At 59.4% G+C, this 112,269-nt stretch carries 111 protein-coding genes, 3 tRNA genes and 1 riboswitch (1 of these 115 running past the window's edge); of the genes, 64 read left to right on the top strand and 50 right to left on the bottom strand.

Annotated elements, in window-relative coordinates; translation table 11 throughout:
• From DOU54_RS27940 to DOU54_RS06570, 3 genes are all read left to right on the top strand, one after another.
• Positions 1–1,093: mechanosensitive ion channel family protein (locus DOU54_RS27940; RefSeq protein WP_286079870.1), on the top strand; the 1,093-nt coding region annotated here is incomplete at its 5' end.
• Between the two features lie 349 nt (positions 1,094–1,442).
• Positions 1,443–3,956, top strand: a complete 2,514-nt coding sequence (locus DOU54_RS06565) for a GcvT family protein (RefSeq protein WP_113731004.1) — start codon at positions 1,443–1,445, stop codon at positions 3,954–3,956.
• Positions 3,957–4,117: 161 nt separating this feature from the next.
• Positions 4,118–4,951, top strand: coding sequence for a response regulator (locus DOU54_RS06570; protein WP_004442009.1), 834 nt, complete (start codon positions 4,118–4,120; stop codon positions 4,949–4,951).
• Positions 4,952–4,966: 15 nt separating this feature from the next.
• Here DOU54_RS06570 and DOU54_RS06575 read toward each other — a convergent pair whose 3' ends face one another.
• Positions 4,967–6,523: a phospholipase D family protein gene (locus DOU54_RS06575; RefSeq protein ID WP_113380583.1), complete on the bottom strand. Its 1,557-nt coding sequence runs from the start codon at positions 6,521–6,523 to the stop codon at positions 4,967–4,969.
• 153 nt (positions 6,524–6,676) lie between these two features.
• On the opposite strand from DOU54_RS06575, the gene DOU54_RS06580 reads away from it, so the two are divergent.
• Genes DOU54_RS06580 through DOU54_RS06590 form a run of 3 tightly spaced genes read left to right on the top strand, consistent with a single transcriptional unit; the run spans position 6,677 to position 7,995 of the window.
• Positions 6,677–6,991: an ArsR/SmtB family transcription factor gene (locus DOU54_RS06580; RefSeq protein ID WP_006697387.1), complete on the top strand. Its 315-nt coding sequence runs from the start codon at positions 6,677–6,679 to the stop codon at positions 6,989–6,991.
• Positions 6,988–7,344: an SRPBCC family protein gene (locus tag DOU54_RS06585; protein ID WP_113380584.1), complete on the top strand. Its 357-nt coding sequence runs from the start codon at positions 6,988–6,990 to the stop codon at positions 7,342–7,344. The genes DOU54_RS06580 and DOU54_RS06585 overlap by 4 nt, the downstream gene beginning before the upstream one ends.
• Positions 7,345–7,386: 42 nt before the next feature.
• A complete protein-coding gene (locus tag DOU54_RS06590) occupies positions 7,387–7,995 on the top strand; it encodes an ATP-dependent Clp protease proteolytic subunit (protein ID WP_004442004.1) in 609 nt (202 codons plus the stop codon).
• 87 nt (positions 7,996–8,082) lie between these two features.
• Here the strand turns inward: DOU54_RS06590 and parE are convergent, their stop codons facing one another.
• Complete coding sequence (gene parE / locus DOU54_RS06595) at positions 8,083–10,212, bottom strand: DNA topoisomerase IV subunit B (protein WP_077986281.1); 2,130 nt, start codon at positions 10,210–10,212, stop codon at positions 8,083–8,085.
• Between the two features lie 225 nt (positions 10,213–10,437).
• Between parE and DOU54_RS06600 the strand changes: the two genes are divergently transcribed.
• From DOU54_RS06600 to pyrG, 4 genes are all read left to right on the top strand, one after another.
• The gene (locus tag DOU54_RS06600; protein WP_072494406.1) at positions 10,438–11,319 is read left to right on the top strand and encodes a dienelactone hydrolase family protein; all 882 of its coding nucleotides are present in this window, start codon (positions 10,438–10,440) and stop codon (positions 11,317–11,319) included.
• A 212-nt stretch (positions 11,320–11,531) separates the two neighbouring features.
• Positions 11,532–12,302 (top strand): triose-phosphate isomerase, encoded by a 771-nt coding sequence (gene tpiA, locus DOU54_RS06605; protein WP_022556222.1) that lies wholly within the window; start codon positions 11,532–11,534, stop codon positions 12,300–12,302.
• Between the two features lie 114 nt (positions 12,303–12,416).
• Complete coding sequence (gene secG, locus DOU54_RS06610) at positions 12,417–12,875, top strand: preprotein translocase subunit SecG (RefSeq protein WP_004442000.1); 459 nt, start codon at positions 12,417–12,419, stop codon at positions 12,873–12,875.
• Between the two features lie 159 nt (positions 12,876–13,034).
• Positions 13,035–14,663: a CTP synthase gene (pyrG, locus tag DOU54_RS06615; protein WP_006697393.1), complete on the top strand. Its 1,629-nt coding sequence runs from the start codon at positions 13,035–13,037 to the stop codon at positions 14,661–14,663.
• Between the two features lie 100 nt (positions 14,664–14,763).
• Here pyrG and DOU54_RS06620 read toward each other — a convergent pair whose 3' ends face one another.
• The gene (locus DOU54_RS06620) at positions 14,764–15,696 is read right to left on the bottom strand and encodes an alpha/beta hydrolase (RefSeq protein ID WP_113380643.1); all 933 of its coding nucleotides are present in this window, start codon (positions 15,694–15,696) and stop codon (positions 14,764–14,766) included.
• A gap of 209 nt (positions 15,697–15,905) precedes the next feature.
• The gene (gene fumC / locus DOU54_RS06625) at positions 15,906–17,297 is read right to left on the bottom strand and encodes a class II fumarate hydratase (RefSeq protein ID WP_004441998.1); all 1,392 of its coding nucleotides are present in this window, start codon (positions 17,295–17,297) and stop codon (positions 15,906–15,908) included.
• Between fumC and DOU54_RS27125 the strand changes: the two genes are divergently transcribed.
• Both DOU54_RS27125 and DOU54_RS06630 read left to right on the top strand, forming a co-directional pair.
• Positions 17,287–17,628, top strand: a complete 342-nt coding sequence (locus DOU54_RS27125; protein ID WP_146617340.1) for a hypothetical protein — start codon at positions 17,287–17,289, stop codon at positions 17,626–17,628. The two genes, fumC and DOU54_RS27125, sit on opposite strands and share 11 nt — an antisense overlap.
• A 70-nt stretch (positions 17,629–17,698) precedes the next feature.
• A complete protein-coding gene (locus DOU54_RS06630) occupies positions 17,699–19,657 on the top strand; it encodes a L,D-transpeptidase family protein (RefSeq protein WP_502695911.1) in 1,959 nt (652 codons plus the stop codon).
• 63 nt (positions 19,658–19,720) lie between these two features.
• Here DOU54_RS06630 and DOU54_RS06635 read toward each other — a convergent pair whose 3' ends face one another.
• Together DOU54_RS06635 and DOU54_RS06640 are read right to left on the bottom strand one after the other, a co-directional pair.
• Positions 19,721–20,281: a CHAT domain-containing protein gene (locus tag DOU54_RS06635; RefSeq protein ID WP_004441995.1), complete on the bottom strand. Its 561-nt coding sequence runs from the start codon at positions 20,279–20,281 to the stop codon at positions 19,721–19,723.
• A gap of 24 nt (positions 20,282–20,305) precedes the next feature.
• A complete protein-coding gene (locus DOU54_RS06640) occupies positions 20,306–21,007 on the bottom strand; it encodes an HAD family hydrolase (RefSeq protein WP_113380585.1) in 702 nt (233 codons plus the stop codon).
• A 188-nt stretch (positions 21,008–21,195) separates the two neighbouring features.
• Here DOU54_RS06640 and rpiA point away from each other — a divergent pair, with 188 nt between their 5' ends.
• The 3 genes from rpiA to gor all read left to right on the top strand — a co-directional run bounded on the left by rpiA (position 21,196) and on the right by gor (position 24,004).
• Positions 21,196–21,891 (top strand): ribose-5-phosphate isomerase RpiA, encoded by a 696-nt coding sequence (gene rpiA / locus DOU54_RS06645; RefSeq protein ID WP_006697397.1) that lies wholly within the window; start codon positions 21,196–21,198, stop codon positions 21,889–21,891.
• A 16-nt stretch (positions 21,892–21,907) separates the two neighbouring features.
• Positions 21,908–22,474, top strand: coding sequence for a DUF2059 domain-containing protein (locus DOU54_RS06650; protein WP_004441989.1), 567 nt, complete (start codon positions 21,908–21,910; stop codon positions 22,472–22,474).
• 141 nt (positions 22,475–22,615) lie between these two features.
• A complete protein-coding gene (gor, locus tag DOU54_RS06655; protein ID WP_113380586.1) occupies positions 22,616–24,004 on the top strand; it encodes a glutathione-disulfide reductase in 1,389 nt (462 codons plus the stop codon).
• On the opposite strand, the gene DOU54_RS06660 is transcribed toward gor, so the two are convergent.
• Positions 24,001–24,906: a LysR family transcriptional regulator gene (locus tag DOU54_RS06660; RefSeq protein WP_113380587.1), complete on the bottom strand. Its 906-nt coding sequence runs from the start codon at positions 24,904–24,906 to the stop codon at positions 24,001–24,003. The genes gor and DOU54_RS06660 overlap by 4 nt on opposite strands.
• Positions 24,907–25,434: 528 nt before the next feature.
• On the opposite strand from DOU54_RS06660, the gene DOU54_RS06670 reads away from it, so the two are divergent.
• Complete coding sequence (locus DOU54_RS06670; RefSeq protein ID WP_004441981.1) at positions 25,435–26,811, top strand: class II 3-deoxy-7-phosphoheptulonate synthase; 1,377 nt, start codon at positions 25,435–25,437, stop codon at positions 26,809–26,811.
• Positions 26,812–26,977: 166 nt separating this feature from the next.
• Here the strand turns inward: DOU54_RS06670 and DOU54_RS06675 are convergent, their stop codons facing one another.
• The 6 genes from DOU54_RS06675 to DOU54_RS06700 all read right to left on the bottom strand — a co-directional run bounded on the left by DOU54_RS06675 (position 26,978) and on the right by DOU54_RS06700 (position 33,792).
• Positions 26,978–28,711, bottom strand: a complete 1,734-nt coding sequence (locus DOU54_RS06675; RefSeq protein ID WP_034498925.1) for a TadG family pilus assembly protein — start codon at positions 28,709–28,711, stop codon at positions 26,978–26,980.
• 1 nt (position 28,712) lies between these two features.
• On the bottom strand, positions 28,713–29,135 hold the full coding sequence (locus DOU54_RS06680) for a TadE/TadG family type IV pilus assembly protein (RefSeq protein WP_004441978.1): 423 nt from the start codon (positions 29,133–29,135) through the stop codon (positions 28,713–28,715).
• Between the two features lie 136 nt (positions 29,136–29,271).
• The gene (gene radC / locus DOU54_RS06685; protein WP_004441977.1) at positions 29,272–30,105 is read right to left on the bottom strand and encodes a RadC family protein; all 834 of its coding nucleotides are present in this window, start codon (positions 30,103–30,105) and stop codon (positions 29,272–29,274) included.
• A 13-nt stretch (positions 30,106–30,118) separates the two neighbouring features.
• Positions 30,119–30,958: a type I methionyl aminopeptidase gene (gene map, locus DOU54_RS06690; protein ID WP_006697403.1), complete on the bottom strand. Its 840-nt coding sequence runs from the start codon at positions 30,956–30,958 to the stop codon at positions 30,119–30,121.
• Between the two features lie 31 nt (positions 30,959–30,989).
• Positions 30,990–31,709 carry a DNA/RNA nuclease SfsA gene (sfsA, locus tag DOU54_RS06695; RefSeq protein ID WP_004441973.1) on the bottom strand — a complete coding sequence of 240 codons (720 nt, stop codon included), beginning with the start codon at positions 31,707–31,709 and terminating at the stop codon, positions 30,990–30,992.
• Positions 31,710–31,932: 223 nt separating this feature from the next.
• The gene (locus DOU54_RS06700; RefSeq protein WP_113380589.1) at positions 31,933–33,792 is read right to left on the bottom strand and encodes a PHA/PHB synthase family protein; all 1,860 of its coding nucleotides are present in this window, start codon (positions 33,790–33,792) and stop codon (positions 31,933–31,935) included.
• 25 nt (positions 33,793–33,817) lie between these two features.
• Between DOU54_RS06700 and DOU54_RS06705 the strand changes: the two genes are divergently transcribed.
• Positions 33,818–34,363: a hypothetical protein gene (locus DOU54_RS06705; RefSeq protein WP_100911034.1), complete on the top strand. Its 546-nt coding sequence runs from the start codon at positions 33,818–33,820 to the stop codon at positions 34,361–34,363.
• A gap of 468 nt (positions 34,364–34,831) precedes the next feature.
• On the opposite strand, the gene fnrN is transcribed toward DOU54_RS06705, so the two are convergent.
• Complete coding sequence (fnrN, locus tag DOU54_RS06710; protein ID WP_113380590.1) at positions 34,832–35,557, bottom strand: transcriptional regulator FnrN; 726 nt, start codon at positions 35,555–35,557, stop codon at positions 34,832–34,834.
• A gap of 212 nt (positions 35,558–35,769) precedes the next feature.
• Between fnrN and hemN the strand changes: the two genes are divergently transcribed.
• The 8 genes from hemN to DOU54_RS06750 all read left to right on the top strand — a co-directional run bounded on the left by hemN (position 35,770) and on the right by DOU54_RS06750 (position 43,863).
• Positions 35,770–37,119 (top strand): oxygen-independent coproporphyrinogen III oxidase, encoded by a 1,350-nt coding sequence (gene hemN, locus DOU54_RS06715; RefSeq protein WP_113380591.1) that lies wholly within the window; start codon positions 35,770–35,772, stop codon positions 37,117–37,119.
• Between the two features lie 114 nt (positions 37,120–37,233).
• Positions 37,234–37,518, top strand: coding sequence for an acyl carrier protein (locus DOU54_RS06720; RefSeq protein ID WP_003495848.1), 285 nt, complete (start codon positions 37,234–37,236; stop codon positions 37,516–37,518).
• Positions 37,519–37,606: 88 nt separating this feature from the next.
• Positions 37,607–38,086, top strand: a complete 480-nt coding sequence (locus tag DOU54_RS06725) for a 3-hydroxyacyl-ACP dehydratase FabZ family protein (RefSeq protein ID WP_004441960.1) — start codon at positions 37,607–37,609, stop codon at positions 38,084–38,086.
• Positions 38,087–38,295: 209 nt separating this feature from the next.
• Complete coding sequence (locus DOU54_RS06730; RefSeq protein ID WP_107340678.1) at positions 38,296–39,492, top strand: beta-ketoacyl-ACP synthase; 1,197 nt, start codon at positions 38,296–38,298, stop codon at positions 39,490–39,492.
• Positions 39,493–39,503: 11 nt separating this feature from the next.
• Positions 39,504–40,784 (top strand): beta-ketoacyl-ACP synthase, encoded by a 1,281-nt coding sequence (locus tag DOU54_RS06735; protein ID WP_006697408.1) that lies wholly within the window; start codon positions 39,504–39,506, stop codon positions 40,782–40,784.
• 140 nt (positions 40,785–40,924) lie between these two features.
• Complete coding sequence (locus DOU54_RS06740; protein WP_045533596.1) at positions 40,925–41,953, top strand: zinc-binding dehydrogenase; 1,029 nt, start codon at positions 40,925–40,927, stop codon at positions 41,951–41,953.
• Between the two features lie 5 nt (positions 41,954–41,958).
• Positions 41,959–42,888 carry a lipid A biosynthesis lauroyl acyltransferase gene (locus DOU54_RS06745; protein WP_022556202.1) on the top strand — a complete coding sequence of 310 codons (930 nt, stop codon included), beginning with the start codon at positions 41,959–41,961 and terminating at the stop codon, positions 42,886–42,888.
• A 279-nt stretch (positions 42,889–43,167) separates the two neighbouring features.
• On the top strand, positions 43,168–43,863 hold the full coding sequence (locus DOU54_RS06750; RefSeq protein ID WP_006697409.1) for a nitrogen regulation protein NR(II): 696 nt from the start codon (positions 43,168–43,170) through the stop codon (positions 43,861–43,863).
• A gap of 53 nt (positions 43,864–43,916) precedes the next feature.
• Here DOU54_RS06750 and DOU54_RS06755 read toward each other — a convergent pair whose 3' ends face one another.
• The gene (locus DOU54_RS06755; protein WP_004441947.1) at positions 43,917–44,720 is read right to left on the bottom strand and encodes a TSUP family transporter; all 804 of its coding nucleotides are present in this window, start codon (positions 44,718–44,720) and stop codon (positions 43,917–43,919) included.
• Positions 44,721–44,900: 180 nt separating this feature from the next.
• On the opposite strand from DOU54_RS06755, the gene DOU54_RS06760 reads away from it, so the two are divergent.
• From DOU54_RS06760 to recJ, 5 genes are all read left to right on the top strand, one after another.
• Positions 44,901–45,860 carry a nucleoside hydrolase gene (locus tag DOU54_RS06760; RefSeq protein WP_113380645.1) on the top strand — a complete coding sequence of 320 codons (960 nt, stop codon included), beginning with the start codon at positions 44,901–44,903 and terminating at the stop codon, positions 45,858–45,860.
• Between the two features lie 302 nt (positions 45,861–46,162).
• The gene (locus tag DOU54_RS06765; protein ID WP_112765827.1) at positions 46,163–47,383 is read left to right on the top strand and encodes an LL-diaminopimelate aminotransferase; all 1,221 of its coding nucleotides are present in this window, start codon (positions 46,163–46,165) and stop codon (positions 47,381–47,383) included.
• Between the two features lie 61 nt (positions 47,384–47,444).
• Positions 47,445–48,755 carry a homoserine dehydrogenase gene (locus DOU54_RS06770; protein ID WP_004441941.1) on the top strand — a complete coding sequence of 437 codons (1,311 nt, stop codon included), beginning with the start codon at positions 47,445–47,447 and terminating at the stop codon, positions 48,753–48,755.
• 187 nt (positions 48,756–48,942) lie between these two features.
• Entirely contained in the window at positions 48,943–49,167 is a 225-nt protein-coding gene (locus DOU54_RS06775; protein WP_022556200.1) for a hypothetical protein, read from the top strand.
• Between the two features lie 103 nt (positions 49,168–49,270).
• Positions 49,271–51,079, top strand: a complete 1,809-nt coding sequence (gene recJ, locus DOU54_RS06780; RefSeq protein WP_081950688.1) for a single-stranded-DNA-specific exonuclease RecJ — start codon at positions 49,271–49,273, stop codon at positions 51,077–51,079.
• Positions 51,080–51,208: 129 nt separating this feature from the next.
• Here the strand turns inward: recJ and DOU54_RS06785 are convergent.
• The 6 genes from DOU54_RS06785 to DOU54_RS06810 form a co-directional block, all read right to left on the bottom strand.
• Positions 51,209–51,283, bottom strand: a tRNA-Glu gene (locus tag DOU54_RS06785).
• A gap of 447 nt (positions 51,284–51,730) precedes the next feature.
• Positions 51,731–51,805 (bottom strand) — tRNA-Glu (locus tag DOU54_RS06790).
• Positions 51,806–52,146: 341 nt separating this feature from the next.
• Entirely contained in the window at positions 52,147–52,920 is a 774-nt protein-coding gene (locus DOU54_RS06795; RefSeq protein ID WP_004441935.1) for an amino acid ABC transporter ATP-binding protein, read from the bottom strand.
• A gap of 12 nt (positions 52,921–52,932) precedes the next feature.
• The gene (locus DOU54_RS06800; protein WP_004441933.1) at positions 52,933–54,090 is read right to left on the bottom strand and encodes an amino acid ABC transporter permease; all 1,158 of its coding nucleotides are present in this window, start codon (positions 54,088–54,090) and stop codon (positions 52,933–52,935) included.
• 2 nt (positions 54,091–54,092) lie between these two features.
• Positions 54,093–55,289, bottom strand: coding sequence for an amino acid ABC transporter permease (locus tag DOU54_RS06805; protein ID WP_004441931.1), 1,197 nt, complete (start codon positions 55,287–55,289; stop codon positions 54,093–54,095).
• A 106-nt stretch (positions 55,290–55,395) separates the two neighbouring features.
• Complete coding sequence (locus DOU54_RS06810; RefSeq protein WP_004441929.1) at positions 55,396–56,418, bottom strand: amino acid ABC transporter substrate-binding protein; 1,023 nt, start codon at positions 56,416–56,418, stop codon at positions 55,396–55,398.
• Between the two features lie 376 nt (positions 56,419–56,794).
• On the opposite strand from DOU54_RS06810, the gene DOU54_RS06815 reads away from it, so the two are divergent.
• Positions 56,795–57,982 (top strand): cystathionine beta-lyase, encoded by a 1,188-nt coding sequence (locus DOU54_RS06815; protein ID WP_113380592.1) that lies wholly within the window; start codon positions 56,795–56,797, stop codon positions 57,980–57,982.
• Positions 57,983–57,984: 2 nt separating this feature from the next.
• Here the strand turns inward: DOU54_RS06815 and DOU54_RS06820 are convergent, their stop codons facing one another.
• Both DOU54_RS06820 and DOU54_RS06825 read right to left on the bottom strand, forming a co-directional pair.
• Positions 57,985–59,166 carry an FAD-dependent monooxygenase gene (locus tag DOU54_RS06820; protein WP_113380593.1) on the bottom strand — a complete coding sequence of 394 codons (1,182 nt, stop codon included), beginning with the start codon at positions 59,164–59,166 and terminating at the stop codon, positions 57,985–57,987.
• 28 nt (positions 59,167–59,194) lie between these two features.
• Entirely contained in the window at positions 59,195–59,440 is a 246-nt protein-coding gene (locus DOU54_RS06825) for a zinc-finger domain-containing protein (RefSeq protein WP_004441925.1), read from the bottom strand.
• A gap of 170 nt (positions 59,441–59,610) precedes the next feature.
• Between DOU54_RS06825 and DOU54_RS06830 the strand changes: the two genes are divergently transcribed.
• Positions 59,611–60,387 (top strand): alpha/beta fold hydrolase, encoded by a 777-nt coding sequence (locus DOU54_RS06830; protein ID WP_004441923.1) that lies wholly within the window; start codon positions 59,611–59,613, stop codon positions 60,385–60,387.
• On the opposite strand, the gene DOU54_RS27365 is transcribed toward DOU54_RS06830, so the two are convergent.
• Positions 60,372–60,518, bottom strand: a complete 147-nt coding sequence (locus tag DOU54_RS27365) for a hypothetical protein (RefSeq protein ID WP_160200347.1) — start codon at positions 60,516–60,518, stop codon at positions 60,372–60,374. The genes DOU54_RS06830 and DOU54_RS27365 overlap by 16 nt on opposite strands.
• Positions 60,519–60,587: 69 nt before the next feature.
• Here DOU54_RS27365 and cysE point away from each other — a divergent pair, with 69 nt between their 5' ends.
• Both cysE and DOU54_RS06840 read left to right on the top strand, forming a co-directional pair.
• Positions 60,588–61,412, top strand: coding sequence for a serine O-acetyltransferase (cysE, locus tag DOU54_RS06835; protein WP_004441918.1), 825 nt, complete (start codon positions 60,588–60,590; stop codon positions 61,410–61,412).
• Between the two features lie 141 nt (positions 61,413–61,553).
• Positions 61,554–61,757, top strand: a complete 204-nt coding sequence (locus tag DOU54_RS06840; protein ID WP_003524869.1) for a DUF3126 family protein — start codon at positions 61,554–61,556, stop codon at positions 61,755–61,757.
• 50 nt (positions 61,758–61,807) lie between these two features.
• Here the strand turns inward: DOU54_RS06840 and DOU54_RS06845 are convergent, their stop codons facing one another.
• A complete protein-coding gene (locus DOU54_RS06845) occupies positions 61,808–63,202 on the bottom strand; it encodes a cytochrome P450 (protein ID WP_113380594.1) in 1,395 nt (464 codons plus the stop codon).
• 111 nt (positions 63,203–63,313) lie between these two features.
• Here DOU54_RS06845 and DOU54_RS06850 point away from each other — a divergent pair, with 111 nt between their 5' ends.
• Positions 63,314–63,970 (top strand): TetR/AcrR family transcriptional regulator, encoded by a 657-nt coding sequence (locus DOU54_RS06850; protein ID WP_022556193.1) that lies wholly within the window; start codon positions 63,314–63,316, stop codon positions 63,968–63,970.
• An 87-nt stretch (positions 63,971–64,057) separates the two neighbouring features.
• On the opposite strand, the gene fdhA is transcribed toward DOU54_RS06850, so the two are convergent.
• Positions 64,058–65,248, bottom strand: a complete 1,191-nt coding sequence (gene fdhA, locus DOU54_RS06855; RefSeq protein ID WP_004441915.1) for a formaldehyde dehydrogenase, glutathione-independent — start codon at positions 65,246–65,248, stop codon at positions 64,058–64,060.
• Positions 65,249–65,408: 160 nt separating this feature from the next.
• The gene (locus tag DOU54_RS06860) at positions 65,409–66,281 is read right to left on the bottom strand and encodes an ATP-binding protein (protein WP_006697417.1); all 873 of its coding nucleotides are present in this window, start codon (positions 66,279–66,281) and stop codon (positions 65,409–65,411) included.
• Positions 66,282–66,488: 207 nt separating this feature from the next.
• Here DOU54_RS06860 and yajC point away from each other — a divergent pair, with 207 nt between their 5' ends.
• From yajC to DOU54_RS06885, 5 genes are all read left to right on the top strand, one after another.
• Positions 66,489–66,836, top strand: a complete 348-nt coding sequence (yajC, locus tag DOU54_RS06865; RefSeq protein WP_004441911.1) for a preprotein translocase subunit YajC — start codon at positions 66,489–66,491, stop codon at positions 66,834–66,836.
• Between the two features lie 80 nt (positions 66,837–66,916).
• A complete protein-coding gene (secDF, locus tag DOU54_RS06870) occupies positions 66,917–69,481 on the top strand; it encodes a protein translocase subunit SecDF (RefSeq protein WP_113380595.1) in 2,565 nt (854 codons plus the stop codon).
• The gene (locus DOU54_RS06875; protein ID WP_022556191.1) at positions 69,481–69,873 is read left to right on the top strand and encodes an Mth938-like domain-containing protein; all 393 of its coding nucleotides are present in this window, start codon (positions 69,481–69,483) and stop codon (positions 69,871–69,873) included. The genes secDF and DOU54_RS06875 overlap by 1 nt, the downstream gene beginning before the upstream one ends.
• 23 nt (positions 69,874–69,896) lie before the next feature.
• Positions 69,897–70,742 (top strand): phytoene/squalene synthase family protein, encoded by an 846-nt coding sequence (locus tag DOU54_RS06880; RefSeq protein ID WP_004441906.1) that lies wholly within the window; start codon positions 69,897–69,899, stop codon positions 70,740–70,742.
• 126 nt (positions 70,743–70,868) lie between these two features.
• Positions 70,869–71,327 carry a hypothetical protein gene (locus DOU54_RS06885; RefSeq protein WP_113380596.1) on the top strand — a complete coding sequence of 153 codons (459 nt, stop codon included), beginning with the start codon at positions 70,869–70,871 and terminating at the stop codon, positions 71,325–71,327.
• 18 nt (positions 71,328–71,345) lie between these two features.
• Here the strand turns inward: DOU54_RS06885 and DOU54_RS06890 are convergent, their stop codons facing one another.
• The 3 genes from DOU54_RS06890 to lipB all read right to left on the bottom strand — a co-directional run bounded on the left by DOU54_RS06890 (position 71,346) and on the right by lipB (position 74,220).
• Entirely contained in the window at positions 71,346–72,284 is a 939-nt protein-coding gene (locus tag DOU54_RS06890) for a DMT family transporter (protein WP_162749519.1), read from the bottom strand.
• Positions 72,285–72,356: 72 nt separating this feature from the next.
• A complete protein-coding gene (locus DOU54_RS06895; RefSeq protein ID WP_113380597.1) occupies positions 72,357–73,424 on the bottom strand; it encodes an NAD(P)-dependent alcohol dehydrogenase in 1,068 nt (355 codons plus the stop codon).
• 64 nt (positions 73,425–73,488) lie between these two features.
• On the bottom strand, positions 73,489–74,220 hold the full coding sequence (gene lipB, locus DOU54_RS06900) for a lipoyl(octanoyl) transferase LipB (protein ID WP_006697422.1): 732 nt from the start codon (positions 74,218–74,220) through the stop codon (positions 73,489–73,491).
• Between the two features lie 189 nt (positions 74,221–74,409).
• Between lipB and DOU54_RS06905 the strand changes: the two genes are divergently transcribed.
• Both DOU54_RS06905 and DOU54_RS06910 read left to right on the top strand, forming a co-directional pair.
• Positions 74,410–74,494: transfer RNA gene (locus DOU54_RS06905), tRNA-Leu, on the top strand.
• A 577-nt stretch (positions 74,495–75,071) separates the two neighbouring features.
• On the top strand, positions 75,072–75,458 hold the full coding sequence (locus tag DOU54_RS06910) for a PAS domain-containing protein (protein WP_113380598.1): 387 nt from the start codon (positions 75,072–75,074) through the stop codon (positions 75,456–75,458).
• A 58-nt stretch (positions 75,459–75,516) separates the two neighbouring features.
• Here DOU54_RS06910 and DOU54_RS06915 read toward each other — a convergent pair whose 3' ends face one another.
• On the bottom strand, positions 75,517–75,684 hold the full coding sequence (locus DOU54_RS06915; RefSeq protein ID WP_003502827.1) for a Thivi_2564 family membrane protein: 168 nt from the start codon (positions 75,682–75,684) through the stop codon (positions 75,517–75,519).
• Between the two features lie 124 nt (positions 75,685–75,808).
• Here DOU54_RS06915 and DOU54_RS06920 point away from each other — a divergent pair, with 124 nt between their 5' ends.
• On the top strand, positions 75,809–76,237 hold the full coding sequence (locus tag DOU54_RS06920; protein WP_113380599.1) for an OsmC family protein: 429 nt from the start codon (positions 75,809–75,811) through the stop codon (positions 76,235–76,237).
• Between the two features lie 3 nt (positions 76,238–76,240).
• Here DOU54_RS06920 and DOU54_RS06925 read toward each other — a convergent pair whose 3' ends face one another.
• The 3 genes from DOU54_RS06925 to DOU54_RS06935 are packed head-to-tail and all read right to left on the bottom strand — an operon-like array spanning position 76,241 to position 79,353.
• Entirely contained in the window at positions 76,241–76,735 is a 495-nt protein-coding gene (locus DOU54_RS06925; RefSeq protein ID WP_113380600.1) for a peptide deformylase, read from the bottom strand.
• An 18-nt stretch (positions 76,736–76,753) separates the two neighbouring features.
• On the bottom strand, positions 76,754–77,053 hold the full coding sequence (locus tag DOU54_RS06930; RefSeq protein WP_006697425.1) for a hypothetical protein: 300 nt from the start codon (positions 77,051–77,053) through the stop codon (positions 76,754–76,756).
• Positions 77,053–79,353 (bottom strand): FdhF/YdeP family oxidoreductase, encoded by a 2,301-nt coding sequence (locus tag DOU54_RS06935; protein WP_113731020.1) that lies wholly within the window; start codon positions 79,351–79,353, stop codon positions 77,053–77,055. Before DOU54_RS06935 ends, DOU54_RS06930 begins: the two co-directional genes overlap by 1 nt.
• Positions 79,354–79,746: 393 nt before the next feature.
• On the opposite strand from DOU54_RS06935, the gene mgtE reads away from it, so the two are divergent.
• Positions 79,747–81,174 carry a magnesium transporter gene (gene mgtE, locus DOU54_RS06940; RefSeq protein ID WP_004441871.1) on the top strand — a complete coding sequence of 476 codons (1,428 nt, stop codon included), beginning with the start codon at positions 79,747–79,749 and terminating at the stop codon, positions 81,172–81,174.
• A gap of 74 nt (positions 81,175–81,248) precedes the next feature.
• Entirely contained in the window at positions 81,249–81,635 is a 387-nt protein-coding gene (locus tag DOU54_RS06945) for a MerR family transcriptional regulator (RefSeq protein ID WP_004441868.1), read from the top strand.
• A gap of 247 nt (positions 81,636–81,882) precedes the next feature.
• Here DOU54_RS06945 and DOU54_RS06950 read toward each other — a convergent pair whose 3' ends face one another.
• Positions 81,883–82,848, bottom strand: coding sequence for an acetyltransferase domain-containing protein (locus tag DOU54_RS06950; RefSeq protein ID WP_113380602.1), 966 nt, complete (start codon positions 82,846–82,848; stop codon positions 81,883–81,885).
• Positions 82,849–82,916: 68 nt separating this feature from the next.
• Complete coding sequence (locus tag DOU54_RS06955; protein WP_006697428.1) at positions 82,917–83,609, bottom strand: DUF599 domain-containing protein; 693 nt, start codon at positions 83,607–83,609, stop codon at positions 82,917–82,919.
• Between the two features lie 500 nt (positions 83,610–84,109).
• On the opposite strand from DOU54_RS06955, the gene cobU reads away from it, so the two are divergent.
• From cobU to ccoP, 5 genes are all read left to right on the top strand, one after another.
• Positions 84,110–84,631 carry a bifunctional adenosylcobinamide kinase/adenosylcobinamide-phosphate guanylyltransferase gene (gene cobU, locus DOU54_RS06960; protein ID WP_004441859.1) on the top strand — a complete coding sequence of 174 codons (522 nt, stop codon included), beginning with the start codon at positions 84,110–84,112 and terminating at the stop codon, positions 84,629–84,631.
• 237 nt (positions 84,632–84,868) lie between these two features.
• The gene (ccoN, locus tag DOU54_RS06965) at positions 84,869–86,491 is read left to right on the top strand and encodes a cytochrome-c oxidase, cbb3-type subunit I (RefSeq protein WP_022556181.1); all 1,623 of its coding nucleotides are present in this window, start codon (positions 84,869–84,871) and stop codon (positions 86,489–86,491) included.
• A gap of 9 nt (positions 86,492–86,500) precedes the next feature.
• Entirely contained in the window at positions 86,501–87,232 is a 732-nt protein-coding gene (gene ccoO / locus DOU54_RS06970; protein WP_003495954.1) for a cytochrome-c oxidase, cbb3-type subunit II, read from the top strand.
• Positions 87,233–87,244: 12 nt separating this feature from the next.
• On the top strand, positions 87,245–87,397 hold the full coding sequence (locus DOU54_RS06975) for a CcoQ/FixQ family Cbb3-type cytochrome c oxidase assembly chaperone (RefSeq protein ID WP_004441852.1): 153 nt from the start codon (positions 87,245–87,247) through the stop codon (positions 87,395–87,397).
• A 2-nt stretch (positions 87,398–87,399) separates the two neighbouring features.
• A complete protein-coding gene (ccoP, locus tag DOU54_RS06980) occupies positions 87,400–88,263 on the top strand; it encodes a cytochrome-c oxidase, cbb3-type subunit III (RefSeq protein ID WP_112765812.1) in 864 nt (287 codons plus the stop codon).
• 123 nt (positions 88,264–88,386) lie between these two features.
• On the opposite strand, the gene mazG is transcribed toward ccoP, so the two are convergent.
• Genes mazG through DOU54_RS06995 form a run of 3 tightly spaced genes read right to left on the bottom strand, consistent with a single transcriptional unit; the run spans position 88,387 to position 90,146 of the window.
• Positions 88,387–89,232, bottom strand: coding sequence for a nucleoside triphosphate pyrophosphohydrolase (gene mazG, locus DOU54_RS06985; protein WP_113380603.1), 846 nt, complete (start codon positions 89,230–89,232; stop codon positions 88,387–88,389).
• A 52-nt stretch (positions 89,233–89,284) separates the two neighbouring features.
• Positions 89,285–89,872 (bottom strand): deaminase, encoded by a 588-nt coding sequence (locus tag DOU54_RS06990; RefSeq protein WP_006697434.1) that lies wholly within the window; start codon positions 89,870–89,872, stop codon positions 89,285–89,287.
• Entirely contained in the window at positions 89,838–90,146 is a 309-nt protein-coding gene (locus DOU54_RS06995; protein WP_113380604.1) for a hypothetical protein, read from the bottom strand. The genes DOU54_RS06990 and DOU54_RS06995 overlap by 35 nt, the downstream gene beginning before the upstream one ends.
• On the opposite strand from DOU54_RS06995, the gene cysG reads away from it, so the two are divergent.
• The 5 genes from cysG (at position 90,132) to DOU54_RS07020 (ending at position 95,057) form a co-directional block, all read left to right on the top strand.
• Positions 90,132–91,595: a siroheme synthase CysG gene (cysG, locus tag DOU54_RS07000; protein WP_113380605.1), complete on the top strand. Its 1,464-nt coding sequence runs from the start codon at positions 90,132–90,134 to the stop codon at positions 91,593–91,595. The two genes, DOU54_RS06995 and cysG, sit on opposite strands and share 15 nt — an antisense overlap.
• Positions 91,588–91,902, top strand: coding sequence for a DUF2849 domain-containing protein (locus DOU54_RS07005; RefSeq protein ID WP_004441838.1), 315 nt, complete (start codon positions 91,588–91,590; stop codon positions 91,900–91,902). Before cysG ends, DOU54_RS07005 begins: the two co-directional genes overlap by 8 nt.
• Positions 91,903–91,910: 8 nt before the next feature.
• Complete coding sequence (locus DOU54_RS07010; RefSeq protein ID WP_077986256.1) at positions 91,911–93,581, top strand: nitrite/sulfite reductase; 1,671 nt, start codon at positions 91,911–91,913, stop codon at positions 93,579–93,581.
• 10 nt (positions 93,582–93,591) lie between these two features.
• A complete protein-coding gene (locus DOU54_RS07015) occupies positions 93,592–94,098 on the top strand; it encodes a DUF934 domain-containing protein (RefSeq protein WP_113380606.1) in 507 nt (168 codons plus the stop codon).
• 146 nt (positions 94,099–94,244) lie between these two features.
• Positions 94,245–95,057 (top strand): ferredoxin--NADP reductase, encoded by an 813-nt coding sequence (locus DOU54_RS07020; protein ID WP_022556175.1) that lies wholly within the window; start codon positions 94,245–94,247, stop codon positions 95,055–95,057.
• 58 nt (positions 95,058–95,115) lie between these two features.
• Here the strand turns inward: DOU54_RS07020 and DOU54_RS07025 are convergent, their stop codons facing one another.
• Positions 95,116–96,402: an MFS transporter gene (locus DOU54_RS07025; RefSeq protein ID WP_113380646.1), complete on the bottom strand. Its 1,287-nt coding sequence runs from the start codon at positions 96,400–96,402 to the stop codon at positions 95,116–95,118.
• A gap of 192 nt (positions 96,403–96,594) precedes the next feature.
• On the opposite strand from DOU54_RS07025, the gene DOU54_RS07030 reads away from it, so the two are divergent.
• Positions 96,595–97,098 carry a hypothetical protein gene (locus DOU54_RS07030; RefSeq protein WP_004441826.1) on the top strand — a complete coding sequence of 168 codons (504 nt, stop codon included), beginning with the start codon at positions 96,595–96,597 and terminating at the stop codon, positions 97,096–97,098.
• Positions 97,099–97,126: 28 nt separating this feature from the next.
• Here DOU54_RS07030 and DOU54_RS07035 read toward each other — a convergent pair whose 3' ends face one another.
• The 6 genes from DOU54_RS07035 to DOU54_RS07060 form a co-directional block, all read right to left on the bottom strand.
• The gene (locus tag DOU54_RS07035; RefSeq protein WP_162749520.1) at positions 97,127–97,930 is read right to left on the bottom strand and encodes an endonuclease/exonuclease/phosphatase family protein; all 804 of its coding nucleotides are present in this window, start codon (positions 97,928–97,930) and stop codon (positions 97,127–97,129) included.
• A gap of 166 nt (positions 97,931–98,096) precedes the next feature.
• Positions 98,097–98,654, bottom strand: a complete 558-nt coding sequence (locus tag DOU54_RS07040) for a fasciclin domain-containing protein (protein WP_113380607.1) — start codon at positions 98,652–98,654, stop codon at positions 98,097–98,099.
• 247 nt (positions 98,655–98,901) lie between these two features.
• Positions 98,902–101,766, bottom strand: coding sequence for an aminomethyl-transferring glycine dehydrogenase (gene gcvP / locus DOU54_RS07045; protein ID WP_113380608.1), 2,865 nt, complete (start codon positions 101,764–101,766; stop codon positions 98,902–98,904).
• Complete coding sequence (gcvH, locus tag DOU54_RS07050; protein WP_004441817.1) at positions 101,766–102,128, bottom strand: glycine cleavage system protein GcvH; 363 nt, start codon at positions 102,126–102,128, stop codon at positions 101,766–101,768. Before gcvH ends, gcvP begins: the two co-directional genes overlap by 1 nt.
• A gap of 27 nt (positions 102,129–102,155) precedes the next feature.
• On the bottom strand, positions 102,156–103,295 hold the full coding sequence (gene gcvT, locus DOU54_RS07055; protein WP_006697442.1) for a glycine cleavage system aminomethyltransferase GcvT: 1,140 nt from the start codon (positions 103,293–103,295) through the stop codon (positions 102,156–102,158).
• A 150-nt stretch (positions 103,296–103,445) separates the two neighbouring features.
• Positions 103,446–103,533, bottom strand: a riboswitch (glycine riboswitch).
• A 166-nt stretch (positions 103,534–103,699) separates the two neighbouring features.
• On the bottom strand, positions 103,700–103,885 hold the full coding sequence (locus DOU54_RS07060; protein WP_006697443.1) for a DUF3008 family protein: 186 nt from the start codon (positions 103,883–103,885) through the stop codon (positions 103,700–103,702).
• A 171-nt stretch (positions 103,886–104,056) separates the two neighbouring features.
• Here DOU54_RS07060 and DOU54_RS07065 point away from each other — a divergent pair, with 171 nt between their 5' ends.
• Both DOU54_RS07065 and DOU54_RS07070 read left to right on the top strand, forming a co-directional pair.
• Positions 104,057–104,437, top strand: coding sequence for a hypothetical protein (locus DOU54_RS07065; RefSeq protein ID WP_037092838.1), 381 nt, complete (start codon positions 104,057–104,059; stop codon positions 104,435–104,437).
• An 89-nt stretch (positions 104,438–104,526) separates the two neighbouring features.
• The gene (locus DOU54_RS07070; RefSeq protein WP_113731006.1) at positions 104,527–105,501 is read left to right on the top strand and encodes a copper chaperone PCu(A)C domain-containing protein; all 975 of its coding nucleotides are present in this window, start codon (positions 104,527–104,529) and stop codon (positions 105,499–105,501) included.
• Positions 105,502–105,713: 212 nt separating this feature from the next.
• Here DOU54_RS07070 and DOU54_RS07075 read toward each other — a convergent pair whose 3' ends face one another.
• Positions 105,714–106,043 carry a hypothetical protein gene (locus DOU54_RS07075; protein WP_045534982.1) on the bottom strand — a complete coding sequence of 110 codons (330 nt, stop codon included), beginning with the start codon at positions 106,041–106,043 and terminating at the stop codon, positions 105,714–105,716.
• A gap of 200 nt (positions 106,044–106,243) precedes the next feature.
• Between DOU54_RS07075 and crcB the strand changes: the two genes are divergently transcribed.
• The 6 genes from crcB (at position 106,244) to DOU54_RS07105 (ending at position 110,332) form a co-directional block, all read left to right on the top strand.
• Positions 106,244–106,621: a fluoride efflux transporter CrcB gene (gene crcB / locus DOU54_RS07080; RefSeq protein ID WP_006697447.1), complete on the top strand. Its 378-nt coding sequence runs from the start codon at positions 106,244–106,246 to the stop codon at positions 106,619–106,621.
• A gap of 66 nt (positions 106,622–106,687) precedes the next feature.
• A complete protein-coding gene (locus DOU54_RS07085; RefSeq protein WP_022556167.1) occupies positions 106,688–107,677 on the top strand; it encodes an RluA family pseudouridine synthase in 990 nt (329 codons plus the stop codon).
• A 6-nt stretch (positions 107,678–107,683) separates the two neighbouring features.
• On the top strand, positions 107,684–108,349 hold the full coding sequence (locus tag DOU54_RS07090) for an HAD family hydrolase (protein WP_113380609.1): 666 nt from the start codon (positions 107,684–107,686) through the stop codon (positions 108,347–108,349).
• A gap of 32 nt (positions 108,350–108,381) precedes the next feature.
• Entirely contained in the window at positions 108,382–109,176 is a 795-nt protein-coding gene (locus DOU54_RS07095; protein ID WP_022556166.1) for an ATP12 family chaperone protein, read from the top strand.
• Positions 109,177–109,236: 60 nt separating this feature from the next.
• Positions 109,237–109,725 (top strand): hypothetical protein, encoded by a 489-nt coding sequence (locus DOU54_RS07100; RefSeq protein WP_035208812.1) that lies wholly within the window; start codon positions 109,237–109,239, stop codon positions 109,723–109,725.
• A 217-nt stretch (positions 109,726–109,942) separates the two neighbouring features.
• Positions 109,943–110,332 carry a RidA family protein gene (locus DOU54_RS07105; RefSeq protein WP_004441786.1) on the top strand — a complete coding sequence of 130 codons (390 nt, stop codon included), beginning with the start codon at positions 109,943–109,945 and terminating at the stop codon, positions 110,330–110,332.
• 58 nt (positions 110,333–110,390) lie between these two features.
• On the opposite strand, the gene fghA is transcribed toward DOU54_RS07105, so the two are convergent.
• The 3 genes in view from fghA to DOU54_RS07120 are tightly spaced (at most 28 nt apart) and all read right to left on the bottom strand, a layout consistent with a single transcriptional unit that may run on beyond the window.
• Positions 110,391–111,224 carry an S-formylglutathione hydrolase gene (gene fghA / locus DOU54_RS07110; RefSeq protein WP_113380610.1) on the bottom strand — a complete coding sequence of 278 codons (834 nt, stop codon included), beginning with the start codon at positions 111,222–111,224 and terminating at the stop codon, positions 110,391–110,393.
• 28 nt (positions 111,225–111,252) lie between these two features.
• The gene (locus DOU54_RS07115; protein ID WP_045534953.1) at positions 111,253–111,912 is read right to left on the bottom strand and encodes a DUF1345 domain-containing protein; all 660 of its coding nucleotides are present in this window, start codon (positions 111,910–111,912) and stop codon (positions 111,253–111,255) included.
• Between the two features lie 25 nt (positions 111,913–111,937).
• Positions 111,938–112,269, bottom strand: the 3' portion of a protein-coding gene (locus tag DOU54_RS07120) for a YaiI/YqxD family protein (protein WP_004441780.1). It continues 124 nt past the right edge of the window; 332 of the gene's 456 nt are visible here — the last part of the coding sequence; its start codon lies off the right edge, out of view; the stop codon is at positions 111,938–111,940.

Below are 112,269 nucleotides of genomic sequence, written 5' to 3' on the forward strand. Positions count from 1 at the left end.
ACCCGTGCCGCTCGATCAGGCCGGGCTTGTGGCGGGGCTTGGCATCTATGCCGTGGCCTTGACCTTCGGTGTGCCGCTTATCCTGTTTTCCTGGGGCTTCCAGCCCGGCGATATAGAAAGCTGGGCCTATCGCCTGCTGACGGGTATCACCGTCGGCAATGCCTCGATCTCGCTGATCGGCATTTTCGGCGGCATTCTCGTCTTCGCCATCGGTTACATCATCACCCGCTGGTTCCAGAAGTGGCTGGACAGCAACGTCATGGCGCGCGGCCAGGTGGATGCCGGCGTGCGCAACTCCGTCAAGACAGGCATCGGATATCTCGGCATTGCGGTTGCGGCCATTTTCGGCGTGTCTTCCGCCGGCCTCAACCTCTCCAGCCTGGCGCTGGTCGCTTCCGCCCTTTCGGTCGGTATCGGTTTCGGCTTGCAGAATATCGTGTCGAACTTCGTCTCCGGCCTCATCCTGCTGGTGGAGCGCCCCTTCAAGGTTGGCGACTGGGTGGTGACGGGAACGACCGAAGGCACGGTCAAGCGGCTTTCGGTGCGCGCAACGGAAATCGAGACCTTCCGCGGCCAATCGATCATCGTGCCGAATTCCGAATTCATCAATTCCTCCGTTGGTAACTGGACGCACCGCAACCGCATCATGCGCGCTGAAATCCCGGTCTCCGTTGCCTATGATTCAGACCCGCAGCGGGTCATGGACATTCTGCTTGAGCTGGTGCGCGCCCAGCCGCCGGTATTGCGCAATCCCGAGCCGCATGTGGAATTCCTCCGTTTCGGCGACTTTTCGCTGGATTTCGAACTGCGCTTCCATCTCGCAGACCTCTCGAATGGGCTTGCCGTGAAGAACTCCCTGAGGATCGCCATTCTCCAGCGCTTCCGCGAGGAGGGCATCGCCATCCCGTTCCCGCAACGCAACCTCAACATCCACGTGGAAGGCGACGCCAATCCGCAGATGCTGGCAGCCCTGCTTTCGGAGGAGGGCGACAAGGCGGTGGTGGCCCATACGGGCGCCGCATCGCCAGAGAAAGAGGCACCGAAAAACGACAAGGCAACAGAGCCGAAGGAGAAACCCGGCACGAAAGCGTAGATCGCTGTTGATCGCGGACATTGAGTTCCGGCCAAGGGTGCTCGCCGCTTTTCCCCTTCTCCTCGCCAGCGAGAAAGGTCGCGGCAGCGGGTTGAGGGGGCGCGCTCTGCGGAGTCCGGCAACGTTGCCCCTCATCCGATCCTTCGGGCCAGCTTCTCTCCGGCGGGAGAAGAAAAGAGCGGCAAAGCTGTGCAACGTTCGTCCGGCACGCTCCGCAATTTCTTCCCTGTCGCAGCACCCTATGGCCATGTCGCAATCAGGCGGCTGAACGACCCGCAAGCGCTTCATATTCCTCCCATCCAAAGCTGGCGGAATAAGGCAAGGCCGGCGCTTTTCAGGGGTTCTGTAAATGAAGACACATGCACGGGCGGTGGTGATCGGTGGCGGCGTCGTCGGCGTCTCGACGCTTTATCATCTGGCCAAGAAGGGCTGGAGCGACAGCGTGCTCATCGAGCGCAAGGAGCTGACCTCCGGTTCCACCTGGCACGCGGCCGGGCTTCTGCCGCTGTTCAACATGAGCTACTCGGTTGGCCAGATCCACAAATATTCCGTGAAGTTCTACGAGGAACTGCAGGAAGAGACCGGCATGAATGTCGGTTTCTCCAAGGTCTCCAACATCCGTCTCGCCCGCACCAAGGATCGCTGGGACGAATATATGTATTATGCCGGCATTGCCGAGACCATCGGCGTGCGCGTCAACATGCTGACGCCGGAGCAGGTGAAGGAGATCTGGCCGCTCTGCGAGACGGACGGCCTGCTCGGCGCCATCCAGCATCCTGACGATGGTTATATTCAGCCCGCCGATCTGACGCAGGCGCTGGCCAAGGGCGCGCGTGACCGCGGCGCGACCATCTATCGCAACACGACAGTCACCGCCATCGAGCAGCTTGAAGACGGTCACTGGAAGGTGACGACAGACAAGGGCGAGATCATCGCCGAACACATCATCTCCTGCACGGGCTCCTTTGCCCGCAAGACCGGCGAGATGGTCGGCATCAACATTCCGGTCATTCCGGTCGAGCATCAGTACATCGTCACCGAGCCGCATCCGGCCATTCAGGAACGCCGCCGCCAGGGCTTGCCGGAAATGGGCGTGCTGCGCGAATCCGACTCGGCCTGGTACATGCGTGAAGAGGCGGGCGGGCTGATCCTCGGTCCTTATGAAGTTGGCGCGCCGGTCTGTTATGTCGACGGTCCATCCGATGACAGCGAATATGAGCTGTTCCAGGAAGAACTCGACCGACTGATGCCGCATATCGAAACCGCCATGGTGCGCGTTCCGGCCTTCGGCGAAGTCGGCATCAAGAAGGTCTACAATGGCGCGATTGCCTATACGCCTGATGGCAATCCGATTGTCGGTCCTGCGCCGGGCCTGAAGAATTTCTGGCTGAACGAAGGCCACTCCTTCGGCATCACCGCCGCTGGTGGTGCTGGCTGGCAGCTGGCCGAATGGATCGTCGATGGCGAGCCGACGCTCGACCTGATGGGTGTCGATCCGCGCCGCTTCGGCCCTTACGCAACGGAAGGTTACCTCATCGCCAAGAACGAGGAAGCCTATGCCAACGTCTTCACCATGCATTACCCGGATGAAGAGCGCTCTGCCGCCCGTCCGCTGAAGACGACGCCGGTTTATGACCGTCTGAAGAAGCTCGGCGGCGTGTTCGGCTCCGTCTATGGCTGGGAGCGCGCCAACTGGTATGCGCCCGAAGGTTACGCGCTGCGTGAGGAAGACCTCGGCGTTGGCGCCGACGTCATCACCAGTCATAACCATGCACCGGCTCTGGATGACGGCCGTATCGTTGAGAAGTGGTCGTTCCGCCGCTCGAACTACTTCGAGCATGTCGGCAACGAAGTGAAGAACGTCCATCAGAATGTCGGCGTGCTCGATATGTCGGCCTTCGCGAAGATGGAGGTTTCCGGCCCTGGCGCGCGTGCCTGGCTCGACAGCATTCTCGCCAATGCGGTGCAGAAGAAGCGAGGCCGCATCGCGCTCACCCATCTTCTGACGCCGAATGGCGGCGTGAAGGCGGAGTTCACGGTCTATGAATGGGCGCCGGGCCGCTTCTACATGGTTTCGGCCGGTGGTCTCGAAGCGCATGACCATGACGTGCTGTTCCGCCTGGCGCCGACCGATGGCTCGGTCGTGCTGCAGCCGATCACCCAGAAATACGGCGTGCTGGTTCTGGCCGGTCCGAAATCGCGTGATCTCCTGAAGAAGCTGACCCGCACCAGCCTTGAGAACAAGGACTTCCCCTGGCTCACCGGCAAGCAGATTTCCGTCGGCGTTGCGACGGCGCATGCGCTACGCGTCAACTTCGTGGGTGAACTTGGCTGGGAGTTGCATCACCCGATCGAGATGCAGAACTACATCTTCGACCGGCTGATGGAAGCCGGTGCCGAATTCGGCATCAAGCCTTTCGGTATCCGCGCCATGGTTTCCATGTCACTCGAAAAGTCCTATCGCAATATGGGCCGCGAGCTTTCGGTGGAATACAATGCCTATGAATCGGGTCTCGACCGTTTCCTGCGCCCGGAGAAGAGCTTCATCGGCCGCGACGCACTGGTGGCCTACAAGGAGGCGGGCCTGAAGTCGGTCTTCTCGACGCTCACCGTGTCGGGCAATACGGATGTCGATGCGCGCGGTTCGGAAGCGATCTTCGATGAAAACGGCGCACTTGCAGGGCGCGCGACGAGCGGCGGTTTCGGCTGGCGTCTCGGCAAGTCGATCGCGCTCGCCATGCTCAAGCCGGAATATGCCGCAGTCGGCACCAAGCTGAAGATCCGCATTCTCGGCACGTCCTATGACGCTGAGGTGGTGGAAGAAAGCCCGTTCGACACCGACAACGCGCTTCTGCGCGCATAAGACCAAAATCCCCTCCCAAAATCGGAATACGGCCCCTCGCGGGCCGTATTTCCGTTTAAGTAAGCATGTGCTCAACTGATGCTTCAGGAAAAGTGCTATTAATCATTCTGAAAAATGAGCCTGCTATCTTCCGCTGACATACGATGGGGGATCGGGGCAGAATGAATTTCCTGGGCATCACGGGCATGCAATATTCGGGCGTGCCTTTTACCAATAACCGCATTTTACTGGCGGAAGACAGCAACGTGTTTACCCAGATGGTGAGCAGGCGGCTCAACGAGATGCTGGGCGTTACCGTGGAAGTATGCCGCTCCTTCGAGGAATTGCAGGCCTGCTACGAACATTCTTCCGAGCCGGTGACGCTCGCCATTTCCAACATCAACCTGCCGGGCGCGGAAAAGGGCGAAGCGCTGGAATATCTGATCGATCTATCGATCCCGACCATCGTTTTCACCAGCACCTTCCACGAGGCGACGCGTGAAACGCTGATCGCCAAGGACGTGGTGGATTATATTCTGAAAGACAATATCTTCGCCGTGGATATGCTGACGGAATCCGTCTGCCGCTTCCTCACCAACCACCGCCATCATGTGCTGATCGTTGACGACAGCCCGACGGCGCGGGCGCTGCTTTCGAGCCGTCTCAAGCGTTATAATTTCCGCGTCAGCCTGGCAGACAGCGGTGCGAAGGCGCTCGATATTCTAAGGGCCAATCCCGATATCGGCCTCGTCGTCACCGACTATAACATGCCCGACATTGACGGTTTCGAGCTGACGCGGCGCATCCGCACCGTGCGCGGCTCCCATGAACTGCGCATCATCGGTGTTTCCTCCTCCACCAACCGGCTGCTGTCGGCGCGTTTCCTGAAGGCTGGCGGCAATGATTTCATGCTGCGGCCCTTCATTGATGAAGAGTTCTATTGCCGCGTCAACCAGAACCTCGATACGCTGGTGCAGATACAGCTGGCGAAGTCCGGGGTGCGGCCGGCTGCGTAAGCCGGACGCTCGTCTTCAAAGCTGAGATTCAAGCGGCAGGAAACGCATGATGCCGGCGATGAGGCGGCGGCCGATAGCGGCGTCTGGCTCGCGCCGGTAGGTCTTGGTACGGCCCTGTTCCTCCGTCGTCCAGACGATGCGGTTGCTGCTGTCGATCTCCAGTTCAAAGCTCATCGTGCGGCGGATTTCCTCGGCGAATATTTCGTCCATGCAAGCGACCAGCGGCGGCGATGTGAAGACCACGCCCATCTCCGTGTTGAGGGAGGCCGAGCGCGGATCGAAATTCAGCGAGCCGATATAACCTGTCATGCCGTCACGCGTGAATGCCTTGGTGTGCAGGCTCGCCTGTCCGGAACCGCGCAGGGTGAAGTTCGGCTGGTCCACCTGCGAACGCAGCTCGTGCAGGCGCACGCCGCCCGAGAGAAGCGGCTTGCGATAACGGGCATACCCGGCGTGAACGGCGGCCACATCCGTCGCCGCCAGGGAATTGGTGAGGATGGCCAGCGATACGCCCCGTTCGGCAATATCAAGGAAAATCTCAACGCCCTGTTTGCCGGGAATGAAATAGGGGGATGTCACGTGCAGGCTGTCGCTTGCCGCCTGCAGCAGGGGCAGCAGGCTTTCCATCAGGAAGTTGTGGCCCTTCCGCCGTTTGCCTGCCGCTTTTTCCGGAGGATCGGCAAGCACATCCACGGAATCCACCCAGTGCATGCGGTCCGACATCAGGAAATGATCTCGGTCATACTGGCTTTCAACGCGCTCCAGATAAGGTTTGGCGGCTTCGCTTTTTGGCAGGGCGTCCAGCTCGCGCCGTAATCTTGCGAGTTTGCTCGGCCTGCGCGCCAGAAGCGAGCGAACGGGGACGGAAACGGCGCTGTTCCAGTAATCATCGAAGATTTCCGTTGCGTCGGTCACGACGTCACCGAAGCCGAGAATATCGAAATCGTGGAAATTCGCCCGTTCGGCGGCATCGAAATAGGCGTCGCCGATATTTCGACCGCCAACGATCACCGCGCGGCCATCGGCAATCCAGGCCTTGTTATGCATGCGGCGATTGACACTGCGAAAGCGCAGCAAAAGTTCCATGCCGCGATGGAGCATGTTCTCCCGCGCCCGGGTGGGGTTGAACAGGCGAAGTTCGATGTTGGGATGGCTGTCGATGGCGTGGAAAATTCGGTCTGACATGGAGACGCCGAGATCATCGAGCAGCAGCCGTACCCGCACGCCGCGATCGGCCGCCGCGATGACCTCGCGCATCATCAGCCGTCCCGTCAGGTCCGCATTCCACATGTAATACATGAGATCGAGGCTACGCCCGGCCGCGCGCGCCGCCGCGACGCGCACCGCAAATGCATCGAGATTGGAGTGTAGCAGGCACAGCGCATTCTTTTCGCTCCAGCCATTTTTTATGGTCTGCCAGTGCCGATCCAGCACGGTTTCGTCCTCAGTGACGGGCAGGGCGGCGGAGGGGCGTTTGGGAATGGATTTTTCCCGCTGTTTACCGATGACGACAAACAGGCTCGGCCCGACGAGCAGCAGAAGAATGATGATGAAGACCGTAAATGCAGTCACTTGTTTTGATCGCTCCCGGCCTGGAGAGTATCAGGCGGGATGGAAACGCGCGAGGGAATAAAGCGTTCATTTCGGTTCGGCGGCAGTATGAAAAACCGGTACAGGCGCGACAACGGGCTTGTCAAACACATAAGTGCGTGCTTATGTGTGTTTATGACAGAGAACGATATATTCCGGGCACTGGCCGATCCCACGCGCCGTGCCATTTTCGAAAAGCTGGCGGATGGTGCCATGAATGCCTCTGCCCTGCGCGAAGGGATCGAGATCAGTCAGCCGGCCATGTCGCAGCATCTTTCGGTTCTTCGCGGCGCCGGGCTAGTGGTTGAAAGACGGCAGGGCCGTTTCGTCAATTACGAGGTCGATCCGGAGGGGCTGACACGCATTGCTGCGTGGCTCGGCAAATATCGCGCCTACTGGCCACAGCGCATTGAGGCTCTCAAACTCCTGCTGAAGGATATGGACCAATGAACAGGGATGCAGCGGAAGCGCCGAAAAACGGCATTGAACTTGAATATGATCTGGACGAGCCGCCGCAAAAGGTCTGGCGCGCCATCAGCATTGCAGCGTTCCGTGAAAACTGGCTGCCGAACGAGGCTCTGGCGGAACCTGACGCGATCGACATCAAACCTGGCGAGGAAGTGCGCTACCGGCTGCGTGAAGACATTCCACCATTTCTGGAAAGCACCGTAACCTTCAGGATCGCGGCCAATGCCGAGGGCGGCACCAGCCTTCGCATCATTCATGAACTGCCCACAAATACCGGCCGGACGATGAAGGCCGCTGCAAACCACAACTGCCCGCCGATCAAGCTCGCCGCCTGATCCCACTCGTTTCCCGACATTTCCAAACACAGGAGTTCGCCGATGCGCGAAGTGATGCAACTCGTCCCTATGGTCGTCGAACAATCATCAAGGGGAGAAAGATCTTTCGACATTTATTCGCGCCTGCTGCGGGAAAGGATCATCTTTCTCAATGGCGAGGTCAACGATGCAGTTTCAGCGCTCGTCTGCGCGCAATTGCTGTTTCTCGAAGCGGAAAACCCGAAGAAGCCGATCCATCTTTATATCAATTCTCCGGGTGGCGTCGTGACGAGCGGCCTGGCGATGTATGATACGATGCATTACATCCGCGCCCCGGTTCACACACTCTGTATGGGCACGGCCCGTTCCATGGGATCGTTCCTGCTAATGGCGGGCGAACCGGGCGAGCGCACAGCACTTCCCAATGCCAGCATCCACATTCATCAACCGCTGGGCGGTTTCCAGGGACAGGCATCGGACATGCTGATCCACGCCGAGGAGATGCAGCAGACCAAGCACCGCATGACGCGGCTTTACGCCGAACATTGCAAACAGAGTTATGAGAAATTCGAAGCGGCCATGGATAGGGATTTTTTCATGACGGCGGAGCAAGCGTTGGAATGGGGTCTGATCGACCGCGTTCTGGGCGTTCGTGAGGATATCGCGGCGTAGTGCCGGGTACTATCCGCAAGATGTTGTTTCCATATCAACACAAAAGGCAGCGCCAATGCGCTGCCTTTCAAAGGTCCATCCGGATGATTAAATATCCAGATTATCTGCAAAAGCCGCCCGCTCCTGAATGAAGCGGAAACGGGCATCGGCCTTGGTGCCCATCAGATTGTCGACAGCCTCGCGCGTGCCCTCGAAGTCCACGTCATCGATCTCGACGCGCAGCAGGGTGCGCTTTTCGGGGTCCATGGTGGTTTCCTTGAGCTGGGCGGCCATCATTTCACCGAGGCCTTTAAAGCGGCCCACTTCGACCTTTTTGCCCTTGAAGACGGTTTCCATCAGCTCGGCGCGGTGGGCGTCGTCGCGGGCATAGGCGGATTTCGCGCCCTGACGGATGACGTAGAGCGGCGGCACTGCCAGATAGAGGTGGTTGCCGCGAATAAGTTCCGGCATTTCCTGATAGAAGAAGGTGATGAGCAACGAGGCGATATGGGCGCCGTCGACGTCGGCATCGGTCATGATGATGATGCGCTCATAACGCAAATCTTCTTCGCGGTACTTGGTACGGGTGCCGCAGCCGAGCGCCTGGATGAGATCGGCGATCTGCTGGTTGGCGGAAAGCTTTTCGCGGCTGGCACTGCCGACGTTGAGGATTTTACCACGCAGCGGCAGAATGGCCTGATTGGCGCGGTTGCGCGCCTGTTTGGCCGAGCCGCCAGCCGAGTCACCCTCGACAATGAAAAGTTCGGCGCCTTCGGCCGTGTTCTGGGAGCAATCCGCCAGTTTGCCGGGCAGACGCAGCTTGCGCACGGCGGTCTTGCGGTTGACTTCCTTTTCCTTGCGGCGGCGCATACGCTCTTCCGAGCGCTCGATGACCCAGTCGAGCAGCTTTGCCGCCTCGGCCGGGTTGCCGGTCAGATAGTGGTCAAATGGGTCGCGCAGCGCGTTTTCGACGATGCGCTGGGCTTCGACGGTGGCGAGCTTGTCCTTTGTCTGGCCGACGAATTCCGGCTCGCGGATGAAGACGGAGAGCATGCCGGCCGCCGAAATCATCACGTCATCGGTGGTGATGTCCTTGGCGCGCTTGTTCTGCGTCAGGTCGGCATAGTTCTTCAGACCCTTGGTGAGCGCGATGCGCAGGCCCGCTTCGTGCGTGCCGCCTTCGGGGGTTGGGATGGTGTTGCAATAGGAATGGATCTGCGTGTCGCCGCCATACCAGGTGACTGCCCATTCCAGCGCGCCGTGGCCGCCGGTCTTTTCGGTGCGGCCAGAAAAAATCTCGCGGGTGACGGTAAATTCCTTGCCGAGCGTGGCGGCGAGATAATCCTTCAGGCCGCCCGGGAAATGGAACACGGCCTTTTCGGGGATTTCTCCATCGGCCGGCACCATGCCGGGATCGCAGCTCCAGCGGATTTCGACGCCGCCGAAGAGATAGGCTTTGGAGCGGGCCATGCGGAAGATGCGGGCCGGTTCGAATTTCGCGTGATCGCCGAAGATTTGCGGATCGGGATGGAAACGCACGCGGGTGCCGCGGCGATTATGCACGTCGCCAAGCTCTTCCAGCGGACCGATCGGCAGGCCGCGCGAAAAACGCTGGCGGTAAAGCTTGCGGTTTCGTGCCACTTCCACTTCGAGAAGATCGGAGAGCGCATTGACCACGGAGACGCCGACGCCGTGCAGGCCGCCAGAGGTCTCGTAGGCCTTGCCGTCGAACTTGCCGCCGGCATGCAGCTTGGTCATGATGACTTCGAGCGTCGATTTGCCCGGAACCTGCGGGTGGTTCTCGACGGGAATGCCACGGCCGTTATCGGTGACCGTCAGGAAGCCTTCGGCATCGAGATGAACCTCGATGAAATTGGCGTGACCGGCGACGGCCTCGTCCATGGAGTTGTCGATGACTTCGGCGAAGAGGTGGTGCAGCGCCTTCTCGTCCGTGCCGCCGATATACATGCCGGGACGCATGCGCACCGGCTCGAGGCCCTCAAGCACGCGGATCGATGATGCGCCGTAGTCGTCACCGGCTGGAGACGCGGGCGGCGGAGGGGCAGACGACGCGACGGGGGCCGCGGCTGCAACGGCTGCGGGTTTCTGCTGCACGTTCACATTGGCAGCAGCGGTCGCCGGGGCCTTCACGGGCTTCGCCGCGTCCTCGTTCGTGTCCGTGTCGCTGTTTCGTGCCGCCGGAAGACCGGAGAAGAGATCGTTGCTGTCGTCCATCATGTCCAAAGTTCAAAAGCGTGTGTCAGAATTTCGCCATGCGAATCATTTTGCCATCAGCGTCAATATACCGCCAAATGTGGTTCCCGTCCGATTGAACCGGGGTCCGCCTGGGCGAGCGCGGCGCATCCTATGCCACGATTGTGTCAGGGTTTCGCAACAGGAGGATTGCGCTGCCGGCCTTGCGATGGCAAGTCTCGCAGCCACGAATGAACGGTTAGCCAAGGCATGTCCACAGCTCATTTCACGTTTTGTACTCTTTTCAGCCTGACTGTGGCGGCCATGCCCGTCGCAGCCTCCGCCGCCGACGGGCCGCTGCGGCCTTTCAAGGACGAGTTGTTTTCCGCGCAGACGGTGCTTTCCACGGGCGATGGCGGCGCATCCGAAGTCATCGATTACAAGGAGATGCGCGACATCAACGGCCGCGACGAGGTGCCGGAGCGGCGGGTGAAGCGGCAATATGTGGATATGGCGCCGAAGAAGGTGCAGGCGCTGGAAACCGTGTCCGCTGAGGGCAGGGCGCTTGAGGTCGGCCGCGTCGGCCCGGCCAGCGGGCAGGCGTTCACCATCATCTTCATCCATGGGCGCGGCGGTGACCGGCGGCTTGGCATGAACGACTATACGTTCGGCGGTAATTTCAACCGGCTGAAAAATCTGGCCGTGACCAATGGCGGCACCTATTACGTGCCGAGTGTTCGTTCTTTCGATGAGAACGGCGTTGCCGACATTGCGGCGCTTATTGCGGATGTGGCCAAAAAATCCGGCGGCAAGCCTGTCATATTGACCTGCGCCTCAATGGGCAGTTTCATCTGCTATGGCATTAGCCGCGACAAGGCAGCCGTTGCCAATCTCAAGGGAATGGCGATCCTGGGGGGCGCGGTCGATCCCGATTTTCCGAAAAGCGCTTTCGCGAAGGCGAAGAAGCCGGTCTGGTTTACCCATGGCAGCGCCGACAAGGTTTATTCGGCCGATCAGCAGGCGACGATCTTCCGCACGTTGTTGAAGGCTGGGGAGCCCGCGCGGTTCACGCGCTATGAGACTGGCAGCCACGGCACGCCGGTGCGGATGACCGACTGGCGGGCGGTTCTGAACTGGATTTTGAGCCGATAAGGGATCGCGGCGGGCTCGGTCACGACAAATTTTCCAGATTTGCCGCTGGTTTTAACCCTTGGGCCGCTTTTTTGTACCAATTGCTGCCCGCTGCGGTTAAAGGAATATCCGGGAAATTGCGGCAGAGCTTCTGTCGTGATCAAGGGCCGTCAGCGGCTGAGGGATAGGGCGCCGCCAGGGCTGCGCCCCGAGACAAAGGGAATGGGATACGCATGACGCCGAATGTTCGACCGCTTGTTGCCGGAAACTGGAAGATGAACGGCACGCGTGCCTCGCTCGACCAGATCAAGGCCATGGCAGAGGGTGTCAAGGGCGCGCTGTCCGAGAAGGTGGATGCGCTGATCTGCCCGCCTTCGACCTTGCTTTACGTCGCGACTGCGCTCTGCGATGACAGCCCGCTGATGATCGGCGCTCAGGATTGCCACCAGAACGCCTCCGGTGCCCATACTGGCGATATTTCCGCCGAGATGATTGCCGACTGCTTCGGCACCCACGTCATCGTTGGTCACTCCGAGCGCCGCACCGACCATGCCGAGACTGATCACCTGGTTCGCGCCAAGGCATCTGCCGCCCATGCGGCCGATCTCATCGCCATTGTCTGCATTGGCGAAACGGCCGATGAGCGCAAAGCGGGCCAGACGCTCGATATTCTGAAGCGCCAGCTTGCCGGCTCGCTGCCGGATGAGGCAACGGCGGAAAATACCGTTATCGCTTATGAACCCGTCTGGGCGATCGGCACCGGTCTTACGCCGACGGTGGACGATGTGCGCGAGGCTCATGCCTTCATGCGTGACGAGCTCGTCAAGCGCTTCCGCGATGCCGGAAAGACCATGCGCATCCTTTATGGCGGATCGGTAAAGCCGGCCAATGCGCTGGAGTTGATGGGCGTTGAAAACGTCGATGGCGCGCTGATTGGTGGCGCGAGCTTGAAAGCGTCGGACTTCCTGTCCATCTATGCGGCATATGAGCGACTGACGGCCTGAATGAGGCTTTCCTGAAAGAGTATCGGGAAAGGGCTTGGAATAAGCCTTCGCCTCATGTAAAGAGCCGCAAAACCTTCTTTATGGTGCTCCGCGCGGGGCATGGAATGGATTGTCATGCAGACCGTTTTGATTGTTATTCACCTCATGATCGTGCTGGCGCTTGTCGGCGTGGTCCTGATCCAGCGTTCCGAAGGCGGCGGCCTCGGTATCGGCGGCGGTTCGGGCTTCATGTCCGCGCGCGGAACGGCCAATGCCCTGACGCGCACCACCGCGATCCTTGCGGCGCTGTTCTTTGCAACGTCGCTCGGCCTTGGTCTTCTGACCCGTTACGAATCGCGTCCGACCGATATCCTGAACCGTATTCCGGCCACGCAGGGCCAGGGTAACGGCATTCTCGACACGCTCGGCCCGTCGACGACGCCTTCGACGCCGGCTCCGGCTGAAAATGGTGTTCCGACCAATAACGGTGCTGCTGCTCCCGCACAGACCACACCGGCTCCGGCCGCTTCCGGCACGGCCGCTCCGGCCCCGGCGCAGCCCGCCGATCCGAACGCAGTTCCGACCGGTCAATAAGCCCGGTTCTGATTTAACGCTCCGGCAGGCCAAAAGCCTGCCGGTTTTCTTTTGTTCGCATTCCGGCCAGTTGAATTGTGAATTCGTCAACAGCGAATTTGCAACAGCATGAAATTTGGGCTGGCGGAATCAGAGGTAAAAAGGTATCCGGTGAATCCCATGGCGCGATATGTATTCATCACAGGCGGCGTGGTCTCCTCTCTCGGTAAGGGCATCGCAGCTGCTGCACTCGGAGCTTTGCTGCAATCCCGTGGTTATCGGGTGCGGCTTCGCAAACTCGACCCCTATCTGAACGTCGATCCCGGCACCATGAGCCCGACACAGCACGGCGAAGTGTTCGTGACTGACGACGGTGCCGAGACGGACCTCGACCTTGGCCACTATGAGCGCTTTACCGGGCGTTCGGCCACCAAGACCGACAACATCACCACCGGTCGCATCTACAAGAACATCATCGACAAGGAACGGCGCGGCGATTATCTCGGCGCAACGGTTCAGGTCATTCCGCACGTCACCAACGAGATCAAGGATTTCGTGATCGAAGGCAATGACGATTACGACTTCGTCATCTGCGAGATCGGCGGCACGGTGGGTGACATCGAGGCGATGCCGTTCATGGAAGCGATCCGTCAGCTCGGCAACGACCTGCCGCGCGGCACGGCGATCTATCTTCACCTGACGCTGATGCCCTATATTCCGGCGGCAGGCGAATTGAAGACCAAGCCGACCCAGCATTCCGTGAAGGAGTTGCAGGCTCTCGGCATTCACCCCGACATCCTTTTGGTGCGCGCCGACCGGGAAATCCCGGAAGCGGAACGCCGCAAGCTTTCGCTGTTCTGCAACGTGCGTCCCTCCGCCGTCATCCAGGCGCTGGATGTGGCGAATATCTACGACGTTCCGATCGCCTACCACAAGGAAGGCCTCGATTCGGAAGTGCTGGCCGCTTTCGGCATCGAGCCGGCGCCTAAGCCGCGTCTGGAGCAGTGGGAAGAGGTCTGCAACCGTATCCGCACGCCGGAAGGCGAAGTGACGATTGCGATCGTCGGCAAATATACCGGCCTCAAGGACGCGTATAAGTCGCTGATCGAGGCGCTGCATCACGGCGGCTTCGCCAACCGCGTCAAGGTCAAGCTCGAGTGGATCGAGTCGGAAGTCTTCGAAAAGGAAGATCCGACGCCCTATCTCGAAAAGGTCAACGGCATTCTGGTGCCGGGCGGCTTTGGCGAGCGCGGTTCGGAAGGCAAGATCATGGCGGCGCAGTTTGCGCGTGAGCGCAACGTGCCCTATTTCGGCATCTGCTTCGGCATGCAGATGGCGGTCGTGGAAGCGGCCCGTCATCTGGCCGGCATCGAAAATGCCTCTTCGACCGAATTCGGTCCGACGTCGGAGCCGGTTGTCGGCCTCATGACCGAATGGGTGAAGGGTAACGAGCTGGAGAAGCGCTCCTCCAAGGGCGATCTCGGCGGCACGATGCGCCTCGGCGCCTATAAGGCGGCGCTGAAGAAGGATACCAAGATCGCCGAGATTTATGGCTCCACGGATATTTCCGAGCGCCACCGTCACCGCTACGAGGTAAACGTGGACTACAAGGACCGGCTGGAAGAATGCGGCCTCGTCTTCTCCGGCATGTCTCCGGATGGTGTGCTGCCGGAAACGGTGGAATATCCTGATCATCCGTGGTTCATCGGTGTTCAGTACCATCCGGAATTGAAGAGCCGTCCGCTCGACCCGCATCCACTTTTCGCCAGCTTCATAGAAGCGGCGGTGGAGCAGAGCCGGCTGGTTTGACGGTTTGAAGGATTATGAAGAGGGCCGCGAAAGCGGCCCTTTTTTGTTTGGGCAATAGTGCGTCTCAGGATGCACTATGCGAGTGTTCGCCGACGGCGCCTTACCCCAAAAAATTATGCTTCCGCAGCCACGCCTCGTACCAGTTCGGCCATTCCTCTGTGGGGGTGCCGGGCTTGCCCATGCCGAACCCGTGGCCGCCGGATGCGATCGGATGAAGTTCGACATCCACGCCAGCCTTTTCACAGGCGTCTCGCATGAGCCGGCTGTTGGCTGGATTGGAGATCCGGTCGTCATCCGCCTGTGCCAGGAAAATCGGCGGGCAATCCTTGCGCACATGGCTTTCCACCGACCATTCGCTTGTGGCCTTATCTGTCGGGTGTCTGCCGACAAGCGATCTGCGGGTCGAGGTATTGTCATAGGGAGCGGCAAGCGTGATGACTGGGTAGATCAGCGCTGCGATATCCGGGCGGGCTGATTGCCCGTCAATGTCGTCGATACGATCATAAGACGTAAAAGCCGAGCGGGCGGCGGCAAGCCCCATCAGGTGGCCACCCGCAGAAAAGCCAAGCCCGCCGATCCTGTGCGGATCAATCTGCCAGTCCGAAGCGCGTGCACGCACCAGACGAAACGCGCGCTGCACATCCTGCAACGGTGCAAGTGGTCCGAGCGTCCATCCTTCAATCGGCAGACGGTAGCTGAGGACAAAAGCGTAAATGCCTCTGGCCGCGAGCCAGCGTGCGGCGGGATAGGATTCCTTGCCTTCCTCTATGCGTTTATATCCACCGCCTCCTGCGATGATCATCGCTGACCCATTTGGCTTTTCCGGGGCAAATATCTCAAGGCTTGGTATGGTGATGTTGGTGACGGCGCCTTTTTTGCTGATATCCGTAGGGCCGTCTGGACCGCCACCACCGGGCGGGCTGCCGGGCCAAAGCGCAAGACGGCGCGGATTGTCTTTAGCAAGCAGATTTGGGATTTTCACTGATGTGGCGAGGAATGCCCCGGCAAAAAGAAGGCTGCGGCGGCAGATCATGATGTCTTCCTCCATCAGGCACTTGGATCCGGTATTCTCCCGGTAGAGCAGTTTATGAGGCCTATATAAAAACCAACAGGACAATATGGTTGCAACAAGATATTCCGGTTCGGGTCAGCGATGTCACAGTCTCTCTGCGGCGTGTCAATCAAGCAAACAAAAACGGGCCCGAAGGCCCGTTTTAACTCCAGTGACAAATCCCGACCGTCTTACTTCGGCCCGATCATGTTCTCCGGGCGCACATACTGGTCGAATTCCTCGTTGGTGAGGTATCCGCCACCAACGGCTTCCTCGCGCAGGGTCGTGCCGTTCTTGTGGGCGGTCTTGGCGATCTTGGCGCAGATGTCGTAGCCGAGCTTGCCGTTCAGTGCAGTGACGAGCATCAGAGAGTTTTCGACCCCCTTCTTGATGTTGTCTTCGCGGGCCTCGATGCCGACGACGCAATTGTCGGTGAAGGAGACGGCCGCGTCGCCCAGAAGCTGGACGGACTGCAGGAAGTTATAGGCCATCATCGGGTTATAGACGTTGAGCTCGAAGTGGCCCTGCGAACCGGCGAAGGAGAGCGCTGCATTGTTGCCGAAGATGTGGGCGCAAACCTGCGTCAGTGCTTCCGACTGGGTAGGGTTGACCTTGCCCGGCATGATGGACGAGCCGGGCTCGTTTTCCGGCAGCGAGAGTTCGCCGAGACCGGCGCGGGGGCCGGAGCCGAGGAAGCGGATGTCGTTGGCGATCTTGAAGAGTGCCGCTGCTGCCGCGTTGATCGCGCCATGCGAGAAGACCATGGAATCATGCGAGGCAAGCGCTTCGAACTTGTTCGGCGCGGTGACGAAGGAAAGGCCGGTGATCTTCGAAATTTCCTCGGCGACCTTTTCGGCAAAACCAACAGGGGCATTGAGGCCCGTGCCGACGGCCGTGCCGCCCTGGGCGAGCTTGGAAAGCGCAGGCAGGGTGGTTTCGATGTTGGCTATGGCGGAGGCGACCTGCGCGGCGTAACCGGAGAATTCCTGGCCGAGCGTCAGCGGCGTTGCATCCTGCGTGTGAGTGCGGCCGATCTTGATGATCTTTTCGAACTGCTTGACCTTGGCTTCCAGCGCCTTGTGCAGGTGCTTCAGGCTCGGCAGCAGGTGGTGAACGATCTGCTCGACGCAGGCGATGTGCATCGCCGTCGGATAGGTATCGTTCGAAGACTGGCTCATATTGACGTGGTCGTTGGGATGAACCGGCTTCTTGCTGCCCATTTCGCCGCCGAGCATCTCGATTGCGCGGTTGGAAATCACCTCATTGGCGTTCATGTTGGACTGGGTGCCTGAGCCGGTCTGCCAGACGACGAGCGGGAAATGTTCGGTCAGCTTGCCGTCGATGACTTCCTGTGCGGCGGCGATGATGGCTTCACCGATCTTCGGGTCGAGGCCGGCGAGCGCCATGTTGGCACGGGCGGCGGCCTGCTTGACGATGCCGAGCGCGCGAACGACAGAAGCGGGCTGCTTTTCCCAGCCGATCTTGAAGTTGCCGAGCGAGCGCTGCGCCTGCGCGCCCCAGTAGCGATCGGCCTGAACTTCAATAGGGCCAAATGTATCGGTTTCCGTCCGTGTGGCTGTCATCAATCTTGCCTTTTTACTCGTGTTCCTCCGCCAAAACGGCGCCTTCGCCCGCCTTGCGCGGCCGATATATAGAATCATCGCGGCGGCAAAGAAAGCCGCTGTAATGCGGCGCGGGAAGATATTTCCGGTCGTTGCGCGGCGATTTGCCTGCAGCGAATGCAGCAAGGCGAAAAACCCGGCCGCGTGGCATTTTTACTACGTCATGAAAAGGCAGGGAAACCGGGCTTGTACCGGGGCGGGCGCTCAAAGCAAAGTGAATGAAATAAATAGAAATTTAACCATTCTCGCCAATTCTGGAAATTACGTTTTTACGGCTTTGGCTGTATTATGAGGTTCATTTCGGCACGATTTTGAGCTTTGGGCGTTTTCTTTTCAACAGGCCGTTGATCGGCTAGACAGGCATGAAACTAATGCCCGCCGTTTTTCCGGTGGTGCTGGGTGCTACGAGGATCAAATTGCAAGTCACATCTGGAAAATCATCGGCAGCACTGGTGCTGGCTCTCGGTCTTTCCGTTTCCACCGCTCTTCCCGGCAGCGCCGGTGCGGTGACCCTGATGGACCTCCTGCGCGGCGGGCCCGGCAAGATCGCGCGGGATCGCGGCGAGTTGCCGCCGGCCGGCATCGTCACCTCGCCATCCGGCTCCGGATCGGGCGCCGGTCAGAGTGCTGATGCTTCCGATCCCGAGCCTTTGCCCCGCGTTTCCGGCCCACGTTATTATGATTACAAAGCGGATACGGCCCGGGCGGTGAACACCGCGAATTTCGGCGAAGGCCTTGCCAATCTCAAGTTTAGCGCCACGCCCGAGATCGCCAAGGCGCTTGAGGCTTATTACGGCGCTGGCGGAAAGACGTTGTGGGTATCCGGTGGCGAACTGACCGAGCGCGCCAACGCCGCCATCGCTTTCCTGGAGACGGTTGGCGAAAGCGGTCTCGATCCCGCCGATTACAGCATTTCCGCACCGGCCAAGGATGTGACCGCGAGTATCAGCAGCAATGTTGCCGGCACCACATCGAACGGCACACCGGTCGAGACGGCTTCGGCGCCTGTTTCCGATGCCTATCAGCGGGCGCAGATGCAGTTCGAGCTGGCGCTGTCCGCCAAGGTTCTCGCCTATGTGCAGGATACGACCCGTGGCCGCGTCGATCCGAACCGGCTGTCCGGTTACCATGATTTCAAGCGCAAGACGGTGAACCTCGCTCCCGTGCTGAAGCTTGCTGGCCTTAGCCCAGATGTGGCCGCTTATCTGCGCAGCCGCGAGCCCTCCAGCACCGAGTATCAGGCGCTGAAGGCAGAGCTTGCCCGCCTGCGTGGCGAGGGCGATGCCGCCCATGTCGTTCGTGTTCCCGCCGATCTGGTGCTGAAGCCCGGCAACAGCAGCGCTGACATGGCGAGTGTCGTCAAGGCTATCGAACATCGGGCTTCTCCCGCCTTCAAGGCGGAACATGCCGCAACGATCTCCGCTTACCAGCAGACGCCGGATTACACGCCCGATCTCGTCGATCTGGTGAAGGCGTTCCAGAGCGAAAATGGCCTGAAGGCGGATGGCGTCATCGGTCGTGCGACCGTGCGCGCCATGGTCGGCGAAAGCAACGACGCGAAGATCGCCAAGGTGCAGGTGGCCATGGAGCAGATCCGCTGGCTGCCGGCCGATCTCGGCCAGCGTTACGTCTTCATCAACCAGCCCGCCTTCATGGCCTATTACCACAATGATGGCCTCGAACAGTTCGGCATGAAGGTCGTGGTCGGCTCCAAGGCCAATCAGACTTATTTCTTCCAGGACGAGATTCAGACCGTCGAGTTCAATCCCTATTGGGGCGTACCGCAGTCGATCATCATCAACGAAATGCTGCCGAAGCTGCGCCGTGACCCATCATACCTCGATCGCCTGGGTTACGAAGTGCAGGTGAATGGGCGCGCCGTGTCGTCCTCCAGCGTCAACTGGTATGGCTCGACCAACGCCGTTTCCGTGCGCCAGCCGCCGAGCAGCGACAATGCGCTGGGCGACCTGAAAATCCTCTTCCCCAACGCACATGCCATCTACATGCATGACACGCCGGCCAAAAGCTTCTTCAACCGCGACATGCGGGCGCTGAGCCACGGCTGTATCCGCCTGGTCGACCCGCGCCGCATGGCGGCTGCCGTTCTCGGCACCAGCGTTGACAAGGTTGGCGAGCAGATTGCGTCAGGCAAGAACCGCGCCGTGCAGGTGCCGGAAAAGATTCCAGTTTATGTGGCCTATTTCACCGCCTGGCCGGATAAGGACGGCAAGGTCCAGTTCTTCGACGATGTCTATGATCGCGACAGCTACGTGCAGAAGGCCTTTGCGGTGACGACGAAGGCAAGGGCTGCTTCGATCTGATAGGTCGCACCTAGAAAAAGCGCCGGAAACGGCGCTTTTTTGTTCCGGCGATTGCGGTTCTGGCTACTGCTTGAAAAGTGCGAATGCGAGGTCGCCATCGTCATCGATCGTTGCAGCGCGGCTAAGCGCGTCTTCAAGCGATGATTTGCCGACTAGCAGTTCGTAAAACAACATATGGACGAAAAGTGGCGTCGCCGCACCGTCCGGGTAACCCGCCGAAGCAATGTAGGCTTTCGCGCCGCCTTCAATAAAGGCCTTCCCGAAAGCATCGTAGCCCGTGCAGCACGCCGTGCTGAAAATTACAGTGCCCGACAGGTGGACTTTTCCCAGAATTGCTTCAACAGGCAGGCTGCCCTCGCGCAATTTCAATTGGGTCACGTCGGGATTGATGTCTCCGATCACGAGGCCATTTTGATCGCCATGGCCGCTGATGATGAGATAGGGCGGCGGGTTATCAGGTTGATTCAGGCACGCCAGAATATCTTCCGGCGTTCCCGGGAGGTGCAGGCGAACCGCGGCTCCCAGGCTCTCCAATATAGCGCGCAAAAGTAGAGCTTCGCCTGTGTCGCCCACCGCGATGATGCTTACAGCCTTGCGCGGGAAAAAGAACTTTTCGTCGACCATCCCGATTTCGTCAGCACGCAGCACTCAAGCCGCAGCAGCGCCTCTTTCAATCAGCTTCGCGAACAAATCAGGTGTCAGGGCTTCGAAATCATCGATGACGACAGCTGGCTCGAGCTCGGCCATCGGTATATCCGTGTAACCGAAGGTGACGCCGATGGAGGGCACGTTGGCGTTTTTCGCGGCGAGGATATCGTTGATGCTGTCGCCGACCATGATCGTGCGCGCCGGGTCACCACCGGCCTTTTCGATGGTCCCCAAGATATGGCGCGCATCCGGCTTGCGGAATTCGAACGTGTCGCCACAGGTGATGGCCGCGAAATACGGCGTAAGGCCGAGTTTTTCGAGCAGCGGTACAGCGAGGACCGCGGTCTTGTTGGTGCAGACGGCAAGCGTTATGCCGGCTTTCGAGAGCGCATCCAGGGTGTTGACGATGCCGGGGTAAGGGCGGCTTTCGCCGGGCATTTCAGCGCGATAGTGCGTGATGAAGCGTTCGTAGAGCGGATCGATTTCGGCTTCCGGCAGTTCCGTTTCGCGCAGTGCAAAGGCGCGCTTGATCATGACCCGTGCGCCCTGGCCGACGAGATGCGTCAGGTCGTCATAGGTGACGGGCGCAAGCCCGGCGGCGGCAATGGTATGGTTGAGGCTCGAGACGAGATCGGCGGCGGTATCGACCAGCGTACCGTCGAGATCGAAAATGGCGAGCGGGGAGAGCGGGCGGGATGTCACGGAAACGGCCTCTTGTAGAATGCGGGGCTGAGCTATTCATGCTTTCATTCGCGCCAAGCCTAGGCAAAGCCTCCTGTCTTTGCAACCGCATCACAACGTTCTGTTCGTTGCCTTGAAAAAGGCTTTCGTTTGGCTTTCGACCCGTGTAAACAGCACGGCGACGACAAAGCTACCGGAGTTTCAGGCACATGGATGCCCGCCAGATGAAGATCAAGGCCGCCGAGGCCGCATTGTCCCATGTACAGGATGGGATGCGGCTCGGTATCGGCACGGGTTCGACGGCCGAGGAATTCGTCCGGCTTCTGGCCGAGAAGGTCGCCGCCGGCCTCAAGGTCGAGGGCGTGCCGACATCCGAGCGCACCGCGCGTCTGTGCGTCGAGCTTGGCGTGCCACTGAAATCTCTCGATGAATTGCCGGAACTGGATCTGACCATTGACGGTGCGGATGAGGTTGACCACGCGTTGCGGCTCGTCAAGGGCGGCGGCGGTGCACTGCTGCGCGAGAAGATCGTCGCGGCGGCATCCGCACGCGTGATCGTCATAGCCGACCAGAGCAAGGTTGTGGAGACGCTGGGCGCCTTTCCTCTGCCCATCGAGATCAATCCGTTTGGTCAGGTTGCGACCCGCATCGCCATCGAAAAGCTGGCATCGCGGTCCGGCCTGTCGGGTGAGTTGAAGCTTCGCTCTTCCGGTGACGGCGTCTTCATGACGGATGGCGGACACCTTATTCTCGACGCATCTTTTGGCCGTATTCCTGATGCAGAAGCGCTAGCACGCGAGCTGAACACGATTCCCGGTGTCGTCGAGCACGGACTTTTCATAAATTTGGCATCGCTTGCCATTATCGCTGGCCCTGAAGGCGCCCGCGTGATGCAGGCAGTATAACAGGAGCGAGATTTTCATGATCAAACTAGCGGGACTGGGCAAAGCTGCCGCTGCTTCGATCCTCATTTCCGGCATCGTGTTCGGTACTGCCGCACGCGCCCAGGAAATTTCCGAAGCGCATGTTGCTGCCGCGCGGCAGGCGATCGCCTCTCTTGGCGTTACCGACCGTTTCGACGACATTCTGCCGGGACTGGCCGAGCGTCTGAAGGCCGAACTTATTCAGGCTTCGCCGAATGTTCAGGATGCGATCACCGCGACGGTTGACGCCAAGGCGCTTGAGCTTGCACCGCGCCGCGCCGATCTCGAGCGTGAGGCCGCGCTGACCTATGCACGTGCTTTTTCGGTCGAGGAACTGAACGCCATCTCCACCTTCTACAGCAGCGAAGCTGGCAAGAAGCTGTTGAAGGACGGCCCGATTGCGACCCGCGAACTGATGAAGGCTGCCGATATCTGGGCCGCCGGTATCAACCGCGATCTCAACGCTGCCAGCATGACCGAACTGCAGAAGGTCGCAGGCGCTGATCTGAAGCCGCTTCCGGCGGATCACAATGCCACGGGTGGCGCTCCGGCTGCCAAGCCATAAGGCGCTTTTCCAGGTTCAGAAATATTCAAAGCCCGGCCGCAAGACCGGGCTTTTCATTTGTGCGCCGCAGCACCTATATGTGGCGTGAATGCACCGCTGCCCATTTGCGGCTGATGGCGGTTTTGATCAGGGGTTTTGACTATGACAGCTTATGACTACGATCTCTTCGTCATCGGTGGCGGTTCCGGCGGCGTGCGCAGCGGCCGTGTGGCTGCCTCGCTCGGCAAGCGCGTGGCGATCGCCGAGGAATACCGCTATGGCGGCACCTGCGTCATCCGCGGCTGCGTGCCGAAGAAGCTGTTCGTCTACGCCTCGCAGTTCCCCGAGCATTTCGAGGATTCTGAAGGTTTCGGCTGGAGCGTCGGCGAGCGCAGCTTCGACTGGAAAAAGCTGATCGCGGCGAAGGACAAGGAAATCACCCGTCTCGAAGGGCTCTACCGTAAGGGTCTGGAAAACGCCAAGGCCGATATTTTCGACAGCCGGGCGGAACTCGTGGATGCCCATACCGTCAAGCTGACGAAAACCGGAGAAACCTTCACCGCCGAGCGCATCGTCATCGCTGTCGGCGGCACGCCGAACGAACACAAGGCGCTGCCCGGCCATGAGTTGACGATTTCGTCCAACGAGGCTTTCGATCTCGTGGAGCTGCCGAAATCGATCCTGATTGCCGGCGGCGGTTACATCGCGGTGGAATTCGCCAATATCTTCCACGGGCTCGGCGTTGAAACGACATTGATCTATCGCGGCAAGGAAATCCTGTCGCGCTTCGATCAGGATATGCGCAAGGGCCTGCATGAGGCGATGGAGGCCAAGGGCATCCGCATCATTCTGGAAGACATCATCGAGGAAGTCAGCAAGGATGGCGCCGGCGGTTTCGTGGCCCGCACCAAGCAGGGCGCTTCGCTGCATGTGGGCCTGGTGATGCTGGCGCTTGGCCGCGATCCGAATACCAAGGGGCTCGGTCTCGAGAATGCCGGTGTGGAGGTGGACGCCCGCGGCGCGATCGTCGTTGACGATTATTCGCGCACGAACGTGCCCAGCATCTTCGCACTTGGCGACGTCACCGACCGGGTACAACTGACGCCGGTGGCGATCCACGAGGCGATGTGCTTCATCGAGACGGAATACAAGAACAACCCGACCAAGCCGGATCACGAGCTGATTGCGACGGCGGTATTCTCGCAGCCGGAAATCGGCACTGTCGGCCTTTCGGAAGAGGAAGCCGGCAAGAAATATCCGGAACTGGAAGTCTATCGCGCCCAGTTCCGTCCGATGAAGGCGACGCTATCTGGCCGGCAGGAGAAAACGATCATGAAGCTGATCATCAATGCCGCTGACCGCAAGGTCGTCGGCGTGCATATCCTCGGCCATGAGGCCGGCGAGATGGCGCAGCTTCTCGGCATCACGCTGAAAGCCGGCTGCACGAAGGATGACTTCGACCGCACCATGGCTGTTCACCCAACGGCGGCAGAGGAACTGGTGACAATGTATTCGCCGAGCTATCGCGTCGTAAACGGCGAGCGGGTCTAGCTCATCTTCCGCTCCGGCTTCCAGCTCGTCTCTGCCTGATAATGGCGGCTGCCATCGAATAACGCCTCGTTGCCCTTCAGGAGAGCGACGAGGCGATCTATGGCGAGCCGCATTTCCGGGGCGTGCCGGTCGTCGTCGTTGACGATGATCCAAAGCGGATGGGACAGTTCCTCGATGATCTCGCCGTCGCGGACGAGGCCGGGGACGTTGTCACCAATAAAGCAGGGCAGGACGCCTTTTCCGGCGCCGCTCTGGATCAGGCTCGGCAAAAGGACAGGGGCATTCGTCCAGGTGTGGATCAGCGGTTCCCGATGTCGGAACACCCATTTTTCGGCGTCGGATTTCGCGACCTCGGTCCCGATCGAAATCCATTGCTCAACATTCTTGCCTGAGCCGTCGCGCGCGCGATAGGCGCAATAGGCAACGTCGACCGATTTCCGGACGGCGAAATTCCCGGTGGCTGGCCTGACGTGCCTGATCGCGATCATGCCGCGCCTGTAGGTCAACTCGTCGTCATTCTCATATTGCTTGCAGCACAGGCGGAAAGCGTCTGATGGGCCGCGAATGGCCGCCGCATTGGTGGCTATGAATCCGGCAATCCAGATGTCACTCGACAGAGAAACGATCGGTAGCGAAAAAGCGTCGCTGTGCCATTGAGTGATTTCCGCCGCGCTGTTGCGCATGGACCTTACTTTCTCGAACAGGACCTGGCCGTCCGGTGCGAGCCGGTATCCGTTCTGACTCCGAATAAAGAGCGTTCGCCCCATTTTGCGTTCAAGAAGCATCATCTTTCGGCCAATCGTCGGCGCACTGAGCCCGGCTTTACCCGTCGCGCCGGCGAGGCCGCCCTCTGTGGCGACAATGTCGAAAAGCCTCAACTCGTCCCAGTCCACTTCTGTCACGGCATCCTCTCCACATCATGGCAGCATCTTAGCCGCATCAGGGCCTGTCTTCTCCGTTCAGATATGAAACGGGTCTTTCAGTCCTGCCTCTACGCTTGCTGCAGGGCGCAACCTAACTCGTCTCCAACAAAGGAGACAGACATGTTACCCGAAACGATGTTCCTTATGGAGAAGATTAGACACATGGAAATCCGCCACGGAAGAGGCGGGTGTGTTTCCGAATGGGAGAACTGGCCTTGCTCGCCACTGGACCGGCTTGTGGTGTTTCTCTTGCATCTGCCTCAGTCCCTGCGCCGATATCTCTGCATCAAGCCCGGAAGTCGGTGACTTCGGAGGGATGGGCAACCATCCACAGAAACTATTTAAATCGTTTGAAATCATTTTTCTCCTTCGTGGCGGATCAAAACGGTCCGAAAGAGGGTCGGCGGCGCGCGGATGTCTATGCAAAGCCTGTGCTTGGAGCTATAAGCCGCTCAAATTTCCGAGGCGGTCGCGCGGCGGTTGCGCGGTCGAAAGAAGGGTAAGAACATGGCACAGAATTGGACCCCCGGCAGCTGGCGGCAGAAACCGATCCAGCAGGTTCCCGAATATCCTGATGCGGCAGCGCTTGCGGCAACGGAAGCCACGCTTGCAACCTATCCGCCGCTGGTATTTGCCGGTGAGGCCCGCCGCCTGAAGAAGCAGCTTGCCAATGTGGCGGAAGGCAACGCCTTCCTGCTGCAGGGCGGCGATTGCGCCGAGAGCTTCCTCGAGCACGGCGCGGACAATATCCGTGACTTCTTCCGTGCCTTCCTGCAGATGGCCGTGGTGCTGACCTATGGCGCACAGCTGCCAGTCGTAAAGGTGGGACGCATTGCCGGCCAGTTCGCCAAGCCGCGCTCTTCCAACGTGGAAGTGCAGGATGGCGTGACGCTGCCGTCCTACCGCGGTGACATCATCAACGGCATCGAATTCAACGAAGCCTCGCGCATTCCGAGCCCGGAGCGTCAGCTCGACGCCTATCGCCAGTCGGCGGCGACGCTGAACCTGCTGCGCGCTTTCGCAATGGGCGGTTATGCCAACCTCGAAAACGTTCACCAGTGGATGCTCGGCTTCATCAAGGACAGCCCGCAGGCCGACCGTTACCGCAAGCTGGCCGACCGAATCTCCGAAACCATGGACTTCATGAAGGCCATCGGCATCAGCGCGGACAGCAATCCGAGCCTGCGCGAGACCGACTTCTTCACCAGCCATGAGGCGTTGCTGCTTGGTTACGAAGAAGCCTTGACCCGTATCGATTCCACCTCTGGTGACTGGTACGCCACGTCGGGCCACATGATCTGGATCGGTGACCGCACACGTCAGCTCGACCATGCGCATGTGGAATATTTCCGCGGCATCAAGAACCCGATCGGCCTGAAATGTGGTCCGTCGCTGACGCCCGACAATCTGATCGAGCTGATCGACGCGCTGAACCCGGCAAACGAGGCCGGCCGTCTGACGCTGATTTGCCGTTTCGGCCATGACAAGGTGGCGGACAGCCTGCCGAAGCTCATCCGTGCTGTCGAGAAGGAAGGCCGCAAGGTCGTCTGGTCCTGCGATCCGATGCATGGCAACACGATCACGCTCAACCACTACAAGACGCGCCCGTTCGAGCGTATCCTGTCGGAGGTCGAAAGCTTCTTCCAGATCCACCGCGCCGAAGGCACGCATCCGGGCGGCATCCATATTGAGATGACCGGCAAGGACGTGACGGAGTGCACGGGTGGCGCGCGCGCCGTGACGGCGGATTCGCTGTCCGACCGTTACCACACCCATTGCGACCCGCGCCTCAATGCCGATCAGGCACTGGAACTGGCGTTCCTGCTGTCAGAGCGCATGAAAAGCGGGCGCGACGAGAAGCGCCTGGCAATCGCCAGCGCCTGATGGAAGAGCTGAAAGTCTCTCTGCGCTTGCGCGAGGTCTGATCGTGTCGGACTGAAGATCTGGTCCGGCTTCGGGAGTGTGAGGCTCCCGCTCGCGGACGCTTCAGCCTCTGGTAATGATAAAGCCGCCGGATTTCCGGCGGCTATTTTTATCTGTGGCTATAGGCTTACTGTACCAGAGCCGGCTGCTGGCAGCGGACATCGGTAACACGAACATCGGCTTCGCCGATCTTGACGCCGAGAACCAGAAGCGTGTTGTAAAGCAGCGTATCGACCGGTGCGGTGACGAGGGACAGCGTGTTGGCGAGCGCCGTCTGGATGACGCCGAGGCCGCCAAGGTTGAGGAAGAGAATCCTGATGTCGAGATCAAGGTTCTTCAGCAACGAGCTGACGAGCGTCGTGACGGTATCCTTCGTGGAGACGCTCTTGATCTTGCCCTGGGCAATATCCAGCTGCGTAAAGGTCAGCTTGGTCTTCGTCATGTTGGTGGCGTTGATGAGGGCGCTGCCGTTGACGGCAAGCAGGGCAGAATCCACGATTGCCGCCTTTGTCACGCGCGGGTCCCGTCCGAAATTGGCGAAGGCCGTGGTATCGACATTGCCAAGTGCAATTTCTGCAACGCCTGGAACAACTTCGACATCCACGGTTCCCTGTCCGCCGCCCGTGCAGCGAATGTCCGCAAGCCGGGCTTCCGCGTGGGCGACTTCCACATAAAGCGGGACATTGACCTTGAGGCCGGCGATTGCCTGGAGCCCATCCACCACGACATTGACCGCAAGGCGGGTCTGGGCGGTACGGACCACGGTGCCCTGGCCGCCAACGGCGAGCGAAGGCGTTTCGACCGGCGGCTGGCCGATGGCGAGTGTCACCTTGGCCGAGGCGAGGCCGAGAACATTAGCGCCGAGATCAAGCGCCAGCTGGTTGCCGCCATTACCGGCAACGGCTGCGGCATTGAGAAGGTCGAAGACGCTGGCATTGACCTTGAGATTTTCCCCGCTGCCAATGAGCTTTTCGGTGAAGGGACCGAGATTGACGATTTCTTCTAGCTTGAGCTTGATGTTGCTCTTGCCGGCGGTTTTTTCCAATGTCTTCAAAACGGTGACGACGGCTGGCTGCAGGCCCGTCGTTTTCGTCAGCGCGTTCAGGAACTTGCCGTAGGTAATCTCCGTCTGCAGCACGTCCTTGTAGGTGCCGGCGGTGAGGCCAAGATCGATCGCGAGAGCTTCGACGACATGCAGCGCGTTGACATCGGCATCGACAAGGGCCTGATAGTCCATGAGCTTGAGCGAGACCGTGGTGCCGAGCAGACCGCCGAGCAGGCTGTTCAGGAGGCCGTCATTGAGGCTGGCAAGCCGCGATCCCACCGAGAATGCGGCGACTTTCTGAGACGAGGCGGTTCCGGCGGCCGAAATCCTTGGCGGCGTTGTAAAGGCCGAAGCGAAGAAGATCTGGCCCTTTTCGAAGATGTTTACTTTTACCGCATTGGTCGGCTGGGCGTTTTCGACGAACCGCTGTCCGACCGGGAGGCTGGCATCCGGTTCATAATGGCCTTTGACAACCTCGGCGTAGCCATGGGTTTTGGCAAACTCATTCCGGGGATCGAAAGGCTGCAGCCCGGTTGGTGTTAGCAGCCCCTGCGCCGTCCTGACGCCGAGGTCCAGGCCGTTGAGTGCAAAATATTGCTGCACCGTCTTTTCCGCGTCGGTGACGTTGGCTGCTGCCGAAATGGCCGCGAGATCGGCGGTCTGCTGCAATTGCCGCTTCTGCAGGGTCAGATAACCGTAATCGACGCCAATCGCCAGGATGCCGATAAAAAGCGGCGCCGTCAGGCCGGCGGAGATGGCGATGTTGCCGGCGCGATCCCTCAGGAAACCGGAGAGCAGGGAATGGATGGTCCTCATGTCATGCTCCTCCGATCCGGATGGTGGAAAAACGCCGGATGACCGGCTCGGGCAGGGTGTAGCTGTAGAGGCTCCAGATCGGCAGATCACGGGCGTCATATTCGACTTTCACCGTGAACTGGTTGGCATTGGCGGGATCAGTGGCGACGTCGACCGTGAAGTGTCTTTTATCCAGGAAGGCGTAGCCGAGATCGCTCTTGGCGACGAAATCTCGGGCGAGCTGCTGGCGCTCGGTTGTGTTAAGACCGGCGACCGCCGTTCTTGCCGCGTCGGCGGCGATCTGCTGCACCGAATAGGCCGCCATCAGATAAATGCCGTAGGCAATCATGGTCAGGAGGACGAGAAAGAAGATTGGCGCGACAATGGCGAACTCGACAGCGTTCGAGCCGGACCGATCGCGAAGGAAACGCACTGCATTACGCATAAAGCACCCCCGTTCCTTAAGGCACCAAGGTTCGATGCCTTGATTTATTATTTTCGGAAATGCTAATTTATAGGTGTTAATTTTGTGTTGACGTGCGCTTATGGGTTGCAGGCCTGTGTAAACCTTCGCGTCTGCTTCAGATCAGGCGAAGGCCCTTGAAGCTGGCGTGGCCATCCTTGCCGATGATGATGTGGTCGTGGACGGCGATACCGAGCGGCTTTGCCGTATCGATGATGGTCTTGGTCATCTCGATATCAGCACGCGAAGGTGTCGGGTCGCCGCTCGGGTGATTGTGGATCAAAATCAAGGCTGTAGCGGATAGTTCGAGAGCGCGGCGCACCACTTCGCGGGGATAGACCGGTGTATGGTCCACGGTCCCGTGCCCCTGCACTTCGTCGGCGATGAGGACATTGCGCTTATCGAGGAACAGGATGCGGAACTGTTCGCGCGTTTCATGGGCCATGGCGGCGTGGCAATAATCGATGACCGAGGACCAGGAACTCAGAACCTGCTTGTTGCGGATTTCGCTTTTCAGCATGCGCTGGGAAACGGAGGCGACGAGTTTCAGGTCGAACGCCACGGCTTCGCCCACGCCCTTCACCTCCTGCAACAGCGGCAGAGGTGCGCCGAGTACACCGCCCAGCGTGCCGAAACGGGCAAGGAGCGCCTTGGCGATAGGCTTTGTGTCGCGCCGCGGTATCAGCCGGAACAGTAAAAGCTCCAGCAACTCATAATCGGCAAGCGCCGCGTCGCCGCCATCGCGATACCGCGCCCGCAGCCGGTCCCGGTGACCATGATAATGGGCGGCATCCGCCGGCGGCTCGATGACAGGCACCGGCTTCTTCACCGCATTTCGCGGCTCGGCGAAAAAACCGCGCTCGTCCGCCCCTTCGAAGAGATCGCCTTCGCCCGCCTGAAAGCCGGACGTCGTGGAAAGCTCGGCGGGAGGCGGGGCGGGGCGTCTTGCCATGGGCGGTCTGGCCTTATGAAGGGGTAAGCGGCGGCAGGCCCGGACGGTCGAAGCCGCCGGGCGACAGCGTGAAGATTTCGCAGCCGGTGGCCGTGACGCCAACGGCGTGTTCATATTGGGCGGACAGCGAACGGTCGCGCGTCACCGCCGTCCAGCCGTCGGAAAGCACTTTCACATGTGGTTTGCCAAGATTGATCATGGGCTCGATGGTGAAGATCATGCCTTCCCGGATTTCCGGACCTTCGTCCGGACGGCCGTAATGCAGGATGTTTGGCGTATCGTGGAACAGCCGCCCAACGCCGTGCCCGCAGAAATCGCGCACCACCGAGCAACGTTCGGCTTCCGCATAGGTCTGGATCGCCGCGCCGATCGCGCCGGTGCGCACACCGGGCTTTACAGCCGCGATACCACGCAGCAGGCATTCATAGGTCACTTCCATCAGCCGCTCGGCAGCGCGCTTGATCTGGCCGACCGGATACATGCGGCTTGAATCGCCATGCCAGCCATCGAGCACATAGGTAACATCGATGTTGACGATATCGCCTTCCCGCAGCGGCTTCTCATCGGGAATGCCGTGGCAGACCACATGGTTGATCGAAGTGCAGACGGATTTGGTATAACCACGATAATTGAGCGTTGCCGGCAGCGCGCCGTGATCGGCGCCGAATTCGAAGACGAAACGGTCAATGGCGTCCGTTGTCACACCCGGCTTGACGATTGCGGCGAGTTCATCGAGACAACGCGCCGTCAGCTGGCACGCCTTGCGCATGCCGTCGAAATCCTCAGGGGTGTAGAGGCGGATGACGCCTGTATTCTTGAGGGGGGCGGAGGCGGCGTCGATATAGGTGACCATCATAGTGCTTTCTGTCTCTTTACGTCCCTGTTCATAAAACAGCCGGACGCCACTCGTCCATCTTAACCGTTCCGTTGACTGAAATTTGTGCCGGGGTGACCGCGCATTTCACGGCATAAGCCTCCACGCCCCGCGCCATTGCCCGTTGGAAAGCCAGCGCATAGACCGGATCGAGATCGTCGCAGATGCGCATCCGGTCGCAATCGCCGCGCTGGATGAGATAAAGCATCACCGCCCGGTGACCGGCTTCCGCTGCATCGCCCAGTTCCTCGAGATGCTTTGCGCCGCGTTTGGTGGCGGTATCGGGGAATTCTGCAAGGCCCTTCTCGCGCATGAAATGCACGTTCTTGACTTCCACATAGGCGTCCGGCCGACCGGGTTCGGATAGCAGGAAATCAATGCGGGAATTGCGCCCGTATTTCTGTTCTCGGCGGATTATCGAATAGCCGGCGAGTTCCGGGATACGGCCGTTCAGGATCGCCTCTTCCGCCAGCCGGTTCGGCATGCCGGTATTGATGCCGACGACGGTGCCGTCGGCCTCGACCATTTCCAGCATATGACGGTATTTGCGGGTGGGGCTGTCATGCTGCGACAGCCAGATGCGGGAACCCGGCGTCGTCAGCCCACGCATGGAGCCGGTGTTGGGGCAGGACCCGGTTATCGCCGTGCCGTCTTCCAGAACTGCGTCAAAGAGGAAACGTTTGTAGCGGGAGATCAGCGTTGCGGGAACGAGCGGGGGCGTGAAGAACATGATGCCTTGAGGTAAGCTTGTGTGTTTGCAGGGTCTTTTTATCCCTCATCCCTGTGCTTGTCACAGAGAACCGCCAGCCCAAGTCCTTGGGCTGAAGCAAGTCTTTCGCCGCGTAGACCGGCGCCTACTGGATTCCTGTGACAAGCACAGGGATGAGGGTGACGGGGAACGCCTGTGGAAGAGGCCTTTCTGCCGTGTACTGGTCATCTTTTTCACAGATATTCTACAAAAGAACATAGGTTCCCGGCGCATCGCCGAGCACCGGGCGCTTGCCGTCCTCCGGTTTCCGCGCCTTTACCTTCTCGGCGTTCTGGCTTTCGATCCAGTTCTGCCAGTGCACCCACCACGAACCCTTATGAGGTGTGGCGGCGGCCTGCCAGGCGTCGAAGTCTCCGGCTGGTGATGGCCCCGTCCAATACTGATACTTCTCGAGCTGCGGCGGGTTCACGACGCCGGCAATGTGGCCGGAAGCGCCGAGCACGAATTCCACCGGCCCGCCAAACAGGGCAGCACCCGTGAACACCGATTTCGCGGGTGCGATATGGTCATCGCGGGTGGCGAGATCGTAGACGGGTATGTTGATGTCGCCGAGATTGATGCGCTTGCCGGCAACGCGCATCAGACCGCGGGCGAGATTGTTCTCGAGGTAACAGTTGCGCAGATAGTACGAGTGGCTGGCAGCCGTCACCCGGGTGGAATCGGAGTTCCAGTAGAGCAGGTCGAATGGCAGGGGTTCGGTGCCGCGCAGGTAATTATCGACCACATAGGGCCAGATAAGATCGGAGGCGCGCAGCATGTTGAAGACGGTGGCCATGATCGAACCGTCAAGATAACCGACGGCCTGCATGTGTCTGTCGAGCGCGGCCAGCTGACCTTCGTCCACGAAGACCTTGAGGTCTCCGGCATGGATGAAATCGGTCTGGGCGGCGAGCAGCGTGGCGCTGCGGATGCGCTCATTGTCCTGCTGTGCATGCAGCGCCAGCGCCGAGGCCAAAAGCGTGCCGCCTACACAATAACCGACGGCGTTTATCTCCTTTTCGCCAGTCCGTTCCTCAATGGTATCAAGCGCAAAGTCGATGCCTTCGCTGATATAATCGTCCCAGCCTTTTTCGGCCAGACCGGCATCCGGGTTGATCCAGGACACCATGAAGACGCTGTGGCCCTGTTCGAGGCACCAGCCGACGAAGGATTTCTGCGGGTTGAGATCGAGAATGTAGAACTTGTTGATCCAGGGCGGCACGATCAGCAGCGGCCGTTTGAAGACCTTTTCCGTCGTCGGCTCGTAATGGATGATTTCGCAAAGCGCGCTTTTCGCAACGACCTTGCCTGGCGTGACGGCAATGTTCTGACCAATGACGAATTTGCTGTAATCGGTCTGGCGAAGCTTCAGATGGCCGTTTCCGGCCGCGACATCCTCCGCCAGCTGCGCCATGCCCTTGACGAGATTGGCGCCGCTGGAGGCTACCGTCTCGCGGAAGACCTGCGGATTGGTGAAGACGAAATTGGCCGGAGAAAGCGCCTCTGTCACCTGCCGCATGTAAAACAGCGCCTTGGTGCGGGTGTGCTCATCCAGCCCCTCCGCCTCCGTCACCATCCGGTCTGCAAAACCGACGGTCGTCTGATAGGCCTTGAGAAGAAAATCGAAGAACGGGTTGGCCTGCCAGTCGGCATCGGCAAAACGTTTGCTTCTGCGCTGTGCAGGGCCGCTTTCGGCCGTTTTCTCCGAGGTCGAATCGGAGGCTCCGGAAAATTGCGCCACCGATTTCGACCACAGATCGTAATAGCTCGACAGCAGATGGGTCTGCGCTTCCAGTGACCGCTTCGGCTCGGCCATCCAATATTCGGCGACATCGGAGAGCGTCTTGACCAGATCGGTCACGGGATCGGCGCTCGTCTGCGGAATTTCGCCGCGTTCGCGTGGCGCCAGCCATTCACCGGCAGCCTTGCCGAGGTTTTCGAGTGCGCGTGCGATGTTGATCGCGAAGGTTTCGGGGTCGCGGATCAGGTAGGCCTCGGCGGAACTGGCGTCGAAGCCGGGCGTTTTGTCACCCTTTTTCGTGCCCCCGCCGTCAACACCTGCCATGCACCATCCTCCACCAAATTTGTGTTTGCACATTCTGCATGAAAACGAATACAAGTTCCACCAGCAAGGGGAGGCCGCAAAGGGCCGAACCGCGGTCGAATTCGATATCGGCAGATATCCTTACAGGCGGAACATGACGATGGGCAAGCACATGGGCAAATGCGGCACATGGGGAACATATGCGGAAAGCGCCGCAAGAATCGCGTTCCTCTCGCTCTCCGGCGCCATGCTCGTCACCACACTTGCCGCCTGCAAGGCGCCCGAGCCGATTGTCGCGCCCGCCCATATGCGCCGTCCGACGGCTGAAATCGTCGGACCTCGCCCGGTCAGCGACACCGCGGTGAGCCAGAAGCGCGACACCGGGACCTATCCGACGTTCTCGCAGCCACTGACGGCCGCTGGCACACAGATGGGCGACGACGAAGCCTCAACCATGGAATCGAGCCTGTCTCGCCTCGGCGCGGCACGGCGCAACGGCCAGATATCGGAAGCCGAATATAAGCGCCGGGTGGCCGAGCTGCGGGCGCTGGCAGAAAATCAGAAGCCGGTTGCAACGCCTGCATCGCAGTGACGAGCTGGGCGAGTGCATGCCACTTGTTTCTTCTCCCATAGGGGAGAAGTCCGCGGCAGCGGGATGAGGGGCGAGCTCTCCGCATATCTCCGCGTTTGCCCCTTCATCCGGCCCGTCGGGCCACCGTCTCCCCGCCGGAGAGAAGAAACAAGCGGGGATGCCGAACGTCCTACAGCGACAATCACGGCTGAAGGTCCTGTCGGCCCGGCAATCATAACTCCTTCTTTACCCTGCCTTTGAACCTTCCGCTTACCGAAGATGTTAAGCGGATGGATGCGGTTTGCAGCTTATGGTGCAGCCATAACAAACAGGCCGCTGAAAAAGCGGCGCACAGGGTGAAATATCATGAAATGCATCGCGGCTTTGCTGGTCCTTGCCGGTTTTGCGCTCGCACCAGCTCAGGCGCGGGCGCCGCACATCAATTTCGGAACGTCCGCACTTCAGGGGCGATGACCGAGGGGGCGGCTGTCAGTCGTTGCCTGCCGCTTCACTCAGCGCATCGAGATCGGGCACGGTGATGTGACGGTTGTTCTCGATGCGGACAATGCCTTCCTTTCGCAGCTTTGTCATTTGCCGGCTAACGGTCTCGATGGTGAGACCGAGGAAATCGGCAATGTCGGCACGCGAGAGCGGCAGGTCGAAGCATGACTTGTCGTCGTTTTCCGGATCGATATGGGTGGCGATCATATAAAGGAAGCTGGCAACCTTTTCCTGCGCCGATTTGCGCCCCAGTGTCAGCATCCAGTCACGTGCCTCGTCCAGTTCCTTGAGTGACTGGCTGTGCAGCTTGCGTTCCATATCAGGCACTTCGGAGACCATGCGGTCGACGACGCGGCGCGGAAAGAGGCAGATTTCCACATCGGTTGCGGCTTCCGCCGTCATCTTGCTTTCCGCCATGAACGGACGGCCGAGAAAATCCGGTGCGAATTGCAGGCCGACGATCTGCTGGCGGCCATCCGACATCATTTTCGACAGCTTTACCACGCCATTCAGGATATTGCCGTAGGAGGTGACGAGCTCGCCCTGGCCGAGAAGCTCATTGCCGGCCTCCAGCTTTTTGCGGCTGGAATGGCGGTTCAGATCGCAAAGCTGCTGCGGTGTCAGCGTGCTGCAAAGACCGCCGTGACGCGCCTCGCAGGAGCGGCAAACAACCGGCTCTTCCGAATTGTGGATGGTCTTCTGCAGCGTGTCCATAAGCCTTTTCCAATGCTGGCTTTGCGGGACGATTGCGACCCTGGATATCAGATCCGGTCTCTTTAAAGGCGTGTGCGCTGTAGCCGTCGTCCCCGCGTCTACTTTAGCAAGAACTTATGGCTCAATTTGATTGAAGTCAAAGTTGCAAACTGTCGCAGCCGCTACTGAAAGAGGGGAAATCGACATTTTCTTGATAAAAGGCAAATCGGGTGATGAATATCGACCTTCTTCACAAATATTCCGGGGCAGTGCCGCGTTACACGAGCTATCCGACCGCGCCGCATTTCCACGAGGGAATCGATAATACGACCTATCGCGGCTGGCTCAGCGCACTCGGTCACAGGAATCGCCTGTCGCTTTACCTGCATATTCCCTATTGCGACCGGCTTTGCTGGTTCTGTGCCTGCCATACCAAGCACACGCTGAAATACGAGCCGATTGTTATTTATCTTGAAGCACTTAAGCAGGAAATTGCTGCGGTCGGCGCACTTGTTTCGCCTGACGCCGTGGTGAGTGCCGTGCATTTCGGCGGCGGTTCGCCGACCATGCTTGACCCGCAGGACATGCAGGACCTGATGGACTGTCTGCGGCGTCACTTCACCTTCGGTCTTGCACCCGAGATCAGCGTCGAGATGGACCCCAACGATCTGGATGACAGCCGCTATGACGCGCTTGCCGCCATCGGCATGTCGCGGGCGAGCCTCGGGGTGCAGGATTTTGATGACAAAGTGCAAAAAACCATCAACCGCATCCAGTCTTTCGAGCAGACGAAATCCGTGGTGGACGCCGTGCGGGCGAGGGGCGTTCACTCAGTCAATTGCGACATTCTTTACGGGCTGCCGTTCCAGACATGCGAGACACTGAAAACAACGGTCGATCAGATCGTATCGCTTGCCCCTGATCGCATCGCGCTTTTTGGCTATGCCCATGTTCCCTGGATGAAAAAACACCAGTCGCTGATCCCCGAACATGCGCTGCCCGATGTTGCCGAACGCTACCGCCAGATGACGATGGCGGGGGAGATGCTGAGGCAGGCCGGATACAGCCAGATCGGCATCGATCATTTCGCCAAGCCGACCGATACATTGTGTCAGGCCGCCGAAGCCGGCGCCCTGCGGCGGAATTTTCAGGGCTATACGACCGATACTGCCGATGCGCTGATCGGGCTTGGCGCATCATCCATCGGCCGGCTGCCGCAGGGCTATGTGCAGAACATGGTGGCAACCGGTGAATATCAGCGCATGGTGGGTGAGGGCGGTCTTGCCGCCGTGAAGGGCATTGAGTTGTCGCAGGACGATCATCTGCGCTCGCATGTGATCGAAAGGTTGATGTGCGATTTCTCTATCGATCTTTCGGACTTGCAGCACCGTTTTGGCAAGGTGAGCCATTCCGTGAGGGACCAGGCGCAGCAGTTTGCCGCAGGCGACAGGGACGGTCTGGTGCGGCTGGATGCCGATATTTTTGCCGTGACGGAGGTGGGAAGGCCGTTTGTACGTAATATCGCGGCAATCTTCGATACCTATCTCGGCAATGGGCGCGGCCGTCATTCGGTTGCTGTTTAGGCAACAGTTTTGGGGCAAATTTCAAAGTTACGTCACGAAACCATTGGCTTTTTTGCGCGACTTGCCTATGTGGTGCGTCAGAAAGAATAATTCATACGAACGACAATAAGGATTATGGGCGTGACAGCTACATTCGACAAGGTTGCCGACATTATCGCCGAAACCAGCGAAATCGACCGCGAAACCATTACGCCGGAGAGCCACACGATCGACGATCTGGGCATCGACAGCCTCGACTTTCTTGATATCGTTTTTGCGATCGACAAGGAATTCGGCATCAAGATTCCGCTCGAGCAGTGGACGCAGGAAGTCAATGAAGGCAAGGTTTCCACGGAAGAATACTTCGTGCTGAAGAACCTCTGCGCCAAGATTGACGAATTGCGCGCGGCCAAGGGCTGACGTGACGGTGCCCGCTTCCGGCGGGCATTTTCTTTTGATGCCGCCTGCGGGCAAACCATGACTAACCGACCAGAGACGGGCCGGACGGATGCTGCTTGAATATTTCCAGATGATCGACAAGGTCGAGGCCGTGGACATGACGGCGCGCACGTTGAAGGCGCGGTCCGTTGTTCCCGATAAAAGCCCGGTTTTCGAAGGCCATTTCCCCGGCATGCCGCTGGTTCCGGGTGTGCTTCTGATCGAGACAATGGCGCAGGCCTCCGGCATGCTGGTTCTGGCATTTTCCGATTTCGCGTCCATGCCGTTCCTGATGTCGGTCGATGGCGCCAAGATGCGGACTTTCGTGGAGCCGGGTGCTGTTCTCGACATCGAGGCAGTGCTTGAGCATGACGGTTCGGGCTTTGCGGTTACCAAGGCAAAGATCACCTCCGATGGCAAGAAGGTCTGCGACGCGCAGCTGAAACTGCGCACCATGCCCTTCAGCGAGATCCCGCTTGGGCCTATCGTCAAGAAGCGGGCGGAAGAAGTTGGCCTGATGGCGGCGATTGCCGCCGATGCACGGAAATAAGCTTTTTCATTCGTTTCGGAGAAGACAGTTTTTCCTATCGGCCCGGTTTTGATGCACGAAAATCGTGGGCTCGCGACGGTGGATCGGGTCTTCGCCATTGCCAATCCGCACCGCGCGCTTTATTCCGCAACGCATGAAGTGGTTGTTCGCAACCGCTGTTGGATAGCCGTGACCGGTTCGGCGGGGCCGGCTGCAAAGGATGACAGACGATGAAATCTGACAATGATGTGGTGATAACAGGGGTCGGCATCGTGACCTGTCACGGCGTTGGCAGCCAGGCGCATGTGGCGCTTCTTTCGGGAACCGCCGCGCCGGCGACGATTGTCGAGACGGAAAAATTCAAGCCATATCCGGTTCATCCCATGCCCGAGATCGACTGGTCGGCACAGATCGCCAAGCGCGGCGACCAGCGCCAGATGGAAAACTGGCAGCGTCTCGGCGTTTTTGCCGCTGGTCTTGCACTTGACGATGCCGGCTTGAAGGAAAATGCCGAAGCCTGCGCCACCATGGACATGATCGTTGCTGCCGGCGGCGGTGAGCGCGACATCAATGTCGATACGCTGATCGTTGACGAGGCTTTGAAGCGCAACGACCGCGAAAAGCTGCTGAATGAAAAGCTGACGACGGAACTGCGCCCGACGCTGTTTCTCGCCCAGCTTTCCAATCTTATGGCCGGCAATATCTCCATCGTGCACAAGGTTACAGGCTCTTCACGGACCTTCATGGGCGAAGAAGCGGCCGGCATTTCCGCCGTCGAAACCGCGTTCCATCGTATTCGTTCGGGCGAATCGAGCCACGCCCTCGTGGGCGGCGCCTTCTCTGCCGAACGTCCAGACATGATCCTGCTGTTCGAAGCCATCGGCGCGCATGCGCAGGGCGAATGGCAGCCCCTGTGGTCGCGCGAAGGCCAGGAAGGCGGCGGCATGGTTTCCGGCTCGCTCGGAGCCTTCCTCGTGCTGGAATCACGCAAGCATGCCAGCGAGCGCGGCGCGCGCATCTATGCCCGCATCGACGCCATCGAAGGTGATCGCGGCAGCCGCGACGACGGCAAAATGGAAAAGCGCATGGAGCGTCTGCTGGCCCCGGCAACGGACAGCGCCGCGACCGTCGTCTTCTCCGGCGCCAGCGGTTATGACGGCGTTACGGCCCGTGAGAAGCACATTCTCGAAAAGGCCTTGCCGAAGGCTGCCATCCGCGGTTTCGGCGGTGTCACGGGCCATGGACTTGAGGCGCAGTTTCCGCTCGGGCTCGCTCTGGCGGCGCTGACGCTTGAAAGCGGTGCCAAGGTTCCTACCTTCGACGCGAATGCGGAAAAGCCAATGGGCGAGGCGGCGACCGAGGCTGTCGTCACCACTGTTGGCCATGTCCGCGGCGAAGGTGTCGCCGTTCTGTCCCGTGACGTGTGAGGAGAAAGACCATGACCAATTTTAAGGATCATCTCGGTCGCCCGATCGTCGCCGTCACCGGCATGGGCATCATTACCTCGCTCGGTCAGGGGCTTGCCGATAACTGGGCGGCGCTGACCTCGGGTAAGTCAGGCATTCACAAGATCACCCGTTTCCCGACTGAAGGGCTTTCGACCCGGATCAGCGGCACGGTGGATTTCATCGATATTCCGGTTCCGAATTCCGTCGAACGTTCCTATGCCTTCGCGCGCGAAACCACCATCGAGGCGCTGGCGCAGGCCGGCATTTCCGGTGACTTTGACGGCCCGCTGTTTCTCGCAGCGCCGCCGATCGAGCCGGAATGGAGTGCCCGTTTCGAGCTTGCCGACCGCTCTCCGCCAGCCGCCCAGCCGGGTGATGCCTATGAGCGGTTCCTGACGGCCTTCCGTCAGCGTCCCGATCCGGCATTCCAGGAAGCAGCGCTGTTTGGTGCCATCTCCGAGCGTCTGTCTGACCGTTTCGGTACGCGCGGTCTGCCGGTTACCCTGTCGACCGCCTGTGCATCCGGCGCGACCGCGATCCAGCTTGGCGTCGAGGCCATCCGACAGGGCCGCGCCGAACGGGCGTTGACGGTCGCGACCGATGGTTCTGTCAGTGCCGAGGCGTTGATCCGCTTCTCGCTTCTCTCGGCACTCTCTACCCAGAACGACCCGCCGGAAAAGGCTTCCAAGCCGTTCAGCAAGGACCGCGATGGTTTCGTGATCGCCGAAGGTGCGGCAACGCTGGTGCTGGAATCGCTCGAAGCCGCCGTCGCACGTGGTGCGAAGGTTCTCGGCATCATCAAGGGCGCCGGTGAAAAGGCCGACAGCTTCCACCGCACGCGCTCTTCGCCCGATGGCGGCCCCGCGATTGCGACGATCCGTGCGGCACTGGCCGATGCGGGCGTGGCCGAAACCGATATCGGTTATATCAACGCCCACGGCACCTCGACGCCTGAGAACGACAAGATGGAATATGGCTCGATGCTGGCCGTCTTCGGCGAAGGCCTGAAGAACATTCCGCTGTCGTCCAACAAGTCGATGATCGGTCATACGCTGACCGCCGCAGGTGCAGTGGAAGCGGTGTTCTCGCTGCAGACCATGCTGACTGGCACGCTGCCACCAACAATCAACTATAACAATCCCGATCCGACCATCACGCTCGACGTGGTGCCGAATGTGAAGCGGGATGCCGAGGTAGGTGCGGTTCTGTCGAATTCCTTCGGGTTCGGCGGGCAGAATGCAAGCCTTGTCATGACGCGGGAACCGGCTTAACCGGTTCGTTACAACAGGGGCGTTTCCGAATGACTTGCGGAAACGCGCCCGTTTCTTTGATTTCGCATTCCAGCCGCAAAACCGTTACAGAGTTTTGCTGGAATGATTTTAGATAACGCCTTCGGGCGAAGGACTGATATATGCGTGCTCTTCAACTCGTCGACGACCGGAAGCTCGAAAAAGTGGATCTGCCCGAACCGGATGCGCCGGCGCCGGGCGAGGTAACGCTGCGCGTCAAGGCCGTGGCGCTCAACCACATCGATGTTTGGGGCTGGCGCGGGATGGCTTTCGCCAAGCGCAAGATGCCGCTCACAATCGGTGCGGAAGCCTCGGGTGTGGTGGAAGCCATCGGTCCGGGCGTATCCAACGTGCTGCCCGGCCAGCTGGTCGCGATCTATGGCGCGCGCACCTGCGGGCTGTGCAAACCCTGCCGCGAAGGCCGTGACAATCTGTGCGAACATGTCCAGGGCGTGCACGGTTTCCATCTCGACGGTTTCGCGCAGGAAAAGATCAACATTCCCGCCCGCCAGCTCGTGCCGGCGCCGCATGGCGTCGACGCCGTCGGTGCCGCTCTTGCGCCGGTGACGTTCGGCACGGTCGAGCACATGCTGTTCGACAATGCCAAGCTGGAGTTCGGCGAAACCATCCTCATTCATGCCGGTGGTTCGGGCATCGGCACGGCGGCAATCCAGCTTGCGAAGAAGATGGGGTGCACCGTCATCACGACAGTCGGTTCCGACGACAAGATCGAACGGGCGAAGGCGCTCGGGGCCGATCATGTGATCAACTATCGCACCGACCGTTTCGAAGGCGTCGTGCGCAAGCTGACGAAAAAGAAGGGCGTCGACGTCGTGTTCGAGCATGTCGGCAAGGATACCTGGGCGGGTTCGATGTTCTCGCTGAAGCGCGGCGGTCGTCTCGTCACCTGCGGTTCCACATCCGGTGTTTCCACCGACATCAACCTGATGATGCTGTTCCAGCAGCAGCTGAAACTGCTCGGCTCCTTCGGCTGCCGTATGGAGAACATGGCCAACGCCATGCAGAAGATGGCACGTGGCATCGTGCGTCCGGTCATCGACACCGAAGTGACCTTTGACGATATCGACCGGGCGCTGGAGCGCATGGAGACGCGTCAGGTGTTCGGCAAGATCGTGCTGCGGATGGACTGAGCATCTTGAAGCTGTTCCTGACACGGATCGTCCTGAAACTGGACCACTTCCGGCAGTGGCTGATTGCGACATTCGCCTTCGGCCTTCTCAACCTGCTGAAGCTCTTTCCCGCCGATGCGGGCATTCGCGCCGCTGACAGACTGGCACGCTGGGTGGGGCCGAAAACCGGCCGCCACAAGCTGATGCTTTACAATCTCGCCCGCGCCTTTCCGGAGAAGTCCGAACAAGAGCGGCTCGAGATCGCCATGGACAGCTGGGCCAATATGGGCCGGCTGGCGGCGGAATATGTCTTTCTCGACCGGCTGTTCGATTTCGATCCGGAAAAGAACGAGCCGGGACGCATCGAGGTCCAGGGCATCCCGACCTTCCTCGAGCTGCGCGACAATCCGCGGCCTTTCATCGTCTTTACCGCCCATAGCGGCAATTTCGAACTGCTGCCGGTTGCCGGCTCGGCTTTCGGTCTCGATGTGACGGTGCTGTTCCGGCCACCGAACAATCCCTTTGTGGCCGAGAAAGTGTTCAGTTTCCGCAAGGAGCGCATGGGCAATCTCGTGCCCTCGCATGCCGGCTCCTCCTTCGCGCTGGCGCGGCAGCTGGAAAAGGGCGGTGGTGTGGGTGTGCTCGTCGACCAGAAATTTGGCAAGGGACTGACGACGAAGTTCTTCGGACTTGAGGTTCGCACCAATCCGCTTCTCGCCAAGCTGGTGCGGCAGTTCAATTGCGATGTCTATCCTGCCCGTTGCGTGCGCCTGCCCGATAATCGCTACCGGCTGGAAATCGAACCGAAGGTTGAGATTCCGCGCGATGACAAGGGCAATGTCGACATTCAGGCGACAGCGCAGCTTCTGAACGACAAGGTGGAAAGCTGGGTGCGCGAATATCCCGGCCAATGGCTGTGGTATCACGACCGGTGGGACGTTAAGCACCAGATTTGAGGATGCCGGCTGGCTCGTGCTTTCAGAGCAATTTTCACAAAATTAGGCGCAGGAACTGTGCTTTTCGAAATTTTTCCATAGTAGTGGAACCTCATTTTTCGTTCATGGATTATCGAAATTGAAAAAATAGCAGCGGCTGTGATATTTTGAACAACAATCCCCGCCGTGTTTTCGTGCTTCGTTACGTCATTTTTAAGCGCGGAGACGCTATTATCAGGGATAATTGGTCTATCCTTTCGGATTAGGATCGGGATGTTTGCCCGTTCAGGGAGAGTTGGGTTGAAAGATTTGATTGAGCTGTTCTGGCTGCGTTATACGGAACTGCAATCTGCTGTTGGTAAAAACGAGGCCGACAAGATCGCAGTGCTGGAGCGTGAACTGGAGCAGCTTCTCGAGCGCGTCGTCGGACGCAAGACCGAAAGCTCCGAAGACATTCGCGAGCAGTTCCGTTTTGCTATCGATCTCCTCAACCACGAGGCGGAAGACCTTGGCTGCGTGCAGCGCAATTCCGAACTTCTGCGAACGCTCGTCGACCGTTACGTCGGCATGCCACTCAAGGCGAAAGTGATCGGTGACGAAGATGCAGACAGCCTCGAATGGCACCACCGCCATCTGATCCTCGATGAAGATATGCTCAACGATCTCGATGAGCCTGTCGTCATCGTTTCCCCCGGTTACCGCGTGTCCTTTGCCAATGCGCTCGATGCCTTCCAGCGTAATGCGCCGGAAGGGCTCGTCGGCTGCCACATCGCCGAACTCGTCGGTGTCCACCGTTTCCAGAACGCACTCAGGGAAAAGCTCGATAATTGCTTCAAGGGCGATACGTCGAAATATACCTATGCGGAAGACCAGAACGGTCGCACAATCGTCAAGTCGCTCGAAATGTCGCCTTGTTATTCTTCCGCCTACAAGCTCGTGGGTGCCATGGTGGTCATCCGCGAAATTGCCGATCGCAGGCGCCGCGCTGCGGGTTGACCCCAAGCTCCCCTGATATCCGAAGGACGGGCTGAACGCGCCCGACCAGTCCCTTATTTCGGGAAGACGGTTTCCCAGATCGTGGCGATGGACCAGGCGGACGAGGCGTCAATCAGAAGCTTCGTCGCCATGGCCAGACACGACAGAACCAGAAGCGGGCGGATGATCTTCGCGCCGTTTTTCATGGCGAAACGCGACCCGATCTGCGCCCCGATGAATTGGCCGAACCCCATTGCCAGTCCAAGCTTCCACAAAACCGCGCCGCCCATCGCGAAGACGACGAACCCGCCGAAATTGGAGCCCAGATTGAGAAGCTTGGTATGGGCTGTCGCCTTCAGCATGCCAAAACCGGCAAGTGCCACGAAGGCGAGCATGTAAAAGGAACCGGCGCCCGGACCGAAGACGCCGTCATAAAAGCCGATCAGCGGCGCGGCGGTAAATCCGAACACCAGCGGTGTGATGCGGCGATGGCTGTCTACATCGCTGAGCTGTGGCTTGAAGGCGAAATAGATCGCTATGGCGATCAGCAGGAAGGGCATGATGGTGCGCAGAAGATCGGCAGGCACGAAGGCGGCCGTCAGCGCCCCCAGCATTCCGCCGGCCATCGCCATCAACCCCATCGGCAATTGCTCTTTCAGATTGACATGGCCACGTCTTGCGTAAGCGAGAGTGGCGGAGGCCGAACCGAACTGTGCCTGCAGCTTGTTCGTGCCAAGCGTATCGAGTGGCGGTATTCCCATGATCATCATTGCCGGAATGGTGATGAGACCACCGCCGCCGGCAATGGAATCGATAAAGCCGGCGAAAATGGCGACGCAGAAGAGGACGAGGAAAACGTTGAGGGCGATGTCTTGCACTTGGCATGTCCGGGCAGGCGGAAGGAGAGGCCCCTTCTTTCACCGAAAACGCGGTCGCGCAATATTTTTCTGTATGGTCTGAGGGGCGCCGGGGATTGCGGTGCTGCCGCTTATCGTTATGTTTCCGTGGCGCGTCGCCGGAACGACGGATGGCGCCTGACACATGTGGATGAGGACATTATGCATAAAGTGATATTCGATACGGACCCCGGTGTGGATGATGCCATGGCGCTTCTGTTCCTGCACCGCCACCCCGATATCGATCTGATCGGCGTCACCACCGTTTTCGGCAATGCGCCCATCGACATCACCACCCGCAATGCGCTTTTCCTCAAGCGGGAATGGCAGATGACCGCGCCGGTCGCGAAAGGGGCGGGCGTAACCTTCGATCCGGCCCGCAAGGAAGGCCACTGGCCGACCTTCATCCATGGTGAAAACGGCCTCGGTGACATCGATATCCCCGACACCATCGACCTGCCGCTAGACCCGCGGCCCGCGCATCGCTTCATCATCGAGACGGTCAAAGCCAATCCCGGTGAAGTGACGCTTATTGCCGTTGGCCGCATGACCAATCTGGCGCTGGCTTTGCGCGAAGAACCTGATTTCGCGGCGCTGGTGAAGGAAGTCATCGTCATGGGCGGCGCCTTCGACATCAACGGCAATGTCTCGCCGGCGGCCGAGGCCAATATTCATGGCGATCCGGAAGCGGCCGATCTTGTCTTCACCGCGCCGTGGCGCGTGGTTGTCGTCGGTCTCGATGTCACGACAAAAACCGTGATGACCAGCGCTTTCATGGCTGAGATGGCAGAGGCGGGCGGCAAGCCGGTGCAGCTGCTTTCGGACCTGTCGCAATTCTACATCGATTTCTACAAGACCCGCACCGGTGACGGCATGGTGGTGCACGACAGCTGCGCCTGTGTTTATCTCGTCGCGCCGGAACTGTTTACCACCCGCAGTGGCCCGGTGCGCGTCGTCTGCGGCGGTCTTGCCGACGGCCAGACCATCCAGAAGCCGGACGGACGCGCCTTTCCGCCGGGCGACTGGGACGGGCATCCGAGCCAGCTGGTCTGCACGGATATCAAGCCGGAGCGCGTGCTTTCGGTCATCCGCGCGGCAATTGTGAAGGGCGAGCGCGGCTGAACGACAGGAATGGCCGTTCTTGAGCATGGCTTGCCTTGCATTTTCCCAGAATCTGGCGTTATGCAAGTTCCCTGATCATAGTGCGCGATCCGCCTTGCCGGAGGGCTTGAAAAGGCGGTGCCGGTAGGACGGGCGGATCACCGCTAGGCGGCGTTGGCCCGAGAAAACCCTTGTGGGTTTTCCCGTGCTTTGCGCTACAATGAATAACGCCTGCCGGGTCGGTTCGTGTCGGCGGCGTTTAACAACAAAAACGAACCTTCGTTATGGACCGGAAGAACCGGTCCATTCCCATGAGGAAAGAGATGGAAGAGTTTCACAAGGTCCGGCGTCTGCCGCAATACGTCTTCGAACAGGTCAACCGTTTGAAAGCGAGCGCGCGAGCGGCCGGGGCCGATATCATCGATCTCGGCATGGGCAATCCCGACCTTCCGACCCCGAAGGCCATCGTCGACAAACTTTGCGAGGTCGTTCAGGACCCTCGTACCCATCGCTATTCCTCGTCCAAGGGCATTCCCGGTCTTCGCCGCGCGCAGGCGGCCTATTATGCCCGCCGTTTCGGCGTTAAGCTGAACCCCGACACGCAGGTCGTCGCCACGCTCGGCTCCAAGGAAGGTTTCGCCAACATGGCACAGGCCATCACCGCGCCGGGTGACGTGATCCTGTGTCCGAACCCGACCTATCCGATCCATGCCTTCGGCTTCCTGATGGCGGGCGGCGTTATCCGCTCGATGAATGTCGAGCCGGATGAAAGCTTCTTCGGGCCGCTGGAACGCGCCGTGCGCCACTCCATTCCGAAGCCGCTGGCGCTGATCGTCAATTATCCTTCGAACCCGACGGCGCATGTCGCGTCGCTCGATTTCTACAAGGACGTCATCGCCTTTGCGAAGAAGCACGAGATCATCGTGCTTTCCGACCTTGCCTATTCGGAAATCTATTTCGACGAAAGCAATCCGCCGCCCTCCGTTCTCGAGGTTCCCGGTGCGATCGACGTTGCGGTGGAATTCACTTCCATGTCGAAGACGTTTTCCATGCCCGGCTGGCGCATGGGCTTTGCCGTTGGCAACGAGCGGCTGATCGCGGCCCTGACCCGCGTGAAGTCCTATCTCGATTACGGCGCCTTCACACCGATCCAGGTTGCTGCGACCCATGCACTGAACGGTGACGGCTCCGATATCGCCGAAGTGCGCAATGTCTATCGCCGCCGTCGCGATGTCATGGTCGACACCTTCGGCAAGGCGGGCTTCGAAGTACCGCCGCCGGCGGCCACCATGTTCGCCTGGGCGAAGATCCCGGAAAAATTCCGCCATCTCGGCAGCCTGGAATTCTCCAAGCTTCTGGTCGAGAAGGCCGATATCGCCGTTGCTCCCGGCATCGGCTTCGGCGAGATGGGCGATGATTACGTCCGTCTCGCGCTCGTGGAAAACGAGCATCGAATTCGTCAGGCAGCGCGCAATCTGAAGCGTTTCCTGTCGACAGCAGACGAGACGATGCACAACGTCGTTTCGCTCAACGCCCACAGATAAGGGCAAACCCAGGGCGGCCGGGTCTCGGCCGCCACCATCACCAGCAATCAGGAACATACCCATGGCAGATTCATTGAGAATCGGCATAGCGGGGCTCGGCACTGTCGGCGCTTCGCTCGTGCGCATCCTCCAGCAGAGAAGCAACGAACTTGCGATTACCTGCGGACGCGCAATTGAGATTATTGCCGTAAGCGCGCGCGATCGTTCGCGTGACCGCGGCATTGATCTCACGGGTATTACCTGGTTCGACACGCCTGAACAGATGGCGAGCGAAGCCGACATCGATGTGTTTGTCGAACTGGTCGGCGGTGCTTCCGGACAGGCCGAAAATGCGGTGCGGGCAGCGCTGTCGCGCGGTCTCCATGTGGTGACAGCCAACAAGGCGCTGCTGGCCAAGCATGGTGTCGAACTGGCGACCATTGCCGAAGACAAAGGCGCGCTTCTGAACTTCGAGGCGGCGGTCGCTGGCGGCATTCCCGTCATCAAGGCCCTGCGTGAATCGCTGACCGGCAATCACGTGACGCGCATCTACGGCATCATGAACGGCACCTGCAACTACATCCTCACAAAGATGGAGAAAGAAGGCCTGTCCTTCGAGGCTTGTCTTAAGGAAGCGCAGCGGCTGGGATATGCAGAGGCTGATCCCGCCTTCGATATCGAAGGTAACGACACCGCGCACAAGCTTTCCATTCTGACCACGCTTGCCTTCGGCAACAAGATCGCTGCCGACGACATTTATCTCGAAGGCATCACCAATATTTCGATCGAGGACATCCAGGCGGCTGCCGATCTAGGCTATCGCATCAAGCTTCTCGGCGTGGCGCAGGTCACCGAATCCGGTATCGAGCAGCGCGTCCATCCGACTATGGTGCCGCTCGATTCCGTCATCGCGCAGGTCGATGGCGTCACCAACGCCGTGGCGATCGAATCCGACATTCTCGGTGAATTGCTGATGGTCGGACCCGGCGCCGGCGGCAACGCCACGGCATCCGCCGTGCTTGGCGATATCGCCGATATCGCCAAGAGCCGTCCCGGTGCACAGCGTGTGCCGGTGCTCGGCCGTCCCGCGAAATCGCTGACGGACTATCGCCGCGCCAAGATGAAGAGCCACGAGGGCGGTTACTTCATCCGCCTGACGGTGAAGGATCAGGCCGGTGTGTTCGCCTCCATCGCCAGCCGCATGGCTGACAATAACATTTCGCTGGAATCCATCGTGCAGCGCCAGCGCGTGCACGTGGAAGGCGCGCCGCAGACAATCATCCTTGTTACGCACGCGACAATGGAAGATGCGATCCGCAAGGCGGTAAAAGCGATCAAGAACGAGAAATATCTCGTCAGCGAGCCCCAGGTCATCCGCATCGAGCGGACCTGAAGCGCGACGCTACTGTCGTGAGATCAAAAACCGCGTTTCCATCCGGAAACGCGGTTTTTTGTTGCTTGGGGGACCGGCGCCTTCCTGCGGTCTGGTGGCCGCAAAATTTGAGGGGACGGTGCGTGAAGCGCTGGAAAGCAGGGCGATTCGGCCTTATGGTTAATCGTGTTCACCAAGCGAGGGAGGCGTGGCCGTGACATCGATCATCCTGTTCAAGGACAACAAGCGCCAGGGCGCTCCGGCGAGCCATCACCGGGCGCGGCCGCACAATGCCAATGACAATATTCGCAGCATGGAATTCGATATGGCCGAATATGAGCGTAACTGGTGTTCGCTCGCGGTATTTTCGCTGCTGCTGCTTGTCGCGGCCGTCTCGATTGTCAGCCCTTTTTTCTCGATTTTCTCGACGTGATTTCGTCAAGGCGCGTTTTTGCTTGAAAAACGCAGCATCGCCATTTAGCCCGTTCTAACCATTAGAGCGCCTGTTGGCGCGAATGACAGGACGAATGGACAGGATGGTAATGATGGAGCCGGCCGATACCGTGGCCCGCGCATTTTTAAGCGTGGAGCGGTCGGCAACAGAACAGCGGTGGGTGTCTCGGCTGGATCAGGCCGGGCAGAACCGTGCGCTGGCCATGTCCCAGGTCCACGGTATTCCGGAACTGATCGCCCGGGTGCTCGCCGGGCGCGGTGTAGGGGTGGACGATGCCCTGGCGTTCCTTGATCCCACCATTCGCTCCCTGATGCCCGACCCGCATGTGCTGACCGATTGCGAGAAGGCCGCCGAGCGGCTTGTGCGCGCCATTGAAGCGGGTGAGAAGGTGGCGATCTTCGGGGATTACGATGTCGACGGCGCTGCTTCCTCCGCGTTGATGTACCGGTTTCTTGCACATTTCGGGCTGACGCCCGAGATCTACATTCCCGACCGAATTTTCGAGGGTTACGGGCCTAACCCGGCGGCGATGCAGCAGCTGGCCGCCAATGGCGCGACGCTGATCGTGACGGTGGACTGCGGATCCACCAGCCATGAATCGCTCAAGGCGGCAAAAGAGGCACGAACGGACGTTGTGGTCATAGACCACCATCAGGTGGGTACGGAACTGCCGCCGGCGGTGGCGCTGGTCAATCCCAACCGGGAGGACGATCTGTCGGGGCAGGGGCATCTCTGTGCCGCTGGCGTGGTGTTCCTCGTGCTCGTCGCCACGCTTCGCGTTCTCAAGGACAGGCGGCACCGCCAGGCCTTCACGCTCGATCTGCTGTCATTGCTCGACATCGTTGCGCTTGCGACGGTCTGCGATGTGGTTCCCCTGAAAGGGCTGAACCGCGCCTATGTGGTGAAGGGCCTGATTGCCGCACGCCACATGAAAAATGCCGGCCTTGCCGCGCTGTTCAAGAAGGCGGGGCTGGGCGGGCCTGTGACACCCTATCATTTCGGTTTCCTGATCGGGCCCCGCATCAACGCCGGGGGGCGTATTGGCGACGCTGCGCTTGGCAGCCGATTGTTGACGATCGATGATTCCTCGCAGGCCGAGGTGATTGCCGAGCGGCTGGACGAGCTGAACCGCGAGCGACAGGCGATGGAAGCGGCGATGCTGGCGGAGGCCGAAGCGGAGGCCCTGTTCGAATATGGCGACGGCTCGGGTGCCGGTGTTATCGTCACCGCGCGTGAAAACTGGCATCCCGGCATTGTCGGCTTGTTGGCCTCGCGCCTGAAGGATCGCTTCCGCCGCCCGGCTTTTGCCATTGCCTTCGATCCCTCCGGCAAGGGCACCGGCTCCGGCCGTTCGATCGCCGGCTTCGACATGGGGCGGATGGTGCGCGCTGCCGTGGAGGCCGGCCTGCTGGTCAAGGGCGGCGGTCACGCCATGGCGGCAGGCCTCACGGTTGAGCGCGCCAATCTCGGCAAGCTCAGGACCTTTTTCGAAGAAGCAGCGGCAAAGACCGTAAACGAGTTGGTAGAGAGCAGCGTATTGAAGATTGATGGCGCCATCGGCGCTTCGGGGGCTACGTTGCAGCTTGTCGACCAGCTGGAACAGGCCGGTCCCTATGGTTCCGGTCATTCTCAGCCGATCTTTGCCGTTCCGGCGCATCGCCTGCGTGATGTGCGGCTGGTGGGCACATCCCACGTCAAGATCACGCTGGAGGCCATGGATGGCTCACGGCTGGACGGAATCGCGTTCCGCGCCGCCGAGGCGCCCCTGGGACAGATGCTCATGAATGCCCGCGGACGGAATATTCACGTCGCGGGTACTGTTGGCGCCGATCTCTGGCAGGGGCAAAGGCGGGTTCAACTGCGTGTTCTGGACGCCGCTTTCGCGCCCTGAAAGGGGCCACCAATCTATCTCGACTGTCACCGGCCAACGGTTGTCGCTGATCTACGCACTACAACAGGATATCTTTACGCGATGCGTGAAGATTTTCGTTTATGTTGCTGATTTTAAGGAAGAAGCAAGTGGCACGCCCTAGGGGAGTCGAACCCCTCTTTTCAGAATGAAAATCTGACGTCCTAACCGATAGACGAAGGGCGCGTGCGCTTGTGGTGTGGCGCCCTTATAGTCAGGCTCCCGTTGCTCCGCAAGCGGAAAAACTGATTTTTTTCGCTTTGCGGCGAGTTTTTTTGGCAGGGCGGAACGGGCTGTGGAAAACCCGGTCGGACCGGCCCAAATCCTTGAATTACCGCTCCAATCTCGCGCGGCACGAGACGCGACGATGCGGTGCAAGTGGGCAAAGCCCAGCATCTTGGATGTTGAACTGGCAGTGCTCTGCCGAAGCTTGGGACTTCCTGATGATCTGGGAGAGGGGAAAGGCAAGCCGGGTGAGTTGCGCGGCGGCATTTCGTCCGGCTTGCCTTCCATCGGGGGGACAGGCATCTAACGTGCCGACGGCAAATCGGTTCCGCAGCAATGATGAGATGCTGGAATTATTGCGATTTTATCGAATGATTTTGCCGTGTGGGAGGTAACCAGGGAAGCAAGTGGCACGCCCTAGGGGAGTCGAACCCCTCTTTTCAGAATGAAAATCTGACGTCCTAACCGATAGACGAAGGGCGCGTGCGCTTGTGGTGTGGCGCCCTTATAGTCAGGCTCCGGTTGCTCCGCAAGCGGAAAAACGCATGATTTGACAAAAAAATGACACGGGTGGCCAGAAGCCCTGAAAAACAAGGATTCTTGTTTCGTAACAAAAGGTTAAAGCGTGCTGGGTCCCGCGGTTTTGCGCTTCTAACGGAAGAGAATGATGTGGGGGACCGCGTTGGTGGGCAGTGATTCACTCAAGTGGCTCCGGGACGTGAGAAGCGCAGCGTCATGAAAAGCCAAAGATCACGCCAGATCTGGAGCTGGGTTGTCGTCATAAAAAAACGGGGCCCAAAGGCCCCGTCCGATGATGCTTGTTCTCAATGCAGTATCTGGCTGAGGAACAGGCGGGTACGCTCGTGCTGCGGATTGTCGAAGAATTCGGCGGGCGAGTTCTGTTCGACGATCTGGCCCTGGTCCATGAAGATAACGCGGTTTGCGACCTGACGCGCAAAGCCCATTTCGTGGGTCACGCACAGCATGGTCATGCCGTCTTCTGCGAGGCTGACCATGGTATCAAGCACTTCCTTGACCATTTCCGGGTCGAGCGCCGAGGTCGGCTCATCGAAGAGCATGATCTTCGGCTTCATGCAGAGCGAGCGGGCAATCGCCACACGCTGCTGCTGACCGCCGGAGAGCTGGCCCGGATATTTATGCGCCTGCTCGGGAATCTTCACGCGCTTCAGATAGTGCATCGCGACTTCTTCGGCTTCCTTCTTGGGCATCTTGCGAACCCAGATCGGCGCCAGCGTGCAGTTTTCGAGGATCGTCAGATGCGGGAAGAGGTTGAAGTGCTGGAACACCATGCCAACTTCGCGGCGCACCTCGTCGATCTTCTTGAGGTCGTTGGTAAGCTCGATGCCATCAACGACGATGCTGCCCGACTGGTGCTCTTCCAGACGGTTGATGCAGCGGATCATGGTCGATTTGCCCGACCCGGAAGGACCGGCGATGACAATGCGCTCGCCCTTCATGACCTTCAGGTTGATATCACGCAGCACATGGAAATCGCCGTACCATTTGTTCATGCCGGTGATTTCGATTGCGACGTCCGTCGCCGAGACGGTCAGTTTTTTTGCCTGGGTTTCTGCCATTTTGAGCGTCCCTTATCGTTTATGCCCGGTGTCGAGGTGCCGTTCCATGAACAGCGAATATCGCGACATGCCGAAGCAGAATATCCAGAATACGAAGCCTGCGAAAATATAGCCAGTCATGGCGGTGACGGGCGTGGCCCAGTTCGCATCCGATTGGTTGAGTGTGACAATACCGAGCAGGTCGAACATGCCGATGATCGAGACCAGCGACGTGTCCTTGAAAAGCCCGATGAAGGTGTTGACGATGCCCGGAATGACGAGCTTCAGCGCCTGCGGCAGCACGATCAGCCTCGTCTTCTGCCAGTAATTCAGGCCGAGCGAGTCCGCACCTTCATATTGTCCCTTCGGAATGGCCTGCAGGCCGCCGCGGATCACTTCCGCCATATAGGCGGAGGAGAACAGCGACACGCCGACCAGCGCACGCAGGAACTTGTCGAAAGTCCAGCCGTCGGGCAGGAACAGCGGCAGCATGATGCTGGCGAAGAACAGGACGGTGATCAGCGGGATGCCTCTGATGACCTCGATGAAGAGGACGCAGAGCATCTTGATGACCGGCAGGTTCGAGCGTCTGCCGAGAGCCAGAAGAATGCCGAAGGGCAGCGACACCGTTATCCCGAAGAAGGACAGGATGAGCGTGACCATCAGGCCGCCCCAGAGCTGCGTTTCCACCTTCGGCAGGCCGAAGACGCCGCCGATGAGCAGGAAGAACGCAATGAAGGGCAGGATGATGAAGAGCGCCAGCGCATTGAGACGCTTGAACGGCGCCTTCGGTATGAGCATCGGGACCAACAGGATCGCGAACGTCACCATCACGAGGATGGGACGCCAGCGCTCGTCAATGGGGTAACGGCCGAAGACGAATTGTCCGAGCTTGGCCGAGACAAAGGCCCAGCAGGCGCCGGACTGTCCGTCCGGAAGCGCGCCGCCCTGTGAAGCGGTGAGACACGCAATCCGGTCGCTGCCGGTCCAAACCGCGTCGATAAACAGCCACTCGATGATCGGCGGCACGATATAGACGAGGAGGGCAATAGCAAGGACGGTGAGCACCGTATCCTTGGGCGTGGCGAAGAGCTTGGTACGCAGCCAGTGGGTTACGCCCACCGCGCTCGATGGCGCGGGGCGGGCTTCCTCAATGGTCTGGCGCACGAAGGCGTGGTTGCTGATCGTCATCGTCATCTCTCCACCAGAGCCATTTTCGCGTTGAACCAGTTCATGACCACGGCCGTGAGCAGGGACAGCGAGAGATATATGACCAGCCAGATGGCAACGACTTCAACCGCCTGACCCGTCTGGTTCAGGATCGTACCGCCAACGGAGACGATATCGGCAAAGCCGACGGCGACCGCAAGCGACGAGTTCTTGGTGAGGTTGAGGAACTGACTTGTCAGCGGCGGAATGATGATGCGCATGGCCTGCGGCACGACGATGAGACGTGTCGTGGTGCTGGAGCGAAGCCCAAGCGCGTCGGCAGCTTCCGTCTGCCCCTTCGCCACGGCCTTGATGCCGCCGCGAACGATCTCGGCGATGAAGGAAGCAGTGTAGAAGGACAGCGCCAGGAACAGCGACATGAATTCAGGCGCGACGACGGCGCCGCCCGAAAGGTTGAAGCGTCCGGCGATGGGGTAATCGAATGTCAGCGGCGCGCCGATTGCGAGGAACGTGGCGAGCGGCAATCCGATGACGAGCAGCGTTATCGTTATTCCGGTGCGGAATTGCTGTCCGGTTTTTTCCTGTCTGGCTTTCGCCCAGCGGTAAACAAGCACGCTGACGACGACGGCGACAAGAAAGGCCAGCGGCACGAGCCAGATTCCGTCCCCCCAGAGCGGTTTCGGAAAGAAGAAGCCACGATTGTTAAGGTAGGTGCCGAGCGGCAGCTCGAGCGATTCGCGTGCCTGCGGCAGGACCGAGATGACGCCCTTGTACCAGAAGAAGATCACGAGCAGCGGCGGGATGTTGCGGAAGATTTCCACATAGGCCTGCGCGAGCTTCGAGATCAGCCAGTTGTTGGACAACCGGGCGATACCGACGATGAAGCCGATGATCGAGGCGGCGATGATGCCAAAAAACGCAACCTGGATCGTGTTGAGAATGCCGACGAGCAGCGCCCGGCCATAGGTCGCGTCGCTGGTATAAGCGATCAGCGACTGGCCGATGTCGAAGCCCGCGCGTCCGTTGAGGAACCCGAAGCCGGATGAAATGTTTGAACGTTGAAGATTGGTGATCGTATTCGTCACGATGACCCAGACGAAGGCGGCCAGGATGACGACCGTCAGGACCTGGTAAAAAATGCCGCGTATGCGTGGATCGTAGATAAGTGACGACGCGCTTTGCGCGCGCGATCGTTGCGAACTGACCGCGTTGCCTGCCATAGGCACCTTTCCCTTTTATATGCTCTTTGCGAGCTTATTTATATAATTTGAAGCGGAGGCCGGGTGTTGCCCAGCCTCCTTATGATCTAGCCGATGATGGGGCCGATCAACGGACCGGCGGTGCGTATTGCAGGCCGCCCTTGGTCCAGAGCGCGTTCTGGCCGCGCTCGATCTTCAGCGGCGAGCCGGCGCCGACGTTGCGGTCGAAGACTTCGCCGTAGTTGCCCACCAGCTTGATGATGTTGTAGGCCCAGTCATTGGTCACGCCGAGATCGGTACCGATCTTGGTGCCTTCTTCCGTGCCGAGCAGGCGCTTCACGTCCGGATTTGCGCTGTTCTTCTGCTCGTCGACGTTCTTGGAGGTGATGCCAAGTTCTTCGGCATTGACCATGGCGTAGTGAACCCAGCTGACGATGTCGAACCACTGGTCGTCACCCTGGCGAACGGCCGGACCAAGCGGCTCCTTGGAGATGACTTCAGGCAGAACGATGTTTTCTTCCGGGTTCTTCAGCTTCAGGCGGATCGCGTAAAGGCCCGACTGGTCAGTGGTGTAGACGTCGCAACGGCCGGCATCATAAGCAGAGGTCGCGTCGGCTTCCTTTTCGAAAACCACCGGGTTGTACTGCAGATTGTTGGTCTTGAAGTAGTCGGCGAGGTTGAGCTCCGTGGTCGTGCCGGTCTGTACGCAGACGGCGGCGCCGGAAAGCTCGAGAGCGGACTTCACGTTGAGGCTCTTCTTGGCGATGAAGCCCTGGCCGTCGTAGTAGTTGACGGTACGGAAGTTGAAGCCCAGCGACGTGTCGCGGCTGATCGTCCAGGTGGTGTTACGGGTCAGAACGTCGACTTCACCGGACTGGAGAGCCGGGAATCGGTCCTTGCTCGAAAGTGCGACGAACTTGGCCTTCGAAGGATCGCCGAAAACCGCTGTGGCAATACCACGGCAATAGTCCACGTCGATACCGGACCACTCGCCCTTGTCATCGGGATTGGAGAATCCCGGAATGCCGGCGCTGACGCCGCAGGTGACGAAACCCTTGCCCTTCACATCCTGAAGCGTCGCAGCCGAAGCGACCGAGGCTCCTCCCAAAACTGCTGCGCCGATGGCGGCCGACAGAATTGCCTTTTTCATTTTTCCCAACCTTTGTTTGTTATCGTCACTTGGAAGAGGACCGGCATGTTTGTTCTGCCCCAGCTCCCCCTTCAGCGAGATCTTTTCGATCCGCTTTTTCTATCACAATCGCAATTGGCAGCGGGGTCAAGACGTGCGGGCAATAATTGTGCCTATAAAACGGAATTTTCCAAAATTTGGTCGTGAAGTGTGCAAAGGGTGAAAATATAAGCATATTTTTGCGGAAATTTGCACTTGCACAGTATTTGTATACTTGTTGTATTCTGGCTGGCGATGGATCAATCCCGGCGGTTGTTGCGTCCCGGCGGGACTTGACCTTGCGGTTCGCTCTCAGCATTGTCGCACACGTCAATGTTCCTTCGAAAGCTGATCTGAAATGACCAAGACAAATGACCTGCTTTCCGCCGCAGGTGTGAATACGCGCCTCACCCATGGCGGCAATGATCCCGCGGACTGTTTCGGTTTCGTCAATCCGCCAATCGTGCGCGGCTCGACGGTGCTTTTTCCCGACGCGGAGACGCTTTCGACGGAAAACCAGAAATATACCTATGGCACCCACGGCACGCCGACGACCGATGCACTCTGCAATCTTGTCAATGAGCTGGAAGGGTCTGCCGGAACCATTCTCGTGCCTTCGGGCCTTGCGGCCATCACGGTCCCGTTCCTTGCCTATCTCGGCGCTGGCGACCACGCGCTGATCGTCGATTCCGTTTATTTTCCGACACGTCGCTTCTGCAATATGATGCTGAAGAAGCTGGGTGTCGAAGTGGAATATTACGATCCGGCCATCGGGGAGGGCATAGAGGCTCTCATCCGGCCGAACACGAAGCTGGTGCATCTGGAAGCGCCGGGTTCCAACACCTTCGAAATTCAGGATGTCGGGCTGATCACCGATATCGCTCATCGGCATGATTGCGTTGTTACGATGGACAATACCTGGGCGACGCCGCTTTATTTCAAACCTTTGGATTTTGGCGTCGATGTTTCCATCCACGCTGCCACCAAATATCCCTCGGGCCATTCGGATGTGCTGATGGGCTTCGTCTCGGCCAATGAAAAGCACTGGAAGGCGCTTTATCAGGCCAATACCAATCTCGGGATCTGCGTCACTTCCGACGATGCCTATCAGATCCTGCGCGGCATGCGCACGATGGGAATCAGGCTGGCGCACCATCAGAAAAGCGCGCTCGACATCGCCACATGGCTGGAGAGCCGGGACGACGTCGTGCGCGTGCTGCATCCGGCGCTGCCGAGCTTTGCAGGGCACGATCTCTGGAAGCGCGATTTCAAGGGAGCAAGCGGCGTCTTCTCCTTCGTGCTGAAGGCGGAAGAAGGCAGATACAAGCAGACGGCGGCCGCGTTCCTGAATGCGCTGACCTTTTTCGGGCTCGGTTACTCCTGGGGCGGCTACGAATCGCTTGCCGTTTCGGTCTCGCTTGTCGACAGGACCATCGCCAAGGGTCCCTCGGAGGGACCGGTCATCCGCCTGCAGATCGGGCTTGAGGATGTCGCCGATCTCAAGAAGGACCTCGAAGCCGGCTTTGCAGCCGCGGCCGCGGTTTGACCTCAGCCCGTGGCGCGATAGCCGTAGAGCCAGTCGAAGTCCTTCAGGAAGGCGTCGGTGGGACGCGTGGAAAACACGAAGTCCCGCGCGATACGCACCGGGCCTGTGGCGTGATAGGCAAAACGATTGAGAGAGGCCCGCTTGCGGGCCTTTTCTATGCGCGGCAGGCGCAGCGCCTCGAAGGCGGCAAGAGCCTGCGGCGTGGGCAGGGTGGCTGCAGCATCGCTGCCCACCATGGTTCCCGCGAGTTCAAACGCATCCTCGATCGCCATGGCTGCCCCCTGGGCGGCGAACGGCATCATGGCATGCGCTGCGTCGCCGATCAGCACCGTGTCCCGGCCATTGTGCCAGCGGCCGGGGCCGGCCTGATAAAGCGGCCAGAAGGTCGGGTTTTCGGACGAATCGAGCAACCGGACGATGTCAGGGCTGAAGCCGCGAAACTGTTCAAGAAGCAGGGCTTTCTGCCGCCCGCTCGATTCCGCCCGCCACGTCGCGCCGGGATCGGCGCCAAGCGCGATGGCGACGATGTTGAAACCGCCGACTTCTTTCAGCGGATAGGCGACGATATGGCCACCCGAGCCGAGATAGGCCGTGACGGCGCTTTTGTTGATGGCCGACGGCACGGCATTGGCGGCAACGGTGAAGCGCCAGGCGACATTGCCGGAGAAGGTGGCGGTGGGAGCGGCAGGAACGGCAAAGCGGGCCGCCGACCAGACACCGTCCGCGCCGACAATCAGATCATGGTCGCGGAATGTGGTTGCGGCAATCACATCGGCCGTCGCGTTTTCGATGCGTTTGCCGAGATGCAACCGGCATAGCGGATTATCTGTCACCGTCTGGAGAAGTGCGCTTTGCAGGGTGGAGCGGTGCAGCACGCCATAGGGTGCGCCCCAGCGTGTACGCGCCACCGCGCCCACAGGCAGGGAGAGCAGCGTTGCGAGCGATTTTCCGGAGGCGAGTTCGACACTGACGGGCTCGGTCCAGCGCGCCTCGATGGCAGGCAGCACGCCAAGCGTGGCGAGAATGCGGGCGGCATTGGGCGAAATCTGCAGGCCGGCGCCTACTTCCGTCAGTTCGCCGGCCTGTTCGATGATGTCGCAGTCTATACCGTGCCGGGCAAAAGAAAGGGCAGCGGTGAGACCGGCAATGCCGGCACCGATAATGGCTACGGATTTTATGGGCATGATGCGCCCCGATCAGGAAAAGTGGAGGTCAGGCAGCCTTCACGTGGAAAACGCAGCCCGGAGGATTGGTCTGCTCGGCCTTCAGCGACGGATTGTAGCGATAAAGGGTGGAGCAGTAGGAACAGACCTTCTCATTGTCGTCGCCCATATCGATGAAGATATGCGGATGATCGTAAGGAACGGAAGCGCCGGTGCACATGAATTCCTTGACGCCGATCTCGATCATGCGGTGTCCGCCATCGTTCTGGAAGTGGGGAATGGTATGCCCGGCCATGTTCGTCTCCAAATGCAATATCGTTGTAGAGCCGCAATCCGGCTTCGCATGCCGGCTCGTCGTTGCGGATATGTAGCCTCAAACGCATTGCATCTCCATAAAAATCGTCAGCAAAACATGTTCAACATTGCTAATTCCTGCCATATGGTCCGGCAAAAAGGATGTCCTTGATGAATCTCAACACGCCGCAGTTTTCCGATTTTTTCCATGACGGCCTTCGCCTCGCTTATTTTGACGAAGGCGATCCGGCGGGAGACCCGGTTTTGCTGATCCATGGCTTTGCATCCAGCGCCAACGTCAACTGGGTCCATCCCGGCTGGCTGAAGACGCTGGGAGATGCCGGCTACCGGGTGATCGCCATCGATAATCGCGGCCATGGCGCAAGCGACAAGCCGCATGATACGGAGGCCTATTATCCGTCCGTCATGGCCGAAGATGCGGTGGCGCTGCTCAACCATCTCGGCATCGCAGAGACGCATGTGATGGGTTACTCCATGGGTGCGCGCATTTCCGCCTTCCTGGCCATGGCGCATCCCGAGCGCGTGCGTTCTCTGGTCTTCGGCGGGCTCGGCATCGGCATGGTCGAAGGTGTGGGCGACTGGGACCCGATCGCAGAGGCGCTTCTCGCGCCTTCGCTCGATGTCGTGACCCATGAGCGCGGCCGCATGTTCCGAGCCTTTGCCGATCAGACGAAAAGCGACCGCCTGGCGCTTGCCGCCTGCATCGAGACATCGCGGGTTCTCGTCACACGCGACCAGGCGGCAAAGATAGATGCGCCGACGCTGATCGCGGTGGGAACGAAGGACGATATTGCCGGCTCCGGTGAAGAGCTCGCTGCCATCATGCCGCACGCGCGGGCGATCGACATTCCCGGCCGCGACCACATGCTGGCCGTCGGCGACCGCGTGTTCAAGGCGGCGGTGCTGGATTTCTACCGTTCGTTCTGAGTTGACGCATTTTCGAGGAAAAACCGTGCAGGCTTTCCGCGCAGAAGCGCGGCAAAGCGCAGTTCGGCAAGAAACGGTTTTTCAAGCTGCATGAAGAAAAACTGAAGCCGTGCCGCCTTTAAAGTCGTCATTCGAATCCCATTTCTAATGCACGTCTTTTTCTGTATAAAGAACGACCACTGCAAACGAGGAGACCGTTCATGGTCGCACGTACCGAGGCCCGTCAGCCTGAACAGCTGGCGATCGTCGACCCGATCTGGGGCAGCCTGCTGCATGAAGCGCGCAGCGCCGCTGCACAGGATCCGCTGCTTTCAGCCTTTCTTTATTCGACGATCCTCAACCACCGGTCTCTCGAAGAATGTGTGATCTACCGTATCTGCGAACTTCTCGACCATCCGGACATACAGGCCGTGCTGTTGCGTCAGACCTTCCAGGACATGCTGGATGACTGGCCGGAATGGGGAAGCGTTCTCCGCGTCGACATCCAGGCCGTTTACGATCGCGATCCGGCCTGCACGCGCTTCATGGAACCGCTGCTTTATTTCAAGGGTTTCCAGGCCATCCAGACCCATAGGCTTGCCCACTGGCTGCTGCAGAAAGGCCGCAAGGATTTCGCGCTTTATCTGCAGAGCCGGTCTTCGAGCATTTTCCAGACCGATATCAACCCCGCAGCACGCATCGGCAAGGGCATCTTCCTCGACCACGCCACCGGGCTGGTGGTCGGCGAAACGGCAGTCATCGGCGATAATGTCTCCATCCTGCATGGCGTCACCCTCGGCGGCACCGGCAAGGAAGGGGCGGATCGCCACCCGAAGATCGCCAACGGTGTGATGATCGGCGCGGGGGCGAAAATCCTCGGCAATATCGAAATCGGCAGCTGCTCGCGCATCGCCGCAGGATCTGTAGTGCTGAAGCCGGTTCCGCCGAAGACCACGGTTGCCGGCGTGCCGGCGCGGGTGGTGGGAGAAGCAGGGTGTTCTGAACCCTCGCGCCTGATGGACCAGCTCATCGGAGCCGATATCTGAGCGGCACTCTCGCGCTGACAGGTGGCCGGGTTTTTTGCCGTCGTCCGTGTGGAAGACACGGATGACCTGCCGCTTTCACTTTACTTTGGCCTTTGTCCCATGCCAAAAGCGGGCCAACGCGAACCGCACAGGAGAATAGTGGTGAAAGCCGACGAAATCAAAAAACTCGACGCCTACTTCAAGCGTACCTTCAACCCGACGATGGTGGTCAAGGCGCGTCCGCGCAAGGACGATTCCGCCGAAGTGTATCTTGGCGAAGAGTTTCTCGGCGTCGTTTACATCGATGACGAAGACGGCGACCGTTCCTACAATTTCTCGATGGCGATCCTCGACGTCGACCTGTGATCGTCACCGTTCGGTGACCCAGGGGGCCTCCATTCATCGCCCGCGGTGGTTCACGCCGCGGGCGATTTGTTTTTCCGTTGCACGATCCGCATCGTCAGGCGACTTTCCGGCCGCAATGTTACCCGCATCAGCGGTGCCGCAGTTGCCGTTGACCTGTTTTCCAGATGAAGGCCTTGCAGAAGAACGGCCAGAATCGCGACGGCTTCCATCATCGCAAAAGCATTGCCGATGCAGATGCGGGGTCCCGCCCCGAATGGCATATAGGCATAGCGGTGGCGCGCCTTCGTCTTTTCCGGTCCGAAGCGCGACGGATCGAAGCGCTCGGGCTCGTCCCACAAGGCGGAGTGGCGGTGCACGGCATAGATGGGCACGTAAAGAACGGTGCCCGCCGGAATATCATGCCCGCCGAGCCTGAAGTCTTCAAGCGCCGTGCGTGTAATGACCGGAGCTGGCGGGTAAAGCCGCATCGCTTCCGAGAACACCTGTCGGGTATAGGTCAGGCCGGCGATGTGTTCCGCCGCGACCGGTTCACCGGCAGTGACGGTGTCGATTTCCTCGAGGATTTTTCTCTCCGTTTCACGGTTCTTCGACAGAAGGTGAAACGTCCATGCGAGACCGAGCGCCGTCGTTTCGTGGCCGGCGGTGATGAATGTCAGGAGATTGTCGACGATTTCCGTGTCGGTCATCATGCGTCCGGTTTCAGGATCCCTGGCCTCCAGCAGCATCGAGACGAGGTCGTTCCTTTCGGATGGATTTTTCCGCCGTCCGGCAATCACCTTCGCGAGGCTTTCGCGCAGATAACCGACGGCGATCCGGGCCTTGCGCCGGCCAGGATGAGGTAGCCATTCCGGCGCCCCCAGCATGGTGAGCGCGAAGGTCCAGCCTGTTGGTTTCAGATAATCGGTGATGCTCTGTTCGACCCGCGCAACATCAATTCCGTATCCACCGGACATCATCGTTTCGACGATGATGTCGAACGTGGTTCGCATCATTTCGTGGCCCACGTCGATGTCACCAATGGAAGGAGAGCGCCAGCGCGCTTCCGTGCGTCGTGCCGTCTCGATCATGACCGGAAGCAGATCCAACAGCTTTTCGTGGCGGAAAGCGCCTGCGACGGATTGCCGTTGCCATTTCCAATGGTCCCCGTCGGCGGTCAGAAGTCCCTGACCGAGGGCCGGGCCGAGGACGCGCCGCACATCTTCACCCTTGCCAAGCAGATGGGCGTTCTTGACCAGAGCCTCGTGGATCAAAACGGGATCGGCGAGATGCACGCGCATCGTGTCGCCAAGGCGAGTGAAAACCGCAGGTTCATGAAAGATTTCCGGCGGCAACGCCTTCAACGGATTGCGGATAATGGAGAGAGCGAGACGCGCGGTGGCGAGCTTCGATACGGTTTGTGTCCCGATCGCCTCGGGCGAGGGGTTGCGAAGGCCGGTGTCGGTCATCTGCGGGTCCTTTATGCGCGTTGAACAATGGCAACATGCTGTTAAGGTGTTTACCTTATACCGGTAACTTAAGGTGTGCGCCTTAATTTTCAATGGTGGGGTGAAATTTCTATGATGAACGGCGCGAAACGGCCGGGGCGATCCCTGACACGTGAAAAAATTCTAGATGTTACACTCGGTCTCTTCAACGAACGTGGCCCGGACCGTGTGACAACGGCCGAAATTGCCGGCGATGTGAAAATCAACGAGGGCAATCTCTATTATCATTTCCGCACCAAGGAATCGCTGGTCCTTGCCCTGTTCGCCCGCTTCGAAAACGATGCGCTGGCGCTCGTCGCGACTGTTGACGGAGCGGACGAGGCGGCTGCGGCGACTTATGCCGGCTTTCTGCGGCAGTGGTTCTCTCTCGTCTGGAACTACCGCTTCCTTTTTCGCGATCTTGTCGGTCTGGTGGCGTTGGCACCGGGGCTGGTGGAGCCCGTCCGAACCATAAGCGCCGCCATGCGTCTGGCGGTCGGCCACATCGTCACGCGGATGCAGAATGCGGAGCTGGTGGACATTCCCGAACCGGAGCGCGAGGCGGTTTTGACGAATTTGTGGATCGTCTCGACCTATTGGGCGTCCTATCTTAATCTGCAGGAAGGTGTCAGTGAATTCGGGTCGCAGCAACTGGAGTGGGGGCTGCGGCAGGTCTCCAGTCTGTTCAGGCCTTATCTTTCTTCCGAGGCAATGGCCGAGCTGGAGGCACTGGGAGAAGGCGAGAAATAGTGTCTCCGACAGGGGACATTCCGCGCCAATGGAAAACCGCCCGTTTATAGCGGGCGGTTTCATTACACCGGTTTTCCGGTGCAGGCGTCAGGCCGCCTTGAGCAGGTCGCCATGCGGATCGAGCACGAACTTGGTGGCTGCGCCCTGGTCGAAGCTCTCATAGCCCTGTACGGCATCGTCGAGCGCAATGATCCTGGCGTTGACGATGTCGGCAATCGGCAGGCGGTCGTGCAGGATCGCCTGCATGAGCTGGCGGTTATATTTCAGCACCGGTGTCTGGCCGGTGTGGAAGGATTGCGCCTTCGCCCAACCGAGGCCGAAACGCAGTGACAGGCTGCCCTGTTTGGCAGCATCATCCACCGCGCCCGGATCTTCGGTGACATAAAGGCCTGGAATGCCGATCGAGCCGGCGGCGCGGGTGATTTCCATCATCTGGTTGAGAACGATCGCCGGCTGTTCGCCGCCTGCGTGGCCGCGCGCTTCAAAGCCGACCGCGTCGATGGCGCTGTCCACCTCGTTGGTGCCGACAATCTCCGCGATCATGTCGCCCAGCCGGTCGCCCTTAGAGAGATCGACGGGTTCGAAGCCGACTTTCGCAGCGTGGGCAAGACGATCCTTGTTGAAATCGCCGATCATGACGACCGCGGCACCCAGAATGCGGGCGGAGGCGGCAGCCGCGAGGCCTACCGGGCCGGCACCGGCGACATAAACAGTGGAGCCGACGCCGACACCGGCCTTCACTGCGCCGTGGAAGCCGGTTGGCAGAATGTCGGAGAGCATGGTGAGGTCGCGGATCTTCGACATCGCCTTGTCACGATCCGGGAATTTCAGCAGGTTGAAATCGGCATAGGGGATGGTGACATATTTCGCCTGACCACCGATCCAGCCGCCCATGTCGACGTAGCCATAAGCGCCGCCGGCGCGGGACGGGTTCACCGTGAGGCACACGCCGGTATCCTGCGACTTGCAGCAGCGGCAGCGGCCGCAGGCGACGTTGAACGGCACGGAGACGATGTCGCCAACCTGCAGCATCTCAACGTCGATGCCTTTCTCGATGACTTCGCCGGTGATTTCATGACCGAGAACGAGGCCCGGCATCGCCGTGGTGCGGCCGCGCACCATGTGCTGGTCGGAGCCGCAGATATTGGTGGAAATCACCTTGAGAATGACACCGTGCTCGATGCGGCGGCCATCCGGCGCCTCAAGCTTCGGGTCGTCGATGTCGCGGACTTCGACCTGACCCGGCCGCATGTAGACGACGCCTCTGTTCCTGCTCATATCCATCTCCTCCATGGTTGAACACCGTACCTGTCCGCTCCTCCGCGGGCAGATGACTTCATGGGTGCAGCAAACCATGAGAGGGGAGATGTGGCGTTCGGGAATACGACACGCGGTGTGGTCGTAACGACACCGCGTTTCGCCCGACGTCACGGTGGTGTTATCTGTCGAGCGGTTTCCTGAGGCGGCCGGCGGCGTCCTGAATATATTGCCAGGCGACACGGCCTGAGCGGCCGCCGCGGGTGGTTGCCCATTCCAACGCCTCGTGATGCAGTGTGTCGCGGTCGAGACCCAGATCGAAATGCGTGGCATAGCTGTCGATCATCGTCAGATAATCTTCCTGACCGCATTTGTGGAAACCGAGCCAGAGGCCGAAGCGATCGGAGAGCGACACCTTTTCCTCGACCGCTTCGGATGGGTTGATGGCGGTGGACTGCTCGTTTTCCATCATGTGACGCGGCAGAAGATGGCGACGGTTGGAGGTCGCATAAAACAGCACATTGTCAGGACGTCCCTCGATGCCGCCGTCGAGCGCTGCCTTCAGCGATTTATAGGCGGTGTCGTCATGGTCGAAGGAGAGGTCGTCGCAGAAAACGATGACGCGCTGGCCCGAGGCCTTGAGGATGTCGAGCAGGGCGGGCAGGGTGTGGATGTCCTCGCGGTGCACTTCCACCAGCTTGAGCGAAACACCGCTTGCCGCACGCACATCTTCGTGAACGGCCTTCACCAGCGAAGACTTGCCCATGCCGCGCGCACCCCACAGCAGCACGTTGTTGGCGGCGAAACCTTCCGCGAAACGCAGCGTGTTTTCGTGGAGAATGTCGCGGACATGATCGACGCCGCGGATGAGTTTCAACGCGATGCGGTTGGGGCGGGCAACAGGCTGCAGGAAAGAGTTCAGCGGCGCCCAGACAAAACAATCCGCCGCATTCCAGTCGTTTACGGCGGGCGCCGGTCCCGCCAGCCGTTCGACGGCATCGGTGAGCCGGCGCAGTTCTGAAAGAAGCAGGGAGGCCGTTTCTTCTCGAATCATGGTGTTTCTTCCGCTTGTCTGATGTTCAAAAGTCTGTTTTGCGCCCGGCCTAGCATGGTGTTTGGCGCCCATAAAGGTTAAGAGGTCCGGAATCGGTACGGCGAGGGCCCTGCATCTGTTGCAATCCCGGCGTTCCCCACTATATTCCGGCGGCTTGAAAGCTGGGGCGGCATACGAGGTCGTGCCGTAATCGTTGAGGAGTTTTATATGTTCATTAGTCAAGCTTTTGCCCAGGATGCAGCGGGCGGCACGTCGGCGCTGGGTTCCGGCCTTGAAATGCTTTTCCTGTTTGCGCCGCTCATGGTGGTCTGGTATTTTTTCCTCATCCGTCCGCAGCGCGCACAGATGAAGAAGCGCCAGGAAACGCTGACCAATATTCGCCGCGGTGATCAGGTCGTTCTCGGCGGCGGCATCGTCGGCAAGGTGACCAAGGTCATCGATGACAGTGAACTCGAAGTCGAAATCGCCGAAGGCGTGAAAATCCGCGCTGCCCGTGCTTATATCGCCGAAGTGCGCGTGAAGGGCGAAGTGGTCAAGACGGAAGCCGCTTCCTGATCCTGCCGGACAACCGAATGCCCGATTGCGAATTTTGACGGGTTGCGCAGAGCGCGACCCCAACCCTGACCGAGATCGAAATGCTTCATTTTTCCCGTTGGAAAACAGTCTTCATCTGGCTGCTTGTGCTGGCAAGCGTCGTCATCGCCTCTCCCAATCTGTTTACGGACAAACAGCTGGAGGGCATGCCCGCCTGGTACAAGGACAACAAGGTAACGCTCGGTCTCGACCTTCAGGGCGGTTCCCACATCATGCTCAAGATCGAGCGTTCCGACATCGTCAAGGAACGGCTCGAAACCATCGTGGGCGATGTGCGAACGCAGCTTCGCGATGCCAACATCCGTTATTCGGGCTTGACCGGCAACGGCCAGCAGATTCAGGTCCGCATCAGCGATCCGGCGCAGCTGGAAGCCGCCAAGAACGCACTTCGCGACCTGACGCAGCCGGTATCCGCCGGTACGCTGGTCGGCGGCTCCATTACCGAAGTGACGATGAATGATGGTGGCGACAATCTGCTGCGTCTCAATCTCACGGATGAGGGCATCGATTACCGCCTGTCATCAGCCGTTTCGCAGTCCATCGAAGTCGTGCGCCGCCGCGTTGACGAAGTCGGTACGACCGAGCCGCTCATCCAGCGTCAGGGTTCCGACCGGATCATCGTGCAGGTGCCTGGTCTTCAGGATCCGCAGCGCCTGAAGTCACTTCTCAACCAGACGGCAAAGCTCTCCTTCCGCATGGTTGACACCACCATGCCGGTGCAGGAAGCCATGAACGGCCGTCCGCCAGCGACGTCCGAGGTTCTCTATTCGCAGGACGATCCGCCGGTTCCCTATCTCGTGGAGCGCCGTGCGCTCGTTTCCGGCGACAATCTCGTCGACGCGCAGGCAAGCTTCAACCAGCAGACCAATGAACCCGTCGTCACCTTCCGCTTCGACAGCCGCGGCGCGCAGCGGTTTGCGCAGGCGACGCAGCAGAATGTCGGCAAGCCTTTCGCCATCGTGCTCGATAACCAGGTCATTTCCGCGCCTGTCATCCGTGAGCCGATCATTGGCGGTTCGGGCCAGATTTCAGGTAATTTCTCGGTGCAGGGCGCGAACGACCTTGCTGTGCTGCTGCGCGCCGGTGCACTGCCGGCGACGCTGACGGTGGTTGAAGAGCGTACCGTCGGTCCGAGCCTCGGTAACGACTCCATTACCGCCGGTCTGACGGCAAGCGCCATTGGCGCCGTGGGCGTCCTCATCTTCATGTTCGTGTTCTATGGCTTCTTCGGCCTGCTGGCGAATATCGCTCTTGTGGTCAACGTCATCATGCTGCTGGCCGTCCTCAGCGTGATCGGATCGACGCTGACACTACCGGGTATCGCCGGTATCGTCCTGACCATCGGCATGGCTGTCGATTCCAACGTTCTGATCTATGAGCGAATACGCGAAGAGGTGAAAAGCGGCAAACCACTGATCCAGTCACTGGATAATGGCTTTACCCGCGCCTTTGCGACCATCATTGACGCCAACCTGACGACGCTGATCGTGGCGAGCGTGCTTTTCTACATGGGCACGGGCCCGGTCAAGGGCTTTGCGGTTACGCTGGCCGTCGGTATCATCACGACCGTCTTCACGGCCTATACGCTGACAGCGTGGATGTTCGGTTACTGGGTTCGCCGCAGCCGTCCGAAGCATCTGCCGAAGGGCGTTCGTACCGCCATGTTCGATGGTCGCGACATCCCGTTCATGCGCTACCGTCGCGTGGTGTTCATGATCACCGGCGTCATCATGCTTGCCTGCGTTGGCGGTTTCATCGCCAAGGGCCTGAACCTCGGTATCGACTTCCAGGGCGGCTCCGTCATCGAAGTCCGTGCCAAGCAGGGTGAGGCCGATCTGGCCGATATCCGAGATCGTCTGAACCAGCTCAACCTGGGTGAAATCCAGGCTCAGAATTTCGGTACGCCGCAGGATGTTCTCATCCGCATTCAGGCGCAGGAAGGCGGCGAAAATGCCGAGCAATCCGCCATCACCATGGTGCGCGGCGAGCTTGAGGACAAATACGACTTCCGCCGCGTTGAAGTTGTCGGCCCCGCCGTTTCCGGTGACCTCACCTTCACCTCCACGATCGGCATCCTGCTCGCCATGACGGCGATCATGATCTACATCTGGGTTCGCTTCGAATGGCAGTTTGCGCTCGGCGCCGTCATTTCGATGGTGCACGACGTGGTCTTCACAATCGGCCTCTTCGTGTTCCTGGGGATAGAGTTCAACCTCACCAGTATCGCGGCGATCCTGACGATTATCGGTTATTCGCTGAATGACACCGTCGTCATCTATGACCGTATCCGCGAAAACCTGAGGCGCTATAAGAAGATGCCGCTGTCGATGATTATCGACGTGTCGCTGAACCAGACGCTGTCACGTACCATCCTCACCGGCTTGACCGTGCTTCTGGCGCTGCTCGCGCTCTACCTCTTCGGTGGCGAGGTCATCCGCTCCTTCACCTTCGCCATGCTCTTCGGTGTCGGTATCGGCGTGTTCTCGTCGCTCTACATTGCCGCTCCGGTGCTGATCGCCTTCAAGCTTCGTCCTGATAGTAAGGACACGGAAGACGAGAAGGATGAAAAGTCCGGCAACGCCATCGGCGGCAAGCCTGCCGTCTGATGGCCGGCGGGATCGAAATACGCCCGGCCCATTTTCCCGGCCGGGCGCCCATAGATGCTTATGGCAATGGCGGCTTCCGCTTTGCCGACATGTCGCATCGAGGCTCGCTTCTGCTCCTGCCTTCGGGCATTTACGGGTGGGAGCCCGTTGATGCCAAAGAACTGAGCGTCGGGCATTTCGAAAAGGTTCTGGCGGAAGCGCAGGATATCGAAGTGCTGCTGATCGGCACGGGAGATGGTATGCGGGTTCTGCCGAAGGAGCTGCGCGCGGCTTTCAAGGAAGCGGGCATTTCCATTGATCCGATGAGCACGGGTGCCGCCGTACGCACCTACAATATCATGCTTTCGGAATCGCGCGCCGTGGCTGCGGCGTTGATTGCCGTCGAAGGCTGACGTAACGCTCCGCGCGGGGAACCATGGCACCCACAGAAAATCTCGACGTCTGCCTTGCGACGCTGCGCGATACGGATCGTGACCGCTATCTCGCCTGTCTTCTGTCTCCCGCGGACAGGCGCAACGCTCTTGCAGCGCTTTATGCCTTTAACGCCGAGATTGCGCGTATTCGCGATTCCGTGCGTGAAGCGCTGCCAGGCGAGGTGCGCATGCAATGGTGGCGCGATCTGCTCGAGGGAAGTCCCCATGGGGACAGCCAGTCGCACCCCGTCGCGTCGGCGCTTCTGGAAACGATCGAGCGTTACAGGCTGCCACGATCGGTGCTTTCCAACATGATCGAGGCGCGCATCTTCGATCTCTATGATGATCCTTTCGAGGATCGCAACGCGCTTGAAGGCTATGCAGGGGAAACGGCTTCGGCGCTGATCCAGCTTGCCAGCCTCGTTCTGTCTCCGGAAGAGGCCGCGGCAAGCGCGGAAGCGGCCGGACATGCGGGTGTGGCGCAGGCCATGGCCGGCATGATGCTGCTCATGCCACTGCACCGTCGCCGTGGTCAGGTGTATATTCCAGCCGACATGCTCTCGGCCGCCGGGCTTGACCGGGAGACGTTCCTGGAAGGCACGGACCGACAGCGGATCGGCATTGCTATCGAACTGTTCGCGGCCCATGCGCTGGATCATATCGAGAAGGCAAGACGCGCTCGCATTTCGGGCAACGTCTTTGCGGCCTATTTGCCCGTCGCCATTTCCGGACCGGTCATAACGGCCGCGAGAAAGGCTGGCGCGGGCGTGTTTGAAGGCGAAGTGCAATTATCGCAGCTTCGTCGGCAATGGCTGTTGGCAAAAGCCTCTTTCCTCAAGCGCTTCTGATCGTCGCTCCTGGCGCCAATGCGGGGAGCCATACTTCGCGCAAGCCTCGTTTCCTATCAAAGCGAACAGGGTTCGCTTCGTTCGATTCGCGACCCATGATGTTTGGTTGCTGAGGGAGCGTTCCGGATGAATATGGCGATCTGGATTATCGTTTTCGTGCTGCTTTTGGTCTTTGCCGTTTATGCCTGGCGCATGTCGCGGGCGACGGATGAGGACAACAGCCATGATGTCGGGCAGGCGATCATGGATTTCGCCCGCGCCTTTCCCAATGAGGCGATCAGAAGCCTGCACATGACGGTAGATGGAGGCGCTGCCTTTGTGCGGCTGCACGACAACAAGGCCGGTTTCATGCGCAACATGGGTTCTCATTACGTCTGCGTGATGATCGATCCCGAGCGGATACGGGTGGAGAGCCTGCAAAGCGGAGACGGTTTCGTCGTTACGTTCTTCGACATGCCGAAATATAGCGGTTCATACCGCTTCAAATCGGCAGGAGAGGCGGCCGAAGTCTCTCTCTGGCTGCTCGGCAGTCTCGTCGAGGCGCAGGATCATCACGATGAAGGACCGCTGCCTTCCGGCACCTGATGGCTATCGCATGGCCCGTCACTGCCCGTCGAGCGGCGGCCGATTGGCCCCTGCCTGCTGGCGTTCGCGCCAGATGATGAACAGGCCGGATGCGACGATGATGAAAATACCGAGCCATTTCGACGGCGTCGGAAAATCCGAGAACAGCGCATAACCGAGGATCGTCGCCGAGATGATCTCGAAATACTGGAACGGCGCTAGCAGCGAGAGCGGGGCCAGCCTGAAAGCCCTGACGATCAGCAGATGCATGTAGCCGGATATCGATCCTAGCAGCACGAGCAGAGCCAGGGCCAATCCCGATTGCGGCAGCGAGACGGCGAAATCCTTGTCGCCGAGCGCATCGCCGGCAAGAAGGGCCGCTCCCATGAATAGCGTGCCGGCAATGCCCGACATGGTCTGCATCACAAGCGGGCTGTCGGCGTCGCCGATGGCTCGGTTCAGGAAGAGGTAGAGCGTGTAGAGGAATGCGCAGGCCACCGGCAGCAGCGAGGTCCAGCCGAAGATTTCGAAGCTCGGCTGAATGACAATCATCGCGCCGCCGAAGCCTACCACGATCGCCGTCCACCGCTTCCAGCCGACCCTGTCGCCGAGAAACAGAGCCGACATCATCGTCAGCATGAACGGTTCTACGAAATAGATCGCGAACACATCGGCAAGCGGCATGTATTTGACTGCGGCGAAGAACATCAGGCTGGCCGAAGCGTGCAATACGCCGCGCAGGCAGTTCATCCACGGACGCTTCGCGCTGAAAAGCGCGCTGGGTGAGACCATGAGCAGCAGCGGCAGGGTGCAGACCACCTGGAAGAAGAAGCGATAGAAGGTTACCTGCGCCGGTGACATGCCGCCGACCACGGCCATGTATTTGGCTATCGCGTCCATGACGGGCAGCACGAACATGCAGGTCGCCATGATCGTCATGCCCTTGGCGACATCGCTGAAACCGGTCTGGCTGGTCATGGTTCGAATAGCGCTTTCGACCGGAAGGTCCATTGAGAGAAGGGGGTGCTAAAGGCTGCCCCCCTTCGCAGGTCAGGCGGCCTTCTGGCGCGGCAGGCTCTTCATATCAATGACAAAACGATAACGCACATCGCTTTTTATCATGCGTTCATAAGCATCGTTGATCTGATCGATATCGATCATCTCGATTTCGGCGGCGATGCCATTTTCGGCGCAGAAATCCAGCATTTCCTGGGTCTCGGGAATGCCGCCGATCATCGAGCCGGCAAAGGTCTTGCGGCCCGGAATGAGACTGAACGCCATTACCGACAGCGGCTTTTCCGGCGCACCCACCTGCACCAGCGCGCCGTCTCGCTTCAGCAGGGCAAGATAAGCGTTGATGTCATGGTCGGCGGCGACGGCATCGATGATGAGGTCGAGGCTCGAAGCGGCCTTTTTCATCTGATCCGCATCGCGCGAGACGATCACCTCATGGGCGCCGAGTTTTTTTGCGTCTTCAGCCTTGCCGGGCGACGTCGTGATCATCACCACCGTCGCGCCCATGGCATTGGCGAGCTTCACCGCCATATGACCAAGGCCACCGAGACCGACAACGCCGACCCGCTTGCCGGGGCCTGCATTCCAGTGGCGCAGCGGGGAGTAGGTGGTAATGCCCGCACAGAGCAGGGGTGCGGCAGCGGCCGGATCGAGACCTTCGGGTATGCTGAGAACGTAACGGTCATCGACCACCACATGAGCGGAGTAACCGCCAAGCGTATGGGCGCTGCCGCCCATCGCCTTGTCAGGCGAATTATAGGTGCCGGTCATGCCGTTTTCGCAATATTGCTCCAGCCCCTCGGCGCAGCTTGCGCATTGCCTGCAGCTATCCACGATGCAGCCGACGCCGACGCGGTCACCCGTCTTGAACCTGGTGACATCCGAACCCACGCGGCCGACACGGCCGATGATTTCGTGGCCGGGAACGCAGGGGTAAAGAGAGCCCGGCCATTCGCTGCGGGCCGTGTGGATATCGGAGTGGCAGACGCCACAGAATTCGATTTCGATTTCGACATCGCGCGGGCCGGGATCGCGACGCTTGATGGTCGCGAGCTTCATCGGTGAAGAACCGTCGTCGCAGGCGTAAGCGGATGTTGTGAACATGGTCGTTCCTCCTCTTGTGGTGATCGATGCATCAAACACCGGCCTGCGGCAAGGGTTGCGGCGGTCAGCCGCCAGCGCCGGTTTCGGGGACTGCCGGGCCAAAAACCTCCTCGAAGGCCTCGCGCAGCAGGACGTCGACATCACCGATCATAACCGGCAATCCAAGATCGACAAGGCTGGTAACGCCATAGGCGCTGATGCCGCAGGGAACGATGCCGGTGAAGTGCGAGAGATCGGGATCGACATTGATCGCGAGCCCGTGAAAACTCACCCATTTGCGCAGACGGATACCCAGTGCGGCAATCTTGTCTTCTGCCATGCCGCCATCCGGCAGGAGAGGTTTTTCGGGGCGCCTGACCCAGACGCCGACGCGATCCTCCCGCCGCTCGCCACGCACGTTCATCTTATCAAGTGTGCGGATGATGACATCCTCGAGTGCCGCAACATAGGCGCGGACATCCTGGCGGCGGCGTTTGAGATCAAGCATGACGTAAGCGACCCGCTGGCCAGGGCCGTGATAGGTATATTCGCCGCCGCGCCCCGTGGCGAAGACCGGGAAACGATCCGGTTCGATCAGATCGGCCACATCGGCGCTGGTGCCTGCCGTATAAAGCGGCGGATGCTCCAGAAGCCAGACGAGTTCGTCCGCCTCGCCAGCTGCGATGGCGCTAACCTCGCGCTCCATTTCCTCTACCGCCTGCTCGTAAGGCACGAGGCCATCAGAGATTCGCCAGCGAACGGGCGGCGAACCGGCGGCGGGGAGCATTTTTGTCTCGATATCCGTGCGTGTGAGCATGAAAAAGTCCTTTCCACAGCCTTCTCGCAAAATGGCGTCACGGCCGCAACCCCAGCATTTCCGGGCTTCCTGCATATAGGATGGTGCAGTGCGATTTTTAATTTCAAAAAACTGTCACGACGCTCTTGTGCACCCAAAATCCTTTTGCTACATGCACCCCCGTCGGCGCAAGTCGACGCCTACCACGATGCGGTCGTGGCGGAATTGGTAGACGCGCAGCGTTGAGGTCGCTGTGGGGCAACCCGTGGAAGTTCGAGTCTTCTCGACCGCACCAAAGAAACCCGCTTCGGCGGGTTTTTTCTTTTTCAGCCAATCGGTTAACCCTGACCCCACAAGACGCCAGGCTGCGTCGGAGCCAATTCGGCTACCGTGTTTTATCTTGCCGTCGGCATTATAAAAATTACGGGCGGCAAATCATTGACCCGACGCCGCCCGAATTGAATGGCCGGACTGAACTAGCGTCGGTAACGCTGTCCGTCCCCGACACGGTAGGGGTCCCCATCCATTACCTGATCCATTCGCCACTCGTTTCCACGATATGGGCTATGCCACGTCTGGCATCCGGCCAGAAAGACGGTTGCGGTCAGCAATCCGAAAGTAAGGGCGGCTCGCATCATCTTGAACTCCTCGAAATGTCATCCCAGCCATGTAGGCGCACGCCCGCATTTTTGCGATACCTCGTCGGAATTTGTCGTCCGTTTTAGAACGGCGCAACAATTTGGATTGCCGGAAAATTCCGGTGGATATTGATGCACGCTTTGGTAGCTCGTCTGCTCCCCCCACAAAACGAGGGGTGGAATATGAGAGGTCTGATGTTAGCTTTTGTCAGGAAATAATGTCCGGGGGTTTTCGTGCAGGGGGACAAGACGGATTCAGACAATGCGCTCGGTTATTACATGTGGAGCATTTCCGACAACAGGCTGATCATGGATGCGGTTACCGCGGAATGCCATGGATTTTCCGAACCGGTTGCATCACGCGGGGTAACGATCGAGGAGATTCTGGAAAGGATCGATATTGAGATGCGCGATCGGGTGGCACAGGCCATTTTCGACAGCATCACCACGGGCGTCTTTTTCGATCAGCGTTACAAGGTCAACCTGCCTGACGGCTCTAGCCGATGGATCGCGGCAAAGGGCAGGGCGATCTTCGATCCGGAGGGCACGCCTTTTCTCGGTATAGGCAGCGTCCGGGATATCACGCTGAAAAAACCTTACCAGTTTGAACCACGCCAGTAACGACAACAAAAAAGAGGCGGCTTTCGCCGCCTTTTTTCGTCTGCGCCTTGCCGGGACATCAGAACACGGCGAGATATTTCAACAGCGAAATGATGCCGATAATAATGACGATAACCTGTGCGATCTGCTTGGCGCCGCCGCCAACGGGCAGTCGCGCGATGAGCCACAAGACAAGCACAATCACCAGGAAGGTGATCAGAATGCTGACGAGCGTAGATGTAACCATATGTCCCAGCTCCCTATTGAAATTCGATATTCAACGATGGTTCACCGTTGCGTGAGTAAAAAGGCGCCAGCCGGTATTTTGTTCCATGTGGTCGATTGCGCGCGATTAAATTAGGATTTTCTGAATGACCGAGAGCGTGAGGATGAAATCGAGGCCGGTCGGCGCTTCCGTCAGCGTGGGGCGGCTTGGCCGTCCTCATGTGTCGTCGGTCACCGGTGGCGCTCTGGACATCGTCACGGGGGTTTCGGAGCCAGGGTTTAACCCAATCGATCTTTTATACTCCTCGCTGGCCGCCTGCCTGGCGCTCAGCGTCCGCATCGCAGCCAGCAGCTTGGGACTGCTCGATCTGTTCGAGGGTGTTCGTGTTGATGTCTCCGGCGAGAAATCGGCTGATGAACCCTATCGCATCATCCGCTTCGACATTCGGATGGAGATCGCCGGAAACTTCAACGCGGCGGAGCGACTGGCGCTTGCGCACAGGGCGGAGGATATCTGCACCGTCAGCAACACGCTGAAGGGCGATGCGGAATTTACGCTGTCGATTACCAGCTGACGGTTACGGCTTCCTCGACTTTTCCCATTTCTTCACCAGCCGGTCGCGTTTCAGCTTAGAAAGCCGCTTCACCCAGAAAATGCCGTCAAGCTGGTCAATCTCGTGCTGGATGCAGATGGCGTGAAATCCCTCGACGGCCTGACGGTGCTCCGTGCCGTCGATGTCCTGAAACCTCACTTCGATCTTGGATGGCCGCTCCACTTCGTCCGTGAAGCCCGGCATCGAGACGCTGCCCTCCACATGTCGCATGGTCTGCGTGGCGCGGCCGATGATTTCGGGATTAACGTAGGTAAGAACCGTCCCCGGCGTCAGTTCCAACACAAAAACACGCTGCTTCACGCCGATATGGGCGGCGGTGATGCCGACACCCGGGGCGGCGCGCATCGTGTCGATCAGGTCGCTGACAAGATCCCGCAATTGCCCGTCAAACACCGTGACCGGCTCGCAGATTTCCGATAAGCCGGGATGCGGATAGGGCAGGATAGGCCTCGTTGCCAAGGAAATGCTCCGTTCGTTTCAAATCCGGGCGGCGGCAGCGAGCGCCTTTCCCTCCGCCGTCGCTTCCAGGAAGCTGCGCTGGGTGCGGGCATCGCGTCTCGTTACCTGCACGAAGCGCGGTGACAGACCGGCGATTTCGCGCAGAACGAGGGCATGTGCAAGACCCAGCCTGTTGGCAATGCCGCGGCTGTCTGTGGCTATATTGAAGTCGACCGCAATCAGTATCGCCGCGCCGGTGGATGTCAGCAAGGGCTGCGATCGCTCTTGAACCCGTGCCACCGCAGCCATGAAGGCATCAGCGGACTGTTCCTCATTCATCAGGAGGCATCCGGGCGCAGGCGGACGGACACGAGCACGGATTTAGACGTCGGTGTAAAACTGTCTTTGCCATAGCTCGACAGCGGCACCAGCACATTCAGTTCCGGATAATAACCGCCGATGCTGCCCCGCGGAATATTGTAGGGCACCAGCCGGAAATTCTGTGCGATGCGTTCGACCCCATCGCCATATTCGCCAACGACATCGACACGCTGGCGGGAATGGGCGCCGAGCGCTTGCATATCCGCCGGGTTCATGAAGATGACGTGGCGTTCGCCATAAACGCCACGATAGCGGTCGTCCATGCCGTAGATCGTGGTGTTGTATTGATCGTGGCTGCGGAAGGTCTGCAGGACGAAAAGTTTCTCGCGCGTGAGCGCCTGCTGGTGTTCGGTCTGTTCGGGCAGGGGGCCGCTGAAAAAGATCGCCTTTTTCGCCGGTGTGTTCCATTGCCGTTCCGCAGCCCTATTGGGCAGACGGAAGCCGCGCGGCACGCGAACGCGTTCGTTGAAATTCTCGAAGCCGGGTATGACCCGCTCGATCATGTCGCGGATAAGATCGTAATCATCAGCGAGCGCTTTCCAGTTCACAGGCCCGCTGCCCAGCGTCGCTTCTGCGATGCCGGCGATGATGGCGACTTCCGAGCGCAGCTCGTCCGAAGCCGGTGGATTGATGCCGCCGGAGCCGTGCACCATGCTCATGGAATCCTCGACCGTGACGATCTGCGCCCGGCCTGCCGAATTGCGGTCGATCTCGGTTCGCCCCAGGCAAGGCAGCACGAACGAGGTTTCGCCCGGCACGAGATGCGAATGATTGAGCTTGGTGGCGATGTTGACGGTGAGCTTCTGATTTTCGAATGCCTTGATAATAAGCGGGCTATCGGGCGTGGCGCGCAGGAAATTACCCCCGAGCGCAACGAAGGCTTGCGCCTTGCCCTCAAGCATGGCCGCCACAGCCTCCACCGTATTGTGGCCGGGCTTGCGCGGCATGGTAACGCCGAGTTCCTTTTCCAGCGCATCGAGAAGTGCGGGCGGTGCTTTTTCATCGATGCCGACGGTGCGGTCGCCCTGAACGTTGGAATGACCGCGCACGGGGCAAAGGCCCGCACCGGGACGACCGACATTGCCGCGCAGCAACATGAAATTCGTGATCTCGCGCACGATGACGACCGAGTGACGATGCTGAGTGACGCCCATGGCCCATGTCGCGATGACGGAGCCGGCCTTCATGTAGATGTGGGCGGCTTCTTCGATCTCCTCGCGGGTGAGGCCGGACTGGTCGAGAATGGTCTCCCAGCTCGTCGCTTCGACGGCGGCACGGTAGGCCTCGAACTCCGCTGCATGTTCGGCGATGAAGTCGTAGTCGATGATGGCGGGTTCGCCCGCCGCCCTTGCGGCGTCGTCAGCGGCGAAGACCGCCTTGCTCATGCCGCGCACCGCCGCCATGTCGCCGCCCTGGCGCGGCTGGTAATAATTGGTGGCAATCTTCGTGCTGCCGCCACTGATCATCTCGATCTTGTCCTGCGGGTCTGCAAAGCGCTCCAGCCCCTTTTCGCGAATGGGATTGAAGACGGCGATCCGGGCGCCGCGCAGGGCGGCGCGGCGCAGGTCGCCCAGCATGCGCGGATGATTGGTGCCCGGGTTTTGCCCGATCACGAAAATCGCGTCGGCCTTTTCAAAGTCCTCGAGCAGCACCGTTCCCTTGCCGACACCGATCGATGCGTTCAATCCGACACCGCTTGCCTCGTGGCACATGTTGGAGCAGTCGGGGAAATTATTGGTGCCATAAAGCCGCACCATCAGCTGATAAAGGAAAGCCGCCTCGTTGGAAGCGCGGCCGGCCGTATAGAATTCAGCCCGGTTCGGGTTGTCGAGACCGTTGAGGATGCTGCCGATTTCGGTAAAGGCCTCGTCCCACGATACGGGCAGGTATTTGTCGCTCATCCGGTCATAGCGCATGGGATGGGTGAGACGCCCCTGTTTTTCCAACTCGTAATCGGACCAGCCGCGCAGTTCGGAGACGGTGTGGCTGGCGAAGAACTCCGGCGGCACGCGGGCTTCGGTCGCTTCCCAGGATACCGCCTTGACGCCGTTTTCACAGAACTCGAAAGAGGAGCCGTGTTCCGGATCGCCCCAGGCGCAACCGGGACAGTCAAAACCATCCGGCTGATTGGTCTTCAACAGGGTGCGGACGCCCGAGATCGGTGCCCCGGATTCCAGAAGGCGCTTGCCGACGCTCTTAAGTGCGCCCCAACCGCCTGCGGCGGACGATGCCTTGCCGATGAAACCCGTCTTGCTCATGGTTTGCCACCCCGAAACTGACTTTCCGCGTCCGGTCGGCGCGGTTTGTTCTTTGTCAAAAATATCTTCAGAAGCGCCCATCCGCATCGGCTGTCAACGCCTTTGTTGTGCGTTGCGGTAAAACCAGCGTCATGGCCATCAACCTTGGCTGCGGAACGGCGTAAAGGGTGCGGGCGTTGTCGTAAAACAAGCGGCACGGATCGGCTATTCATGCTTATAAGCCGCACTCCGCCCGGTCCTGCCGGAGAGGCGAAGAGGAATGACGAATGGAATTTTCGCGACACGCGCGAAGCTTAGGTATTTGCAGCTATCCGGTTGTTGACAATATGCTTTTTAACGCCATTCTGCCTTCGAATCCGAGCATTGCGGCATTTGAATACAAGGGGACGCCAGATGACAGACCGTGACGACGACGCTGTCGCGCCCGATGAATTGAAGCCGTTGGATGCCCCGTCGGATATTTATGCCGAAGATGGCTCGGTGCGTTCCGATTTTCTGACGATGGTGGGTGCGGCAATCGCCGATCGCGACCTCTTGTTCCTGCGCAAGAATGTGGCGCGACTGCATGAATCCGAACTCGGAGACCTGCTTGAATCAATTCTCCCGGAACAGCGCCACGCGCTTGTGCGGCTGCTCGGTTCCGATTTTGATATGACGGCGCTGACCGAGGTGGATGAAGGTATCCGCCTCGATATCGTCGATCAGATGTCGAACGAGCAGATCGCTGCCGGTATCGGCGAACTCGATTCGGACGACGCCGTCTACATTCTTGAAGACCTCGACGACGAGGATCGTAAGGACATTCTCTCGCAGCTGCCCTTCACCGAACGCGTGCGGTTGATGCGGGCGCTGGACTATCCTGAGAGCTCGGCCGGTCGGCGCATGCAGACGGAATTCGTCGCCGTGCCGCCATTCTGGACTGTCGGGCAGACTATTGATTATCTGCGAGAGGAGGAGGAACTCCCGGATTCCTTCACCCAGATTTTTGTCATCGATCCCACTTTTAAGCTGGTCGGCGCGCTCGATCTCGACAAGGTGCTGCGGGCCAAGCGCCAGGTGAAGATCGAAACGATCATGCATGAGACAAACCATTCCATTCCAGCCGAAATGGACCAGGAAGAGGCAGCGCAGCTCTTCGAGCAATACGACCTTCTGTCCGCCGCCGTGGTGGACAATAACGGCCGGCTGGTCGGCGTGCTGACCATCGATGACGTGGTCGACGTCATCCAGGAGGAGGCCGAGGAAGACCTTCTGCGTCTCGGCGGTGTGGGTGACGAAGAGCTGTCGGACTCCATCGCCAGCACGTCGCGTTCCCGTGTTCCGTGGCTCGCCGTCAATCTCATCACTGCCTTTCTGTCCGCTTCCGTCATCAGCCTGTTCGATGCGACGATCCAGCAGATCGTCGCGCTGGCGATCCTGATGCCTGCGGTCGCCGGCATGGGCGGCAACGCCGGATCGCAGACCATGACGGTATCGGTGCGCGCGCTTGCCACCAAAAGCCTCGATATCAACAATGCCGCCCGCATTATTCGGCGCGAGGCGGGGGTGGGCATTCTGAACGGCATGCTGTTCGGTTGCGCCATCGGCGTTGTCGCGGCGCTATGGTTTCAGGACATCCATATTGGCGGCATCATCGCCACGGCCATGTGTCTCAACATGCTCGCGGCGGCCCTGGCCGGAATTCTCATTCCGCTCGTCCTCGACAAGTTCGGAGCTGATCCTGCCGTCTCATCCGCCGTCTTCGTAACGGCGGTAACGGACATTGTCGGTTTTTTTGCCTTCCTGGGAATAGCGACCTGGTGGTACGGAATTTCGGGATAGGCGAGGGCGGCCATAAAATTGACTTTTACGTGAAGGTCAAATAATAATGATCCGGTTAGGAATCGGATAGGCCCGTGAACAAATATTATAGCATAACCGAACTGACCCGAGAATTCGGTGTTTCCACCCGCACACTCAGATTTTATGAGGATGAAGGGTTGATCCATCCTGAGCGGCGCGGGCGCACCAGGCTTTTCCGCGCTGCGGACCGTCGTCTCATTCAGGAAATCCTGCGCGGTCGCCGTATCGGTTTCACGATAGCCGAAATCCGCGAGATAATTCAGGTCTACAAGGAACCGCCGGGGGAATCGGGCCAGCTTGTGCTCCTGATGAAGAAGGTCGATGAAAAGCGCGCCGATCTTCGGCAGAAGCGCAAGGATATCGAGGAGACGCTGGCGGAGCTCGACAATGTCGAAGAAGCCTGTCTGACGCGTCTTGCCGAAATCGGCGTTGGGACCTGAGCACTGCTTTTTAGCGGTATTGGATATTCCGTTGACGTAACTGTCGTGAACGGCTCCGAGCCTCTCCGCTTTGCTTCATAGGAAACGAGCGGGTTCCGCTAGCCTTTTCTCCCAGCCGACGAGAATGTCGCGGGGACATGATCTCGATTTATCACCGACGCTCGCCCCCTGATCCGACCCTTCGGGCCACCTTCTCCCCGGAAAGGGGGAGGAAAGACGGCGACCGCTGACGCTCTGGCTGCCTGCGCTACTGCGCCTCAACAGTGCACTGCTGTGCCACTTCGCTGACCTGCGTCTGCTGATCCGCGGTCAGCTTGCCTTCCATCATGATGTCGAAAAGGCTTTCCGCCTGGAGCTTCTCCAGCGTGCAGCCGCAGAAGCGCTGGCACAGCTCCAGCCCGTTCGCCTGTTCGACGCAGCTTTTTTCGCAGCTTGATTTGTATAGTTCGACCTGATCGACAGGCGGGGGCGGGGCGACGAGCGACAGGGTGTAAACAAGGCCGATTAATACCGGCTGGTGGATGAGATAGAAGGCAAGGCTGTGACGGCCGGCGCTTGCAAGAAGGTTGCGAGGTGAACTCGGGCTTCGAAAGCGGTCGAGCCAGCCGCGCGGCGAGACGAATTGCGAGACCGCAAGCCCGGCGAGGAACGGCGCAAGCCAGGGCAGCAGCGGGACATAATCATTCGAACGGGGTGGCTGGGTGGAAAAGCCGATCCAGGCCAGCCATTTTGCATTGAACAGTTCGGATTGCAGATATTGCGGCAGGATAAAAGCAATCACAGCGAAAAGCAGTGTCACGGCTGCGGGTGCCCTGAGGAACAACAATCCCACGAGGCTTGCGGCGGCAATATTATGCAGTATGCCGAAGAAGATGAAGCTGTCCGGAAAGGCAAAATAGGTGGCGATGGTGATGAGCAGCGCCGAACCGGCCACCATGGCGAAACGCTTGCCGAAGGATGGCCAGTTCACGCCCTTGCCGTGGGCGAGAAACAGGCTGAAACCCGCAAGGAACAGAAATGACGTGGCGATGCCACGTGCGTAAAGCTTCCAGAGGCCCGTGGTTGCCGTGGCTGGCTCTAGATAACCGAAATATTCCAGATTCCACGTGAAGTGGTAGGACGCCATGGCGATGAGGGCCAGCCCGCGGAGCGTGTCGAGGCCGCCTATGCGGCCTTTACGGCGGTTTTCGTCGGCGACTGTGTTTGTGTCCATGGTTTCCGTGTTTCAGCTTTCGGTAAGGCCGGTGTCCTGCTCGGCTTGGCCCTTGAAGTGCGGCTATTTCAAGGCCTGTTTTCTTCCATGATGGCGCGTCGCGCCTCGGAAAAGAACTGGCGGCGCAAGAGCGCGACAATGATGATGACCGTGCTGGCGATGAAGACATAGGGGCTGATGAACCAGCCGAGATAACCGATGGACAGAAAGATGGTCCGCAGGCCGTCATTAAAGTTCTTGGCGGCGATGATATTCATCTTGATGACGTTCTCGGCCGCGCGTTCCGCCGCCTCGCGGTCGGCGCCGACGTCGTGCACCATGGGAATGGCGCCGAAGAGGATGGTGCAATAGTTGAACAGCCGGTAGGACCAGCCGAATTTGAAGAAGGAGTAACCAAAGAGACAGGTGAGCCCGATGACCTTCAGTTCAAAAGCCGTGCGACCAGCATAATGCACGAAAGGCATGTCGCGAAACACCGACTCGACCTGCTCGGTCGCCCCCAGAAGGGCAAAACATCCGCCGATGGCGAAGATGGAGGTGGAAGCGAAAAAGGCGGTTCCGTTCTGCAGGCCGGCCATGATCTGCGTGTCGATCATCTTCAGGTCGCGCTTCAGCGAATTCATGATCCAGTCGCGACGGCGCTCAGCCATGGCCTGGTTGAGGCTGGCGCGCGAAAACAGCCTCGTTCCCGTCGTCACATGGGTGTAGGCGGCCCATAGAAGGATGAAAACGACAATCGCGATATAGTCGATGACGGTCATTACGGGCAGGCCACCTTGCTGTTTGCGAATCTTCGAAACCATATTGATTTGAAGGCCATGGCAAGGCAATGGCGGCGGCTGACGTCACTCCCATATTCTCTTTTGGCGTTGCGGTTTCATCATTCGGTTTAACGCTAACTTTCCGGTAACCAAGTCGCTTTATCAGTCCTGTCGCGGACGACAGGTCTGCCGGTTCCGGGTTAAGGTTTTGCGTACCGGTTCCGCCTGGTTTTTCACCAACGGCAGGGACGGATTGACAGGATGGACGTTCGCACCTAGCTTTTCTTCCGGACCGGTGTTTCCGGTATCCGGAGCATCAAGACTGATATGCCCCGCATCCTGCAGGCAGGTCTTGTTTTTCCGGCCCGGTATCAGCGGCAGTCCGGCGTGAGCAACCGGGGGACGCCTTTTCTACGAATCGTTCCTTTCATGTCCGCCTGTCACTGGCTCGCGACCCGGCGAAGATGCCGGTCCGTTTATTCTCTTCCTTCAGGTTTCCCATGACAGATAATAACCGCTCCGTTTTCATTCTTGGCGGCGCGCGCTCCGGCAAATCGCGTTTTGCGGAAGAGCTTGCCATAAAAGCGGGCGGAAACCTGCATTATCTGGCCACCGGCCGGGCTTGGGATGACGAGATGCGTGACCGGATCGCCCATCATCAGGCGCGGCGTGGCGGCGAATGGACCACCCATGAAGCGCCGGTCGATATCGCCGCCATGCTGGAGCGGCTGGACCGGCCGGACAATGTCGTTCTCGTCGATTGCCTCACTTTGTGGCTTACCAATCTGATGATGGAAAATGCGGATTTCGATGCTGCCTTCGCGGCACTTGAGGCGGCGATCCTGTCGGCTCGGGCGAAGCTGATTTTCGTTTCCAATGAAGTCGGTCTCGGCATCGTGCCGGAAAATCGCATGGCGCGGGAATTCCGGGATCATGCGGGGCGGCTGCATCAGCGAATCGCCGCCATTGCCGGTGAGGTCTTTTTCGTCGCCGCCGGGTTGCCCCTGAAAATGAAGGGCTGAAGCGGCACCCGCGAAAGTGCGGTCGACATCGCCGTATCCTTGTTTATAGGCAAATTCCCCCTGCAAATGCGAGCCGCATTTTGGCGAGGCTGCGACAGCTTTGCTTTCTTGATCTGGATCAAGGTCGCTTCCCATTCCCGGTGGCAATGCTCCAACCGACGCAAAGGCGCACGTCCGCTCTCCCAGGCGCATGCAGTGCCTTTCGTCGGTCGGCTTGCACGTTGGGGGAAACCAACAATGAACTACACACTGGAAACCGCGATCGTGGCCCTTGGGGCCTTTCTCGCGTTGCTCGGGGCGGCATTCGCCCATGACAGTCTTTTCGCCGCCCATATGTGGGTGCTGTTCTTTACGCTGCTGGTCAGCACGGTGCTTCTGTTGCGCCGTGTCTCCTTTGCGCCCGTCGATCCGGCCGCGCGGGCCCGGCGCAAGTCGGAATATTTCGACGGAGTCGTACGATACGGTGTCATCGCCACCGTCTTCTGGGGCGTCGTCGGCTTCCTGGTCGGCGTCGTGGTGGCGCTGCAGCTTGCTTTTCCGGATCTCAACATTGCGCCCTATTTCAATTTCGGCCGTGTAAGGCCGCTGCACACGTCGGCGGTGATCTTCGCTTTCGGGGGAAATGCGCTGATCGCCACCTCATTCTACGTGGTGCAGAGAACCTGTCGGGCACGCCTGTTCGGCGGCGATCTCGGCTGGTTCGTGTTCTGGGGCTACAACCTCTTCATCGTCATGGCCGCCACCGGCTATCTGCTCGGCATAACGCAGGGACGCGAATATGCGGAGCCGGAATGGTATGTCGATATCTGGCTGACGATCGTCTGGGTTGCCTATCTCATCACGTTCCTCGGCACGATCCTGACACGCAAGGAGCCACATATCTATGTGGCGAACTGGTTCTACCTGAGCTTCATCGTGACGATTGCCATGCTGCACATCGTCAACAACCTCGCCATTCCCGTCTCTTTTCTCGGCGTCAAGAGCTACTCCGCCTTTTCGGGCGTGCAGGACGCGCTGACGCAATGGTGGTATGGCCATAACGCCGTCGGCTTCTTCCTGACGGCCGGCTTCCTCGGCATGATGTATTATTTCATTCCGAAGCAGGTGAACCGCCCGGTTTATTCCTACCGCCTGTCGATCATCCACTTCTGGGCGCTGATCTTCATGTATATCTGGGCAGGCCCGCACCACCTGCATTACACGGCACTTCCGGACTGGGCGCAGACGCTTGGCATGGTGTTCTCGATCATGCTGTGGATGCCATCGTGGGGCGGCATGATCAACGGCCTGATGACGCTTTCGGGCGCCTGGGACAAGATCCGTACCGATCCCATCGTGCGCATGATGGTGATGGCGGTTGCCTTCTATGGCATGGCCACCTTCGAAGGCCCGATGATGTCGATCAAGGCCGTCAACTCGCTCAGCCACTATACCGACTGGACCATCGGCCATGTGCATTCGGGCGCGCTCGGCTGGAACGGCATGATCACCTTCGGCGCGATCTATTATCTGACGCCAAAGCTGTGGGGCAGGGACCGTCTTTACAGCCTGCAGCTCGTGAACTGGCACTTCTGGCTCGCCACGCTCGGCATCGTCATCTACGCCGCCGTCATGTGGGTGGCCGGCATCCAGCAGGCGCTGATGTGGCGCGAATATGATAGCCAGGGCTTCCTTGTCTATTCCTTCGCGGAATCGGTGGCAGCGCTGCTCCCCTATTATGTGATGCGTGCACTGGGCGGCCTGATGTTCCTCAGCGGCGCGCTGATCATGGCCTACAACGTCACCATGACCATCCTCGGTCATCAACGCGAGGAGGGCGCCAGCAAAGGCGCGGCTCCTTCGCTGCAGCCCGCTGAATAGGAGGGGCCGATGTCCATACTCGACAAACACGGCGTCATCGAACGTAACGCCACCCTGCTTCTGGTCGGCTCGCTGCTGGTGGTCTCGATCGGCGGTATCGTGGAAATCGCACCGCTCTTCTACCTCGAAAACACCATCGAGAAGGTGGAAGGCATGCGGCCCTACACGCCGCTGGAGCTGGCCGGGCGCAACATCTACATTCGCGAGGGATGTTATGTCTGCCACAGCCAGATGATCCGTCCGTTCCGCGACGAGGTGGAACGTTACGGGCACTACAGCCTGGCGGCGGAATCCATGTACGACCATCCGTTCCAGTGGGGTTCCAAGCGTACGGGGCCTGACCTGGCACGCGTGGGTGACCGTTATTCGAACGAGTGGCACGTGCAGCATCTGGCTGATCCACGCTCGGTGGTGCCGGAATCGATCATGCCATCCTATGCCTTCCTCAAAACAACGCCGCTCAAGATCACTGACATCTCCATGGAGCTGAAGGCCAACCGTGCTGTCGGTGTGCCCTATAGCGACGAGATGATCGAGAAATCCGCGGCCGATCTCGCCGCCCAGGCGGACCCGAATGCGGATTCGTCGGAACTGCTGGCGCGCTATCCCAAGGCCAAGGTCGGCGATTTCGACGGCGATCCGGCAAAGCTCACGGAAATGGATGCGCTGGTCGCTTATCTCCAGATGCTCGGCACGCTGGTCGATTTCTCGACCTATGACGATGCCGCCGGTTACCGGTGAGGAGGCGGAACGATGGAAACCTACACGGCCATGCGCCACTTCGCCGATAGCTGGGGCCTGCTTGCCATGACCCTGTTCTTCGCCGGCGTCGTCATCTTCACGCTTCGCCCAGGCTCGAAAAGGGCCGCGGACGATGCGGCCAGCATTCCGCTCAGGGAGGACTGAACATGTCCGAAAAACACATCGATAAAATCAGCGGCGTCGAAACCACCGGCCACGAGTGGGACGGTATTCGCGAATTGAACAACCCCATGCCTCGCTGGTGGGTGTGGACATTCTACGCCACGATTGTCTGGGCCATCGGCTACACCATCGCTTTTCCGGCATGGCCGCTGATTTCAGGTGCAACCCAGGGCGTCCTTGGCTGGAACAGCCGTGCCGAAATCGCCGCGGACCTGGCCGATGCCAGACAGTCTCAGAGCATCTATGTCGACAAGATCGCCAACTCGGCGCTTGCCGACATCCAGGCGGATCCGACGCTGATGCAATTTGCCCTTTCGGGCGGTGCTGCCGCGTTCAAGGTCAATTGCATTCAGTGTCACGGTTCTGGCGCGGAGGGCGGGCAGGGTTATCCCAACCTCAATGACGACGACTGGATGTGGGGCGGCAGCGTCGATGACATCTATACGACGGTGAAGCACGGCATCCGCTTTCAGGATGATCCAGACACACGTGCTTCGGAAATGCCGGCCTTTGGCGATATACTGCAGCCGGATGAAATTCGTCAGGTTGCCGCTTATGTGTTCAGCCTCACGGGAACGCCCTCCAACCCGGTGCTGGTGGAACCCGGAAGGCAGCTGTTTGCCGACAATTGTGCCTCTTGCCATGGGGAAGATGCCAAGGGCAACCGCGAATTCGGTGCACCCAATCTTGCCGACGCCATCTGGCTGAAATCTCATGGCGAAGAGGGGATCGTTTCGCAGATACGCTCTCCCAAGCATGGCGTCATGCCCGCCTGGGGTGAGCGCCTCGGTGACACGACGGTCAAGCAGCTTGCGATCTTCGTGCACTCGCTGGGCGGCGGCGAATAAGAGCGTCTGAGCAAAAGCAGGGGCCGCATCATGCGGCCCTCGACTGTTTCCATTCTTCTTCGATGATGCAGCTCGGCTGCGGGCGGAGAAAACCGGCGCTCGAATCGCGAGGCGTCCTGCCGCTCAGGACGTGACCTTATCGAGCGAGCGTTCGATGCGCTTTGCCGCTTGCCAGAGGTCTTCCATCCTCTCGAGGCTTGCTTCCTCCAGCGTCTCGCCATTTTCGCCGAGCGACTTTTCGATGTGGTTGAAGCGCCTGCGAAATTTCGTGTTGGTGCCGCGCAGCGCGTTTTCCGGATCGGCCTTGACGTGACGGCCGATATTGACGAGGGCGAAGATCAGGTCGCCCAGTTCGTCTGAGACCTTTTCAGGCCTTCCTTCCTCCAGCGCTTCGCGCAGTTCGGCGATTTCTTCTTCGATCTTGTCGAGAATGGGGGCGGGGTTCGACCAGTCGAAACCGACGCGCGCTGCCTGCTCCTGCAGTTTGAGCGCTTCGGTCAGCGCCGGCTGGCTGCGTTGCACGCCGCCGAGGAAGCCGGCCTTGAAATCCTCCGTGATGCCCCGGCGCGCACGGCGCGCTGCGCGCTCGCGTTTTTCCTCGGCCTTGATCCGGTCCCACTGCAGCTTGACGCTGTCGGGCGTATCGGCCTCGGAGGCGGCAAAGACATGCGGGTGTCGGCGGATCATTTTCGAGGTGACGGCATGCACCACATCGCCGAAGGCAAACTCACCGCGCTCCTCGGCGATACGTGAATGAAAGACGACCTGCAACAGAAGATCGCCCAGTTCTTCGCAAAGATCGTCCATGTCCCTGCGCTCGATGGCGTCGGCGACTTCATAAGCCTCTTCAATCGTATAGGGCTTGATCGTCTCGAAGGTCTGGACGACATCCCACGGGCAACCGGTTTCCGGCTGGCGCAGGGCTTCCATGATCTCCATCAGGCGGGAAATGTCCTTCGAGGCTTCCATATGCTCAAACCTTCGCTTGTGTTTATGCCGGTCCGGCCGTCCAGTTCCGCGCTTAATTCAGAGGAATATCGTTGCCGCCCTTCGACGACTGATAGCTGGTGGACAGATCGTCATAGGCCGCCTTGATGCGGGCGGTCTGCGCCTTCAACGTGCTCTTCAGCGGATCCTCCTCGGCTTCCACCAGATCGGTGATGAAATACGAGTTCCAGAAAGCGTTGTTGCGGCGATAGCCGCCCGGCTCCAACCCGAAGACTTCCTTCAGGATTTTCAAATCATGCGGGATCGCGAAAGCGTCGCGCGAATCCTCGTGGCTGAAGAAGGAGTAGAAATTGTCGAAACCGGCCCAGGTGATGGCGGACATGCACATGGTGCAGGGTTCGTGGGTGGAGAGGAAAATCAGGTCCTTCGTATTCGGCTTTTCGCCCAGTTCGTAAAACCGCTTCAGCGTATGCACCTCGCCGTGCCAGAGCGGATTTTCCAGCTCGTTGTTGGTTTCCGCAACCACCAGCGACAGGTCGGACTTACGCAGGATTGCCGCGCCGAAAACCTTGTTGCCAAGGCTGACACCACGCGCCGTCAATGGCAGGATATCGTGTTCGATGACATCAAGAAGGCGGGCGGAAAGTGGCTGGCTGGTCAAGGGGGCGGTCCTTCTTGCCGCTTGTATAAAGCGGTCTTCGCATGGAAAACAGATGGCAAATTGTCTTCCCTTGTTCGGCGCGGGGGCCGGGTTTGTCAAGGGATTCGCGCTGCGCTTGGAAGCCTCCAGGCGTGCGGGAAACAGAGGCCGGTTTGTTTTCCTCCAAAACCGGGGTGTTCGAGAAATAAAAATCCAGGTGCCGGAAAGGCTTGAATTTCTGTTTCTTCAATCTTGCGCGGCAATGCGGGATATATGTCCAATGCACAACGAACATGATTTTTCCGCTGCCGGCGATCGCCTTTCAACCTTCCCCGCATTCTTCCGGGTCGAGGGCAGGCAGGTTGCGGTCTTCGGAAATGGCGATGAGGCCTTCGCAAAGGTCAGGCTTCTTGCCAATACCAATGCGCATATCGTTGCCTATGCCGACGAGCCGGAGGCTGATTACGCAGTTTATCTCCGCGAACACGGCATCGATCATCGGCCTCATGCTTTTGCCAGCCATCTGATCGACGGTGCGACCCTGGTTTTTGCTGCAACTGGCGAGGCTGTTCTGGACAGGGACATCGTTGCTGCCGCGCGTTCCCGGAAAATCCCCGCCAATGCGGTGGACCAGCCGGAATTCTGCGATTTCTTCACGCCGGCGCTCGTGTCCCGGGCACCCGTCGCGGTGGCTATCGGCACCGAAGGGGCAGGGCCGGTGCTCGCGCAGATGATCCGCGCGCGCATAGACCAGATGCTGTCGCCTTCACTTGGCAAGCTCGCACATCTTGCCGTGCAGTATCGCGGTGCAGCGGAACAATCCGTACCGAAGGGCGCGTTGCGGCGCAATTTCTGGCGGCGATTTTTCGCCGGTGCAGTTGCGGATGCCGTCGCCGTCGGCGACGCTCCGGCCGCCCATGAGGCTGTCGACCGTCTTCTGCGGTCGCCCGAACGCAGCGAAGGCCGCGTATGGCTTGTCGGCGCAGGGCCCGGTGCGGAAGATCTTCTGACGCTGCGCGCGCAGCGCGTTCTGATGGAAGCCGACGTCATCGTTTACGATGCGCTGGTGCCGCAGGCGATCATCGATATGGGCCGTCGCGACGCCGAGAGGCTCTCGGTCGGCAAGCGCAAGGGCTGCCATAGCAAGTCGCAGGACGAGATCAACCGCCTGCTGGTGCGTCTCGGCAAGGACGGCAAGCGCGTCGTACGCCTCAAATCCGGCGATCCCCTGGTTTATGGCCGTGCGGGCGAGGAGATGGCAGCGCTGCGCGATGCCGGCATCGCTTACGAGATCGTGCCTGGCATCACGTCGGCCTTCGCCGCCGCTGCGGATTTCGAACTGCCGCTGACGCTTCGTGGTGTCGCCTCGTCGCTGATTTTCACCACCGGTCACGATCTGACTGGCGATGTTCTGCCGGACTGGGCCCGGCTTGCCGTTTCCGGTGCGACCATTGCCGTCTATATGGGCCGCAGCGTCGCTGCCTCGGTAGCCACAAGGCTTATCGAAGCGGGGCTCGGTGTGGAAACCACCGTCGCCGTTATCGAAAACGCCAGCCGCGCGGATCGCCGCCTGCTGCACGGAACATTAAACGATCTGCCCGACCTTGAACATCGCGATGAACTGACCGGTCCTGTCATGGTCATCATCGGCGATGCGGTGGCGGGCGCCAATTTCGACAGGTCCGAGGCGCTTGCGCTTGCCGGAAGGCCGGCGGACCTCAAACGGGAGTATGTAAATGGCTGACAAGGTTTTGACCGCCAACCGCCTGAGCGATGGCATTGCCGTCTGGCTCGACGCCAACGGCGAATGGACGGAAAACCTGCAGGGCGCAATCGTCGCCCGCCATGCGGAAGCGGTCGCCTCGTTCGAGGAGATCGGCAAGCGGGATTTTTCCGCCAACAAGGTCGTTGACGTTAATATCGTCGACGTTGTGGAAGAGAACGGCAAGCTCTGGCCGACGCGCCTGCGCGAGCGCATTCGCGCCGCCGGCCCGACCGTGCACTATGCGACCGGCTACAAGCCGGCCGATGCAGCATTTATCGCAGTCTGAGGAAGAATATGTACCGTTACGACGAGTTCGATCACGCATTTGTTGAAGGCCGCGTGGCGCAGTTTCGCGATCAGGTGGAGCGCCGGCTATCCGGTGAGCTGGCCGAGGACGCATTCAAGCCATTGCGCCTGATGAATGGTGTCTATCTTCAGCTGCACGCCTATATGCTGCGCGTCGCCATCCCCTACGGTACGCTGAATTCCAAGCAGATGCGAATGCTGGCGCATATTGCCCGGAAATACGACCGGGGTTACGGCCATTTCACCACCCGTCAGAACATCCAGTATAACTGGCCGCGCCTCTCCGACACCCCGGATATCCTCTCCGAACTGGCAAGCGTGGAAATGCACGCGCTGCAGACCTCTGGCAACTGCATTCGCAACGTCACGGCGGATCATTTCGCTGGCGCTGCGGCCGACGAGGTTGCTGATCCGCGTCCTTATGCCGAGATCCTGCGCCAATGGTCTTCCGTGCATCCGGAATTTTCGTTCCTGCCGCGCAAGTTCAAGATTGCAGTGACGGGTGCCGAACGCGATCGTGCGGCCATTCAGGTTCATGATATCGGCCTGCATCTGAAAAAGAACGACAAGGGCGAGATCGGCTTTGCCGTTTATGTCGGTGGTGGACAGGGGCGCACGCCGATGATCGCCAAGAAGATCCGCGACTTCCTGCCGGAAGAAGATCTCCTGTCCTATACCACGGCCGTGATGCGGGTTTATAACCTGCATGGTCGTCGCGACAACAAATACAAGGCGCGCATCAAGATCCTCGTGCATGAGACGGGTGCGGAAGAACTGGCCCGTCAGGTCGAGGTCGAATTTGCGGAACTCAAGAACACCGAATTGAAGTTGCCGGATGCCGATATCGCCGCCATCACCGCCTATTTCGCGCCGCCGGCGCTGAAGGACCGGCCGGAAGGCTGGGAAAGCCTGGCGCGCTGGAAGCGGGCCGACGAGGGCTTTGCCCGTTTTGTGGAGCAGAACGTCGCCCCGCACAAGCATCCGGACTACGGCATGGTAACGATCTCGCTGAAGCCGATCGGTGGCATTCCGGGCGACGCGACGGATGAGCAGATGGAGCTGGTCGCCGATATTGCCGCGGAATATGCCTTCGACGAAATCCGCATCAGCCACGAGCAGAACATCATCCTGCCGCATGTGGCGCTGGCTGACCTCGAGCCGGTCTATCGTGCACTTGTAGGCGCGGGTCTTGCGACCGCCAATGCCGGGCTCATCACCGATATCATTGCCTGTCCCGGGCTGGATTATTGCGCGCTTGCCAATGCACGCTCCATTCCGGTGGCGCAGGAAATTTCCACCCGCTTCGGTTCGCCGGAGCGTCAGGCGGAAATTGGTGAGCTGAAGATCAAGATTTCCGGCTGTATCAATGCCTGCGGCCACCACCATGTCGGTCATATCGGGCTGCTGGGCGTGGAAAAGAAGGGTGCGGAACTCTACCAGATCACGCTTGGCGGATCGGGTGACGAAAACACCTCGATCGGTGAGATCATCGGTCGCGGCTTCGAACCGGAAAAGGTGACCGACGCGGTTGAGACCATCGTCGACACCTATCTCGGGCTTCGTCTTTCAAAGGAAGAGAATTTCCTTGAAGCCTATCGCCGCGTCGGGCCGCAACCGTTCAAGGATGCGCTCTACGGTTCCGCCGCCGAAGCCGCCTGAGGAGAATGTCATGACGAAAATCTGGACCCGCGACGGCTTCGTGGAGAACGATCCCTGGGTGATCGAAACGGAAGAATTAAAAGCGGTGGCCGAGCAGAAGCCCGTGCTGCCGCTTGCCGATTTTTTGGTTCGTGCGGCCGAAAGCAACGATATCGGTCTCGGGGTGCTGATTGCGCCGGCCGATGATGTGACCCGGCTGGAACCTTATCTCGACCGTATCGAGCTTGTCGCGGTGAGTTTCCCGGCTTTCAATGACGGCCGTGGTTTTAGCCACGCGTCGCTGCTGCGCAGCCGCCTCGGTTTCACAGGCGAGGTGAGGGCGATTGGCGACGTGCTGATCGATCAGGTGCCGCTCATGCTGCGTACCGGCTTCACAAGCTTTGCGGTGACGAATGGTACGGCGATCCGCCGCCTGACCGAAAATCGCCTGCCGGAAATTCCGGTCTATTACCAGCCGACGGCCAGGCCTGCGAGCGACGGCGAGGCTTATAGCTGGCGTCGGCGTGCGTCTCTGTGACACGTTGCACGGAAATATGAGTTTCTGATACATATTTCCTACGCACCTGGCAGTATTGACATTCTCATGCCTTCAAACCGGAGCAGAAATGGTATAATTGCCCGGTCGGAGAATGTCGCTCATCGAATAGAATGGACGGAACCTAAATGAACGCGCCAGCCAAGACGGAAGATTTCGCGATCAAGATACCCGATGGTGTTTATGCCGAGACGGTTTTGTCGGTGGAACATTATACGGATCATCTGTTCCGTTTCCGCATGACGCGTCCGGCCGGCTTCCGTTTTCGTTCCGGTGAATTCGCCATGATCGGCCTGATGGTCGGCGACAAGCCGATCTATCGCGCCTATTCCATCGCCAGCCCCGCCTGGGACGAGGAGTTGGAATTTTTCTCGATCAAGGTCCCGGATGGTCCGCTGACCTCCCATCTTCAGGCGATAAAGCCTGGCGATACCGTTTTGATGCGCAAGAAGCCGACAGGCACGCTGGTTCTCGATGCGCTAACGCCCGGCAGACGGCTTTACATGTTCTCCACCGGCACCGGCATTGCGCCTTTCGCGAGCCTGATCCGCGATCCCGAGACCTATGAGAAGTTCGAAGAGGTCATCCTCACCCATACCTGCCGCGATGTGGCCGAACTGAAATACGGTTTCGATCTGGTCGAGGAAATCAAGAACCACGAGTTCCTCAGCGAGATTGTCGGCGACAAGCTCAAGCATTATGCGACGGTGACCCGCGAAGATTATCCTTTCAAGGGCCGCATCACCACGCTGATCGAAAACGGCAAGCTGTTTTCCGATCTCGGCGTACCAGCGCTCGATCCGGCCATTGACCGCGGCATGATCTGCGGTTCCTCGGCGATGCTCAAGGATACCAAGGAACTGCTTGAGAATGCCGGTCTTACCGAAGGCGCCAACAACAAGCCTGCCGAATTCGTGATCGAACGCGCTTTCGTCGGCTGACGGAACACGGTCTACGACATAAAAGGAGGCCCGATGGCCTCCTTTTCTGTTTGCGCCGTTACTGCCTTCCTTGAGACAGGACATCATCATTCCGTTTAGGCGCTATCTCGTTGCGATAGAGCAGGAAAAGCCCGATGGCGATTGCCGCAATGCCGCCGCCGACAAGGTGCGACAGTGAATAACCGCCCTTCGTCACCAGCCAACCTGCGACGACATTGCTGAATGACGCGCCGATGCCTTGCACCATCATGACGCTGGCAAGACCGACATTAAAGCGGCCCGTGCCCTTCAAAATTCTCTCCACCGCAACCGGCGTGACTATGCCGAGCAGCCCCGCTCCGACACCGTCCAGAAACTGGACGGGGAAAATGACCCAGAAGTCCGTAAAGGCGGAAGCGAGAACGCCGCGGATCGGCAGTGCGACGAGCGCGATGATAAAGACGGTTGAGAGACCGAAACGTCGTATCAGCCAAGGCGCCATGGCGGCGACGAAAATCATCGCAAATTGCGCGACGCCGGTAATGATCGCAGTGGTGCGGAAGGGTGTCTGAAGTTCGATGGCGAAATCCTGCGCGATCAACCGGCCCATCGGCGCGTTGCCGAAGTGGAAGACGAGCAGGATGATGGCCAGAAAGATAAGTCCGCGTTCCTGCAGCAAGACCGCGATGCCGGATGGACCGGGTTCGCCCCTGTCTTCGCCAAGGCCGCGCGCCACCTTGTGGTCGATGCGTTCGGGGTCGATGGCCGCCGTCGCGACCAGAGCACCCGCAGCGGTCAGCAGCATCAGGCCGATGATGCCGTCCATGCCGAAGAAAGTGACGACGACATAAGTCGCGAAGAGCGATGCGAAATTGCCGCCGTGGTTCCAGAACTCGTTGCGCGAAATCTGATGGGAAAACAGGCGCTCGCCGACAAGGCCGAGCGTGAGGCCGGCAAGCGCCGGGCCGACCACGGCGCCGACGACGGCCGTCATGATCTGGCCGGTCCAGACGATCCAAACATCGGGAAAGATCAAGGTGATCAGCGCGCCGATGGTCACGAGGACGACGGGTATGGCAATCAGCGTCCTTTTCCACGTCGTTCCATCTACCAGGGCGCCACAAAGCGGCGTGGCGAGCAGACCCACGAGGCCGCCGACCGTCGCGATCATGCCCAGCGAGAGCGAAGACCAGCCCCGTATCGCCAGAAATGCATCCAGAAACGGCCCGAGACCGTCGCGGGCGTCGGCGAGAAAGAAATTCAGTGCAGCAAGGGAAAAAAGCGTGCGATCCGAGATGCCACCGCTATGCGGCAGGCCGCCGGAAGGAAGGCGGCCGTGTGGTGCCGCAACGCCTACAGTCGTCATGAAAATACTCCGATAAATATGCAGGGAATCGAAAAATTGATCGAGGCTGGCGGAAACATCTGTGCCCGCATTTGGTTGCATTGGCACGACATCAGCAGGGATGTTCCGATATTTTTGCCCGTTGCGGGATTAGCTGGAGGAACGTTTAACGGCATTTGTGAGTTAGGCTTCGTGGAAAAACGGATAATCGCCATGAAGATCAAGGCTCTTGCAGTTTTATTTTCGGTCGGATTGCTCGCAACCCAGCCTGCTTACGCGGACGAGGGCGCTTTTCTCTCCTCGCTGAAGGGCACGTGGGCGGGAAAGGGAACCGTAATTACCCGGATCGGTACACCGCCCATTAACGTCAGCTGCACGCTGAATTCCAACGCGGGATCATCGTCACTCAACATGTCCGGCACTTGCCGCGGTCTTCTGGTGGTAAGGCGCGCGATCGCAGCCGATCTCTCGGAGAAGGGCGGGCGCTATAGCGGCGCCTATACGGGCCCTTCCGGTCGGCCGTCCGCACTATCGGGCACAAGAAAAGGAAACGCCATCAATCTGACGGTGCGATGGAACCGCGATATCAACGGCGACCGCGTTGCCGCCATGACCATCGAAAAGGTCGGTGCCAACGGCTTGCGGCTGCGCACGACCGATAAGGACGGCAGGACCGGCAAGACGGTGGTGACGAGCGACATCCAGCTGGTGCGTTGAAGAGCTTACGCATAGCATCTCCAGTTCTTCAGCTGAATTCAAGCAGCAACGGGCAATGATCCGAGACTTCGGGCTGCCTAACGACGTCGAAATGATCGACTTTCACAGCCGGATTGATCAGCAGGTAGTCCGCATATCTGTTCTGCCTGGCGTAATGTGAGGTTCTGGTATCTGTGAAACCGCGGGTCGTGACGAGCTCGACAAGATTGAGTTCATTCAACACGGTAAAGGTTTCGCTGTCGGGCAGGACATTAAAATCGCCGCAAACGATGACCCGGTCGCCATCCTCCGCAATGTTCTTGACGAGGTTCACAAGTCGTTTTGCCTGCGCCAGGCGGGCGGCGGTATCGTGTTTGCCGTCGAGGTCGCGTAGCCCATGCATATGGGCAATGACAGCCGGCTGTCCGGTGGCAAAGTCGAAAACCCTGATGGCATGGCCGGTGCGTGACCGTGGATGATCGCCATATCCGTCCGCAGAAAAGGTCCCATGGACGAAGCCCTGTGCCTGGGCAACGATGGCGATGGACTTGCGAACGAATGTGGCCAGTCCCCATTGGGAAAAATATCTAGTCGTACCGTGCCAGAGATCACCCTGCGCCGCGGGGCAGAATATCGCGACATGATCCGGCAGGGCATCGGCGACATCGCGGAGGAAATTCGCTCTCTGCGGAAGCTCGATGCCGTGATCACGATAGGTCAACCAATCCTCTTCGGCAGCGGGCGTATGCACCACTTCCTGCAGGCACAAGATATCCGGGTCGGACAGGGAGATGTAAGGGACGAGTTCGTCGTGGAGCTTTCCGCCCCAACCGTTCAGGCAGATAAGGCGCATGCACACTCCATCGCTTGATTGTGTGATCCGATTTAGCATGGAAGCGATGAAGATCAATCACACCCCGTTCTTTTTCACTGCCGGGATTACGCCCACCTGAATGAGGAAGGCCCGAATTGCTTCGGGCCTTAGTCGTTCGAGCCCACATTGGCGCTGCGGCGCTGCCTTACATTTTCGGCAGCAGCACCTTGTCTATGACATGTATGACGCCGTTGGATTGTTTAACATCAGCGATGGTGACATGGGCGACCGTGCCATTCTCATCGGTAAGTGTGATTTTTCCCATGCTTTCTTTTGCCTTGAGTACGCAGCCGCCGACCGTCTTTACGTCGTGCTCGCCCTTGTCATCCTTGATCATTTTTTCGATGGCGGATGACAGTGCATTGGCTGCAACGACGTGGCAGGTGAGAACCTTGACCAGCTTCTGCTTGTTCTCTGGCTTCAGAAGGTCGTCGACCGCGCCTTTCGGAAGGGCCGCGAAAGCCTCGTTGGTGGGTGCAAAAACCGTAAACGGTCCTTTGCCCTGAAGTGTTTCCACAAGTCCGGCAGCCTTTACCGCGGCGACGAGGGTCGTGTGGTCTTTCGAGTTCATCGCATTTTCAACGATGTTCTTGTCCTCGAACATCGCCGCGCCGCCCACCTTGGGGTTCGCGGCATAGGCCGAAACCGTGCCGATGGAAAGAGCTGCAGCCAGCGTCAGGGCGCGAACGGAAAGCTTGTACATCATTATTCCTCCTTGTGAAATCCAAGGCCCCGAAAGGTGGCTCTTCCAGCGGCCGCTATCGGTTATCCGTAGCGACACAAGAGACGGAAGCCGGTCTCGCAAAGTTTCAGGCGAGCCGGAAAAAAAGATAAATGACTGATTTAAAACAAGGTCCCGGCGCGCGAAAGCCGAGGGTTCGTCCTGCGACGGGACGGAAAACGAAAAAGCCCGGATCGCTCCGGGCTTTATGTCTCGAACGAAGGACAGCTTATTCGGCCGCCTCGGCATAGGCCTCCATCGGCGGGCAGGTGCAGATGAGGTTGCGGTCGCCATAGACATTGTCGATGCGGTTGACCGGCGACCAGTATTTGTCAATGCGGAATGCGCCGGGCGGGAAGCAGCCCTTTTCGCGGCTATAAGGACGGTCCCAATCGCCGACGAGGTCCTCGACCGTATGGGGCGCGTTCTTGAGCGGATTGTTCGTCTTGTCCGCGCGGCCTTCCTCGATGTCGCGGGCTTCCTCGCGGATGGCCAGCATGGCATCACAGAACCGGTCGAGTTCCGCCTTGGTCTCGGATTCCGTCGGCTCGATCATCAGCGTGCCGGCAACCGGCCAGCTCATGGTCGGCGCGTGGAAACCGCAGTCGATCAGGCGCTTGGCCACGTCATCGACAGTCACGCCGCAGCTGTCTGCCAGCGGGCGGGTGTCGATAATGCATTCATGTGCGACGCGTCCCGTTTCGGATTTGTAGAGCACGTCATAAGCACCCTTCAGCCGCTCGGCGATGTAGTTGGCGTTGAGGATCGCAACCTTGGTTGCCTGCGTCAGCCCTTCGCCGCCCATCATCAGGCAGTAGCTCCAGGAAATCGGCAGGATGGACGGCGAACCGAACGGGGCGGCAGACACCGCACCCTCGCGGCCGTCGGTCGCCGGATGGCCGGGCAGGTAAGGAGCAAGATGCGCCTTGACGCCGATCGGCCCCATGCCCGGACCACCGCCACCGTGCGGAATGCAGAAGGTCTTGTGCAGGTTAAGGTGCGAAACGTCGGAGCCGATATCGCCGGGACGGGCAAGGCCCACCATGGCGTTCATGTTCGCGCCATCAAGATACACCTGACCGCCATGCTTATGGGTGATCTCGCAGATCTCGCGAACCGTCTCCTCGAACACGCCGTGAGTGGACGGATAGGTGATCATGCAGCATGAGAGGTTTTCGGCGTACTGCTCTGCTTTTGCACGGAAATCATCAATATCGATATCACCGTTGTCCCGCACTTTCACCGGCACCACCTTCATGCCCACCATCTGCGCCGAGGCAGGATTGGTACCATGCGCCGAGGTCGGAATGAGGCAGACATCACGGTGTGTCCCGCCATTGGCGAGGTGATAATTGCGGATGGTCAAAAGCCCGGCATACTCGCCTTGCGCACCGGAATTCGGCTGCATGGAGAAGGCGTCGTAACCTGTGACCGAGCACAGCTTTTCGGAGAGATCGTCGATCATCTCCTTGTAACCGAGTGCCTGATTGGCCGGTACGAAGGGATGGATGTCGGAAAATTCCGGCCAGGTGATCGGCAGCATCTCTGCCGTTGCATTGAGTTTCATGGTGCAGGAACCGAGCGGGATCATCGAGCGGTCGAGCGCCAGATCGCGGTCCGAAAGACGGCGGATGTAGCGCGTCATCTCGCTTTCGGCACGGTTCATGTGGAAGATCGGATGCGTCATGTACTGGCTGGTACGCAGCAGCTCCTTCGGCAGGCGATAGTCCGGCGTGAAATCCGAGACCGAGAAATTGCCGCCGAAAGCGCGCCAGACGGCTTCCAGCGTTGCCGGGCGCGTACGCTCGTCAAGGCTCATGCCGATCTTGGTGGCGCCGACCTTGCGCAGGTTCACACCTTCCGCGACGGCCGAACGCAGGATAACGCCCTGCATATGGCCGACTTCGACGGTGATCGTGTCGAAGAAGGTTTCCGGCTCGATGGTGTAACCGAGCTTTTCCAGTCCCTTGGCCATCAGCACGGCCTTCTGGTGGGTCTGCTGGGCGATCGCCTTGATGCCCTGCGGGCCATGGAAGACGCCGTACATCGAAGCCATGACTGCCAGCAGCACCTGCGCGGTGCAGATGTTGGAGGTGGCCTTCTCACGGCGAATATGCTGCTCGCGGGTCTGCAGCGACAGGCGATAGGCGCGGTTGCCGCGCGCATCGACCGAGACGCCGACGAGACGGCCCGGCATGGAGCGCTTATGCGCATCCTTGACGGCCATGTAAGCGGCATGCGGACCGCCGTAGCCGACCGGAACGCCAAAGCGCTGCGAGGTGCCGATGGCGATGTCAGCGCCCATTTCGCCGGGAGATTTCAGCAGCGTCAGGGCCAGAAGATCGGCGGCGACGGCGGCAATCGCGCCCGTCTGATGCAGGCGGGAAATCAGGCCGGAGAAATCGCTGACATGTCCGTGCGTGCCGGGATACTGGAAGATCGCGCCAAACACGTCGACCGGATCGAGATCGGTGAAGGGGTTGCCGACAATCACCTTCCAGCCGAGCGGGGCCGCACGGGTCTCGATCAGCGCGATGGTCTGCGGATGGCAATTGGCATCCACGAAGAAGGCGGTCGCCTTGGATTTCGCGACGCGCTGGCACATGGCCATGGCTTCGGCGGCCGCAGTCGCTTCATCGAGCAGCGAGGCGTTGGCGACGTCAAGGCCGGTCAGATCGCAGACCATGGTCTGGTAGTTCAGCAGCGCCTCAAGACGGCCCTGGCTGATTTCCGGCTGGTATGGCGTATAGGCCGTGTACCAGGCCGGGTTTTCCAGAATGTTGCGCTGGATAACAGGCGGCGTGATGGTGCCGTAATAGCCCTGACCTATCAGCGAGGTCAGGACCTGGTTCTTGTTGGCCGTCTCGCGAAGACGATCCAGCGCCTCACGTTCGGTCAAGGCCGCACCCCAGGTGAGAGGCACTTTTTGACGGATGGAGGAGGGAACGGTGGCGTCGATGAGCGCGTCGAGGCTCTTATAGCCGACGACCTTCAGCATCTCGGCCATTTCCGACGGCGACGGCCCGATGTGACGCCGGTTGGCGAAATCATAGGGCTGATAGTCGGTGAAATGGAATTCGGTGGGCGTCGTCATTACGCGATCAGCTCCTTGTAGGCTGCCTCGTCGAGCAGCGTATCGGCATCTGCAACGTTGGAAAGCTTGAGCTTGAAGAACCAGCCGGCGCCTTGAGGATCGGAATTGACCAGCGAGGGGTCGTCGACGATGGCCTGGTTGATCTCGACCACTTCGCCATCCAGCGGACAATAGACATCGGAAGCCGCCTTGACGGATTCAACGGTTGCTGCTTCTCCATCCTTGGAGAAGGTGGCACCCACTTCCGGCAATTCGACGAAAACGAGATCGCCGAGCTGTTCAGCGGCGTGGCTGGTAATGCCAACGGTGGCGACATCGCCTTCGAACTTCAGCCATTCGTGTTCTGCAGTAAATTTCAGCATCGTGTTCTCTCCGGAGATGGGATGAAATTATCGTTTGTAGGTGGGCTTTATGAAGGGCAGGGCGGCGACGGTGACGGGCAGATATTTGCCGCGCACTTCCGCGAAGATCGCCGTGCCGGGAGCGGCGTAAGAAACAGGCACGTAACCCATGGCGACGGGGCCTTCGACCGAAGGACCGAAACCGCCCGAGGTCACTTCGCCGATTTCCGTCTTGCCTTCAGCATCCGCGAAAAGCTTCGAATGGCCACGCACCGGTGCCTTGCCCTCGGGCTTCAGGCCGACGCGGCGGCGCGATGTGCCGTCCTTCAGTTCACCAAGAATGCGTTCCGCGCCCGGGAAACCGCCTTCGCGATCACCGCCGGCGCGGCGCGCCTTCTGGATCGCCCATTCCAGCGATGCTTCGATGGGGGAGGTCGTGGTGTCGATGTCATTACCGTAAAGGCAAAGGCCTGCTTCCAGCCGCAGGCTGTCACGCGCGCCAAGTCCGATGGCTTCGCAATCGGGATGTTCGAGCAAGGCCCTGGCGATCTCTTCTGCCTTGTCTGCCGGCACGGAAATTTCAAAGCCGTCTTCACCGGAGTAACCGGAGCGGGAGACGATGCAGGCAACATCGTGCAGCGGCACCTCCTGCACGTCCATGAATTTCATCTCGGAAACGCCCGTCCAGAGTTCGGCCAGTACCTCCTCGGCGCGCGGGCCCTGCAGCGCGATCAAGGCGCGGTCCTCGAGAAGGGTGATTTCGCAGCTGTCTGAAAGATGCGCCTTCATATGGGCGACGTCGGCATCCTTGCAGGCCGCGTTGACGACGACGAAAAGGTGATCGCCGCGATTGGTGATCATCAGATCATCAAGAATGCAGCCCTTGTCGTCGGTGAAGAAACCGTAGCGCTGGCGGCCTTCCTTGAGGCCGAGAATATCCACCGGCACCAGCTTTTCCAGTGCCTGTGCGGCATCGGCGTTGTTGCCGGACTTTGCCTTCACAATCACCTGACCCATATGGGAGACGTCAAAGAGACCGGCTGAGGTGCGGGTTTGAAGATGCTCCTTCAAAACGCCGGCCGGATATTGCACGGGCATGTCGTAACCGGCGAATGGCACCATGCGGGCGCCAAGCGATAGATGCAGGGAATGAAGCGGCGTGGTTTTCAGCGCGGCGGTATCGTCCAAGGACGCCTCCAGGGTTGCGCGAGCAATCGCGCGGGCTCAGGTCGTGGCGCAGATGCGCCGGTTCAAGAGCCCCCTCTGTCCTTGTCGCCTGAGATTGTTATCCCTTCGGCGAGCCGTCCTTATGAAAGGTGGCTTCTCTCCAGAGTTCCGTCGTCATCGCTGGTCCTTTTGCCTGAGAGTTTCCGGGGCGGTTGCTCCTTCGGCACCGCATTGAAGCGGTTTCTCCCAACGATGATGCGACGCTCATTATCTTCGAAGACCCGCTATTGGCAAGGACCAAATGACGCATCTGAACAGATTCTTGCTCCATCTGCGCCATCATCCCTCATCTCTTTCGCAACGACGTTTTGATATGGCATTCCGTCATCATTCCAACGAATGGGAATGGCGGTGGAAAGACGCCGTCATTCCGATTTTTTTGCCGGCAGACCCTTGCGTTTCGTTGAGGCAAAATCCTCAAGTTCCTTTTCCGTCATGGACTTCTCCATGCTTTTTGAAGCACCTTTTAAACTGGATTTCTTCGTTTCGCCCCTTTTGGCGGCGAGTGCTGCACCCGCGGCTTTCTGCTGGGCTTTCGATTTGGCAGGCATGTCATGTCTCCCTTAAACGATCCGTGTTGCAGGAAAATGCCGCCTTGCGGCGATTGTTCCTCATACACGTCAAGCCTGCGGCAAAATTCCCCTTTGAAATCGAAGGGAAGCGCGATATCGCATGAGATCATGGGCGCACATCGAAAAAGACGGCTGACAGGGATCGAGAAAATGCTTCGCATTTTCTGTGCAATCCTGATGCTGTCGCTCGGTTTTGCCCACAGGCCGGCGCTTGCCGCAGCCGCCGCAGTCGCGCTCGATGAGAGCTACCGGCTGCCTGATGGCACCTTTGCGGAGATCTGCCTCGGCCATGGCGGCGGGGTGAATGCCTCGCATGCCAAGGAGGGGCCTGCCCATTCGGGCGACGCGATCCTGTTTTGCGAGGCCTGCCTGCTGGCCTCGTCCATTCTTCTGCCGGTCCCCGACAAGGAAAGCTGGCTGAAGACCGAATTTGCCTGGCTTGAGAACCGCCCGTCCACCGATTGGCGTTTCCACCCGGTCCCGACGATCCGCAAACCGGTCGCACGCGGCCCGCCAGCCTTGTCCGCCTGATTTTTCATCTTACAGGATCATCGCCGCCGAACCGGTGGCAAGAAACGGCTGCTTGAACCCGAAGGGCTGGCAGTCGCAGGGACAGACAAATGAAAACCACCAAGATCATCACATCGACCCTTTTTATCGCCGCGGTTTCCACCGCGCAGGCTTTTGCCCACGCCACCTTCGTTGACGGCTCGGCCGAACAGGAAAGCACTGTCGTCGCCGCTCTTCAGGTGCCGCACGGTTGCGAAGGCGGGCTTGCCACGACGGAAGTGCAGATCAAGCTGCCGGAGGGCTTCATTTCCGCCAAGCCGCAGCCGAAGGCCGGCTGGGAGCTGGAGGTCATTAAGGGCGATTACCGGAAGGCCTATAAAAATCACGGCAAGGAGATCAAAAGCGGGCCCGTCGAAATTCGCTGGAAGGGCGGCAATCTGCCGGACGAATTCTACGATACCTTTGCCGTGCAGGGGAAGGTTTCGAGCGTCGAGGTGGGGCAGGAACTACCCTTCAAGGTGACACAGCTTTGCGGCGACAAGGGCAAGGTTTCCTGGGATGAAGTGGCTGCAGCCGGTGTCGATCCCCACTCGCTGAAAAATCCCGCGCCGACCATCAAGGTCACCGCCAATGCCCATGCGGGCGGACACGATCACGCAGGCATGAGCATGGATATGGATGACGTGAAGGCTGGCAATCTCGAAGTGTCTGGCGGCGCGACGAAGGCCATGTTGCCGGGCCAGCCCGTCGGTGGCGGTTATGTGACGATCAAGAATGGCGGCGATAGCGACGACAAGCTGATCGGAGTCGAATCGTCTGCCGCCGGACGCGCTGAAATCCATGAAATGGCCATGGTCAATGACGTGATGAAGATGCGCAAGCTGGACGAGGGCATCGTCATTCCCGCCGGTCAGACCGTGGAATTGAAACCCGGCGGCCTGCACATGATGTTCTTCGACGTGAAGAAGCCCTTTGCCGAAGGAGACAAAGTGCCGGTAACGCTGATCTTCGAAAAAGCCGGGAAGGTCGACGTCATACTGTCTGCGGGAGCTGCCAAGGGCGGCGGCGACCATCAACATAATTGACCAATGAAAAGCGGCTACAGGAACGCGTGACAGGTCCGGTAGCCGCAAGATTTCTCATTTGTCCGGTCTATTGTTTCGGCGCCGTGGCGGAAAACGGATGACGCTCGCTTTTGGTGATTTCCGGAAGCCGGGTGTAGATATCTAGAAACTCAACCTGACACCAAGCTGAATGCCACTCCCGCAACGACAGGATTAACATCTAACAAGCGACATCAGGATGTCTGTCTATCATCCTGATTCAAAAGAATATCATCTGATTTTTTGGGGAGGTTGTTTTCCTCGTATGCCTCCACGGCCTGCTCAAGCGTCGCCTGCGGTTCCTGATGCTGGCTGGCGACGGTCAGGAAATAGAGGGTGAGGGCTGGTGGCTTGATCACAGTCATCATGCCGCGAAGCTGGAAGTCGTCGCTGTTCTCGGCCTTGCGCGCGAGTTCGTGAATGGCCTCTTCGACCTCGCTCCGGCGCGGCACGCGCTGTGACGGTTTTACAGCCTCCAGCGCATAGGCTGCCGTGTTCGCAGAAACGGAAAGAACCTGTGTCATCCAACCTCCGGCCATCGTTGCCGACCTTCAAAAACCGCAGGTTAGCATCTGCGTGTTGTTGGAAGGCTAAATCGCGGAGGCGCAATTTAATCGTATTTTAACAGCTGGCAGTGCCCGGCCAAGGGTTCCGCAGGCGGTTTACGTGGTCTAAAAATCTAAGCGGACCGTGAGGTCCGGCCGTTCCCTCCGGAGATAAATGCATGATCAATATAGTCCTCGTCGCAGCGGGCGGCGCAATCGGTTCCGTCTTCCGTTATCTGGTCGGCGTCTGGAGCGTCCGGCTGGCGGGGGTGAATTTCCCCTGGGGAACGCTTACGGTCAACGTGGTGGGTTCTTTCCTGATCGGTCTCCTGGTGGAGCTCGTGGCGCGACGGCTGAATGCCTCGATGGAAATGCGGCTTTTTCTCGTGACCGGCGTGCTCGGCGGTTTCACGACGTTTTCATCTTTTTCGCTCGATGCTGTCTCGCTTTTTGAACGCGGCGCGCTCGGCCTTTCTGCCGTTTACGTTCTTGCGAGCCTTTCGGTTTCCATCGCTGCGGTTTTCGCCGGGCTGGCCTTGGGCCGCAACTTGTTCTAAAGGCTTGATCCAAACGGCGCGCCGAAGAAACGGCTGCGCGATCAGGACAGAGAGACTGGAAAATTTATGGCAGGTATCGAGCATATCAAGGTCGAGGCCGACGAGGCCGGTATGCGCCTCGATCGCTGGTTCAAGATTCACTATCCGGGGCTTGGGTTCGGGCAGTTGCAGAAGCTGCTGCGATCCGGCCAGGTGCGTGTGGATGGTGGCCGGGTGAAGACGGACGCGCGGGTGCAGCCGGGACAGATGGTGCGCGTGCCGCCGGTCGATTCCGATATGAAGACCAAGAGCGGTCCGATCGGCTCGAAGGACCTCAAACATTCCGCCGATGGCGAGCTGCTGGCACGAATGCTGCTGCATGAAGACGACAAGGTGTTCGTTTTCAATAAGCCTGCTGGCATCGCCGTTCAGGGCGGCTCGGGGGTTACCCGGCACATTGACGGCTTGCTGGAAGCCTGGACCAACCAGAAGGGCGAAAAGCCGCGTCTCGTGCACCGGCTGGATCGTGATACGTCGGGTGTGCTGGTGGTTGCCCGTACCAGAGGTGCCGCGCAAAAACTGACCGCCGCCTTCCGCGAACGCGACACCAAGAAAACCTATTGGGCGCTCGTCAAAGGCGTGCCGCGCAAGCACCAGGACAAGATTTCCACCTGGCTGGTCAAGGAACAGACGATCGACGGAGACCGCATGCGCATCGCCAAGCATGGCGAGGAGGGCGCCGATCACGCCGTGTCCTATTACCGCGTCATCGATACCGCCGCGCAGAACCTCGCCTGGCTGGAAATGGAGCCCTATACCGGCCGCACCCATCAGCTTCGCGTGCACGCGCTGCATATGGGGCACCCGATCATCGGCGATCCCAAATATTACATCGACGATCCAAACTGGGATTTTCCGGGCGGCATCCAGAAGCGCCTGCATCTGCATGCGCGCCATATCGACATTCCGCATCCGAATGGCGGCCGGCTTCGGGTCAGCGCACCCTTGCCGCCGCATATGGTACAGACCTGGAACCTGCTCGGTCTCGACGTGGCCGATGGCGATAGGGAAGACTGACGGCAGATGAAACTGGTTCTTTTCGATTGCGACGGAACGCTGGTGGACAGCGCGGGCCTCATCCATGCCGTCATGGCCGATACGTTCGCCGATTTTGGCAAGCCGCGCCCCGATATCTCCGAAACCAAGGCGATCATCGGTCTGACGCTGGATATCGCCATCGCCCGCATGCTCGGCAAGGCGCATGTGGATGACGAGGTTCAGGCGATGACCCAGCGTTATAAGGAAATCTACCATCCAATCCGTGCACGTCCGGGCATGATCGAGCCGCTTTTCGAGGGCATCGCCCCGCTGATCGACACCCTTTCAAGGCGGGATGACGTGCTGATCGGTGCGGTGACGGGCAAGGGGAGGCGCGGGCTGACCCACATTCTCGAAACCCATGGATTTGCCAGGCACTTCATTGTCTCGCGCACGGCGGATGATTGCCCTTCCAAGCCGCATCCGGCCATGGTGATGGAATGCTGCCATGAAACTGGCATGGTTCCGACCGATACTGTCGTTATCGGCGACGCGGTCTATGATATGCAGATGGCAAAAGCTGCGGGCGCAAAAGCGATCGGCGTCGCCTGGGGTTATGCGTCCATCGACGAACTCTGGACGGCGGGCGCCGATGCGGTCGTCAGCCACCCGCGTGAAATCCCGGTCTATGTTCCGACCGATAATCCCTAATTATCCTTTCTACCGACCGATGAGGATGTGCCATGCGTGATCTCCTGAACGACCTTTCGGAAGGCCTGAGCCACCCCGATCCGATCTTGCGCGCGCAGATCCAGATGCAGAAACCGCTGCCCAAGCGGTTCTACAAAGATGTGACGGTCGGCGAGGCGGCGGAGGAAGGCTTCACCATCCTTCTCGACGGTAAGCCGTTGCGCACCCCCGCCAAGAAGCCGTTGGTCGTGCCGTCGAGGTCGCTCGCGGAATTGCTTCGCGATGAATGGGACGCCCAGACCGAGGTCGTCAATCCGGTTGTCATGCCGGTGTCGCGCCACGTGAACACGGCCATCGACGGCGTCGCCAATGATACCCAGGCGGTTTTCGAGGATATATTGCGGTTTTCCTCCTCCGATCTCCTCTGCTACCGCGCTGGTGAACCGGAAGCGTTAGTCGCGCGCCAGACGGACCATTGGGATCCCGTGCTCGACTGGGCGGCCAATGTACTTGGCGCGCGCTTCATTCTGGTGGAGGGAGTCATGCATCGCGACCAGCCGCGGGAGGCTATCGCCGCCTTTGCAGTGACGCTAAAAAAATACGATACACCGATCGCGCTCGCGGCACTCCATACCATGACGTCGCTGACAGGGTCTGCCATTCTGGCGCTGGCGCTGGCGGAAGGAGAGCTGACGCTTGAGGAAGCCTGGGCGCTTGCCCATCTGGATGAAGACTGGACTGCGGAACAATGGGGTGAGGATGAGGAGGCGCTGGAGCGCCGGGCCGTCCGTCTCATCGACATGCGTGCCGCGGTCAATGTTCTGGAGTCTCTGACGAGCGCATCTTAACGCTTTTCTAACCCTGATCGACGATCATCAGGCTACCTCACGTAAGGGGAGCCACAGATCATGACAACCATGCTGAAACGCCTTGGCATCATTGTGCTGGCGTGTTTCATGCTCATGTCTTTCAGGCTTGAACCGGAAGCGACCAGTGCCGATCGGCTGCTTTACGACGTGCGCGGCGCGTTTGTTGCAGCACGACCGGATGTGGCGCCGGCGCTGATGCAGTCCATTCATGCGCAGGTTCAGAATGCGATCAAGACCACAGCACGGGGAGAGACCCGACCGCGCGTGGTGCTGACCATCCGCCTTGCATCCGTCACACGCGGTCCCTTCCTTTTCGGTGAAAAGGCCTCCGCCAAGGTCATCGTGCGGGCCGCCGCCGTGGCCACGGGCGAGGTGATCGCCGAAGCCAAATTCACCGCCACCGTCGTCAGCTTCGATGACGAGGCTTTAGAACAGGAGCTTGCTTATGGCGTTGCCGAGCGGGTGATCCGCGAATTCAGATTGAACCGGCCGGGTCCGACCACGCTGGCGACGGCGCTGTTTCCATAGATTGGACCAAAGGCGTGAGCGGGACTGCGGCAGTCATCCGCGCGCCAGCGCCGGAAACCATCTTCTGCTTTGACAAAGTGCGTCTCGATATTCACATACGTCACGTATCTCAATTGACATACGTCGTGTAGGTTACTATCTCACATACGCAACGTATGTGAATTGGGCGTCCGGAGTTTTTCTTCCGACGCCACTCAGCCAAAAAGAGAGATGCAAGATGAGCAAACGCGAGGCAATTTTTCCCGCAGACCGGCACGCGCTTTACGAACAGCACGGTTACTCCGCGGCAATTCGGTCGGGTGACCTTCTTTTCGTTTCCGGTCAGGTCGGCAGCCGTGCCGACGGAACGCCCGAACCCGACTTTGAGCGTCAGGTTCGGCTTGCTTTCGAAAATCTCGCGGCCACGCTCAAGGCCGCGGGATGCACGTTCGACGATATTGTCGACGTGACGACGTTCCATACCGACCCGCAGAACCAGTTCGGGACGATCATGGCCGTTAAGCAGGAGATTTTCAGCAAACAGCCTTATCCGAACTGGACCGCCGTCGGCGTCAACTGGCTTGCGGGCTTCGATTTCGAGATCAAGGTGATCGCCCGCATCCCGTGAGATGCGGTCGGCCTAAAGGGGCGGCGTTCGCAGGCGCCGCCCGCTTTGTGTTTGCGGCTTATCCGAGCCGTTCGGCATGCCACTTCAGATGATCGTCCATGAAGGTGGAGATGAAATAATAGGAGTGATCGTAGCGGTCGTGCAGGCGCAGCGTCAGGCCGATATCCGTGTCTTTGATCGCCTCTTCGAACAGCCATGGCCGCAGGCCCTTTTCCAGGAAACTATCGGCCTTGCCCTGATCGATCAGGAATTCGGGAAAACGCGCACCGTCCTCCACCAGTGAGCAGGCGTCGTATTGACGCCATGCCGCCCGGTCCGGTCCCAGATATTTTTCCAGCGCCGGTTCCGACCAGTCAGCGGAGGAGGGAGCCACGATCGGCGCGAAAGCGGAGCAGCTTTTGAACCGTTCGGGGTTTTTCAGGGCGATGGTCATCGCGCCGTGGCCGCCCATGGAGTGGCCGAAAATGCCCTGACGGCTCATATCGGCGCGGAAATGCTGGCCTACCAGTGCAGGCAATTCCTCCGTCACGTAGCTGTACATCCGGTAGTGCTCCGACCAGGGTTCCTCGGTCGCGTCGAGATAAAATCCCGCGCCTTTGCCCATCTGCCAGTTGGTCAGTTCATCTGGTACGTCATTGCCGCGCGGACTGGTGTCGGGGCACACGATGATGAGACCAAGTTCGGAAGCCATGCGGCGATACTCCCCCTTCTCCATGACATTGGCGTGGGTGCAGGTGAGGCCGGAGAGATACCACAGGACGGGGCATGGCTCGTAGATTGCCTTCGGCGGTACGTAAACCGCAAAGGTCATCTCGCATTTCAGGGTCTCGGATACATGGGAAAATACGCCCTGCATGCCACCAAAGGCCGTATTTTGCGAAATAATGTTCATGAAGCCATTCCTTTGAAAAAATCCCGGTTCAACCGGCAAGCGAGACTGCGGCATTGACGGCTGCCGCTACCAGAACCGTGTTGAAGAAGAAAGAGACGATGGAGTGCAGCAACGTGACCTTGCGCATGGCGGTCGTGGTCACACCCACGTCCGAGGTCTGCGCCGTCATGCCGATCACCACGGCGAAATAGAGAAAGTCGTAACCGCACGGCTCTTTGGTCGCGGGGAAGTCCATGCCGCCGCGATGCTGGCGCTTGCCGTCGACCGTGTGCGGACGCCAGTAAAGATGCGCGTAGTGCAGGGCCGTCATGGTGTGGATGGTCAACCAGCCGAAAATCACCGAGGCGAAAGCGATAACCAGCGTCCAGACGGTTTCACCGGTATGGTTTAGCGCCTGAAAAAGGGACACCACGGCGACGGTCACTGCCAGCAGCGTCACGGCGATGATGGCAATTGCGGGGAGATCGTCGCTGTCGGCATGGGCTTTCAGATGCTGCGCCGTCAATTTGGAAAGACGAAAGGCAACCAGCATCAGATAGGTCAGGAAGAAAGAAACTGCCGCGATTTCTATTGCCACGGAAGGCGCGAGAGCCAATGCAATACCGAGGCCGGAAGCCCCGACAAGAACGGCGATGAAAAAAGGTTGATGGCGGCGATAGGTATTGCTGTTGGAGCTGGCCGGGGTCATGGGTTGGGCCTTTCTGCTTGCGGCATCACTTTTTGACACGGCGGCAGAAACGGTCAAGCGTCTCCAGAAAAGCGGATCGATCGCGTGGCGAAAAAGCGGCATTATAGCCCTTGCTTTCACCGGTTTCGCGCAGATGTGCACCAAGGTCTCGCATCGCCGTTGCCATGCCGATATTCGACTGGTCGAAAACGCGGCCAGTCGGACCCGTCACCAGTGCGCCTTTGGCAACACAGCGTCCGGCCAGCGGCACATCGGCGGTAACGACGATATCGTTCTCGCCGGCATGATCGGCAATCCAGTCGTCCGCCGCGTCGAAACCGGCGGAAACAATGACATTTCTGACCATGGGGTCGCGGG

The organism is Agrobacterium sp. MS2, assembly GCF_003261015.1.
GTDB classification, from domain to species: Bacteria; Pseudomonadota; Alphaproteobacteria; order Rhizobiales; family Rhizobiaceae; genus Agrobacterium; species Agrobacterium pusense.

What these genes read in the sequence shown, in the direction of transcription:
- DOU54_RS06565 (WP_113731004.1), top strand. Translation starts at nt 1,443, where the DNA reads ATGAAGACACATGCACGGGCGGTGGTGATCGGTGGCGGCGTCGTCGGC.
- DOU54_RS06570 (WP_004442009.1), top strand. Translation starts at nt 4,118, where the DNA reads ATGAATTTCCTGGGCATCACGGGCATGCAATATTCGGGCGTGCCTTTT.
- DOU54_RS06580 (WP_006697387.1), top strand. Translation starts at nt 6,677, where the DNA reads ATGACAGAGAACGATATATTCCGGGCACTGGCCGATCCCACGCGCCGT.
- DOU54_RS06585 (WP_113380584.1), top strand. Translation starts at nt 6,988, where the DNA reads ATGAACAGGGATGCAGCGGAAGCGCCGAAAAACGGCATTGAACTTGAA.
- DOU54_RS06590 (WP_004442004.1), top strand. Translation starts at nt 7,387, where the DNA reads ATGCGCGAAGTGATGCAACTCGTCCCTATGGTCGTCGAACAATCATCA.
- parE (WP_077986281.1), bottom strand. Translation starts at nt 10,212, where the DNA reads ATGATGGACGACAGCAACGATCTCTTCTCCGGTCTTCCGGCGGCACGA.
- DOU54_RS06600 (WP_072494406.1), top strand. Translation starts at nt 10,438, where the DNA reads ATGTCCACAGCTCATTTCACGTTTTGTACTCTTTTCAGCCTGACTGTG.
- tpiA (WP_022556222.1), top strand. Translation starts at nt 11,532, where the DNA reads ATGACGCCGAATGTTCGACCGCTTGTTGCCGGAAACTGGAAGATGAAC.
- secG (WP_004442000.1), top strand. Translation starts at nt 12,417, where the DNA reads ATGCAGACCGTTTTGATTGTTATTCACCTCATGATCGTGCTGGCGCTT.
- pyrG (WP_006697393.1), top strand. Translation starts at nt 13,035, where the DNA reads ATGGCGCGATATGTATTCATCACAGGCGGCGTGGTCTCCTCTCTCGGT.
- DOU54_RS06620 (WP_113380643.1), bottom strand. Translation starts at nt 15,696, where the DNA reads ATGATCTGCCGCCGCAGCCTTCTTTTTGCCGGGGCATTCCTCGCCACA.
- fumC (WP_004441998.1), bottom strand. Translation starts at nt 17,297, where the DNA reads ATGACAGCCACACGGACGGAAACCGATACATTTGGCCCTATTGAAGTT.
- DOU54_RS06630 (WP_502695911.1), top strand. Translation starts at nt 17,699, where the DNA reads ATGAAACTAATGCCCGCCGTTTTTCCGGTGGTGCTGGGTGCTACGAGG.
- DOU54_RS06635 (WP_004441995.1), bottom strand. Translation starts at nt 20,281, where the DNA reads ATGGTCGACGAAAAGTTCTTTTTCCCGCGCAAGGCTGTAAGCATCATC.
- rpiA (WP_006697397.1), top strand. Translation starts at nt 21,196, where the DNA reads ATGGATGCCCGCCAGATGAAGATCAAGGCCGCCGAGGCCGCATTGTCC.
- DOU54_RS06650 (WP_004441989.1), top strand. Translation starts at nt 21,908, where the DNA reads ATGATCAAACTAGCGGGACTGGGCAAAGCTGCCGCTGCTTCGATCCTC.
- gor (WP_113380586.1), top strand. Translation starts at nt 22,616, where the DNA reads ATGACAGCTTATGACTACGATCTCTTCGTCATCGGTGGCGGTTCCGGC.
- DOU54_RS06670 (WP_004441981.1), top strand. Translation starts at nt 25,435, where the DNA reads ATGGCACAGAATTGGACCCCCGGCAGCTGGCGGCAGAAACCGATCCAG.
- DOU54_RS06675 (WP_034498925.1), bottom strand. Translation starts at nt 28,711, where the DNA reads ATGAGGACCATCCATTCCCTGCTCTCCGGTTTCCTGAGGGATCGCGCC.
- DOU54_RS06680 (WP_004441978.1), bottom strand. Translation starts at nt 29,135, where the DNA reads ATGCGTAATGCAGTGCGTTTCCTTCGCGATCGGTCCGGCTCGAACGCT.
- radC (WP_004441977.1), bottom strand. Translation starts at nt 30,105, where the DNA reads ATGGCAAGACGCCCCGCCCCGCCTCCCGCCGAGCTTTCCACGACGTCC.
- map (WP_006697403.1), bottom strand. Translation starts at nt 30,958, where the DNA reads ATGGTCACCTATATCGACGCCGCCTCCGCCCCCCTCAAGAATACAGGC.
- sfsA (WP_004441973.1), bottom strand. Translation starts at nt 31,709, where the DNA reads ATGTTCTTCACGCCCCCGCTCGTTCCCGCAACGCTGATCTCCCGCTAC.
- DOU54_RS06700 (WP_113380589.1), bottom strand. Translation starts at nt 33,792, where the DNA reads ATGGCAGGTGTTGACGGCGGGGGCACGAAAAAGGGTGACAAAACGCCC.
- fnrN (WP_113380590.1), bottom strand. Translation starts at nt 35,557, where the DNA reads ATGGACACGCTGCAGAAGACCATCCACAATTCGGAAGAGCCGGTTGTT.
- hemN (WP_113380591.1), top strand. Translation starts at nt 35,770, where the DNA reads ATGAATATCGACCTTCTTCACAAATATTCCGGGGCAGTGCCGCGTTAC.
- DOU54_RS06720 (WP_003495848.1), top strand. Translation starts at nt 37,234, where the DNA reads ATGGGCGTGACAGCTACATTCGACAAGGTTGCCGACATTATCGCCGAA.
- DOU54_RS06725 (WP_004441960.1), top strand. Translation starts at nt 37,607, where the DNA reads ATGCTGCTTGAATATTTCCAGATGATCGACAAGGTCGAGGCCGTGGAC.
- DOU54_RS06730 (WP_107340678.1), top strand. Translation starts at nt 38,296, where the DNA reads ATGAAATCTGACAATGATGTGGTGATAACAGGGGTCGGCATCGTGACC.
- DOU54_RS06735 (WP_006697408.1), top strand. Translation starts at nt 39,504, where the DNA reads ATGACCAATTTTAAGGATCATCTCGGTCGCCCGATCGTCGCCGTCACC.
- DOU54_RS06740 (WP_045533596.1), top strand. Translation starts at nt 40,925, where the DNA reads ATGCGTGCTCTTCAACTCGTCGACGACCGGAAGCTCGAAAAAGTGGAT.
- DOU54_RS06760 (WP_113380645.1), top strand. Translation starts at nt 44,901, where the DNA reads ATGCATAAAGTGATATTCGATACGGACCCCGGTGTGGATGATGCCATG.
- DOU54_RS06765 (WP_112765827.1), top strand. Translation starts at nt 46,163, where the DNA reads ATGGAAGAGTTTCACAAGGTCCGGCGTCTGCCGCAATACGTCTTCGAA.
- DOU54_RS06770 (WP_004441941.1), top strand. Translation starts at nt 47,445, where the DNA reads ATGGCAGATTCATTGAGAATCGGCATAGCGGGGCTCGGCACTGTCGGC.
- recJ (WP_081950688.1), top strand. Translation starts at nt 49,271, where the DNA reads ATGGTAATGATGGAGCCGGCCGATACCGTGGCCCGCGCATTTTTAAGC.
- DOU54_RS06795 (WP_004441935.1), bottom strand. Translation starts at nt 52,920, where the DNA reads ATGGCAGAAACCCAGGCAAAAAAACTGACCGTCTCGGCGACGGACGTC.
- DOU54_RS06800 (WP_004441933.1), bottom strand. Translation starts at nt 54,090, where the DNA reads ATGACGATCAGCAACCACGCCTTCGTGCGCCAGACCATTGAGGAAGCC.
- DOU54_RS06805 (WP_004441931.1), bottom strand. Translation starts at nt 55,289, where the DNA reads ATGGCAGGCAACGCGGTCAGTTCGCAACGATCGCGCGCGCAAAGCGCG.
- DOU54_RS06810 (WP_004441929.1), bottom strand. Translation starts at nt 56,418, where the DNA reads ATGAAAAAGGCAATTCTGTCGGCCGCCATCGGCGCAGCAGTTTTGGGA.
- DOU54_RS06815 (WP_113380592.1), top strand. Translation starts at nt 56,795, where the DNA reads ATGACCAAGACAAATGACCTGCTTTCCGCCGCAGGTGTGAATACGCGC.
- DOU54_RS06820 (WP_113380593.1), bottom strand. Translation starts at nt 59,166, where the DNA reads ATGCCCATAAAATCCGTAGCCATTATCGGTGCCGGCATTGCCGGTCTC.
- DOU54_RS06825 (WP_004441925.1), bottom strand. Translation starts at nt 59,440, where the DNA reads ATGGCCGGGCATACCATTCCCCACTTCCAGAACGATGGCGGACACCGC.
- DOU54_RS06830 (WP_004441923.1), top strand. Translation starts at nt 59,611, where the DNA reads ATGAATCTCAACACGCCGCAGTTTTCCGATTTTTTCCATGACGGCCTT.
- DOU54_RS27365 (WP_160200347.1), bottom strand. Translation starts at nt 60,518, where the DNA reads ATGACGACTTTAAAGGCGGCACGGCTTCAGTTTTTCTTCATGCAGCTT.
- cysE (WP_004441918.1), top strand. Translation starts at nt 60,588, where the DNA reads ATGGTCGCACGTACCGAGGCCCGTCAGCCTGAACAGCTGGCGATCGTC.
- DOU54_RS06845 (WP_113380594.1), bottom strand. Translation starts at nt 63,202, where the DNA reads ATGACCGACACCGGCCTTCGCAACCCCTCGCCCGAGGCGATCGGGACA.
- DOU54_RS06850 (WP_022556193.1), top strand. Translation starts at nt 63,314, where the DNA reads ATGATGAACGGCGCGAAACGGCCGGGGCGATCCCTGACACGTGAAAAA.
- fdhA (WP_004441915.1), bottom strand. Translation starts at nt 65,248, where the DNA reads ATGAGCAGGAACAGAGGCGTCGTCTACATGCGGCCGGGTCAGGTCGAA.
- DOU54_RS06860 (WP_006697417.1), bottom strand. Translation starts at nt 66,281, where the DNA reads ATGATTCGAGAAGAAACGGCCTCCCTGCTTCTTTCAGAACTGCGCCGG.
- yajC (WP_004441911.1), top strand. Translation starts at nt 66,489, where the DNA reads ATGTTCATTAGTCAAGCTTTTGCCCAGGATGCAGCGGGCGGCACGTCG.
- secDF (WP_113380595.1), top strand. Translation starts at nt 66,917, where the DNA reads ATGCTTCATTTTTCCCGTTGGAAAACAGTCTTCATCTGGCTGCTTGTG.
- DOU54_RS06875 (WP_022556191.1), top strand. Translation starts at nt 69,481, where the DNA reads ATGGCCGGCGGGATCGAAATACGCCCGGCCCATTTTCCCGGCCGGGCG.
- DOU54_RS06880 (WP_004441906.1), top strand. Translation starts at nt 69,897, where the DNA reads ATGGCACCCACAGAAAATCTCGACGTCTGCCTTGCGACGCTGCGCGAT.
- DOU54_RS06885 (WP_113380596.1), top strand. Translation starts at nt 70,869, where the DNA reads ATGAATATGGCGATCTGGATTATCGTTTTCGTGCTGCTTTTGGTCTTT.
- DOU54_RS06890 (WP_162749519.1), bottom strand. Translation starts at nt 72,284, where the DNA reads ATGACCAGCCAGACCGGTTTCAGCGATGTCGCCAAGGGCATGACGATC.
- DOU54_RS06895 (WP_113380597.1), bottom strand. Translation starts at nt 73,424, where the DNA reads ATGTTCACAACATCCGCTTACGCCTGCGACGACGGTTCTTCACCGATG.
- lipB (WP_006697422.1), bottom strand. Translation starts at nt 74,220, where the DNA reads ATGCTCACACGCACGGATATCGAGACAAAAATGCTCCCCGCCGCCGGT.
- DOU54_RS06915 (WP_003502827.1), bottom strand. Translation starts at nt 75,684, where the DNA reads ATGGTTACATCTACGCTCGTCAGCATTCTGATCACCTTCCTGGTGATT.
- DOU54_RS06920 (WP_113380599.1), top strand. Translation starts at nt 75,809, where the DNA reads ATGACCGAGAGCGTGAGGATGAAATCGAGGCCGGTCGGCGCTTCCGTC.
- DOU54_RS06930 (WP_006697425.1), bottom strand. Translation starts at nt 77,053, where the DNA reads ATGAATGAGGAACAGTCCGCTGATGCCTTCATGGCTGCGGTGGCACGG.
- DOU54_RS06935 (WP_113731020.1), bottom strand. Translation starts at nt 79,353, where the DNA reads ATGAGCAAGACGGGTTTCATCGGCAAGGCATCGTCCGCCGCAGGCGGT.
- mgtE (WP_004441871.1), top strand. Translation starts at nt 79,747, where the DNA reads ATGACAGACCGTGACGACGACGCTGTCGCGCCCGATGAATTGAAGCCG.
- DOU54_RS06950 (WP_113380602.1), bottom strand. Translation starts at nt 82,848, where the DNA reads ATGGACACAAACACAGTCGCCGACGAAAACCGCCGTAAAGGCCGCATA.
- DOU54_RS06955 (WP_006697428.1), bottom strand. Translation starts at nt 83,609, where the DNA reads ATGACCGTCATCGACTATATCGCGATTGTCGTTTTCATCCTTCTATGG.
- cobU (WP_004441859.1), top strand. Translation starts at nt 84,110, where the DNA reads ATGACAGATAATAACCGCTCCGTTTTCATTCTTGGCGGCGCGCGCTCC.
- ccoN (WP_022556181.1), top strand. Translation starts at nt 84,869, where the DNA reads ATGAACTACACACTGGAAACCGCGATCGTGGCCCTTGGGGCCTTTCTC.
- ccoO (WP_003495954.1), top strand. Translation starts at nt 86,501, where the DNA reads ATGTCCATACTCGACAAACACGGCGTCATCGAACGTAACGCCACCCTG.
- DOU54_RS06975 (WP_004441852.1), top strand. Translation starts at nt 87,245, where the DNA reads ATGGAAACCTACACGGCCATGCGCCACTTCGCCGATAGCTGGGGCCTG.
- ccoP (WP_112765812.1), top strand. Translation starts at nt 87,400, where the DNA reads ATGTCCGAAAAACACATCGATAAAATCAGCGGCGTCGAAACCACCGGC.
- mazG (WP_113380603.1), bottom strand. Translation starts at nt 89,232, where the DNA reads ATGGAAGCCTCGAAGGACATTTCCCGCCTGATGGAGATCATGGAAGCC.
- cysG (WP_113380605.1), top strand. Translation starts at nt 90,132, where the DNA reads ATGCACAACGAACATGATTTTTCCGCTGCCGGCGATCGCCTTTCAACC.
- DOU54_RS06995 (WP_113380604.1), bottom strand. Translation starts at nt 90,146, where the DNA reads ATGTTCGTTGTGCATTGGACATATATCCCGCATTGCCGCGCAAGATTG.
- DOU54_RS07005 (WP_004441838.1), top strand. Translation starts at nt 91,588, where the DNA reads ATGGCTGACAAGGTTTTGACCGCCAACCGCCTGAGCGATGGCATTGCC.
- DOU54_RS07010 (WP_077986256.1), top strand. Translation starts at nt 91,911, where the DNA reads ATGTACCGTTACGACGAGTTCGATCACGCATTTGTTGAAGGCCGCGTG.
- DOU54_RS07015 (WP_113380606.1), top strand. Translation starts at nt 93,592, where the DNA reads ATGACGAAAATCTGGACCCGCGACGGCTTCGTGGAGAACGATCCCTGG.
- DOU54_RS07020 (WP_022556175.1), top strand. Translation starts at nt 94,245, where the DNA reads ATGAACGCGCCAGCCAAGACGGAAGATTTCGCGATCAAGATACCCGAT.
- DOU54_RS07025 (WP_113380646.1), bottom strand. Translation starts at nt 96,402, where the DNA reads ATGACGACTGTAGGCGTTGCGGCACCACACGGCCGCCTTCCTTCCGGC.
- DOU54_RS07030 (WP_004441826.1), top strand. Translation starts at nt 96,595, where the DNA reads ATGAAGATCAAGGCTCTTGCAGTTTTATTTTCGGTCGGATTGCTCGCA.
- DOU54_RS07035 (WP_162749520.1), bottom strand. Translation starts at nt 97,930, where the DNA reads ATGCGCCTTATCTGCCTGAACGGTTGGGGCGGAAAGCTCCACGACGAA.
- DOU54_RS07040 (WP_113380607.1), bottom strand. Translation starts at nt 98,654, where the DNA reads ATGTACAAGCTTTCCGTTCGCGCCCTGACGCTGGCTGCAGCTCTTTCC.
- gcvP (WP_113380608.1), bottom strand. Translation starts at nt 101,766, where the DNA reads ATGACGACGCCCACCGAATTCCATTTCACCGACTATCAGCCCTATGAT.
- gcvH (WP_004441817.1), bottom strand. Translation starts at nt 102,128, where the DNA reads ATGCTGAAATTTACTGCAGAACACGAATGGCTGAAGTTCGAAGGCGAT.
- DOU54_RS07060 (WP_006697443.1), bottom strand. Translation starts at nt 103,885, where the DNA reads ATGCCTGCCAAATCGAAAGCCCAGCAGAAAGCCGCGGGTGCAGCACTC.
- DOU54_RS07065 (WP_037092838.1), top strand. Translation starts at nt 104,057, where the DNA reads ATGCTTCGCATTTTCTGTGCAATCCTGATGCTGTCGCTCGGTTTTGCC.
- DOU54_RS07070 (WP_113731006.1), top strand. Translation starts at nt 104,527, where the DNA reads ATGAAAACCACCAAGATCATCACATCGACCCTTTTTATCGCCGCGGTT.
- DOU54_RS07075 (WP_045534982.1), bottom strand. Translation starts at nt 106,043, where the DNA reads ATGACACAGGTTCTTTCCGTTTCTGCGAACACGGCAGCCTATGCGCTG.
- crcB (WP_006697447.1), top strand. Translation starts at nt 106,244, where the DNA reads ATGATCAATATAGTCCTCGTCGCAGCGGGCGGCGCAATCGGTTCCGTC.
- DOU54_RS07085 (WP_022556167.1), top strand. Translation starts at nt 106,688, where the DNA reads ATGGCAGGTATCGAGCATATCAAGGTCGAGGCCGACGAGGCCGGTATG.
- DOU54_RS07090 (WP_113380609.1), top strand. Translation starts at nt 107,684, where the DNA reads ATGAAACTGGTTCTTTTCGATTGCGACGGAACGCTGGTGGACAGCGCG.
- DOU54_RS07095 (WP_022556166.1), top strand. Translation starts at nt 108,382, where the DNA reads ATGCGTGATCTCCTGAACGACCTTTCGGAAGGCCTGAGCCACCCCGAT.
- DOU54_RS07100 (WP_035208812.1), top strand. Translation starts at nt 109,237, where the DNA reads ATGACAACCATGCTGAAACGCCTTGGCATCATTGTGCTGGCGTGTTTC.
- DOU54_RS07105 (WP_004441786.1), top strand. Translation starts at nt 109,943, where the DNA reads ATGAGCAAACGCGAGGCAATTTTTCCCGCAGACCGGCACGCGCTTTAC.
- fghA (WP_113380610.1), bottom strand. Translation starts at nt 111,224, where the DNA reads ATGAACATTATTTCGCAAAATACGGCCTTTGGTGGCATGCAGGGCGTA.
- DOU54_RS07115 (WP_045534953.1), bottom strand. Translation starts at nt 111,912, where the DNA reads ATGACCCCGGCCAGCTCCAACAGCAATACCTATCGCCGCCATCAACCT.